At 67.3% G+C, this 109,338-nt stretch carries 115 protein-coding genes and 3 tRNA genes (2 of these 118 cut by a window edge); 63 read left to right on the plus strand and 55 right to left on the minus strand.

The annotated features are described in order from the left end of the window. Together ACIQK7_RS04450 and ACIQK7_RS04455 are read left to right on the plus strand one after the other, a co-directional pair. A protein-coding gene (locus ACIQK7_RS04450; protein ID WP_403021714.1) for a glycoside hydrolase family 1 protein crosses the window boundary here: on the plus strand, positions 1-1,202 show its 3' portion. Its footprint begins 220 nt before the window's first position; 1,202 of the gene's 1,422 nt are visible here — the last part of the coding sequence; its start codon lies off the left edge, out of view; the stop codon is at positions 1,200-1,202. Between the two features lie 39 nt (positions 1,203-1,241). Then, positions 1,242-2,258, plus strand: coding sequence for a LacI family DNA-binding transcriptional regulator (locus tag ACIQK7_RS04455; protein ID WP_403021716.1), 1,017 nt, complete (start codon positions 1,242-1,244; stop codon positions 2,256-2,258). 117 nt (positions 2,259-2,375) lie between these two features. On the opposite strand, the gene ACIQK7_RS04460 is transcribed toward ACIQK7_RS04455, so the two are convergent. The 5 genes from ACIQK7_RS04460 to ACIQK7_RS04480 are packed head-to-tail and all read right to left on the minus strand — an operon-like array spanning position 2,376 to position 6,590. Beyond that, positions 2,376-3,242 carry a DNA-methyltransferase gene (locus ACIQK7_RS04460; protein ID WP_403021718.1) on the minus strand — a complete coding sequence of 289 codons (867 nt, stop codon included), beginning with the start codon at positions 3,240-3,242 and terminating at the stop codon, positions 2,376-2,378. A 42-nt stretch (positions 3,243-3,284) separates the two neighbouring features. Further along, a complete protein-coding gene (locus ACIQK7_RS04465) occupies positions 3,285-3,644 on the minus strand; it encodes a cupredoxin domain-containing protein (RefSeq protein ID WP_403021720.1) in 360 nt (119 codons plus the stop codon). 44 nt (positions 3,645-3,688) lie between these two features. Next, the gene (locus ACIQK7_RS04470; protein ID WP_403021721.1) at positions 3,689-4,483 is read right to left on the minus strand and encodes a heme ABC transporter ATP-binding protein; all 795 of its coding nucleotides are present in this window, start codon (positions 4,481-4,483) and stop codon (positions 3,689-3,691) included. Beyond that, a complete protein-coding gene (locus ACIQK7_RS04475; RefSeq protein WP_403021722.1) occupies positions 4,480-5,544 on the minus strand; it encodes a FecCD family ABC transporter permease in 1,065 nt (354 codons plus the stop codon). The genes ACIQK7_RS04470 and ACIQK7_RS04475 overlap by 4 nt, the downstream gene beginning before the upstream one ends. Continuing rightward, positions 5,541-6,590, minus strand: a complete 1,050-nt coding sequence (locus ACIQK7_RS04480; protein ID WP_403021723.1) for a biotin/lipoate A/B protein ligase family protein — start codon at positions 6,588-6,590, stop codon at positions 5,541-5,543. The genes ACIQK7_RS04475 and ACIQK7_RS04480 overlap by 4 nt, the downstream gene beginning before the upstream one ends. A 226-nt stretch (positions 6,591-6,816) precedes the next feature. On the opposite strand from ACIQK7_RS04480, the gene ACIQK7_RS04485 reads away from it, so the two are divergent. Beyond that, positions 6,817-7,779 carry a hypothetical protein gene (locus tag ACIQK7_RS04485; protein WP_403021724.1) on the plus strand — a complete coding sequence of 321 codons (963 nt, stop codon included), beginning with the start codon at positions 6,817-6,819 and terminating at the stop codon, positions 7,777-7,779. A gap of 92 nt (positions 7,780-7,871) precedes the next feature. Here the strand turns inward: ACIQK7_RS04485 and ACIQK7_RS04490 are convergent, their stop codons facing one another. Further along, positions 7,872-8,753: an alpha/beta fold hydrolase gene (locus tag ACIQK7_RS04490; RefSeq protein WP_403021725.1), complete on the minus strand. Its 882-nt coding sequence runs from the start codon at positions 8,751-8,753 to the stop codon at positions 7,872-7,874. 76 nt (positions 8,754-8,829) lie between these two features. On the opposite strand from ACIQK7_RS04490, the gene ACIQK7_RS04495 reads away from it, so the two are divergent. Next, positions 8,830-9,234: a MarR family winged helix-turn-helix transcriptional regulator gene (locus ACIQK7_RS04495; RefSeq protein WP_403021727.1), complete on the plus strand. Its 405-nt coding sequence runs from the start codon at positions 8,830-8,832 to the stop codon at positions 9,232-9,234. 5 nt (positions 9,235-9,239) lie between these two features. Continuing rightward, entirely contained in the window at positions 9,240-10,580 is a 1,341-nt protein-coding gene (locus tag ACIQK7_RS04500; protein WP_403021729.1) for an MFS transporter, read from the plus strand. Here the strand turns inward: ACIQK7_RS04500 and ACIQK7_RS04505 are convergent. The 5 genes from ACIQK7_RS04505 to ddaH form a co-directional block, all read right to left on the minus strand. Beyond that, positions 10,552-11,682, minus strand: coding sequence for a glutamate--cysteine ligase (locus ACIQK7_RS04505; protein WP_403021731.1), 1,131 nt, complete (start codon positions 11,680-11,682; stop codon positions 10,552-10,554). The two genes, ACIQK7_RS04500 and ACIQK7_RS04505, sit on opposite strands and share 29 nt — an antisense overlap. Positions 11,683-11,787: 105 nt before the next feature. Continuing rightward, positions 11,788-12,207, minus strand: coding sequence for a type II toxin-antitoxin system VapC family toxin (locus tag ACIQK7_RS04510; protein WP_403021732.1), 420 nt, complete (start codon positions 12,205-12,207; stop codon positions 11,788-11,790). Next, positions 12,208-12,474, minus strand: coding sequence for a hypothetical protein (locus ACIQK7_RS04515; protein WP_403021734.1), 267 nt, complete (start codon positions 12,472-12,474; stop codon positions 12,208-12,210). 45 nt (positions 12,475-12,519) lie between these two features. Further along, the gene (rocD, locus tag ACIQK7_RS04520; RefSeq protein WP_403021736.1) at positions 12,520-13,767 is read right to left on the minus strand and encodes an ornithine--oxo-acid transaminase; all 1,248 of its coding nucleotides are present in this window, start codon (positions 13,765-13,767) and stop codon (positions 12,520-12,522) included. Beyond that, complete coding sequence (ddaH, locus tag ACIQK7_RS04525; RefSeq protein ID WP_403021738.1) at positions 13,740-14,597, minus strand: dimethylargininase; 858 nt, start codon at positions 14,595-14,597, stop codon at positions 13,740-13,742. The genes rocD and ddaH overlap by 28 nt, the downstream gene beginning before the upstream one ends. Before the next feature lie 102 nt (positions 14,598-14,699). Here ddaH and ACIQK7_RS04530 point away from each other — a divergent pair, with 102 nt between their 5' ends. Further along, positions 14,700-15,137, plus strand: coding sequence for an Lrp/AsnC family transcriptional regulator (locus ACIQK7_RS04530; protein ID WP_147722929.1), 438 nt, complete (start codon positions 14,700-14,702; stop codon positions 15,135-15,137). Positions 15,138-15,146: 9 nt separating this feature from the next. On the opposite strand, the gene ACIQK7_RS04535 is transcribed toward ACIQK7_RS04530, so the two are convergent. Continuing rightward, the gene (locus ACIQK7_RS04535; RefSeq protein ID WP_147722930.1) at positions 15,147-15,488 is read right to left on the minus strand and encodes a helix-turn-helix transcriptional regulator; all 342 of its coding nucleotides are present in this window, start codon (positions 15,486-15,488) and stop codon (positions 15,147-15,149) included. A gap of 121 nt (positions 15,489-15,609) precedes the next feature. On the opposite strand from ACIQK7_RS04535, the gene ACIQK7_RS04540 reads away from it, so the two are divergent. After that, positions 15,610-16,638 (plus strand): isopenicillin N synthase family dioxygenase, encoded by a 1,029-nt coding sequence (locus ACIQK7_RS04540; protein WP_403021741.1) that lies wholly within the window; start codon positions 15,610-15,612, stop codon positions 16,636-16,638. Between the two features lie 100 nt (positions 16,639-16,738). Here ACIQK7_RS04540 and ACIQK7_RS04545 read toward each other — a convergent pair whose 3' ends face one another. Further along, positions 16,739-20,107 carry a proline dehydrogenase family protein gene (locus ACIQK7_RS04545; protein WP_403021743.1) on the minus strand — a complete coding sequence of 1,123 codons (3,369 nt, stop codon included), beginning with the start codon at positions 20,105-20,107 and terminating at the stop codon, positions 16,739-16,741. A 124-nt stretch (positions 20,108-20,231) separates the two neighbouring features. Here ACIQK7_RS04545 and ACIQK7_RS04550 point away from each other — a divergent pair, with 124 nt between their 5' ends. Next, positions 20,232-20,438 (plus strand): hypothetical protein, encoded by a 207-nt coding sequence (locus tag ACIQK7_RS04550; protein ID WP_403021745.1) that lies wholly within the window; start codon positions 20,232-20,234, stop codon positions 20,436-20,438. 16 nt (positions 20,439-20,454) lie between these two features. Here the strand turns inward: ACIQK7_RS04550 and ACIQK7_RS04555 are convergent, their stop codons facing one another. Next, positions 20,455-21,006 carry a thioesterase family protein gene (locus tag ACIQK7_RS04555; protein WP_403021747.1) on the minus strand — a complete coding sequence of 184 codons (552 nt, stop codon included), beginning with the start codon at positions 21,004-21,006 and terminating at the stop codon, positions 20,455-20,457. Between the two features lie 78 nt (positions 21,007-21,084). On the opposite strand from ACIQK7_RS04555, the gene ACIQK7_RS04560 reads away from it, so the two are divergent. Next, entirely contained in the window at positions 21,085-21,960 is an 876-nt protein-coding gene (locus tag ACIQK7_RS04560; RefSeq protein WP_403021749.1) for a rhodanese-related sulfurtransferase, read from the plus strand. Here the strand turns inward: ACIQK7_RS04560 and ACIQK7_RS04565 are convergent. Then, on the minus strand, positions 21,957-22,433 hold the full coding sequence (locus ACIQK7_RS04565; RefSeq protein ID WP_403021751.1) for a hypothetical protein: 477 nt from the start codon (positions 22,431-22,433) through the stop codon (positions 21,957-21,959). The two genes, ACIQK7_RS04560 and ACIQK7_RS04565, sit on opposite strands and share 4 nt — an antisense overlap. A 150-nt stretch (positions 22,434-22,583) precedes the next feature. On the opposite strand from ACIQK7_RS04565, the gene ACIQK7_RS04570 reads away from it, so the two are divergent. From ACIQK7_RS04570 to ACIQK7_RS04580, 3 genes are all read left to right on the plus strand, one after another. Continuing rightward, positions 22,584-23,609 carry an ATP-dependent 6-phosphofructokinase gene (locus ACIQK7_RS04570; protein WP_403021753.1) on the plus strand — a complete coding sequence of 342 codons (1,026 nt, stop codon included), beginning with the start codon at positions 22,584-22,586 and terminating at the stop codon, positions 23,607-23,609. Positions 23,610-23,675: 66 nt separating this feature from the next. After that, a complete protein-coding gene (gene panD, locus ACIQK7_RS04575) occupies positions 23,676-24,086 on the plus strand; it encodes an aspartate 1-decarboxylase (RefSeq protein ID WP_403021755.1) in 411 nt (136 codons plus the stop codon). A gap of 20 nt (positions 24,087-24,106) precedes the next feature. Continuing rightward, positions 24,107-25,096 carry an MDR family oxidoreductase gene (locus ACIQK7_RS04580; RefSeq protein WP_403021757.1) on the plus strand — a complete coding sequence of 330 codons (990 nt, stop codon included), beginning with the start codon at positions 24,107-24,109 and terminating at the stop codon, positions 25,094-25,096. A 6-nt stretch (positions 25,097-25,102) separates the two neighbouring features. On the opposite strand, the gene ACIQK7_RS04585 is transcribed toward ACIQK7_RS04580, so the two are convergent. From ACIQK7_RS04585 to ACIQK7_RS04610, 6 genes are all read right to left on the minus strand, one after another. Continuing rightward, the gene (locus ACIQK7_RS04585) at positions 25,103-25,885 is read right to left on the minus strand and encodes a uroporphyrinogen-III synthase (RefSeq protein ID WP_403021759.1); all 783 of its coding nucleotides are present in this window, start codon (positions 25,883-25,885) and stop codon (positions 25,103-25,105) included. A 70-nt stretch (positions 25,886-25,955) separates the two neighbouring features. Then, positions 25,956-26,201 carry a DUF3618 domain-containing protein gene (locus ACIQK7_RS04590; RefSeq protein WP_403021760.1) on the minus strand — a complete coding sequence of 82 codons (246 nt, stop codon included), beginning with the start codon at positions 26,199-26,201 and terminating at the stop codon, positions 25,956-25,958. Positions 26,202-26,214: 13 nt separating this feature from the next. Then, positions 26,215-26,667, minus strand: a complete 453-nt coding sequence (locus ACIQK7_RS04595) for a phage holin family protein (protein ID WP_403021762.1) — start codon at positions 26,665-26,667, stop codon at positions 26,215-26,217. A gap of 9 nt (positions 26,668-26,676) precedes the next feature. Next, positions 26,677-27,006 carry a YtxH domain-containing protein gene (locus ACIQK7_RS04600; RefSeq protein WP_403021764.1) on the minus strand — a complete coding sequence of 110 codons (330 nt, stop codon included), beginning with the start codon at positions 27,004-27,006 and terminating at the stop codon, positions 26,677-26,679. 108 nt (positions 27,007-27,114) lie between these two features. Continuing rightward, on the minus strand, positions 27,115-28,017 hold the full coding sequence (locus ACIQK7_RS04605; protein WP_403021766.1) for a serine hydrolase: 903 nt from the start codon (positions 28,015-28,017) through the stop codon (positions 27,115-27,117). A gap of 64 nt (positions 28,018-28,081) precedes the next feature. Beyond that, on the minus strand, positions 28,082-30,025 hold the full coding sequence (locus ACIQK7_RS04610) for a M13 family metallopeptidase (protein WP_403021767.1): 1,944 nt from the start codon (positions 30,023-30,025) through the stop codon (positions 28,082-28,084). Between the two features lie 100 nt (positions 30,026-30,125). Between ACIQK7_RS04610 and ACIQK7_RS04615 the strand changes: the two genes are divergently transcribed. Both ACIQK7_RS04615 and ACIQK7_RS04620 read left to right on the plus strand, forming a co-directional pair. Next, entirely contained in the window at positions 30,126-31,403 is a 1,278-nt protein-coding gene (locus ACIQK7_RS04615; RefSeq protein ID WP_403021769.1) for a uracil-xanthine permease family protein, read from the plus strand. Between the two features lie 142 nt (positions 31,404-31,545). Further along, complete coding sequence (locus tag ACIQK7_RS04620) at positions 31,546-32,859, plus strand: MATE family efflux transporter (protein ID WP_403021771.1); 1,314 nt, start codon at positions 31,546-31,548, stop codon at positions 32,857-32,859. A 96-nt stretch (positions 32,860-32,955) separates the two neighbouring features. Here ACIQK7_RS04620 and ACIQK7_RS04625 read toward each other — a convergent pair whose 3' ends face one another. Beyond that, positions 32,956-34,029, minus strand: a complete 1,074-nt coding sequence (locus ACIQK7_RS04625; RefSeq protein WP_403021773.1) for a LacI family DNA-binding transcriptional regulator — start codon at positions 34,027-34,029, stop codon at positions 32,956-32,958. Positions 34,030-34,116: 87 nt separating this feature from the next. On the opposite strand from ACIQK7_RS04625, the gene ACIQK7_RS04630 reads away from it, so the two are divergent. The 3 genes from ACIQK7_RS04630 to ACIQK7_RS04640 all read left to right on the plus strand — a co-directional run bounded on the left by ACIQK7_RS04630 (position 34,117) and on the right by ACIQK7_RS04640 (position 36,827). Next, a complete protein-coding gene (locus ACIQK7_RS04630; protein WP_403021775.1) occupies positions 34,117-35,322 on the plus strand; it encodes an MFS transporter in 1,206 nt (401 codons plus the stop codon). Between the two features lie 134 nt (positions 35,323-35,456). Then, the gene (nucS, locus tag ACIQK7_RS04635) at positions 35,457-36,152 is read left to right on the plus strand and encodes an endonuclease NucS (RefSeq protein WP_403021777.1); all 696 of its coding nucleotides are present in this window, start codon (positions 35,457-35,459) and stop codon (positions 36,150-36,152) included. 15 nt (positions 36,153-36,167) lie between these two features. Continuing rightward, positions 36,168-36,827: an HAD hydrolase-like protein gene (locus tag ACIQK7_RS04640; RefSeq protein WP_403021779.1), complete on the plus strand. Its 660-nt coding sequence runs from the start codon at positions 36,168-36,170 to the stop codon at positions 36,825-36,827. Positions 36,828-36,833: 6 nt separating this feature from the next. On the opposite strand, the gene ACIQK7_RS04645 is transcribed toward ACIQK7_RS04640, so the two are convergent. Beyond that, positions 36,834-37,880 (minus strand): NAD(P)/FAD-dependent oxidoreductase, encoded by a 1,047-nt coding sequence (locus tag ACIQK7_RS04645; RefSeq protein WP_403021781.1) that lies wholly within the window; start codon positions 37,878-37,880, stop codon positions 36,834-36,836. Between the two features lie 201 nt (positions 37,881-38,081). On the opposite strand from ACIQK7_RS04645, the gene nhaA reads away from it, so the two are divergent. Then, positions 38,082-39,401: a Na+/H+ antiporter NhaA gene (gene nhaA, locus ACIQK7_RS04650; RefSeq protein ID WP_403021782.1), complete on the plus strand. Its 1,320-nt coding sequence runs from the start codon at positions 38,082-38,084 to the stop codon at positions 39,399-39,401. A 96-nt stretch (positions 39,402-39,497) separates the two neighbouring features. Here the strand turns inward: nhaA and aroQ are convergent, their stop codons facing one another. Next, complete coding sequence (gene aroQ, locus ACIQK7_RS04655; protein ID WP_403021784.1) at positions 39,498-39,947, minus strand: type II 3-dehydroquinate dehydratase; 450 nt, start codon at positions 39,945-39,947, stop codon at positions 39,498-39,500. A gap of 91 nt (positions 39,948-40,038) precedes the next feature. On the opposite strand from aroQ, the gene ACIQK7_RS04660 reads away from it, so the two are divergent. Continuing rightward, entirely contained in the window at positions 40,039-41,478 is a 1,440-nt protein-coding gene (locus ACIQK7_RS04660; RefSeq protein WP_403021786.1) for a threonine/serine exporter ThrE family protein, read from the plus strand. Positions 41,479-41,551: 73 nt separating this feature from the next. Here ACIQK7_RS04660 and ACIQK7_RS04665 read toward each other — a convergent pair. Beyond that, positions 41,552-41,634 (minus strand) — tRNA-Leu (locus ACIQK7_RS04665). 184 nt (positions 41,635-41,818) lie between these two features. On the opposite strand from ACIQK7_RS04665, the gene ACIQK7_RS04670 reads away from it, so the two are divergent. The 7 genes from ACIQK7_RS04670 (at position 41,819) to pknB (ending at position 50,623) form a co-directional block, all read left to right on the plus strand. After that, the gene (locus ACIQK7_RS04670) at positions 41,819-42,550 is read left to right on the plus strand and encodes an FhaA domain-containing protein (protein ID WP_403021788.1); all 732 of its coding nucleotides are present in this window, start codon (positions 41,819-41,821) and stop codon (positions 42,548-42,550) included. Continuing rightward, positions 42,551-43,066 carry an FHA domain-containing protein gene (locus tag ACIQK7_RS04675; protein ID WP_403021790.1) on the plus strand — a complete coding sequence of 172 codons (516 nt, stop codon included), beginning with the start codon at positions 42,551-42,553 and terminating at the stop codon, positions 43,064-43,066. It abuts the gene before it with no gap. A gap of 2 nt (positions 43,067-43,068) precedes the next feature. After that, positions 43,069-44,304, plus strand: a complete 1,236-nt coding sequence (locus ACIQK7_RS04680; RefSeq protein ID WP_403021792.1) for a Stp1/IreP family PP2C-type Ser/Thr phosphatase — start codon at positions 43,069-43,071, stop codon at positions 44,302-44,304. Next, entirely contained in the window at positions 44,294-45,676 is a 1,383-nt protein-coding gene (locus ACIQK7_RS04685; protein ID WP_403021794.1) for an FtsW/RodA/SpoVE family cell cycle protein, read from the plus strand. Before ACIQK7_RS04680 ends, ACIQK7_RS04685 begins: the two co-directional genes overlap by 11 nt. Position 45,677: 1 nt before the next feature. Continuing rightward, on the plus strand, positions 45,678-47,117 hold the full coding sequence (locus ACIQK7_RS04690) for a peptidoglycan D,D-transpeptidase FtsI family protein (protein WP_403021796.1): 1,440 nt from the start codon (positions 45,678-45,680) through the stop codon (positions 47,115-47,117). Then, complete coding sequence (locus tag ACIQK7_RS04695; protein WP_403021798.1) at positions 47,114-48,853, plus strand: protein kinase; 1,740 nt, start codon at positions 47,114-47,116, stop codon at positions 48,851-48,853. The genes ACIQK7_RS04690 and ACIQK7_RS04695 overlap by 4 nt, the downstream gene beginning before the upstream one ends. A 75-nt stretch (positions 48,854-48,928) precedes the next feature. After that, positions 48,929-50,623, plus strand: a complete 1,695-nt coding sequence (pknB, locus tag ACIQK7_RS04700; protein WP_403021800.1) for a Stk1 family PASTA domain-containing Ser/Thr kinase — start codon at positions 48,929-48,931, stop codon at positions 50,621-50,623. Positions 50,624-50,659: 36 nt separating this feature from the next. On the opposite strand, the gene ACIQK7_RS04705 is transcribed toward pknB, so the two are convergent. From ACIQK7_RS04705 to ACIQK7_RS04715, 3 genes are read right to left on the minus strand one after another with little or no spacing between them, the layout of a single operon-like run. Then, positions 50,660-51,298, minus strand: a complete 639-nt coding sequence (locus ACIQK7_RS04705) for an aminodeoxychorismate/anthranilate synthase component II (protein ID WP_403021801.1) — start codon at positions 51,296-51,298, stop codon at positions 50,660-50,662. Next, the gene (locus ACIQK7_RS04710; RefSeq protein WP_403021803.1) at positions 51,295-51,450 is read right to left on the minus strand and encodes a hypothetical protein; all 156 of its coding nucleotides are present in this window, start codon (positions 51,448-51,450) and stop codon (positions 51,295-51,297) included. The genes ACIQK7_RS04705 and ACIQK7_RS04710 overlap by 4 nt, the downstream gene beginning before the upstream one ends. Beyond that, positions 51,450-52,244: a class E sortase gene (locus ACIQK7_RS04715; RefSeq protein ID WP_403021805.1), complete on the minus strand. Its 795-nt coding sequence runs from the start codon at positions 52,242-52,244 to the stop codon at positions 51,450-51,452. Before ACIQK7_RS04715 ends, ACIQK7_RS04710 begins: the two co-directional genes overlap by 1 nt. Positions 52,245-52,285: 41 nt before the next feature. Here ACIQK7_RS04715 and ACIQK7_RS04720 point away from each other — a divergent pair, with 41 nt between their 5' ends. Then, entirely contained in the window at positions 52,286-52,528 is a 243-nt protein-coding gene (locus tag ACIQK7_RS04720; protein ID WP_147722971.1) for a cell division protein CrgA, read from the plus strand. Positions 52,529-52,630: 102 nt separating this feature from the next. On the opposite strand, the gene ACIQK7_RS04725 is transcribed toward ACIQK7_RS04720, so the two are convergent. Both ACIQK7_RS04725 and ACIQK7_RS04730 read right to left on the minus strand, forming a co-directional pair. Beyond that, positions 52,631-53,482 carry a rhomboid family intramembrane serine protease gene (locus ACIQK7_RS04725; protein WP_403021807.1) on the minus strand — a complete coding sequence of 284 codons (852 nt, stop codon included), beginning with the start codon at positions 53,480-53,482 and terminating at the stop codon, positions 52,631-52,633. A 34-nt stretch (positions 53,483-53,516) separates the two neighbouring features. Continuing rightward, the gene (locus ACIQK7_RS04730) at positions 53,517-54,050 is read right to left on the minus strand and encodes a peptidylprolyl isomerase (RefSeq protein ID WP_403021809.1); all 534 of its coding nucleotides are present in this window, start codon (positions 54,048-54,050) and stop codon (positions 53,517-53,519) included. A 141-nt stretch (positions 54,051-54,191) separates the two neighbouring features. Here ACIQK7_RS04730 and ACIQK7_RS04735 point away from each other — a divergent pair, with 141 nt between their 5' ends. Then, positions 54,192-54,815, plus strand: a complete 624-nt coding sequence (locus ACIQK7_RS04735; RefSeq protein ID WP_403021811.1) for a hypothetical protein — start codon at positions 54,192-54,194, stop codon at positions 54,813-54,815. A 49-nt stretch (positions 54,816-54,864) separates the two neighbouring features. Here ACIQK7_RS04735 and ACIQK7_RS04740 read toward each other — a convergent pair whose 3' ends face one another. The 10 genes from ACIQK7_RS04740 to dnaA all read right to left on the minus strand — a co-directional run bounded on the left by ACIQK7_RS04740 (position 54,865) and on the right by dnaA (position 65,753). Then, a complete protein-coding gene (locus ACIQK7_RS04740) occupies positions 54,865-55,485 on the minus strand; it encodes a LysE family transporter (protein WP_403021812.1) in 621 nt (206 codons plus the stop codon). Between the two features lie 53 nt (positions 55,486-55,538). Continuing rightward, positions 55,539-55,611: transfer RNA gene (locus ACIQK7_RS04745), tRNA-Ala, on the minus strand. 51 nt (positions 55,612-55,662) lie between these two features. Then, positions 55,663-55,736: transfer RNA gene (locus tag ACIQK7_RS04750), tRNA-Ile, on the minus strand. Between the two features lie 61 nt (positions 55,737-55,797). Then, entirely contained in the window at positions 55,798-56,205 is a 408-nt protein-coding gene (locus ACIQK7_RS04755) for a DUF3566 domain-containing protein (RefSeq protein ID WP_325209761.1), read from the minus strand. Then, complete coding sequence (gyrA, locus tag ACIQK7_RS04760) at positions 56,198-58,771, minus strand: DNA gyrase subunit A (protein WP_403021814.1); 2,574 nt, start codon at positions 58,769-58,771, stop codon at positions 56,198-56,200. Before gyrA ends, ACIQK7_RS04755 begins: the two co-directional genes overlap by 8 nt. A 91-nt stretch (positions 58,772-58,862) precedes the next feature. Then, positions 58,863-60,941 (minus strand): DNA topoisomerase (ATP-hydrolyzing) subunit B, encoded by a 2,079-nt coding sequence (gyrB, locus tag ACIQK7_RS04765; RefSeq protein ID WP_403021815.1) that lies wholly within the window; start codon positions 60,939-60,941, stop codon positions 58,863-58,865. Positions 60,942-61,104: 163 nt separating this feature from the next. Then, the gene (locus tag ACIQK7_RS04770) at positions 61,105-61,620 is read right to left on the minus strand and encodes a DUF721 domain-containing protein (protein WP_403021817.1); all 516 of its coding nucleotides are present in this window, start codon (positions 61,618-61,620) and stop codon (positions 61,105-61,107) included. After that, the gene (gene recF / locus ACIQK7_RS04775; protein ID WP_403021819.1) at positions 61,613-62,788 is read right to left on the minus strand and encodes a DNA replication/repair protein RecF; all 1,176 of its coding nucleotides are present in this window, start codon (positions 62,786-62,788) and stop codon (positions 61,613-61,615) included. Before recF ends, ACIQK7_RS04770 begins: the two co-directional genes overlap by 8 nt. A gap of 2 nt (positions 62,789-62,790) precedes the next feature. Beyond that, complete coding sequence (gene dnaN / locus ACIQK7_RS04780) at positions 62,791-63,939, minus strand: DNA polymerase III subunit beta (RefSeq protein WP_403021821.1); 1,149 nt, start codon at positions 63,937-63,939, stop codon at positions 62,791-62,793. A gap of 404 nt (positions 63,940-64,343) precedes the next feature. Next, the gene (gene dnaA, locus ACIQK7_RS04785; RefSeq protein WP_403021823.1) at positions 64,344-65,753 is read right to left on the minus strand and encodes a chromosomal replication initiator protein DnaA; all 1,410 of its coding nucleotides are present in this window, start codon (positions 65,751-65,753) and stop codon (positions 64,344-64,346) included. A gap of 332 nt (positions 65,754-66,085) precedes the next feature. On the opposite strand from dnaA, the gene rpmH reads away from it, so the two are divergent. The 8 genes from rpmH to ACIQK7_RS04825 all read left to right on the plus strand — a co-directional run bounded on the left by rpmH (position 66,086) and on the right by ACIQK7_RS04825 (position 71,498). Continuing rightward, complete coding sequence (gene rpmH / locus ACIQK7_RS04790) at positions 66,086-66,223, plus strand: 50S ribosomal protein L34 (protein WP_147719745.1); 138 nt, start codon at positions 66,086-66,088, stop codon at positions 66,221-66,223. 19 nt (positions 66,224-66,242) lie between these two features. Then, entirely contained in the window at positions 66,243-66,620 is a 378-nt protein-coding gene (gene rnpA / locus ACIQK7_RS04795) for a ribonuclease P protein component (protein WP_403021825.1), read from the plus strand. Beyond that, complete coding sequence (gene yidD / locus ACIQK7_RS04800) at positions 66,617-66,952, plus strand: membrane protein insertion efficiency factor YidD (protein ID WP_403021827.1); 336 nt, start codon at positions 66,617-66,619, stop codon at positions 66,950-66,952. The genes rnpA and yidD overlap by 4 nt, the downstream gene beginning before the upstream one ends. An 8-nt stretch (positions 66,953-66,960) precedes the next feature. Beyond that, the gene (gene yidC, locus ACIQK7_RS04805) at positions 66,961-67,905 is read left to right on the plus strand and encodes a membrane protein insertase YidC (RefSeq protein ID WP_403021829.1); all 945 of its coding nucleotides are present in this window, start codon (positions 66,961-66,963) and stop codon (positions 67,903-67,905) included. Between the two features lie 18 nt (positions 67,906-67,923). Continuing rightward, positions 67,924-68,442: a protein jag gene (locus ACIQK7_RS04810; protein ID WP_403023976.1), complete on the plus strand. Its 519-nt coding sequence runs from the start codon at positions 67,924-67,926 to the stop codon at positions 68,440-68,442. A 183-nt stretch (positions 68,443-68,625) separates the two neighbouring features. Further along, the gene (gene rsmG, locus ACIQK7_RS04815; protein WP_403021831.1) at positions 68,626-69,258 is read left to right on the plus strand and encodes a 16S rRNA (guanine(527)-N(7))-methyltransferase RsmG; all 633 of its coding nucleotides are present in this window, start codon (positions 68,626-68,628) and stop codon (positions 69,256-69,258) included. A 296-nt stretch (positions 69,259-69,554) separates the two neighbouring features. Continuing rightward, complete coding sequence (locus tag ACIQK7_RS04820; RefSeq protein WP_403023979.1) at positions 69,555-70,487, plus strand: ParA family protein; 933 nt, start codon at positions 69,555-69,557, stop codon at positions 70,485-70,487. A gap of 45 nt (positions 70,488-70,532) precedes the next feature. Next, positions 70,533-71,498, plus strand: a complete 966-nt coding sequence (locus ACIQK7_RS04825) for a ParB/RepB/Spo0J family partition protein (RefSeq protein WP_403021833.1) — start codon at positions 70,533-70,535, stop codon at positions 71,496-71,498. A gap of 28 nt (positions 71,499-71,526) precedes the next feature. Here the strand turns inward: ACIQK7_RS04825 and ACIQK7_RS04830 are convergent, their stop codons facing one another. The 6 genes from ACIQK7_RS04830 to ACIQK7_RS04855 all read right to left on the minus strand — a co-directional run bounded on the left by ACIQK7_RS04830 (position 71,527) and on the right by ACIQK7_RS04855 (position 78,770). Continuing rightward, entirely contained in the window at positions 71,527-72,489 is a 963-nt protein-coding gene (locus ACIQK7_RS04830) for a D-alanine--D-alanine ligase (protein WP_403021834.1), read from the minus strand. A 44-nt stretch (positions 72,490-72,533) separates the two neighbouring features. Next, a complete protein-coding gene (locus tag ACIQK7_RS04835; RefSeq protein ID WP_403021835.1) occupies positions 72,534-73,871 on the minus strand; it encodes a PLP-dependent aminotransferase family protein in 1,338 nt (445 codons plus the stop codon). 102 nt (positions 73,872-73,973) lie between these two features. Continuing rightward, positions 73,974-74,300 (minus strand): thioredoxin, encoded by a 327-nt coding sequence (gene trxA, locus ACIQK7_RS04840; RefSeq protein WP_147719754.1) that lies wholly within the window; start codon positions 74,298-74,300, stop codon positions 73,974-73,976. Between the two features lie 26 nt (positions 74,301-74,326). Further along, complete coding sequence (trxB, locus tag ACIQK7_RS04845) at positions 74,327-75,307, minus strand: thioredoxin-disulfide reductase (RefSeq protein WP_403021837.1); 981 nt, start codon at positions 75,305-75,307, stop codon at positions 74,327-74,329. A gap of 95 nt (positions 75,308-75,402) precedes the next feature. Continuing rightward, positions 75,403-77,070 carry a murein biosynthesis integral membrane protein MurJ gene (gene murJ / locus ACIQK7_RS04850; protein ID WP_403021839.1) on the minus strand — a complete coding sequence of 556 codons (1,668 nt, stop codon included), beginning with the start codon at positions 77,068-77,070 and terminating at the stop codon, positions 75,403-75,405. Beyond that, on the minus strand, positions 77,067-78,770 hold the full coding sequence (locus ACIQK7_RS04855) for a DUF6049 family protein (protein ID WP_403021841.1): 1,704 nt from the start codon (positions 78,768-78,770) through the stop codon (positions 77,067-77,069). Before ACIQK7_RS04855 ends, murJ begins: the two co-directional genes overlap by 4 nt. Before the next feature lie 113 nt (positions 78,771-78,883). On the opposite strand from ACIQK7_RS04855, the gene ACIQK7_RS04860 reads away from it, so the two are divergent. Then, positions 78,884-80,308, plus strand: a complete 1,425-nt coding sequence (locus tag ACIQK7_RS04860) for a CCA tRNA nucleotidyltransferase (RefSeq protein ID WP_403021842.1) — start codon at positions 78,884-78,886, stop codon at positions 80,306-80,308. Here ACIQK7_RS04860 and ACIQK7_RS04865 read toward each other — a convergent pair whose 3' ends face one another. Beyond that, entirely contained in the window at positions 80,309-81,382 is a 1,074-nt protein-coding gene (locus ACIQK7_RS04865) for an inositol-3-phosphate synthase (protein WP_403021844.1), read from the minus strand. It abuts the gene before it with no gap. Between the two features lie 157 nt (positions 81,383-81,539). Between ACIQK7_RS04865 and rpsF the strand changes: the two genes are divergently transcribed. The 9 genes from rpsF (at position 81,540) to ACIQK7_RS04910 (ending at position 87,143) form a co-directional block, all read left to right on the plus strand. After that, a complete protein-coding gene (rpsF, locus tag ACIQK7_RS04870; protein ID WP_325209781.1) occupies positions 81,540-81,929 on the plus strand; it encodes a 30S ribosomal protein S6 in 390 nt (129 codons plus the stop codon). 3 nt (positions 81,930-81,932) lie between these two features. Beyond that, positions 81,933-82,448 (plus strand): single-stranded DNA-binding protein, encoded by a 516-nt coding sequence (locus ACIQK7_RS04875; protein ID WP_403021846.1) that lies wholly within the window; start codon positions 81,933-81,935, stop codon positions 82,446-82,448. Between the two features lie 48 nt (positions 82,449-82,496). Continuing rightward, positions 82,497-82,757 carry a 30S ribosomal protein S18 gene (rpsR, locus tag ACIQK7_RS04880; RefSeq protein WP_147719762.1) on the plus strand — a complete coding sequence of 87 codons (261 nt, stop codon included), beginning with the start codon at positions 82,497-82,499 and terminating at the stop codon, positions 82,755-82,757. An 11-nt stretch (positions 82,758-82,768) separates the two neighbouring features. After that, positions 82,769-83,221 (plus strand): 50S ribosomal protein L9, encoded by a 453-nt coding sequence (gene rplI, locus ACIQK7_RS04885; protein ID WP_403021848.1) that lies wholly within the window; start codon positions 82,769-82,771, stop codon positions 83,219-83,221. Between the two features lie 502 nt (positions 83,222-83,723). Next, a complete protein-coding gene (gene dnaB, locus ACIQK7_RS04890; protein ID WP_403021849.1) occupies positions 83,724-85,103 on the plus strand; it encodes a replicative DNA helicase in 1,380 nt (459 codons plus the stop codon). Positions 85,104-85,111: 8 nt separating this feature from the next. Then, positions 85,112-85,855 carry a formylglycine-generating enzyme family protein gene (locus ACIQK7_RS04895; RefSeq protein ID WP_403021850.1) on the plus strand — a complete coding sequence of 248 codons (744 nt, stop codon included), beginning with the start codon at positions 85,112-85,114 and terminating at the stop codon, positions 85,853-85,855. 214 nt (positions 85,856-86,069) lie between these two features. Next, positions 86,070-86,210, plus strand: a complete 141-nt coding sequence (locus ACIQK7_RS04900; RefSeq protein WP_403021852.1) for a hypothetical protein — start codon at positions 86,070-86,072, stop codon at positions 86,208-86,210. Between the two features lie 79 nt (positions 86,211-86,289). After that, positions 86,290-86,892: a hypothetical protein gene (locus ACIQK7_RS04905; RefSeq protein ID WP_403021854.1), complete on the plus strand. Its 603-nt coding sequence runs from the start codon at positions 86,290-86,292 to the stop codon at positions 86,890-86,892. After that, entirely contained in the window at positions 86,889-87,143 is a 255-nt protein-coding gene (locus ACIQK7_RS04910) for a hypothetical protein (RefSeq protein ID WP_403021856.1), read from the plus strand. The genes ACIQK7_RS04905 and ACIQK7_RS04910 overlap by 4 nt, the downstream gene beginning before the upstream one ends. A 90-nt stretch (positions 87,144-87,233) precedes the next feature. On the opposite strand, the gene purB is transcribed toward ACIQK7_RS04910, so the two are convergent. Next, positions 87,234-88,619: an adenylosuccinate lyase gene (purB, locus tag ACIQK7_RS04915; protein ID WP_403021858.1), complete on the minus strand. Its 1,386-nt coding sequence runs from the start codon at positions 88,617-88,619 to the stop codon at positions 87,234-87,236. Continuing rightward, positions 88,616-89,137, minus strand: coding sequence for a low molecular weight protein-tyrosine-phosphatase (locus ACIQK7_RS04920; RefSeq protein WP_403021859.1), 522 nt, complete (start codon positions 89,135-89,137; stop codon positions 88,616-88,618). The genes purB and ACIQK7_RS04920 overlap by 4 nt, the downstream gene beginning before the upstream one ends. Positions 89,138-89,291: 154 nt before the next feature. Between ACIQK7_RS04920 and ACIQK7_RS04925 the strand changes: the two genes are divergently transcribed. Both ACIQK7_RS04925 and ACIQK7_RS04930 read left to right on the plus strand, forming a co-directional pair. Further along, positions 89,292-89,525, plus strand: a complete 234-nt coding sequence (locus ACIQK7_RS04925) for a hypothetical protein (protein ID WP_403021861.1) — start codon at positions 89,292-89,294, stop codon at positions 89,523-89,525. A gap of 2 nt (positions 89,526-89,527) precedes the next feature. Further along, entirely contained in the window at positions 89,528-90,937 is a 1,410-nt protein-coding gene (locus ACIQK7_RS04930; RefSeq protein ID WP_403021863.1) for a hypothetical protein, read from the plus strand. A 13-nt stretch (positions 90,938-90,950) separates the two neighbouring features. Here ACIQK7_RS04930 and ACIQK7_RS04935 read toward each other — a convergent pair whose 3' ends face one another. Next, positions 90,951-91,352, minus strand: a complete 402-nt coding sequence (locus tag ACIQK7_RS04935) for a phage holin family protein (RefSeq protein ID WP_403021865.1) — start codon at positions 91,350-91,352, stop codon at positions 90,951-90,953. A 78-nt stretch (positions 91,353-91,430) separates the two neighbouring features. On the opposite strand from ACIQK7_RS04935, the gene ACIQK7_RS04940 reads away from it, so the two are divergent. From ACIQK7_RS04940 to ACIQK7_RS04955, 4 genes are all read left to right on the plus strand, one after another. After that, on the plus strand, positions 91,431-92,534 hold the full coding sequence (locus ACIQK7_RS04940) for a histidinol-phosphate transaminase (RefSeq protein ID WP_403021867.1): 1,104 nt from the start codon (positions 91,431-91,433) through the stop codon (positions 92,532-92,534). Positions 92,535-92,622: 88 nt separating this feature from the next. Further along, a complete protein-coding gene (locus tag ACIQK7_RS04945; protein WP_403021868.1) occupies positions 92,623-93,738 on the plus strand; it encodes a thiamine pyrophosphate-dependent dehydrogenase E1 component subunit alpha in 1,116 nt (371 codons plus the stop codon). A gap of 14 nt (positions 93,739-93,752) precedes the next feature. Beyond that, entirely contained in the window at positions 93,753-94,772 is a 1,020-nt protein-coding gene (locus tag ACIQK7_RS04950; RefSeq protein ID WP_403023982.1) for an alpha-ketoacid dehydrogenase subunit beta, read from the plus strand. 23 nt (positions 94,773-94,795) lie between these two features. Further along, entirely contained in the window at positions 94,796-96,118 is a 1,323-nt protein-coding gene (locus tag ACIQK7_RS04955; protein WP_403021870.1) for a dihydrolipoamide acetyltransferase family protein, read from the plus strand. Between the two features lie 24 nt (positions 96,119-96,142). Here the strand turns inward: ACIQK7_RS04955 and ACIQK7_RS04960 are convergent, their stop codons facing one another. Continuing rightward, entirely contained in the window at positions 96,143-97,648 is a 1,506-nt protein-coding gene (locus tag ACIQK7_RS04960) for an ABC transporter substrate-binding protein (RefSeq protein WP_403021872.1), read from the minus strand. A 241-nt stretch (positions 97,649-97,889) separates the two neighbouring features. Between ACIQK7_RS04960 and ACIQK7_RS04965 the strand changes: the two genes are divergently transcribed. The 8 genes from ACIQK7_RS04965 (at position 97,890) to ACIQK7_RS05000 (ending at position 102,462) form a co-directional block, all read left to right on the plus strand. Next, positions 97,890-98,882: a metal ABC transporter substrate-binding protein gene (locus ACIQK7_RS04965; protein WP_403021874.1), complete on the plus strand. Its 993-nt coding sequence runs from the start codon at positions 97,890-97,892 to the stop codon at positions 98,880-98,882. Next, positions 98,879-99,751, plus strand: coding sequence for a metal ABC transporter ATP-binding protein (locus tag ACIQK7_RS04970; protein ID WP_403021876.1), 873 nt, complete (start codon positions 98,879-98,881; stop codon positions 99,749-99,751). The genes ACIQK7_RS04965 and ACIQK7_RS04970 overlap by 4 nt, the downstream gene beginning before the upstream one ends. After that, on the plus strand, positions 99,748-100,629 hold the full coding sequence (locus ACIQK7_RS04975) for a metal ABC transporter permease (RefSeq protein ID WP_403021878.1): 882 nt from the start codon (positions 99,748-99,750) through the stop codon (positions 100,627-100,629). The genes ACIQK7_RS04970 and ACIQK7_RS04975 overlap by 4 nt, the downstream gene beginning before the upstream one ends. Further along, positions 100,626-101,024: a Fur family transcriptional regulator gene (locus tag ACIQK7_RS04980; protein WP_403021880.1), complete on the plus strand. Its 399-nt coding sequence runs from the start codon at positions 100,626-100,628 to the stop codon at positions 101,022-101,024. Before ACIQK7_RS04975 ends, ACIQK7_RS04980 begins: the two co-directional genes overlap by 4 nt. A 306-nt stretch (positions 101,025-101,330) precedes the next feature. After that, complete coding sequence (rpmB, locus tag ACIQK7_RS04985; RefSeq protein ID WP_265159310.1) at positions 101,331-101,567, plus strand: 50S ribosomal protein L28; 237 nt, start codon at positions 101,331-101,333, stop codon at positions 101,565-101,567. After that, positions 101,567-101,734, plus strand: coding sequence for a 50S ribosomal protein L33 (rpmG, locus tag ACIQK7_RS04990; RefSeq protein WP_147719783.1), 168 nt, complete (start codon positions 101,567-101,569; stop codon positions 101,732-101,734). Before rpmB ends, rpmG begins: the two co-directional genes overlap by 1 nt. 3 nt (positions 101,735-101,737) lie before the next feature. Further along, complete coding sequence (rpsN, locus tag ACIQK7_RS04995; protein WP_147719784.1) at positions 101,738-102,043, plus strand: 30S ribosomal protein S14; 306 nt, start codon at positions 101,738-101,740, stop codon at positions 102,041-102,043. Between the two features lie 131 nt (positions 102,044-102,174). Beyond that, the gene (locus ACIQK7_RS05000; RefSeq protein WP_147719785.1) at positions 102,175-102,462 is read left to right on the plus strand and encodes an HU family DNA-binding protein; all 288 of its coding nucleotides are present in this window, start codon (positions 102,175-102,177) and stop codon (positions 102,460-102,462) included. A 64-nt stretch (positions 102,463-102,526) separates the two neighbouring features. On the opposite strand, the gene ACIQK7_RS05005 is transcribed toward ACIQK7_RS05000, so the two are convergent. Beyond that, positions 102,527-102,961, minus strand: a complete 435-nt coding sequence (locus ACIQK7_RS05005) for a YihY/virulence factor BrkB family protein (protein ID WP_403021883.1) — start codon at positions 102,959-102,961, stop codon at positions 102,527-102,529. A 19-nt stretch (positions 102,962-102,980) separates the two neighbouring features. Between ACIQK7_RS05005 and ACIQK7_RS05010 the strand changes: the two genes are divergently transcribed. Then, positions 102,981-103,250, plus strand: coding sequence for a manganese catalase family protein (locus tag ACIQK7_RS05010; protein ID WP_403023985.1), 270 nt, complete (start codon positions 102,981-102,983; stop codon positions 103,248-103,250). 111 nt (positions 103,251-103,361) lie between these two features. On the opposite strand, the gene ACIQK7_RS05015 is transcribed toward ACIQK7_RS05010, so the two are convergent. Continuing rightward, entirely contained in the window at positions 103,362-104,180 is an 819-nt protein-coding gene (locus ACIQK7_RS05015) for an MBL fold metallo-hydrolase (RefSeq protein WP_403021885.1), read from the minus strand. Positions 104,181-104,357: 177 nt separating this feature from the next. On the opposite strand from ACIQK7_RS05015, the gene ACIQK7_RS05020 reads away from it, so the two are divergent. Further along, positions 104,358-106,325 (plus strand): cytochrome c oxidase assembly protein, encoded by a 1,968-nt coding sequence (locus ACIQK7_RS05020; RefSeq protein ID WP_403021887.1) that lies wholly within the window; start codon positions 104,358-104,360, stop codon positions 106,323-106,325. Here ACIQK7_RS05020 and ACIQK7_RS05025 read toward each other — a convergent pair. Next, positions 106,322-107,365 carry a hypothetical protein gene (locus tag ACIQK7_RS05025; protein ID WP_403021889.1) on the minus strand — a complete coding sequence of 348 codons (1,044 nt, stop codon included), beginning with the start codon at positions 107,363-107,365 and terminating at the stop codon, positions 106,322-106,324. The two genes, ACIQK7_RS05020 and ACIQK7_RS05025, sit on opposite strands and share 4 nt — an antisense overlap. Positions 107,366-107,469: 104 nt before the next feature. Here ACIQK7_RS05025 and ACIQK7_RS05030 point away from each other — a divergent pair, with 104 nt between their 5' ends. Then, entirely contained in the window at positions 107,470-108,759 is a 1,290-nt protein-coding gene (locus tag ACIQK7_RS05030; RefSeq protein ID WP_403021891.1) for an ATP-dependent RecD-like DNA helicase, read from the plus strand. Positions 108,760-108,897: 138 nt separating this feature from the next. On the opposite strand, the gene ACIQK7_RS05035 is transcribed toward ACIQK7_RS05030, so the two are convergent. Next, positions 108,898-109,338, minus strand: the 3' portion of a protein-coding gene (locus tag ACIQK7_RS05035; protein ID WP_403021893.1) for a heme oxygenase (biliverdin-producing). The gene runs 213 nt beyond the window's last position; only the last 441 of its 654 coding nucleotides appear in the window; the start codon falls outside the window, past its right edge; its stop codon occupies positions 108,898-108,900.

Consider the following 109,338-nt stretch of genomic DNA (forward strand, 5'->3'; position numbering starts at 1 on the left):
GCCTCGGCCTGCAGTCCTACCGCTTCTCGACCAGCTGGGCCCGCATCAAGCCGGGCGACGGCGACCTCAACAAGCAGGGCCTCGCCTTCTACAGCCGTCTCGTCGACGAGTTGCTTGAGGCGGGCATCCTGCCGTGGCTGACGCTCTACCACTGGGACCTGCCGCAGGCCGTGCAGGAGAAGGGCGGCTGGGCGAACCGCGACACCGCCTACCGCTTCCGCGACTACGCCTCGGCCGTGCACGACGTGCTCGGCGACCGGGTGAACCACTGGACGACCTTCAACGAGCCCCTCTGCTCCTCCCTCATCGGCTACGCGGGCGGCGAGCACGCCCCCGGACTGCAGGACCCTGTCGCGGCCCTCGCCGCCGTGCACCACCAGCACCTCGGCCATGGCCTCGCGACGCGCGCCCTGCGTGAGATGGGCGCCGAGCAGGTCGGCATCACCCTCAACCTCACCAACGCGGTGCCCAACGACCCGAGCGACCCCGTCGACCTCGACGCGGCCCGGCGCCTCGACGCGCTCTGGAACCGCATGTTCCTCGAGCCCATGCTGCTCGGCCAGTATCCGGAGGACCTACTGCAGGATGTCGCGCACCTCGGCCTCGCCGAACGCATCCAGCCCGGCGACCTCGAGATCATCTCGGCACCCATCGACTTTCTCGGCGTGAACCACTACCACGACGACAACGTCAGCGGGCATCCGCTGCCGCCCGGCACCCCGCCCGGCCTGCAGCCGACCCCTCGCCCGAAGTCGTCGCCGTTCCCCGGATCGGAGCACCTCACCTTCCCGAGCCGCAACCTGCCGCGCACCGCGATGGGCTGGGAGGTCAACCCCGACGGCCTGCGCACGCTGCTCGTGCGCCTCGGCCAGGAATACCCGAACCTGCCGCCGCTCTACGTGACCGAGAACGGCGCCGCCTACGAGGGCGACGAGGTCATCGACGGGCGCGTGGCCGACCCCGAGCGCGCGGAGTACATCCGCCAGCACGTCACGGCCGTCATCCAGGCGGTCGAGGAGGGCGCGGATGTCCGTGGCTACTTCGTCTGGTCACTCCTCGACAACTTCGAGTGGGCCTGGGGCTACGAGAAGCGCTTCGGGATCGTGCACGTCGACTACACCAGCTTCGAGCGCACGATCAAGGACAGCGGGCACCTCTACGCCTCCGTCATCGCCGAGCACTCGCGTGTGCGTGCCGCCTAGACTGGGGCGCACACGACGACAGTGCGAAGGGGGGCCACGATGACCCTCGAAGCTGAGCGCGCCGGGGCGCCCACGCTCGAAGAGGTTGCCCGCGTCGCGGGTGTGTCGCGGTCCACCGTGTCACGCGTGGTCAACGGCAGCCCGAATGTCACGGCGGATGTCATCGCGACCGTCAACCGGGCGATCGACGAACTCGGCTACGTGCCCAATCGCGCCGCCCGCTCGCTCGCGAGCCGGCGCACGCACGCGATCGCCCTCGTCATCCCCGAGAACACGGCCAAGTTCTTCGCCGACCCCTACTTCGCATCCGTCATCCAGGGCGTCGCACTGCACCTCGCGACGACCGAGTACACGCTCAGCCTCCTCATCGCCTCCGAGACGGAGACCGAGAAGACGCGGCGCTACCTGCAGGGCGGCAACGTCGACGGGGCCCTGATCCTCTCGCACCACAGCGACGACCAGGCCTATGTGCAGCTCTCCGGCCGCATGCCCATCGTCTTCGGCGGGCGCCCCATGAGCGGCAGCGACGGCACGCACTTCGTCGATGTCGACAACGTTGCGGCGGCACGATCCGCGACGGAGTATCTCATCAGCCGCGGCAAGACCCGCATCGCGACCATCAGCGGCCCGCACGACATGGCCTCCGGCCTCGACCGGCTTCAAGGCTGGCGGGAGGCGCTCGACGCGGCCGGCCTCACGGCAGACCTGCACGAGGAGGGCGACTTCACCCCGCCGAGCGGTGAGGATGCGATGCGTCGCCTGCTCGAACGCGGCGAGAAGTTCGACGGCCTCTTCGCTGCCAGCGCCCAGATGGCATCCGGAGCCCTCATCGCGCTTCGCAAGGCGGGACTGCGCGTGCCGGAGGACGTCGGCGTCGTCAGCATCGACAACGACTACTTCGCCAAGAACGCCCTGCCGCCGCTCACGACGATCGACCAGCCGTCGGTGCAGCAGGGCTCGAAGATGGCCGACGTGCTGCTGCGGCTGATCGAGGGCGAAGACGTGCCTCACGCGACGATCATCCCGACCAGCCTCGTGGAGCGCGCCTCCGTCTGAGTGTTCAAGATTCGGGAAGGCACACGGACGATTTCGTGGATCGCCCGTGTGCCTCCCTGAATCTTGAGAGCGACGGATGTCGCGGCGGCACCCGCGCCGGGCGCCATCGGTCCTACGTTACGGTGCCGCGGACTCCACGAACTCCACGCCGGCCTTCGCCAGCCGAGTGCGGATGACCTCCACGGAGTCACGGCTGCTGTCGACAAGCACGAAGCGGCGACCCAGGGCACCGGCAACCGCCCCCGTCGTGCCCGAGCCGGCGAAGAAATCGAGCACCCAGTCGCCCTCCCGCGACGAGGCCTGGATGATGCGGCGGAGGATGCCCACCGGTTTCTGGGTCGGGTACCCGGTCTTCTCCTTGCCCGTCGGCGAGACGATCGTGTGCCACCAGACATCCGTCGGCAGTTTGCCCCTCGCCGCCTTCTCGGGCGTCACCAGGCCGGGTGCCATGTAGGGCTCCCGGTCGACCGCCTCAGAGTCGAAGTGGTACGCCGCCGGGTTCTTGACGTAGACGAGGATCGTGTCGTGCTTGGTCGGCCAGCGGCTCTTCGACTTGGCGCCGTAGTCGTAGGCCCAAATGATCTCGTTGAGGAAGCACTCGCGGCCGAAGAGCGCGTCGAGCAGCACCTTCGCGTAGTGCGCCTCGCGGTAGTCGAGGTGCAGGTAGAGGGTGCCGTCGTCGGCGAGCAGTCGCCACGCCTCCAACAGCCGGGGCTCCAGGAACGACCAGTAGTCGTCGAAGGTGTCGTCGTACTGCATGAGGTCGCCCCGAATGCGCTCATACTGCACGCCCTTGAAGCCTGCGTTCCCGGCCGTGGCGCTGCGCACACTCTTCGTCGAATGACGCTGCTGGCTGCGACCCGTGTTGAAGGGCGGGTCAAGGTAGACGAGCGTGAACGACTCGTCGGGCAGGCTCGCGATGACCTCGAGGTTGTCGCCGAGGATGACCCGGTTGGGCGAGTCGGGAGTCCATGCGGCGGTCACGGCTCAATCTTCCCAGACCGCATGGCCTCCCAGCCCGCGTCCTCAGTCGATGGCGACGATGTCGAGCGTCATCCCCATCTCGCGGTGGGGCGGCACGGAACACCAGCCCTCGATGTCCTCCGTGATGATCCCCGCGTCGAGGGTCTCCGTCTTACCCTGGCCGAAGCGCTCCGTCGCCGGGCCGGTCTCAAGCACCAGGTCGTGCAGCTCGGCGTCCTCATTGCTCATTTCGATCACGAGTCGATTGCCGCGCGGCACCTCGATCACGTCGGGCACGTAGGCCATGTCGACCATCGACACCTGCACGGTGGTGGTCTCGCCCGTGCCCTCGGGTTCGGCGGCCGAGCATCCGGCGAGCGCCAGCGTGAGCGCGAGGGCGGCGATGAAACGGGTGATACGCATGGGATCTTTCCTGTCGAGTGATGCTGATGTCGGCGCAGCGGCCGCTAGGTGCGCACAGGCAGCACGAGCGGCCGCCCCGATCCCGGCTGCCGGATCACCTGCACCTCAAGCCCATAGGCATCGCCGATCGTCTCGGCCGTGAGCACCTCATCGGGCGAGCCGACCGTCACCATGCGACCCTCCGCGAGCAGCGCGACGCGGTCGGCATAGGCCCCCGCGAGCGAGAGGTCGTGCAGCACGACGACAACGGCGCGACCCTCGGATGCCAGCACTCGCGCCGTGCGCATGACCTCTTCCTGGTGCCGCAGGTCGAGCGCGGCGGTCGGTTCATCGAGCAGCACGACGTCGGTCTGCTGCGCCAACACGCGCGCGAGGGACACGCGGGCCTTCTCGCCGCCCGAGAGTGCCGTGTACCGGCGATCAAGGAGGTGCGTGACATCCGTCGCCGCCACGGCCGCCGCGATCGCGGTGCGGTCACGGTCGAAGTCTCCTCCGCGACCCCAGGGGCTGCGGCCCATCTCGACGACCTCGATCGCGCGGAAGGGAAAGCTGACCGTGTTCTCCTGCGTCAGCACGGCACGGCGGCGGGAGAGCTCGAGGTGCGACCAGTCGCGCACGGGACGCCCGTCGTAGAGCACGACCCCGTGGTCGGGCTTGCGGTCGCCCGCGAGCACCCCCAGCAGGGTGGACTTGCCGGCACCGTTCGGGCCGACGAGTGCGAGCACCTCGCCCGCGACGATTGAGAGCGACACCTCGGAGAGGATGCGCACCTCGCCCGCATGCACCGTCACACCGCTGGCCTCGACGTAGACGTCTCCTGCTTCGTGGCGGTGGATCATGCCCAACCCCCGCTCTGGCGTCGCGCCCGGTAGAGCAGATAGAAGAAGAAGGGCCCGCCGACAAGCGAGGTGAGCATGCCGATCGGCAGGTCGGCGCCTGCGACGAGCGTGCGGGCCAGCACGTCGGCGAAGACGAGCAGCACCCCGCCGCCGATCGCGCTCGCGATGATGAGCGGGCGGTGCTTCGGCCCGATCGCCATACGGATGATGTGGGGCACCACGAGGCCGACGAAGGAGATGATGCCGCAGAACGCGACGGCGACCCCCGTCAGCAGGGCGACGAGCACGATCGAGATGACCCGCAGCCGCTCGACGTCGACACCCAGGTGCCGGGCCGCGCGCTCCCCCAGCGAGAGGAGGTCGTAGCGCCGAGCGAGCACGACGGCCGCGACCGTGCCGACGAGCGCGATCGCAGCGACGATGCCCACCTCGGGCCACCGCGCACCGTTCATCGAGCCGAGCTGCCAGAAGACGATCTGCTCCCGGCTCGAGGTGTCGCCCGCGAACATCAGCAGGGCGAGCCCGGCGCCCGCAAAGGCGTTGATCGCGATGCCCGTGAGCAGGAGCGTGACGACCTCGGTGCGGCCGCTCGCGCGCGACACGAAGTAGACGAGCAGCACCGCGAGCAGGCCGCCCGCGAAGGCGAAGGCCGCGACCGCCCAGCCGCCGAAGGCCGTGATGCCGAAGACGATGGCGGCGGCCGCGCCAAGGGCTGCACCGGATGACACGCCCACGACGCCCGGTTCGGCCAGCGGGTTGCCGAAGATCGCCTGCATGACGGCACCCGCCACGGCGAGCGCCGCCCCGACCACGAGGCCCATCACAAGGCGGGGGAAGCGCACCGCCCATAGCGTCGAATCGATGATCGGATCATCCGAGGCCCACGCCGTCTCGATGCCGATCGCGCGAAGAATGGCGCCCAGCACCTCGCCGGGGGCGACCGGCAGCTGGCCGACCATCGCCGAGAGCACGACGCCACCAACGAGGGTCGCGCCCAGCACGGCCGCGAGCACCGTGGAACGGCCGCGGCGGCGAGTCACGGGCCGATCGACCTCGGTCACGGCACCCGCTGCAGCCACTCGTCGGTCGCGAACTTCTCCTCGACGAGCTCCTGCGCGCGGGCCAGCTCGTCAGCAGTGAGTTCGCCCGGCGTGAGGCCGTAGAGGGAACGGAAGGTACCGATCATCCGCTCGATGATCTCGTCGCGGGGAAGGCCCGTCTGCGACTTGAGCGGGTCGACGCGCTTGTTGGCGCTCGTCGTGCCCTTGTCACTCATCTTCTCGCGGCCGATGCGCAGCACCTCCACCATGCGGTCGCGGTCCATGTCGTAGCTCATGGTCACGTGGTGCAGCACCGCGCCGTTGCCGAGTCGCTTCTGCGCCGCCCCGCCGATCTTGCCCTGGGGGCTCGTGATGTCGTTGAGCGGCTGGTAGCTCGCGTCGATGCCGAGCGACTTCAGCGCCGTGATGGCCCACTCGTCGAGGAAGGCGTAGGAGTCGGCGAAGGTCAGCCCCTGCACGAGCTCACCCGGCACGTAGAGCGACCAGGTGATGATGCCGCCCGCCTCCATGAACATGGCGCCGCCGCCCGAGATGCGCCGCACCACGTCGATGCCGTACTTCTTGGCATTGTCGAGGTCGACTTCGTTCTTGAGCGACTGGAAGCTGCCGATCACGACGGCCGGTTCGTTCCACTCCCAGATGCGCAGGGTCGGGCCGCGGCGGCCGGCGCCGACCTCCTCCGTGAGTACCTGGTCGAGGGCGAGGTGCAGGCGGGGCGGCAGCGGTCCGGGATGCACGAGCTGCCAGTCGTAGTCGGTCCACGAGCTCGCGCGAGAGAGCGAGCGCCGCACCGCGATCGCGACCGCCTCGGGGCTGAAGCCCAACATCTGGGCCCCCTCGGGAAGCGCGCCGCGCACGGCGGCGGCGATCGTGGCGGAGTCGCTGTCCTCCGGCAGGCCCTCGACCGCGCGGTTGATGTCGAGCAGCGCGTCATCCGGCTCAAGGAAGAAGTCGCCCGCCAGGCGGAAGTTCGCGATGCGCCCCCGCTCGACGTCGAGGTCAACCACCACAAGCTTGCCGCCGGGAACCTTGTACTCGCCGTGCATCCGCACTCCTTCCGACTTAGGCAAGCCTAACGTGCGGGGGTGCCGCGCTGCCGACCGTGCAGCGGTGTGCGGGTTCGGTGGCGATGTGCGTCCTCTATCCCGCACATCGCCATCGAATGCGCACAACACCTGCGAGACCTCCCCTCACAGTCTCCGCGCGCCGCGCTCGTTCCCAGGCGCGGGCGGCGGAGTGGGCCCGCGACCGGCCTCCTGCCACCATCAGCGGATGCTCGACCCGCTGCTCTCGACACATCTCGCGCCGTTCATCCTGACGTCGTCGCTCGCCACGCCCGGTGAGCGCACGGCGCTGCAGCAGCGCGTGAGCCGCGGCGACCTCGTCACAGTGATGAGGGGTGTTCACCTTCCCCGTGAACACTGGGTGGAACTCGACGGCGCCGGCCGCCACCGGGCCTTGGTCACCGCGTGCTCGCTCGTGGCGGGCGGCTCACTCGTGTTCTCGCACCATTCTGCAGCGGCGCTCTGGCAGTTGCCTTGGGTCGGGGAATGGCCCTCGCGTGCACACGTCACCGATCCGCCGGGGCGCCGCGTGCGGTCGGGGAACTTTCTCATGAGGCACAACCCGACGAGGCCTCTCGCACATGTCCGGATCGATGGTCTCGCGGTCACCGATTTGTCTCGCACCGTCATCGATCTCGCGGCCGTTTTGCCATTCGCGGCGGCCGTCGTGGTTGCGGATGCTGCACTACGACGGCACCGGCACCCGAAGCATCCGCTGCCTGAACACCATGCGACGCGCACTTCGCTCCTTGGTGAGGTCGCGCGCCTCCCTCCTTCGCAGGGCTCTGTGAAGGCGCTCCGAGTGGCGGAGTTTGCCGATGGCCGCGCGCAGCTGCCTGGTGAGTCGCTCAGCCGCGTCAATATGCATGCGGCTGCACTTCCTGCCCCGATTCTCCAGCAACGCCTGCGCGGGGCGAGTGGCCGAGCGTACTTCGTCGACTTCTGGTGGCCGACCGCCAATCTGATCGGGGAATTCGACGGCGACGCGAAGTACACCGACCCCGAGTACCTCCAGGGGCGTACGCCAGCACAGGTCCTCAGAGACGAGAAAGCCCGAGAGGATGACCTCCGCGCGGCCGGCTACCGGTTCTCCCGCTGGCGGTGGAACACGGCGGTGTCGCCAGCACGGCTCCGGCGACACCTCGTCCGGGCTGGCCTGCGTGCTCAGTGATCGCGTCGGCGTTGTGCGTGTTTGGTGGCGATGCGTGGGGTAGAGCGTGCACATCGCCACCAAACACGCACAACGCTGGAGCGGGACGCCCGCTACTCCCCCGCGTGCTCCGGCAGGCGGTCGGCGAGCCACTCGAGCGTGTCGGCGAACACCTCGTCGCGGTTGGTCTCGTTGAAGACCTCGTGGCGGGCATCCGTGTAGACGATGAGTTCGACGTCGGTGAGCCCGGAACGCCCGATGTACGACTCCGCGAGCAACTCGGCACTGCGTTCGCCGCCGAAGGGGTCATCGCCGCCCACCTGGATGAGCAGCGGCACGTCGTGCGCGAGGTTGCGCCGGGGTCGGCCGAGGAGCTTGAGCGCGTCCCACAGCCCGAACTGCTTGATAGCGGATGCGGTGAAGCACAGTGGGTCGTCCGCGAAGGCCTGCGCGATGGCCGGGTCACGGCTGAGCCATTCGTTGCCGGTCGCGCCGAGGTGCCGGTGCCGCTTGTTGAGGTCGCCGCTGTTCATGTGGGCGAAGGTGCGGTAGGCGGTGCCGGTGAGGATGACGGCGTCGTATTCGTCGGGGTGGTCGTTGACGACGATCTGCGCCAGCAGCGAGCCCCAACTGTGGCCGACGATCGCGAGCGGCACGTCGGCGTTCTCCTCGCGGATGAGCCGGGTGAGGCTGCGAACCCCCTCGATCGTGGCGCGCAGTCCGCCCGGCCCGAGCTTGCCCATCTTGCTGAGGTCGCCGTTCCACTGCAGCAGGCCGGTCTGCCCGTGGCCGCGGTGGTCGTCGGCGTAGACGGTGTAGCCGGCGCCGACGAAGGCCTGGGCGACGTCCTCGTAGCGCACGGCGTGTTCGCCGAGTCCGTGCGAGATCTGGATGATGCCGCGAGGCTTGCCGACCTTCCACTCGTAGAAGTGGATGGTGACGCCGTGGGCGTCAACGAAGGTGCGCTCGTTGCGGATCGCCGTGAACTTGACCACTCTGCCTGCTTCCTCGGGGCCTCCCAGTGTATTCCCTGTGTTGCTTAGCCGAACTAATTTGTTAGGCTAATGAATTATGGACTCGGAGATCCGCCTCGCCATCGCCAAACTGGCCCGCCGCATGCGACAGGAGCGCGGCGCGAGCGATCTCGGCCCCAGCCAGTTCGGCGTGCTCATGTCACTCAGAATCGCCGGCCCGCAGACGCTCGGTGAACTCAGCGCCCAAGAACGCGTCACGGCGCCCTCCATGAACCGCACGGTCAACCTGCTCGAGGCATCCGGGCTCCTCAGCCGCACCGCGTCACCGGATGACGGCCGCAAGGTCATCATCGAACTGACGGATGCCGGTCGTGCGGTGCTGGAAGACACCCGTCGGCGCCGAGATGCCTGGTTCGGCGAGCGAGTCGCAATGCTCAGCGACGACGAGAGGGCCGCCCTCGAAGCGGCGACACCGGTGTTGCGGAAGCTGGCCGAGCTGTGAGGGCTATGTTCCGCTCCTTCAGCATCTTCAACTACCGCCTCTGGTTCGTCGGCGCCCTCGTGTCGAACGTCGGCACGTGGATGCAGCGCACCGCCCAGGACTGGATCGTGCTCACCGAGCTCACCGACAACGACGCCGCCGCACTCGGTGTGACGCTGGCGCTCCAGCTCGGTCCGCAGCTGCTCCTTCTGCCGTGGTCCGGGCTCATCGCCGACCGTTTCGACCGGCGCCGCGTGCTCATGGTGACGCAGGCCACCATGGGGCTGCTTGCCGTCGGGCTGTCGATCATCGTGCTCGCGGGGGTCGCCGAGCTATGGCACCTCTACGCCTTCGCCTTTGCGCTCGGCCTGACATCCGCGATCGATGCCCCCGCACGACAGGCCTTCGTCTCGGAGCTCGTCTCGGTCGAGTACCTGCCGAACGCGGTCGCGCTGAACTCGCTCTCGTTCCACAGCGCACGGCTCGCGGGCCCCGCGGTTGCCGGCATCCTGATCGCGCTCGTCGGCACGGGCTGGGTCTTCGTGATCAATGCGGCGACCTTCGCCGCCGTGCTCGCCTCCCTCTTCTTCATGCGCCGCCGGGAGCTCCAGCCAACGGAGAAGGCGAAGCGCGGCAAGGGGCAGTTGCGGGAGGGCTTCCGCTACGTGCGATCGCGGCCCGACATCATGCTCGTGCTGCTCTTGGTGTTCCTGATCGGCACCTTCGGCATGAACTTCGCGATCTACACCTCAACCATGACGACGATCGAGTTCGGCCTCGGCGCGAGCGAGTACGGCGCGCTCTCCTCGATCATGGCGATCGGTTCGGTCGCGGGCGCGCTCCTCGCCGCCCGCCGGGAGCGGGCGCGAGTCGGTCTCGCGGTCGCGGCGGCCGCCGCGTTCGGCTTCGCGTGCCTCACGGCATCCCTCATGCCCAGCTACCTGACCTTCGCGATCTCGCTCGTGCTCGTGGGCGCCTGCTCACTGACCTTCATGACGAGCGCGAACGCCTACGTGCAGACCACGACCGAGCCGGTCATGCGCGGCCGCGTCATGGCTCTCTACATGGCGGTCATGATGGGCGGCACGCCGATCGGTGCGCCGATCGTCGGCTGGGTCACCAACCACCTCGGCCCGCGGTGGGGTCTCGCCGTCGCGGCGATCGCCGGCCTGGCCGCGGCGATCATCGGCCTCGCCTGGCTGGTGCGGGCACGCGGGATGCGCGTCACCTACCGCGCTTCGGGTCGCCGCCGGCTCGGCCTGCACTTCACGGGTGACGGTCGCGTCGACGAGGAGCCGGGCGAGAGCGCCGTCGAGGCGGCGACGACCGAGATCGCGGTTATCGAGACGACGAACCAGCGTCGCTGATGGTCGAGCTCGGATGCGGTGCCTCCGGCGCGATGGAGCTGCGGTAGAGCGCGGCGAGCGACGGCCGGCCCCCACGCTCGTAGGCGTCCAGCTGCCGCGCGGCGCCCGTGCCCTCCGCAAAGATCCGGTCGACCCACTCCTCCACCTGCGCGAGGTCGCCTGCCTCGTCAAGCGCACTGCGCACGTGGTCGACGAGCGCGTCGACTGCCTGGCGGGCGGGCACGACCTCGCCGGTCAGCGGGTGCACGAGCTTGTCGGCGAGGCCATCACGGGCGGCGAGCCACAGCGCCGCGTCGATGAGTTCTGCGTCGAGTTCCTCGACGTCGCCCCGCTGCGCGAGTGCCGTCGCGACGAGGGCGCGCGTGAGGGCCGCGAGCAGCACGGTATGCCACGCCTCGAGCTGCACGTCCGGTGTGCGGATCTCGATCGTCGGCAGATGGTTGGAGAGGCGGATGTTCCACATGACGAGCGCGTCGTCGAAGGTGCCGCCCACCCCGACGAGCCGTTCGATCCTGCGGTCGTAGTCGGCGGCATCCGCGAATCGGGGCGGCGTGCCGCGCGTGGTCCAGCGCTGCAGCTGGATCGTGCGCCAGCTGGCGAAGCCCGTGTCGGCGCCGTTCCAGAATGGTGAGTTGGCTCCGAGCGCGGTGAGCAGTGGCATCCAGCGGCGAAGGCCGTTGAGTGCCCGCACGCCACTCTCGCGGTCGTCGATGTGCACATGCACGTGCAGGCCGTTGAAGAAGTAGTCGCGGCCGACCTGGCCGTACTCCTCGTAGACGCGGTGGTAGCGGGGCTTGTCGGTGACGACGCTGCCGCCATCGAGCGAGGGGAACGTGCCGCTCGCACACGGCACCACACCGACGGATGCCGCGGCGTCCCGCAGCCGCCCGCGGAACGCCTGCAGGTCACCGAGTGCCTGCTGCAGTGTCTCGAAGACCGGGCTGGGCCGCTCGAGTTGGCTCAGCAGGAACTCCCGCTGCACGTTCTTGCTCTCGACCCGCTCCACGCGGAGGGCCCTGTAGACGGCGGGACTCACGTCGCGCGGCTGCAGGGTGTCGGGGTCGATGAAGCAGTACTCCTCTTCCACACCGAATGTGACCACCGTGCCTCCTCGTGCGCTGTTGCCGACCGGCGCCTGCTTTGAATAGTAGGCACAGCATCCGCGCGGCGCTTTCAGAAGATTCGTGGCGGGGCGGTGGTACGAGCGTCACTGTGGCGTACCGGGCGCGGCGGTGACGAAGCCGAGCTCGGAGGCGGCCTCAAGGAGCCGTCGATCGTAGGCCACCACAAGGTCAGCGTCGATCAGGGTGGCTGTTGCCAGATGGATCGCGTCAAGGCTGCGCAGGGAGGCGGGGCCGAGTCGACGGGCGATCGCGATCACCTGCTCGCTGATCGGCGCCTCAAGCACGCCGGAGAGCGCCGTCTCCACAAGCTGACTCAGCTCGGCCGGGTGTTCGGCGTCTGCCCGGGAGCGGATGACGCGACTCACCTCGACTGAGGCGAGGGCAGAAGCGACGAGCAGGTCTGTTCGCTGCACCATGCCGTCGAGGGCGTTCGCGAGGGCGTCGGATTCCCGCTCTGCGACGGCGCGTTTCACGAGCGCACTGCCGTCGAGGTAGATCCTCACTCAGAACCGGTCTTCGCGGTCGAGAAGGTCAAGTGACGACACTCCTTCGGGAAGCTTCACGAGGCGGGCGGCGCGTCGGTATGGCGTGCGTGCGGGCTTCAGGATGCCTTGGGCGAGGAGGTCACCGTGTTCTGTTGTGGTCGCCGCGGTCGCAAGGAGGCGGTCGACCGCTTCCCGGATCAGCTCCTGCTGGGAACGGCCGGTTCGCACGGAGAACTCCCGGAGAGCTTCCTCGGCATCCGGTCGCAACCGCAGATTCATCGCCATGCAGTCATGGTACCAATGCGGCACCACTCGCGGTACCATCCATCGCTACCCCAGTTCCGCGAGCACTTCCTCCAGCTGGTCGACCGCCCAGTCGAGGTCGGCGGCTTCGATCACGATCGGGGGCGCGAGTCGCACGGTTGAGCCGTGCGTGTCCTTGGCGAGCACGCCACGATCCATGAGCAGCTCGCATACCCGACGGCCCGTGCCGAGCCGCGGGTCGATGTCGATGCCGGCCCACAGTCCAGCGCCGCGCACCTCGAGCACGCCGCGTCCAACAAGGGTCCCCAGCCGCTCGTGCAGGCGGGCCCCGAGTGTGCGGGCTCGTTCCTGGGGTTCACCCTCTGCGAGCATCCGCACGACCTCGGTGCCGACGGCTGCGGCAAGTGGGTTGCCGCCGAAGGTCGAGCCGTGCTGGCCGGGCTGCAGGACGCCGAGAATATCGGCATCGCCGACGACGGCCGAGACGGGCACGATGCCCCCGCCGAGCGCCTTGCCGAGCAGGGTGAGGTCGGGCACGACCCCGACGAGGTCGCACGCGAAGGTCGCGCCGGTGCGGCCCAGGCCGGACTGGATCTCGTCGGCGATCAGGAGCACGCGTTCGGCCGTGCAGAGCTTGCGCAGCGCCGGCAGGAAGTCGGCGGGCGGCACCAGCACGCCCGCCTCGCCCTGGATGGGCTCAACCAGCACGGCGACCGTGTCGGCGTCGATCAGCCGCGCCGCGGCGGCCGCGTCACCGTAGGGTGCGGTGCGGAATCCGGGGGTGAAGGGGCCGAAGTCCTGGCGGGCATCCGCATCGTCGCTGAAGCTCACGATCGTCGTCGTGCGCCCGTGGAAGTTGCCCGACATGACCACGATGTTGGCTCGATCAGGAGTGACGCCCTTGACCCGGTAGCCCCACGCCCGCGCGACCTTGATACCCGACTCGACCGCCTCCGCGCCCGTGTTCATCGGCAGCACCATATCCTTGCCAGCGAGCGCCGCCAGCTCCGTCACGAAGGTGCCGAGGCGGTCGTTGTGGAAGGCGCGACTCGTGAGTGTGATGCGGTCGAGCTGCTCCCGGGCCACCGCGAGCAGCCGCTCATTGGAGTGGCCGAAGTTGACGGCGGAGTATGCGGCGAGGCAGTCGAGGTAGCGGCGGCCGTCGACATCCGTCACCCAGGCGCCCTCGCCCGAGGCGACCACCACCGGGAGGGGGTGGTAGTTGTGCGGTGAGTGGGTGCTCTCGGCCTCGATCGCGTCACGCGAGCGGATGCCCTGCGCCACGCTCATCGACGAAGCTCCAGTGTGCAGCATTTGACTCCTCCTCCCCCGAGCAGCAACTCGGACAGGTCCACGTCGATGGTCTCGTAGCCTCGCTCCCGCAGCTGCCGGGCGTAGCCGAGGGCTCGGGATGCCACGACCACCGTGCGCCCGTCGCTGAAGCAGTTGAGCCCCAGCACTGCGGCATCCGCCTCCGTGACGATGATTGCGTTGGGGAACCGCTCGCGCAGCACACCCTGGCTGGCCTCGCTGAACGCGGAGGGCAGGTACGCAATCGTGGGCTCGGCGCCGGGGGCCGGCTCGGGGTCGAGCACGGCCAGCGCCGTGTCGAGGTGGTAGTAGCTGGGGTTCACGAGTTCGAGCCCCACAACCTCCCGGCCGAACACCCGCGCCAGTTCAGCCTGGCTGGCGGTGCTGCTGCGGAATCCCGAGCCGGCGAGGATGACCTCGCCCGCGAGCAGGAAGTCGCCCTCGCCCTCGTTGATCTCCTCCGGCACGTGCACGGCGTAGCCCGCTCGCTCGAACCAGTCCATATAAGCGGGCCCTTCCGGCGCGCGCTCCGGATGCGTGAAGCGTGCCCCGTAGGCGATGCCATCGAGCACGAAACCGCCGTTGGCGGCGTAGACCATGTCGGGCAACCCTGCGATGGGGTCGACCAGCTGCACGTCAAAGCCGAGGTCGACGTAGGCCGAGCGGAGCGTCTCCCACTGCTGCACGGCAAGGCTCGTGTCGGTGGGGTTCGCGGGGTGCATCCACGGGTTGATGCGGTAGCTCACCGTGAAGTGATCGGGTCGGCACATGAGCACGGTGCGCGCCGAAGCGGCACGCTCTACGGGCACGGCGGCAGTGTCGGTCAGGGTCATGTCTCCAGTGTCACAGCGGTTGCGGGCATGTTTTCGTGAATCCGCGCACGAAATCGCTGCACTGACCCGCCGTTATGCAATATTTCCCCGTAGAGTGCCGCCATGGACAACCTCGACCACGGCATCCTCGCACTGCTCCGCAAGAACGCCCGGGCCGGTTACGGCGACATCGGCGAGCGCATCGGTCTCTCCGCATCCGCCGTCAAGCGACGCGTCGACCGGCTCGTCGCCGATGGCGTCATCCGCAGCTTCACGATCCAGGTCGACCCCGCGGTCGATGGCCTCGGCACCGAGGCCTACGTCGAGCTGTTCTGCCGCGGAACGGTCGCGCCCGCGGAACTGCGACGGATGCTCTCCGACATCCCCGAGGTCGTCGGCGCTGGCACGGTGAGCGGCAGCGCCGACGCCATGCTGCACATGAGGAGCCGTGACATCCACAGCCTCGAGGTCGCGATCGAGAAGGTGCGCGATGCGCCGAACGTCGACCACACGCGGAGCTCGATCGTGCTGTCGCGACTCATCGAGCGGGCGCGCGACTGAACGAGCGGCTCAGATGATCCAGCCGTCGTCGGTCGTGAAGTTCTCCAACAAGGGCTCGACGGGCTCGTAGCGGCGTTCCCAGAACTCGCCGTACTCGAGCAGCCAGCGCGCGGCGTCTTCGAGGGGGTCGGCGCGCAGGGAGCTGATGGTGGCGGTGCCGACCGGGCGACGGTGGATGAGGCCCGCCGATTCGAGCACGCGGAGGTGGCGCGAGATGGCCGGCTGGCTGAGCGGGAAGTGGTGCGCGAGCTGCCCGACGGTGGCGTCGTCGTCGCGCAACAGCCCGAGGATTGCGCGTCGTGTAGGGTCAGCGAGCGCCGCGAATACCGCATCCAGATCGGCCTTCGGCATTCATAACCTCCATGTTTCAAAACGGGAAGGTTAAGAATAGCGAGCTTTTCACCGAGATACCCCGAAAACGCTGTCACGATTTGAGGCGCGCCATAGCATGACGAATTGCTACAACTGAACAATGACCTCGGCAACACTCCCCACGCTCGACCTCTCGCGCCTTCAGAAGGGCGAAGAGGAGGCGGCCGCCTTCCGCCGCGACCTGCGCGAGGCGACCCACGACTACGGCTTCTTCTACCTGACCGGCCACGGCATCCCGCACGAGCTCTTCGACGGGATGATCGGCACGGCCCGCAGCTTCTTCGACCTGCCTGAGGCCGACAAGCTCGAGATTGAGAACGTCAAGAGCCGACACTTCCGCGGCTACACGCGCGTCGGCGGGGAGCGCACGCAGGGCAAGGTCGACTGGCGCGAGCAGATCGACATCGGCCCGGAGCGCGCCGCCGTGGAGAAGGGCGAAGGCGTCGCCCCTTACTGGACGCTCGAGGGCCCCAACATGTGGCCGAGCGCCCTCCCCGAACTCCGCGACGTCGTGAGCGAGTGGGAAGCGAACATGAACAAGGTCGCCATCACGCTCATGCGGGCGTGGGCCGAGTCGCTCGGCGCCGACCCCGACACCTTCGACGCGGCCTTCGCGCACGAGCCCTCGACGCTCATCAAGATCGTCCGCTACCCCGGCAAGGACGACCCCACACCACAGCAGGGTGTCGGCGCCCACAAGGACTTCGGCGTGCTCACCCTCCTTTACGTCGAGGAAGGCAAGGCCGGCCTCCAGGTCGAGAAAGACGGCGAGTGGATCGACGCCCCGCCGATTCCCTACACCTTCGTCGTCAACATCGGCGAGTTGCTCGAGGTCGCGACCGGCGGCTACCTGCGCGCGACGGTGCACCGCGTCATCTCGCCCAAGGCCGGCGAAGACCGCATCTCGATCCCCTACTTCTACGCCCCCGCGCTCGACGCCACCATCCCGACGATCCCGCTTCCGCCCGAGCTCGCCGCTCGCGCGAACGGTGTGACCCCGGATGCCCATGGCGAGCCCCTCTACGCCACCTACGGCGAGAACGCGCTCAAGAGCCGGCTGCGGGCACACCCGGATGTCGCGGCGATCCACCACCCCGAGCTGGTGAAGGCGCCCGTCCCGGCAGCCTGAGCCCGCCCGGTCTCACGCGCGACCGGCCAAAGTTTCGCCCAAACGGGTGCTGTTAGCCAAAAGTTTGGCCACTCAGCGAAGCCTCTGGACTCGACGAACCTCAGAACTCGATCTGCGCCACCATCGGGTCGGGCCGACCGTGCCGCTCGGCTGTCATGCTCACGACCTGCGCGCGCAGGAACGGCAGCAACTCGAGCCGCCCAGACGTCGTGACGGGCGCGGCGGAGAGCGCGACATCCGGCCGCAGCGAAAGCACGGTGGCCAGCACGGCGGGGTCGCCTCCGAGCAGGCGGATGTGCGGCGTCGTCACCTCGCCCGTCTGCAGGCGCGCGTGCCAGCGTGTGTCGCTCTCGATGAGCACCTCGCTGACGCGAAGCGGCGACAGTGGGTGCGCGAAGAGCTGCACGAGTCGCTCGGGCAGCGGCTGCGCGGTGCTGATGTGCACGCGCGCCCCCGCGCGGGTGGCCGCCGCGAGCACGCGCACAAGCTGCGCGGGCGAGACACCGTCGGAGAGGCGCACGGTCGTCTCCACGGGCAGGTAGCGCACGACCGTGCGGGTTCCGGATGCCCCCTGCTCCTCCCGCGCGTCGCGGTAGCGCTCGACCCACGCCCGTTCGTCGCTCACCGCGCCGGCGCGCACGAGGTCGAACTCGAGGAACTTCATGGTCGGCTGCGCGGCCTCGATGAGCGTGCGCACGGTGTCGCCGATGCCCTCGAGTCGCACGCTCTGCTGCGGCTCACTGAACTTGGGCAGCCATTCGCCGAGGGCCATGATGCGCTCGGCGCTGCCGCGTGGGGCACCGGCCCCGCGCCATCCGCCGGCCTGCAGCGAGTCGAGCGGATGCCCCACCGTGGCCTTGTTCACATGCAGCGAGCCGCAGTCGACTGAGTCGAGCCACGCCGCCAGCTCATCGACGTCGAGCGTGTGGATGCCCGCCGTCTCACCGTGCAGTTGGTTCTGCAGTCTGATGGCCGTCTCGAGGTCGGGGACGCTCGTGAGCACGAGTGCTGGGGCGTCGGCGACACGTTGGGCTGCGACATCCGATCCCACGCCGTCGCGCACACCGGGCCGCCACAGCGTGAGCCGGTCGTCGAGGGCCTCGGGTTCGACCAACCAGCTCTCGCCGTCGCCCGCGAGCGAGAGCAGGCGGCGCACCCGCTCGGGCGGCGACCCGATGAGCGGCCCGAGCCTCGCCGAGGCCTCGAGGGACGAGGCGGGGTGCCGCGAGCGTGCGGCATCCGCGATGCGCCTCCGCAGTTCCCGCGACTCCCCCATGCCGCCGACGAGGATCACGAGCCGTGCACCCTCCGGGTGCTGCCCCGCATGGTGGAACGCCCCAGTGACGATGTCGCGGGCGGCGGCATCGATGTCGGCACTCGCGGCGACGATGACGGATGCCACGCCCCGCACATCTCCGAGCGGTGGCCGTTCGGGCCGCCACGACCTCAGAAGTCGTGCGGTGTCGCGATCGCCGTTGAACAGCACCTGCTCGATGTCGGGGTGCGAGAGGGCACGGCGGGCGACGGCGGGGTCCTCGGGCACGATGAGCGTCACGAGCCCGGGCGCGATGCCCGACTCGTGCGCTGCCCGCACGACGACCGCGGCGCTGTGCCTCGCCTGGTGCGCGGGCTGCACGAGGATGGCGCTCCCGGCGAGCAGGGCGGCGGCGATGCCGTCGGCGGTGTCGCTCGAGGGCGTCGTCCAACTGGGGGCGAGGAGCACTGACCCAGCTGGCGCGAACTCGGCGTTGTCGATGGCTGTGACGGCCTCATGTTCCCGCGCGAGCCTGCGCGCGAGGGCGACCGCCCGCACGACCTCCGCGTCGGCTTCGGCAATCGTCATCCCGGTCTCGCGTACGAGGGTCGCGGCGACCTGTCCGCGCATGATCTCGAGGGCCTCTGCGAAGGCGAGCACGGCGTCAACACGGTCGGCGGATGCCCGGGCTCCCCAGGTCTCGCCGGCGGCGACCGACCCGGCGATGAGTGCGTCAAGCGACTCGATGTCCCGCACGATGTCGAATGACTCGACCGCGTCGTCGCGCGCCCGCGTGAGCACGCCGCGGGCCCACTGTCGTCCCTCTGCCGTGGCGGGGTCGATCAGGGCGGGAGCGTCCGCGGGAGCGTCTTGCGGGGTGGGCTCCGGCAGCGGCAGCTCCATGGCATCGACGGATGCCCGGAATCGCGCCGCCTCGCGCTCGAACAGTTGCTCATCCTCGGCGAGCGCCGGCACCGCCGAGCGGAAGCTTGCGGGATCGGCCTGCTCCCGCAACCGCTCGAGCAGGTACCCGGCGACGCCGCCATAGGACTCATCGTCGACGACGGGCGTGTATTCCGTGACGGTCGCACCGGAACCGAGCACCGCCTCCGCGTAGGGCGTCGCGCCCAGGTGCATCTCGATCTCGAGCCGCGATGCGACCCCGCGGCGCTCCGCCAACTCCCGCGCGAAGGCCAGGTCGAAGAGATTGTTGCTCGCCATCACGACCGTGAGCGATTCGGAGCGGTCCGCGCGAAGTGCCCAGTCGAGCATCCGCTTGACCTGCGCATCCGTCGCCTCCCTGCTCGGCAGGGCTCCCGGCTGCGGCACCCCCTTGACGAGGCGAACGCGGGTGGACGCGCCGCCCTGCGCTCGGCGTTCGCGCGCCCACGCGGCGACGCCCTGCAGGAGCGCCAGGGAGTCCGGCAGGTTGGCCGGAAGGGTGATGCCGCCCTCATAGTCGCTGAGCGAGGGCCGCGAGAGCAGCCCCGTGAACACGTCGAGCGTGTAGTCGAGCTCGCTGCGGCCGCCCATTTCAAGCGTGATGCGCTTGGGGGTCGGGGCGGCAGCGGCGGCCTCGTAGAGCGGCTCCAGCCGGTCGATCGCCCGCTCGACCGCCTCGTCGTGCGCCCAGGGGTGGTGCGGGCCGACAAGGTCCGCGAGCCGCACCGAGACGCTTTCCACCTCCGCGCGCGAGAGCAGTTCCGTGACGGCGGCGAGTCGGCGATCGGCTGCAGTACCGCCCAGCACGGCATTCCCGAAGGGAGCGACGTCGACACGGATGCCGCGTTCCCACAGTTCGCGGATGCGCTCACCCAGCTCCGGCTCGTCGACGACCAGCTCACGCATGGAACGCCGGAAACTCGCTCGCACGATCGGCACGAGCGCCCTCGGCGAGAGCAGCGAGAAGCCGCCCGCGAGCTGCACGAGCACGCGAAGCCCGGCTGGGAGGTCAGGCGGCATCTGGCGGGAGAGCCGCTCGAGGTTGCGCGCGGCGGCACCCTCGTCGGCCGCACAGATCACGAGCTCGATGAACTGGGTCGCGAACTCGAGCCCCTCGGCGTCGCGAACGATATCCGCCGTCTTCCAGCCGCTGCGCGAGAGCCGGGGGCGCCGCGTCCCATCGGCGGGTGGGGTGACCCACTCGCGCACGGTCGCGATGACGGAATCGGTGAGGTCGGCTGCGCGAGCGGGGGTCTGCGACGCGGACGGCATGGCCCACAGGCTACTGCGGGCATCCTGTGAATGGTTGCCTGCCGCGCCCTCGCATGCTGTGGGTGCGCTGAGCGACGGATGCCACATCTTTACGTCCCATGCACCTGCTGGTTAACTCGTGCACATGAGTTTCGACCCGTTTGCAAACCAGGGCGGCCCCGCGGCGTGGGACCCCAAAGCGAGTGAGGAATCCAACCGCGCAGCCGATGAGTTGTTCGCGAACGAGCGCAGCGAGATCCACGACGACGAGTTGATCCCCAACGACGGCAACCCACAGCAGCCGGGAAACCTCCCCGACCCCGACCTGGAGTCCGACGAGGCCTCCGAGTAGCGAGTCGCGAGTAGCGCTAGTCCTCCCAGACGCTCGGCGTCCGTTCGCGCCGTGACGGCAGCGTGACGTCGTCTGCCCAACGCCCCACCCACTCGGGCAGACTGTGCTGCGACACGTCCACGCCGACGGCCTCGGAGATCTCGGCGAGCGGCACGGAACCGCCGCTGCGCTTGAGGAAGCGCCCGCGCAGCACGAGACGCGCGGCAAGTTCGCCGCCGACGACGAAGCGGTGCTCAAGATAGACCGACTTCTCGTCGAAGCCCATGATGCGGCTCTCGATCGTGAACTTCTGCCACGGTTCGAGTGACAGGCGATGGGTGATGGTCGAGGACTGCACGACGGGGTACCAACCGCGCGACATGAGCATCTTCCAGAGCCCCGTGCGCTGCAGCATCTCGAAGCGGGCGATGTCGGCGATCGACAGGTAGCGCCCGTTGTTCATGTGCAGGTTGATGTCGAGGTCGGTCGGCAGCACGCGGAACTTCGAGGTCACGACGTCGAAGACGCCCACCCGCGACATCCGCCGTGCGCGCAGGAGGTGGAGGAGGGTGCGCCAGATCACGTTCACCGCGTCAGGGTAACGACAGCTACCGCGCTCCGCCCATTTGGCTGTGGGAGTTCAACAACGCCCGCGTAGGCTTGTGCGGTGTCTGTGCCGAAGATCCTGCTCTACTACTGCTTCACCCCCCTCGCCGATCCTGAGGCGATCCGCCTGTGGCAGTGCGACCTCTGCGAATCGCTCGGCCTGGGCGGTCGCATCCTGATCTCGCCCCATGGCATCAACGGCACGGTCGGCGGGGAGCTGGCCGACGTGAAGCGCTACGTGCGCAAGACCCGCGAGTATGCGCCCTTCAAGGGCATCGACTTCAAGTGGAGCGAGGGCACGGGCAACGACTTTCCGCGGCTGAGCGTGCGGGTGCGCGAGGAACTCGTGAGCTTCGGGGCCCCGGATGAGCTGGCGGTCGACGAGCACGGCGTTGTCGGCGGCGGGCAGCACCTCAGTCCAGAGCAACTGCACGAGCTGGTGGAGCAGAAGCAGGTCACCTTCTTCGACGGGCGCAACGCCTTCGAGGCCGAGATTGGTCGCTTCAAGGATGCGGTGGTTCCGGATGTCGCAACCACCCGCGACTTCGTCGCCGAACTCGACAGCGGCAAGTACGACCACCTCAAGCACCAGCCGGTCGTCACCTACTGCACCGGCGGCATCCGTTGCGAGGTGCTCTCAAGCCTCATGGTGAAGCGCGGCTTCAGCGAGGTGTACCAGCTTGACGGCGGCATCGTTCGCTACGGCGAGGCATTCGGTGACTCAGGCCTCTGGGAGGGCTCGCTCTACGTCTTCGACCAGCGCAAGGCCGTGCAGTTCACGGATGGCGCGGCCACCGTCGGCCGTTGCCACCGCTGCGACACCCCCACGAGTCGCATGGAGAACTGCCACGACCTGTCGTGCCGCACGCAACTGGTGGTGTGCGATGCGCACGCCGATGAGGCGGCGTGCGCATCGCATCCGTTCGGGTTGCGCTAGGTGCAGCTGATGGTGGTGCCGTTGTCGAGCTCGTAGACGCCCGGCTTGCGGCCGTCGCAGGCACCGCCGATGCCCATGCCGCTCGCGAGCAGGAAGAGTTGGGTGCCGAGCAGCACGGTCGTGACCGCACCGACGATCATGGCGGTCATGCCCAGGCCGCCGGCGTAGCCGACCGCGCGGGACTTGCGGTACGACAGGAACCCGAGCGCGATCCCGACGATGCCCGCTCCCAGCGAGACGATGAGTCCGACGATGCCGAGCACCTTGCCGGGGTCCTTCTCGGGCAGCGGCTCCGCGTCGTCGACGGCGGGCGCCGGCACAGCGGATGTCTCGGGCTGAGGTTCGGGCGCGGCGACGGTGTTGTCTGCTCCGGGTGCAGTCGCGGCATCCGTCGCCTCGGCGGGCTCGGGCGCCTCGGAGACCGCCACCGGGTCTTGCGCGTCGTCGTCGACTGCGGTGTTCTTCTTGGCCATGCGAATACTCCCCCATGCTGCGACGAGCGTCGCGATATCACCGTCGCGCGACTGTACCGCGAGGGATACTCAGTCCGCTAGCGCCGTGTTCGGGGGACACGGATTTGTTGCCACTCCCGCGAATGCCCGCCTACCCACCAAGATGGGGGTATGCGTATTGGAATCTTCACCAGTGGGGGCGACGCTCCCGGTTTGAACGCCGTCATCCGTGGGGCCGTACTGAAGGGCGACAAGCTCTTTGGCCAGGAGTTCGTCGGCTTCCGCAATGGCTGGAAGGGCGTTGTCGAAGGCGACATCGTGCCCCTGGGTCGCCACCAGGTGAAGGGCATCTCCAAGATGGGCGGCACCATTCTCGGCACCTCCCGCACGAACCCCTTCGAGGGCGACGGCGGTGCCGACCGCATCCGCCAGGTGCTCGAGGAGAACGACATCGGCGCCATCATCGCGATCGGTGGCGAGGGAACGCTCGCGGGTGCGAACGAGCTCTGCAACCAGGGCCTGCCGATCGTCGGTGTGCCCAAGACGATCGACAACGACCTTTCCGCGACCGACTACTCCTTCGGCTTCGACACCGCCGTGCAGATCGCGACGGATGCCATGGACCGGCTCCGCACGACCGGTGACGCCCACGGGCGCTGCATGATCGCCGAGGTCATGGGTCGCCACGTCGGCTGGATCGCCCTGCACTCCGGCATGGCGGCCGGCGCCCACGCGATCCTCATCCCGGAGCAGCGCACCTCGATGGAGCAGATCACGGAGTGGGTCACGAGCGCTCACGACCGCGGTCGCTCCCCCCTCGTCGTCGTCGCTGAGGGCTTCGTGCTCGACGGCATGGATGACCCGCACTCCGAGCGCGGCGTCGACACCTTCGGCCGGCCCCGCCTCGGCGGAATCGGCGAGGCCCTCGCGCCCGCGATCGAGGAAGCGACGGGCATCGAGACCCGGGCCACGACGCTGGGCCACATCCAGCGCGGGGGCACCCCCTCCGGCTTCGACCGCGTGCTCGCGACCCGCCTCGGCATGGCCGTGCTCGACCTGGCCCGCGAGGGCAAGTGGGGCCAGATGGTCGCGCTCCGCGGCACCGACATCGCGACGGTGCCGATCACGGAGGCGGTGGGCCGACTCAACACCGTGCCCGAGGATCGCTACGAGGAAGCGGCGATGCTCTTCGGCTGATCCGGTCACCCGGCCCGGTTTCCCCTTGGAATTCCTGGCCGACACGATGCGTTACCCTTAATCGCCATGCTGCTCACGATGCTCAAAGCGAAGATTCATCGCGCGACCGTCACACAGGCCGACCTCCACTACGTCGGATCCGTCACCGTCGACAGCGATCTGCTTGAGGCATCCGGAATCCTGCCCGGTGAGAAGGTGTCGATCGTCGACATCACCAACGGGGCTCGGCTCGAGACCTACACGATCGCGGGCGAGCCCGGCAGCGGGGTGCTCTCGATCAACGGTGCAGCAGCGCATCTCGTGCACCCGGGTGACCTCGTCATCCTCATCGCCTACGCGCAGATGGAGCCCGCCGAGGCACGCGAGTTCCAGCCCTCGATCGTGCACGTCGACGCCGACAACCGCATCGTGCACCTCGGCACGGATGCTGCGGATGCGACCGGCACCTCCGGCATCCGCCCCCCGCTCGCCGTCTGAACCTCCCATAGTCTGGGTGCATGCGTGCACTCAAGGTGGAGAAGAACGACGACGGCATCACGACCCGCCTCATCACCGATCTCGGCGATGACGACCTGATGGCGGGTGACGTCACGATCGACGTCGAGTATTCGAGCATCAACTTCAAGGACGGCCTGGCCATCACGGGGCGGCCCGGCGTCATCCGCGACTACCCCCTGATCCCCGGCATCGACCTCGTCGGCACGGTGGCCGAAGCGGATGCCTCAAGCCCCTGGGCTGCGGGAGACCGCGTGCTCCTCAACGGCTGGGGCATCGGCGAGTCGCACCACGGCGGCCTGGCGGAGCGTGCGCGCGTCAAGTCGGATTGGCTCGTTCGCGTGCCGGAGTCGCTGAGCTCGCACCGGGTCGCCGCGATCGGCACCGCGGGATTCACGGCGATGCTCGCGGTGCTCGCGCTCGAGCGGGCCGGCGCGCTCGACCACTCCGATGGCAGCGTGCTCGTGACGGGTGCGGCCGGCGGCGTCGGGTCGATCGCGATCGCACTGCTCTCGCGTCTCGGCCACCACGTCACCGCGTCGACCGGTCGCGTGCAGGAGGCCGACTACCTGCACTCCCTCGGGGCCGACGACATCATCGACCGGGCCGAGCTTGGGGAACCCGGCAAGCCGCTCCAGGCGCAGCGATGGGCTGGAGCCGTCGACTCCGTCGGCGGGCCCACCCTCGCCAACGTCCTGGCCCAGACCTGCTACGGCGGCACGGTCTCCGCCTGCGGCCTCGCCCAGTCCGCGGACCTTCCCGCCACCGTCATGCCGTTCATCCTTCGGGGCGTCACCCTCGCGGGCATCAACTCCGTCATGGCGCCGCTGCCCCTGCGCGAGCAGGCCTGGCAGCGCCTCGCGAGCGACCTCGACCTTGAGCTGCTCGACAGCCTCACGGAGACGGTGTCGCTGGCGGATGCCCCGGGCGTGGCCGAGCGCATCCTCAGCGGCGGAGTGCGCGGGCGCACCGTCGTCGACGTGCGCAACTAGGGAGCGCTACTCGTCGTCGCCCGTCTTGTTGTGGGCGTAGTCGGCGAGCGCTTCAACGAGCGCTTCGGCGGTGCGATCCTCTGAGATCACGTCGACCGTGAGGCCGGCGGCGCGGGCGTCGAACGCCGTCCGCGGGCCGATGCAGGCCACCACGGTCGACTCGGGCAGGGTTCCGAGCTGCTCGTTGACCTCGCGGGCGACCACGCCGGAACTGATGAGGATGGCGCTGATGCGACCGGATGCGACATCCGCCGCCACCCGCTCCGGGATCGGGATGCCCACGACGCGGTGTGCGGTCACGAAATCGAGCTCGAGGCCGAGTTCGGCGAGGCCTTCGAGCACGCTGTGTTCGGTCGTGTCGCCCTCGGGCACGAGCGCCCGCCCACCCCTCGCGTCGTCGGGCCAGGAGGTGAGCAGCCCGCGCGGGGAGTTGTCGGGCGAGGGAACCAGGTCGGCCTCGTAGCCGGCGAGGGTGAGGGCCGCGAGCGTGGTCTCGCCGACGCAGGCGATGCGCGTCTCGGGCGGCACCTGCACGCCACGGATGTTGAGCACATCCACCGTCGTCGCGCTGCTCACGACGATCCAGTCGTAGTAGCCCGCCTCGAGGCGGCCGAGTGCTGCGTCGAGTGGCGCAGGGTCCTCCGGCATCGAGAAGTTGATCATGGGGGCCACGACGGCGGTCGCCCCGAAGGAGCGGAGCGTCGCTGCGACATTCTCGCCATAGGCGCCGCCGCGGGGAACAAGCACGCGCCACCCCGTGAGTGGTTTGGCGCGACGCAGAGGGCTCATGGTCCCATCCTGCCCCTCAGGGCCGAGACCGCAAAAACGTGCGGCCGCCCTTCAGCGGCCGCACGCATCATCAGTCGTCGCCGAAGAGCGCCCAGGCGACGAGGCCCCCGACCGCGATGATGGTCGCGGTAGCGCCCACGATCCACGGGGTCGGGTTCTCCTCGTAGGAGCGCTTCGCCTTCTCGCTCCACTCACTCGTGCGCTTCTTGACGTTGAACTTGTCCTCGATCGCGTCGAGCGTCTCGCCCAGTGACTCGCGCGCTGCGTCGACGGCCTTGCTGGCGTCCTTGGCGTTGGCGGGGGTGCTCTCACTCATGGTTCTCCTCGTATCAGAGTCGGGTATCGGAGGGCCGGTCGCCTGCTGACGACCAGGGGCGACGGATGCCGCGCACCACGTCGACGTCACGCTTGACGCTCTCGATGGTCGCCTCGGGCATCGGTGGGATGCCCGACTTCAGCTTGGTGTAGCCGATCCAGCCAAGGATCGCGGCGATGATGAGCAGCACTCCTGCGACGACGAGTGCGGCGGCCCAACCCGGCATGACGAGCGCCAAGGCGAGCACGGCCGCGGTCAGCAGCACGCCGACCATGAAGAGCAGCACGACCGCCGCCGCGGCAATGAGGCCGCCGCCGATGCCGAGCGCCTTCAGCTTGGCCGTCATCTCGGCCTTGAGCTGCTCGATCTCGGCGGTCACCAACTCGGAGACCAGCCGCGGCACGTCGGTCAGCAGCTCGATGAGCGAGCGCCGCCGTGCGCGGGGTGGAGTGGTGTGGTCGGTCATAGGTGGGTCCTAGCTCGAGGCCGCGTTCGTGGTGCCGTTCGGCTTGGCAGGCTTCGCCGCCGAGGAGCTCGTGGAGGTGCTGGAGCTTCCCGAACCTGACTTCTTCTTGCCGCTCACCTGGGAGACAACCTTCTTGGCGTTGTCGCTGATGAAATCTGCGACCTCAGGCGCCTTGTCCTTTGCGAAATCTTCGACCGCCTCGACCTTGGTCTGCACGCGCGGGTCGTTCCACAGCTTTCCGGCCGCGTTCTTGATCTCCTCGTAGCGTTCTTTGCCAGCACGGGCGCCGAGCACGTAGCCGACGGCCAGACCTGTCAGGATGAGAATCTTTCCACGCACGGTGTCTCCATTCCGTTGGGGGTGGTCCTGTGTCGTCTCAGCGTAGTGCGGGAGCCTCCAGCCGATGTTTGGCAAACTCCCAGAGAGCCGCTTTCCTCGTCGCTTACCTCAATAGACGAACTCGAGGATGTCGCGGCCGACCGTGCGCATGGCGTCGAGCACCCGCAGGCGCTCGTGCAGGTTCGAGTCGGTGAACTCGACCGTGACCGCGTAGGAGACGCCGCCCTGCCGGCCTTTCAGCATGCCCGCGTCGCAGCGCACGCCGTCGTCGGTGCCCGTCTTGTTGATGAGTTGCAGTCCGTGACTTGTCGCACGGTGGGCCAGCGGGTCGAGCCCGAAGGCACTCGCGACCATCGAGAGGTCGCTGTTGAGCGACAACCAGTCGAGCACGCGCTGGCTCGTGACCGAGTCGACCACCTGGCCACGACTCAGTGCATAGAAGAGCCACGCGAGTTCCGCTGTCGCCGCCACCGAGAACTGGGGCGCGTCATCCGGCCCCCGCTTCATGCGCACGCGGTCGAGCAGCGCGGTGCGACGGAGCCCGAGCGACTCGGCGCGCTCTCGCACAGCATCGAGGCCGATGTGGCGCAGCAGCACGTTGGTCGCGACGTTGTCACTCGCCGCCCCCACGAGGAGCGCGAGGTCGCCGAGCGGGAGCGTCGGCACCTGCATGCGGTGCCAGAGGCCAGAGTCGGCGATCGCGTCATCCGGAGTCTTATCAAGGATGCCGGGCACGCGGGGGTCCCGCGTCGTGATGCGTGCCGCCGTCTCGATCAGCAGCAGCACCTTGCCGACGCTCGCGGTGGGAAGTGCGACGCGGTCATCGATCGTGAGGAGCGGCAGGCCCGTCGTGAGGTCGAGCACGGTGGCCGAGACCCGGGCGCCCGCATAGGCGAGCTCGCCAAGGGCCGCGAAACTGTCGGTGAAGTTCTCGGCATCATCCGTGCCGCGATGGCGGGCGACGCCGGGGGTGCGGAGGCGTCGACGACGGTGCTGTTCTGTGGAGTTCACGGCTCCTTCTTCTGTGCCGCCGCGCATTCGGGTCGCGCGGCGGCCGGGTCGCTGCGGGGTCAGGTCACCAGATGCTGACGCGCTCGGCAGGGGGCAGCCAGAGGGCGTCGGATTCACTCAGGTCAAAGGTCTCATAGAAGGCGTCGATGTTGCGAACGATCTGGTTGCACCGGAACTCGTTGGGCGAGTGCGGGTCGATCGCGAGGAGGCGGATGACCTCCTCGTCGCGGGCCTTCAGCTGCCACGCCTGGGCCCAGGAGAGGAAGAACCGCTCCGCGCCGGACAGCCCATCGATGACGGGAGCATCCGCGCCGCCGAGCGACAGCTGGTAGGCCTTCCACGCGATGCCGAGCCCGCCGAGGTCGCCGATGTTCTCACCGATTGTGAGCGCGCCGTTGACGTGGTGCTCGGGCGTCTGCTTGGGCGCAAGCGCGTCGTACTGCTCGATGAGCACCTTCGTCAGCTTCTCGAACGCCGCACGGTCCTCCGCCGTCCACCAGTCGATCAACCGGCCGTCGCCGTCGAAGCGCGAACCCTGGTCGTCGAATCCGTGTCCGATCTCGTGCCCGATGACGGCGCCGATCGCACCATAGTTTGCAGCGTCATCCCGGCTCTCATCGAAGAAGGGGTGCTGCAGGATCGCCGCGGGAAACACGATCTCGTTGAAACCGGGGTTGTAGTAGGCGTTGATCGTCTGCGGCGTCATGAACCACTCATCGCGGTCGAGCGGCTTGCCCACCTTGCCGAGTTCGCGCTGGAACTCGAACTCACTCGTCGCCCGCACATTGCCGAGCAGGTCTGTCGGGTCGACCTCGAGCGCCGAGTAGTCCCGCCACTTCGACGGGAAGCCGATCTTGGGCGTGAACTTCTCAAGCTTCTCGAGGGCACGCGTGCGCGTGGCATCCGTCATCCAGGGCAGCTGCGAGATCGACTGGCGATAGGCCTCGACGAGGTTGTCGACGAGCACGTCCATGGCCGCCTTCGCGGTCGGCGGGAAGTGCCGCTCGACGTAGATCTTGCCCACCGCCTCGCCCATCGCGCCCTCGACAAACGACACACCGCGCTTCCAGCGAGCCCGCAGTTCCGGCGTGCCCGTGAGGGTGCGGCCGTAGAAGTCGAAATTCGCCTCGACGAAGGCGCTGCTGAGGTAGGGGGCGGAGGAGCGGATCACCTGCCAGCGCAGCCAGTCGCGCCACGCATCGAGGCGGTCGTCCGTCAACAGGCCCCCGACGCCGTCGATGAAGCTCGGCTCCCGCACGACCAACTCGTCGAAGCTGCCCGCGGGCGGGTCCATCGCCGACAGCCAGGCGCCGAGATGTTCGCCCGCGGTCTCAGACCACGACGTCAGGTTGTAGGTCGCCTCGGCGTCGCGCGTGCGCACGTTGTCCCAATGGTGGGACGCGATGGCGGTCTCGAGCTCGAAGACGCGTGCCGCGGCATCCGCAGCCCCCTCGATGCCAGCGAGCGTGAACATCCGCTCGATGAAGGCGCGGTACTTGTCGCGCACCTCGGCGAAGCGCTCCTCGCGGAAGTACGACTCGTCGGGCAGGCCGATTCCGCCCTGCTCCATGAAGACGAGGTAGCGCTCGGGGTTGCCCGGGTCGTTGTCGACGAAGAGCTGGAAGAGGCCCGCGACGCCCTGCCGCTCGAGCCTGCCGAGGGTGGCCAGCAGGTCAGCGACGGATGCCACGGCGTCGACGCTCTCGAGGGCCGGCCGCAGCGGCTCGGCGCCCAGCTGCTCGATGCGCTGCTCGTCCATGAAGCTCGTGAAGAGGTCGCCGACCTTGCGCTGCTCCGTGCCCGCTTCGGCGGACTGCGACTCCTCGATGATGGCGCGGACGGCCTGCTCCGCCTCCTCGGCGAGCACATAGAAGGAGCCGTAGCGCGCCTTGTCTGAGGGGATCTGCGTGCGGGAGATCCACTTGCCGTTGACGTGCCTGAAGAGGTCGTCTTGCGGGCGGATGCCCGGGTCGAGTTCGTCGAGGTCGATGCCGGATGCGCGCGTCATGGACCCACCATAACGAGTGCCAGCGACACGCCCCCTGAGCCGCTAGTCTCTCGGGTGGCCCACGCTCGACCCGGGCCGCGATACACGACGAGGGAGCAGCATGGCGATCTGGAAGTTGCACGGCGACGGCAAGGATGTTGCCGCATCAGAGATCGTGTTGCCGGAGGAGCGCCTCAGCTGGCCCCGCACGATCGGCTTCGGCGGCCAGCACGTCGTCGCCATGTTCGGTGCGACCTTCCTCGTGCCGCTCATCACGGGCTTCTCCCCCTCGACGACGCTCCTCTTCTCGGGGCTCGGCACGCTGCTGTTCCTCCTCATCACGCAGAACCGCCTGCCCAGCTACCTCGGCTCGTCGTTTGCCTTCATCGCGCCGATCACGGCGGCCGTGGCATCCGATGGCAAGTCGGTCGCGCTCGGCGGCGTCGTGGTTGTGGGCGCCCTGCTCGCGATCGTCGGCGTCATCGCCCATGTCGCTGGCACCCGCTGGATCAACGTGCTCATGCCGCCCGTCGTCTCGGGCGCGATCGTTGCGCTCATCGGCTTCAACCTTGCACCCGCCGCGCGCGACAACTTCCTGCAGGCACCACTGACGGCGCTCGTGACGCTCCTCGCCGTGATCCTCGTGACGGTGCTCTTCAAGGGACTCCTCGGCCGGCTCTCGATCGTCATCGGCGTCGTCATCGGCTACGCCTTCGCCTGGTCGCAGGGTGAGGTCGACATGAGTGGAGTGGCGGATGCCGCGTGGATCGGCCTGCCCGAATTCATCACGCCGACCTTCAGCACCGACCACCTCTTCATCTACCTGATGTTCCTGCCGGTCGTGCTCGCCCTCGTCGCCGAGAACGTGGGGCACGTCAAGGGCGTCGGCCAGCTCACCGACCGCAACCTCGACCCGCTGACGGGTCGCGCGCTCTTCGCCGACGGTCTCGCGACCGTCATCGCGGGCATGGGCGGCGGCTCCCCCACGACGACCTACGGCGAGAACATCGGCGTCATGTCGGCCACGCGCGTCTTCTCGACGGCCGCCTACTGGGTGGCCGGCATCGCCGCGATCCTCCTCGGCCTCTCCCCCAAGATCGGCGCCATCATCTTCACCATCCCGCCGGGCGTGCTCGGCGGCGTCACGACCGCGCTCTACGGACTCATCGGCATCATCGGTGTGCGCATCTGGGTCGAGAACAAGGTCGACTTCTCGAAGCCGAAGAACCAGTTCACGGCCGGCATCGCCCTCATCGTCGCGGTCGCGCCCTTCGTCTGGGTCATCCCGGCCGGTGAGGGCTCGATCGAGTTCAGCGGCATCATCCTGGGCACGGTCGCGGCGCTCGTGGTCTACCACGTCATGAACCTGCTCGGCCGGCTCCGCGGCACCGACAAGTAGCCGCCCCCGCGCTTTCCCAATTCAGGAGTCGGCTCTCACTATTCAGGAGTTTGGGCTGGTTCGGCGAGGCCAGGGTCGGCGCCGCCACCTACGCTCCTGAATTGTGAACGCCAACTCCTGAGTTATGAAAGTCGGCTCCTGAATGATGAAAGCGCTCGACCGGGAGATCCTGCGGCTCGCCGTGCCCGCGCTCGGCGCGCTCATCGCCGAGCCGCTCTTCCTGCTCGCCGACACCGCCATGGTCGGCCACCTGGGGGCGGATGCGCTGGCCGGCCTCGGCATCGCAAGCGCGGTGCTGCAGACGGTCGTCGGGCTGCTCGTGTTCCTCGCCTACGCGACGACGCCGACGGTCGCGCGGCGGCTCGGTTCGGGTGACCGGGCCGGCGCCATCCGTGCGGGGATCGACGGGATGTGGCTCGCCCTCGCGCTCGGCGTCGCGCTGATCGTGGCGGGCCTGCCAACGGCGGTCCCCCTCGTGGAGGCCTTCGGCAGCACGGGCGCCGTCAACGCCGAAGCAATCGCCTACCTGACGATCTCGCTCTGGGGCCTGCCGGCCATGCTGCTCGTGATCGCGGCATCCGGACTCCTGCGCGGGCTCCAGGACACCCGCACCCCCCTTGTCGTCGCGACGGTCGGTTTCGGCGCCAACATCGCCCTCAACGCCGTCTTCATCTACGGCCTCGGCTGGGGGGTCGCAGGCTCGGCGGTCGGCACGGTCGTCGCCCAGTGGGGCATGGCCGCCGTCTACATCGTGATCGCCGTGCGCGCCGCCCGGCGCGAGAGCACGACGCCGCGGCCCGGGCTCCGCGGGGTGAGCGGCGCTGCCGGGGCCGGCGGCTGGCTGCTGCTGCGCACCGTCTCGCTGCGGGTGGCGATGCTCGCGACGGTCGCCGTGGCATCCGGTCTCGGCGTGATCGAGCTGGCAACCCTGCAGATCGCCATGACCGTCTTCTCCACCCTCGCCTTCGCGCTCGACGCCCTCGCGATCGCCGGGCAGGCCCTCATCGGCCACGGGCTCGGCGCGAGCGACGTGGAGCGGGTTCGTCGCATCACCCGCCGACTCATCACGCTCGGGCTGCTCTCGGGTGTCGCGCTCGGCCTGGTGATCGCGGCGCTCTCCCCCGTGCTTGGCCTCGCCTTCACAGGCGACGCGGACGTGCGCGCGGCCCTGCCGCTCGTCGCGGTCATCATGGCGGCCGGCATCCCGCTCGCGGGCTATGTCTTCGTGCTCGACGGCGTGCTGATCGGCGCTGGCGATGCGCGCTACCTCGCACTCACCGGCACCGTGAACCTGGCCATGTACGCTCCACTGCTCGCGTGGGTCGCGGTCGCCGCCCCCGAAAATGCCATGCCGTGGCTGTGGCTCGCCTTCGGCTTCGGCTATATGGGCGCGCGGGCGCTCACGCTCGGCCTGCGTGCCCGATCCGACCGTTGGATCGTGACGGGTACACGCTGACGGATGCCGCGGCATCCGTCACCCAGCCACCGGCACGAATGACTGGGTTTCGGACGAATGACCGCGCCGCGGCGCGATAATTTGTCCGAAACTCAGTCATCTGTGCACGGCCGGCCCGCTCGTCGCGCCCGACCTCAGGGTGCAGCGCAGCAGCGTGGGCTGCGGTTCCTCGCCGTCGAGCAGCCGCAACACTCCGCGTCCGGCGGCGCGGCCCTTCTCGAGCGCGGGCTGCACGAGCGTCGTGAGCTCGACGCCGCCGTAGGCCTCAGTGCGGATGCCGTCGAAGCCCAGCACGCTGAGCTCCTCCGGCACTGAGACACCCAGTTCCTCGGCAGCACGGATGACCCCAAGGGCGAGGAGGTCGCTCTGCGCGATGACGGCGGTCGGGCGACGCTCCGGGTCGGCGAGGATCGCGAGGCCTGCCGTGTAACCCGACGCGGTCGAGCTCGCGGGTGCCATCCAGCCGCGAAGCCTTGTGTAGACGTCGAGCACGCCGCGCAGACGCTCCGCCGCCGGGAACGAGGTGGCCCGTTCCTCCCAGTCGTCGCGCAGCGGTCCTGCCGCGTGGTCGGCGCCGAGCGGAAGCGTGACGACCGCCACATCGCGATGGCCCAGTTCGTGCAGGTGCGCGGCGCCGAGCGCGCTCGCCCGCCGATTGTCGAGCGCGATGTCGAGCACGCCCTCCATCGGTGCCGCCTCGATCGCGACGATGGGGATGCGCCGCTGCCGCAGCAGGGCGACGGATGCGTCGAGTCGTGTGCTGCATCCGACCAGGACGACGGCATCCATCGGCGCGGTGTCGATGGGCGACGCGGCGTTCGCGTCGGGGCCCGCGGGGTCGGTCAGCAGGAGGATGCTGAACCCTGCCGCGCCGAGTTCGTCGGCGAGGCCGTCGAGCATGGGGATGTTCATGGGGTCGCGGAATGCTTCGCGCAGGCGGTCTTCGATCACGACACCGACGATGCCGGTGCGCCCGCTGCGGAGGGAGCGCGCGACAGGGTCCGGGCCGCCATAGCCGAGGGCCTCTGCCGCGGCGAGCACCTTCTCGCGCGTCTCGGCCGCGACGGGCCCCGCGCCGCTGAATGCGAGGGACGCGGTCGAGCGGGAGACGCCGGCGCGCTCGGCGACGGCGGCCAGTGTTGCCCGCGGTCTCGTTGCGTCATCGGTCATGGGTTGTTAGCCTACTCGAATCGGTTCGATCGAATCGATTCGACCTGTCGTACGGCGGTCGGCTGCCCCTCTTCCTCCGCGAGCACCATGACGACTTCCGCCCTCACCCGCGCCCAAGCGACCACCTGGCGCAACGCCCTCTTCGTCATCTTTGCGCTCTGCGGGCTCGGCATGGCCAGCTGGATGGCTCGCACCCCCGCGGTGAAGGATGCGCTGGGCGCCTCGACCGCCGACATGGGCATCCTGATCCTCTTCCTCGCGAGCGGGTCGATCGCTGGCCTGCTCGTGTCGAGCCACGCGATCGCCACATTCGGCACCAAGCCCATCATGGCGTGGGCGCTCGGCTTGGGACCCCTCGGCGTCATCGTGGCCGGCTTCGGAGTCGCCCTCGGCACGGACGGCTTCTGGGTCGTCGCCGCCGGACTGTGCTTCTTCGGCGCGGCCCTCTCGATCGCAGATGTCGCCATGAACCTCAGTGGCGCCATCAACGAACGGATGCTCGGGCGCACCGTCATGCCGATCTATCACGCCTTCTTCAGCGGCGGCACGATGCTCGGGGCGGGCGTCGGCGCACTGGGCGAGCTGCTGCGGGTGCCGATCCTGACGCAGGCCATTGTCGTCGCGGCGATCATCGTGATCGCGGGGGTCACGAGCGTGCGCTTCGTGCAGCACGAGAGCGTCGGGGACGACCCCGCCGATGCCGACGAGCCGAAGGGCACCTGGCGCGACCGACTGTCGATCTGGCGCGACCGCCGCACCCTCCTCATCGGCGTGATCGTGCTGGGCATGGCCCTCGCTGAGGGTTCCGCGAACGACTGGCTCGCCCTCGCCATGGTGGAGGGGCACGGCGTCGACCGGGCATCCGGCGCGCTCATCTTCGGCGTCTTCGTGACCGCGATGACGGTCGGGCGCCTCGCGGGCGTGCGCCTGCTCGACCGTTTCGGACGCGTACCCGTGCTGCGTGGATCGGCGCTCCTCGCGATCGCGGGCCTGCTCATCGTGATCTTCGTGCCCGTGCCGTGGATCGCGGTCGTGGGTGTCGTCATGTGGGGCCTCGGCTCGGCGCTCGGCTTCCCCACGGGAATGTCGGCGGCGGCGGATGACCCGAGATCGGCCGCCGCGCGCGTGAGCGCCGTGGCGACGATCGGCTACCTCGCCTTCCTCGCCGGCCCGCTCGCGATCGGCTTCCTGGGCGAGCAGTTCGGGCTGCTCCGAGCGCTGTTGCTCGTGCTCGTGCTCGTCGTCGCGGCCGGGCTCGCCTCGCCCGCTGCGCGCGAGCCGCGCATCCGCTGACCTGCGCCGCGGCATCCGCACCCCGGCGATGCGGGACATCGGTGGCGATGCGCAGGCTCTACGCCGCACATCGCCCGCAAACCCGCACATCGTGGCGGCGCGTGGCACGGCGAGCGCCGACTACCCTCGATGGGGTGCGCCTCGTCATTGCCAAGTGCTCGGTCGACTATGCCGGTCGACTCAGCGCCCACCTCCCCCTCGCCACCCGCCTGCTGCTGCTCAAGGCTGACGGCAGTGTGCTCGTGCACTCTGATTCGCTGAGCTACAAGCCGCTCAACTGGATGAGCCCGCCCTGCGCGCTCGCGACCATGGAACCGGAGCCCGAACAGGCGGATGCCGGCGTCACCGAGATCTGGCGGGTCACGCAGGCGAAGACGGCCGACCTGCTCGTCATCTCGATCCACGAGATCCTGCACGACAGCAAGCACGAACTCGGCGTGGACCCGGGCCTGCAGAAGGACGGCGTCGAGGCGCACCTGCAGAAGCTCCTTGCCGAGCAGATTGAAACCCTCGGAGACGGTTACCGGCTCGTGCGCCGCGAGTACATGACGGCGATCGGGCCCGTTGACATCCTGGCGACGGATGCTTCTGGCGCGAGTGTCGCGGTCGAGATCAAGCGTCGCGGCGACATCGACGGGGTCGAGCAACTCACTCGTTACCTTGAGCTCATGAACCGCGACCCACTCCTCGCGCCGGTCGCCGGTGTCTTTGCCGCCCAGGAGATCAAGCCGCAGGCGCGCACGCTGGCGGAGGACCGTGGCATCCGCTGTGTCGTGCTCGACTACGACGCCATGCGCGGCATGGACGACAGCCACCTGCGCCTCTTCTGAGCGTACGTTTGAGGAATGACGCAACAGCCCTGGACGTGCATCCTCTTCGACCTTGACGGCACGGTCTCCGACTCGGCGCCGGGTATCACCGCTTCGCTCGGCTACATGTTCGAGAAGATGGGGCGCGAGGTGCCCGGCCCTGAGGAGCTGCTCGCGTGGGTGGGCCCGCCGATCCTGGAGTCGTTCCGGGTGCGGGCCGGCATGGATGAGACGGAGTCCGCGCAGGCCCTCGCCATCTATCGTCAGCACTATCTGGAGAAGAACGCGCACGGCAGCCCGATCTTCGAGGGTGTGCCGAAGGTGCTGCGTGCCATCCACAAGGCGGGCATCCCGCTCGCGCTGGCGACCTCGAAGCCCGAGTTCCCGGCATCCGTGATCCTCGACAACGGCAACCTCACGCAGTACTTCCGCGTCATTGCCGGCTCATCGATCGACGAGATCCGCAGCGCCAAGAAAGATGTCATCGAGGATGCGATGCGTCGCTTCCGGATGATCGGGGTCGACACAACTCGCCCCGTCATGGTCGGCGACCGCAAGCACGATGTCGAAGGTGCGGCAGACCACGGCATTCCCGCGATCTTCGTCGAGTGGGGTTACGGTCCGCAGGAGGAGCAGGAAGGCGCGATCGACGTCGTCTCAAAGCCCGCGGACCTGCACGGCCTGCTGCTGCCCTGAGTCGGGTCAGCGGGCGAGTCGCTCCATGACGGCGCCGAAGACGCGCGGAGCCCTGACCGCCGTCGGCACGATGCCAGAGCGGAGACCGGAGCTGCCGAGGCCGACGAGGCTGGCCGTGATGATGTTGACCGGCCGCGTCACCCGGTGCCACTCGCGCTCGTAATCGCTCGGACGGCCGCGGCGGATCGCCGCGATCGCCGCCTTCGCCTGTGCGAAGCCGACCCTCAGGCCCTCGGTCGTGAGCGCGTCGACATACCCGGATGCGTCGCCCGCGAGCAGCACGCGGCCGGCGGTGCGTGCCGTCGTGCGCTGGGGGAAGGGCCCGGCCCCACGCGGCTCGGTCACGGCCTCGGCACCCAGCAACTGCTCGCCGAGCGTGGGGGTCGCGCGCATGGCGGCGTTGTACCCGATGCCGCGCGGGCCCAACACCGTCACATCGACGAGGTCGGGGCTCACGGGCACGACCGTGACCTCCGCGTCCGGTCCGTAGTGCACCTCGATGAGGTCACTCCACGGTTCCACGCGGAAGTGTCGACGCACGCCGAAGCGCTCAACACGGCGGCGTGAGGTGTCGCTGAGACCGGCAAGCCGGGCCGTCGCCGAGCGGAGGCCGTCGCATCCGATGAGCCATTTGGCGCGGATGGTCTCGCCGAGATCGGTGAATGCGGTGACGGCGAAGTCGTCCTGGGTCAGGCCCTGGAGCCTGCCATAGCCACGAACGATGCCGAGTTCCTCGGCACGATTCGTGAGGAGTGCGTGCAGCACGGTGCGTCGCAGGCCGACCGCGACCCCGCGTTCGAACGTGTGCTCAACGCGCCAGGGGTCGTCATCGAGCCCGCCGTGGAAGGCGATCCCGCGGAGCGGCTGGCCCTGCGGTTCGACGCCGAGGCGCTGCAGCATGGGCAGCGCGCCGGGCAGCAGGCTCTCACCGCAGGCCTTGTCGATGACGCCGATCCGGGGCTCGATGATCGACACCGACATCCCCTCAAGGCGAGCCTCGATCGCCGCGGCCAGGCCCACCGGCCCGCCGCCCACCACAAGGAGTTCGCTCATCAGGCCACCGTCAATCCGCGCCCGGTAGGGGCTCGCAGGGCGGTGGTGTGGAACATGGGCAGACCGTAGCACGGGGTTCAGGAACGGGTACGTGTGAGTTTGCCGACCGGTATCGACCCGTGACGGGCGCGTAGACTCGGTGCTGGTGAGTCGGGAAGTCTGGTCGACGCGTCCCTCACCAACCCTGCATACAGGAGAGCCATGTCAGAAGGCCAGAACCGCACCCTCTTCGGCTTCGGTCGCTACAGCGAAGCCGTCCGCGTCACCGAGATCCTCCGCAAGGAGACCGTGGGCGGTGCGATTCTCGTGGCGGCGGCGATCGTCGCGATCGTGTGGGCGAATTCGCCATGGGCGGATGCCTACTTCGCGCTCCGTGACTTCAAGATCGGTTACGAACCGTGGCACCTCGAGCTGAGCATCGGGCACTGGGCCTCCGACGGGCTGCTCGCGATCTTCTTCTTCCTCGTCGGCCTCGAGCTCAAGCGGGAGTTCGTCGCGGGCGACCTCCGCAAGCCCGTCACGGCGCTCGTGCCGGTCGCGGCAGCCGTCGGCGGCGTCGTCGTGCCCGCCCTCATCTTCGTTGCGATCAACTGGGGCAACCCGCTGGCCATGCGCGGCTGGGCCACCCCGACGGCGACCGATATCGCCTTCGCCGTCGCCGTACTCGCGATCATCGGCTCGGGTCTCCCGACCGCGCTCCGCATCTTCCTCCTCACCCTCGCGGTCGTGGATGACCTCATCGCGATCGTCATCATCGCCGTCTTCTACACGACCGAGATCCAGTTCACTCCCCTCCTGATCGCCCTCGTGCCGCTCGCGATCTACGCGTTCCTGGCGCAGCGCTACCGCCACATCTTCGGGCGTCACCGTGCGAGCGCGTGGATCATCCTGCTCCCCATCGGGATGGTCGTCTGGGCGCTCGTGCACGCTTCGGGCATCCACGCGACAATCGCGGGCGTCGTGCTCGGCTTCATGATTCCCGTGCTGCGCAAGGACACGAGCGACGATGGGCCCGGCCTCGCGGAGATCCTCGAACACAGGGTGCGGCCCCTTTCGGCCGGCGTCGCGGTGCCGATCTTCGCCTTCTTCGCGGCCGGCGTCGCGATCGGTGGCTGGGAGGGCTTCACCAACTCGCTCGGCGACACCATCACGCTCGGCATCATCGCGGGCCTCGTGATCGGCAAGCCCATCGGCATCCTGGGCACCACCTGGCTGCTCTCCCGCCTCCGTCGCGTCAATCTCGACCCGACCCTGCGCTGGGTCGACCTCTTCGGCGTCTCGCTGCTCGCCGGCATCGGGTTCACGGTCTCCCTGCTCGTCGCCGAACTGAGCTTCGGCGCTGGCGAGCTCAACGACCATGCCAAGGTCGGCATCCTGTGCGCCTCCGTGCTGGCGGCCCTCCTCGGCGCCGTCGTGCTCCGCTCGCGAAGCCGGCACTACAAGCGGCTCGCCGCCATGGAGCAGGTCGACGAGGACGCCGACGGCATCCCGGATGTCTACCAGCAGCGCGGCGACAACTGACCTTTCATAACTCAGGAGTCTCGGTCCGTGCCGGTCGGCCCGATTCCAGACTCCTGAGTTAGGAGGGCAGCCTCCTGAGTTGGGAAAGCAGCACGGTCAGCGGGCGCGACGTGCGAGGTACTGCAGCGCGAACTCGTAGCCGAGGGTGCCGGCGCCCGCGATGACGGCGGATGCAACATCCGACAGGTAGGAGTGGTGGCGGAACTCCTCACGCGCGTGCACATTCGTGATGTGAACCTCGACCGTCGGCACCTCCGAGGCGACCACGGCGTCGCGGATCGCAATCGAGGTGTGCGTGTAGGCGCCCGCGTTGAGCACGATCCCGGCCGCGCGTCCCCTCGCCGAGTGGATCGCGTCGATGATCGCGCCCTCGTGGTTGTGCTGCAGGAACTCGACCTGCACACCCTCGCCTTCGGCTGCTCGGGTGACCCGGGCTGCGACATCCGCCAGCGTCTCGCGCCCGTACTTCTCGGGCTCGCGCGTGCCAAGCAGGTTCAGGTTCGGCCCGTTGATGACAAGGATGAGCGGCAGATCGGTGTGCGACATGCGCCCATTCTCGCAGCGTTCGCCCCACCGCGCCCGCTTGGCTCGCATTCAAGGCCACAGCGGATGCCCGGCCGCGCCTAGTGTGGAAACGATGACTCCCGGCGACCACCCCGAAGGCCAGCAGCAGCCAGCGCGATCACTGCTGCACAGGGTGACGGACCTCGTGCGCGGTTCGGGCACCCCCACGCAGATCATCTCGATCGTCAATCCGAGCACGGGCGTGCCCGAACGCCAGGAGCGGGCGGTCATCGACTTCTGCCTGCGCGCGGGCGAGGCGATGCTCGCGATCGGGGCGTCGGCAGCGGATGTCGTCGCGATGCTCGTGCGCATCAGCGAGAGCTACGGCATCCACGGCATGCATGTCGATATCGCGTTCACCTCGATCACGGTGTCGGTGCACCGCGGCATGGATGACGAACCCACGTCGGTCATGCGCGTCGTGCGGGTGCGCACGACCGATTACACACGACTGCAGAAGGTCTACCGGCTGATCTACGAGATCACCGAGACAGAGAAACCCCTCGATGTCGAGGTCGCCCGCGCGCGGCTCGTCGCAATCCTCCACGCCCCCCACCCCTACCGGCGCTGGGTCATGACGGCGGGGCAGGCGATCCTCGCGGGCGGCGTCGTCGTGATGTTCAACGTGAGCTTCGTGCTGATCCTCGTGGCTGCGGCATCCGCCGTCGTATCGAGTTGGCTCGCGAGGCGGCTCTCGAAGTGGGCGGTGCCGGCGTTCTTCTCGCAGATGGCGGTCGCCGCCTTCACGACCTGGATCGCCGTGCTGTTCTTCTGGTTGCGCGAGATGGGCATCGAACTGCCGGGCGCGAACAGCCCGACGGTCATCGTCATCTCCGGCATCATCATGCTGCTCTCGGGCATCGGCCTGACCTCCGCCGCGCGTGACGCGATTGACGGGTACTACGTGACGGCGTCAGCCCGCGGGCTCGAGGTCGTCATGATGACGCTCGGCCTCGCGGTCGGCATCTCACTGACGCTGGGTCTGGCACTGCGTATGGGCGTTCCCGTCTCGGTCGCGACCTCGCTCGGCCCCGTGATCGAACCGGTTCCGGGCATCATCGGCGCCTCACTCATCGGCGTCGGCTTCGCGCTGACCTCATACGTGCGACTGCTCTATGTGCCGCTCATGGCGGCGGCGGCCGGAATCGTGTTCGCCGTGTACGCAGTGCTCGCGCCGAACCTCCCCCAGCCGGGAATCGCACCGGCCTTCGCGGGCGTCGTCGCGGGCATCATCGGCTACCTCATCTATCGCTGGGTCAAGATCCCGGAGTCGGCCATCACGATGGCGGGCATCATCGGGCTCATCCCTGGGCTCGCCCTCTACCGCGCCCTGTACTCCTTCATGGAGAGCGAGTTCGGCGTCACCGCGTCGCTGCCCGAACTCGTCATCGCGCTCTCGACCGGCGTTGGGCTGGCGGCCGGCACGACAATCGGCGGGTTCATGACCCGCAGCGCCTTCGGCCTCGACCGCGCGGCACGACTCGCTCTGCGCCGCTCGCGCGTCGTGCGCTGATCGAAGATCTCCCTAGACGAGAACAACCCCTGACCGCAGTGCTTGGCACTCGATCAGGGGTTGTCATGTTCCGTGCGCGAGGGGGGACTTGAACCCCCACGCCCTTGCGGGCACTGGCACCTGAAGCCAGCGCGTCTACCATTCCGCCACTCGCGCAGACTCAGCGAGATTACCACAGCGCGGGAGGCCTTCCCTGCGCGCTGCGGTCGTCACTCTCCGGTGTGACGAGGTCATCCCGTGGGGTGAGATCGCGTCCCGTTCCCGCGCTCATCAGGGCAATGCGGCTAACATCGTGTGTGCCATGGCGGCGCGATAGGCCGACAGCACGTGAGGGAAACCATTGGGACTTCTGGACAGCTTCGAGCGGGGGCTTGAGCGGGCCGTCAACGGCGCGTTCGCCAAGACCTTCAAGAGCGGTGTGCAGCCAGTCGACATCACGAGCGCGCTCAAGCGGGAACTCGACACGAATGCTGTCGTGGTCGCTCGCGACCGCATCCTGGTTCCCAACCGCTTCGTCGTGCGCCTCTCCGAGCCCGACCACGAGCGCATGTCGTCGATCGGTCCGACGCTGATCGACGAGCTGACCTCGCTCGTGCAGCAGCACGCCGCGCGCCAGGCATACCAGTTCGCTGGCGGCGTCTCGATTCGCCTCCAGGCCGACGCCGAGCTCAGCGAGGGAATCATCCGTATCGACTCGGAGAACGTCAGGGGCGAGGTCGCCTGGGTTCCCGTGCTCGACATCAATGGCAGGCGTCACGCCATCACGAAGGCTCGCACCGTGATCGGTCGCGGCAGCGACGCCGACATCACGGTCGATGACAGCAGCATCTCCCGCAAGCACGTCGAGATCCTGTGGGATGGCAAGCGCGGCCAGGTCAACGATCTCGGTTCCACGAACGGCTCAGAACTCAACGGCAAGCGCGTCTCGAAGGCGCCACTACCGACCGACTCAGTGATTTCCATTGGCAGAACCCGTATCGTTTTCCGAGTGCTCGCCCAGTCTGCAACGCCCGATGGCGCTTCGGATGCCCGGGGCGGGCCTTACGGCGACGAGCGACGGGGCGAGCGGTAGATGAGCGAACTGACACTCCTGCTCCTCAAGCTGGGCTTCCTGCTGCTCCTCTGGGCGTTCATTTTTGCGATCGTCTACGCCCTGCGCTCCGACCTCTTCGGCGAGCGCGTGCGACGGATGCCTGCCCAGGCCAGTGCTGCGGAGGCTCCCCCCTATGAGGCTCCTGTTGCGGAGCCGGCGCCGCGCCCTGTCGCCGCTGGTTCGCCGACGGGCGGTGGGTCTGGCGTGGCACGGCGTCTCGTCATCACGTCTGGTGCGAAGGCCGGCACGGAGTTGACGCTCGACGACCAGCCGCTCACGATCGGGCGCTCGGGTGACAGTGGACTTGTGATTCGCGACGACTACACGTCGACGCACCACGCTCGCCTGATGCTGTGGGGCGACGAGTGGGTCATCCAGGACCTCGATTCCACCAACGGCACCTTCCTTGAGGGCAAGCGCGTGATGGCCCCGACCCCCGTGCCCATCGGGGCGAGCGTCAAGATCGGCACGACGAGCTTCGAGCTGCGGCGGTAGGCGTGTCGACAACCGTCAAGAGCGCCGCGGTCTCGCACGTCGGCAAGATCCGGTCCAACAACCAAGACTCGGGTTATGCCGGCCGTCAGCTCTTCGTGGTCGCCGACGGCATGGGTGGTCACGCGGGCGGTGACATCGCATCCGCTATCGCCGTGAACCGCATCGCGGAGGCCGACCGCGCCTTCAACAGCGCCCATGACGCCGAGTTCGCGCTCCAGTCCGCGCTCATCGCGGCGAACTCGCTCATCGCCGAGACGGTCTTCGACCATCCCGAGCTGACCGGCATGGGCACGACCGTGACGGCGATCCTGCGGGTCGACCACCAGCTGGCCATCGCGCACATCGGCGACTCGCGCCTCTACCTCTACCGCGCCGGCGTGCTCGAGCAGGTCACGATCGACCACACCTTCGTGCAGCGGCTCGTCGACAGCGGCCGCATCACGGCGGAGGAAGCGGCCGTGCATCCGCGGCGCTCGGTGCTCATGCGCGTGCTGGGCGATGTCGAGGCGTCGCCCGAGATCGACACGGCGATCGTCGAGACCGAACCGGGCGATCGCTGGGTGCTGTGTTCCGACGGGCTCAGCAGCTACGTGACCGAGGAGAAGATCGCAGCGACGCTCAAGTCGCACCCCTCCCCCAAGGATGCCGCCGAGCGCCTCGTGCGTGAGAGCCTCGACCAGGGCGCGCCTGACAACGTCACGGTTGTTGTGGTCGACGTCGACCACACGCCCGACTCCGCATCGAACCCGCCCGTCACGGTCGGTTCCGCCGCGCTTCCGCTCAGCTTCGAATCGGATGCGGGCCGCAAGCCCCTGCGCCTGCCCACCCTTCTCCTGCACCCCCTCAAGGCCGCGCCGGAGGACAGCCACTTCGAGCCCGAGTCCGACGAGTACCTGCAGGAGCTCATCGCTGAGGACCGGCGCCGCGCCATCCGTCGTCGCGTGACCTGGCTCGTCTCGGTCGGGCTCATCGCCGCGCTGATCGTGACGGGTCTCGTCGTCGGCTACCGCTGGACGCAGACCCGCTACTACGTGGGCGCGAACGGCAACACGGTCGCGATCTTCAAGGGCGTGCAGCAGGGCATCGGGCCGATCTCGCTCTCCGAGATCCACGCCGAGACGAGCATCCGCGTTGACTCGCTCTCGGACTTCGAGCGTCGTCAGGTGCTCGACACCATCACCGCCCGCGACCTCGACGACGCTCGCGACATCATCGACAGGCTTGACCATGACGACTGATACCGCCTCGGCCGCGACCGACACCACGAGCATCCGCGTGCGGCTGCGCCAGCCGGCGCGCCTGCGCAATCTCGAGTTGATCCTCGTGCTCGTCGCCTGCGGCATCAACGGCGCCTCGATGGCGCTCGTGCAGCTGGGCGTGAACGGCGCGGTGGACACGAGCGTCATCCTCGTCGCGGGCAGCCTCGCGGTGCTGGTGTTGGCGATGCACCTCGTGCTGCGGGTCACAGCGCCACAGGCTGACCCGTTCATCCTGCCCATCGTGACGCTGCTCAACGGCCTGGGCATCGCGCAGATCTACAGAATCGACCTCGCGGAGGGCTTCAGCGGGTGGGATGCCGCGGGCGTCCGCCAGATCGCTTGGTCGGCGATCGCCATCCTCGCCGCCATCGGCGTCGTCATCGCGATTCGCAATCACCGGGTGCTGCAGCGCTACCGCTTCATCTCGATGTTCATGGGAATCGTGCTCCTCTTGCTGCCCATGCTGCCGTTAATTGGCCATGAGGTCTATGGGGCGCAGATCTGGATCCGGGTCGGCGGTTTCACCTTCCAGCCGGGCGAGCTAGCGAAGATCGCCCTCGCTATCTTCTTCGCCGCCTACCTCGTCGAGAGCCGCGACAGCCTGTCGATGGTCGGTAAGAAGGTCCTCGGCATGCGGTTTCCGCGGGCACGCGACCTCGGTCCGATCCTCGTCATCTGGGCGGCCGCGATGGCAGTGCTCATCTTCCAGCGCGACCTCGGCACCTCGCTCCTCTACTTCGGCCTCTTCCTCGTCATGATCTATGTCGCGACGGGACGGGCGAGCTGGATCCTCATGGGGCTCGGGCTCTTCATCGGCGGCGCTGTCCTCGCGAGCCAACTTCTCGGCTACGTTGGCGGTCGCTTCCGCGGCTGGCTCGACCCCTTCAACCAGGAGGTCTACGACGCGGTCGGCGGCAGCTGGCAGCTTGTGCAGGGACTCTTCGGCATCGCCAACGGCGGGCTCATCGGCACGGGCCTCGGCCAGGGTCGGCCCGACCTCGTGGCGCTCGCCCAAAGCGACTTCATCATCGCAAGCCTCACGGAGGAGCTCGGACTCACGGGACTCTTCGCTATCCTCGCGCTGTACCTCCTCTTCGTTTCGCGCGGGTTCCGCATCGGCTTCGCCGGTCAGGATGATTTCGGCCGCCTGCTCGGCGTCGGCCTTGCCTTCGTCGTGGCACTCCAGGTCTTCATCGTCGTCGGCGGCGTGACGCGCGTCATCCCGCTCACCGGCCTCACGGCGCCCTTCCTCGCGGCCGGTGGCTCCTCGCTCGTGGCCAACTGGATCATTGCGGCGATCCTGCTGCGCCTCTCCGACACGATTCGCAACCAGGCGAGATTGGTGGTGTGACGTGAACAGGGAACTCAAGCGGGTCAGTGCGGCGGTGCTGCTCATGTTCGTGGCACTCTTTGCCTCTGGCACGGTCATCACGGTCTTCCAGGAGGAGAACCTGCGCGCCGACCCCCGCAATGTGCGCACGCTCTACGCGAGCTTCTCAGCCGAGCGCGGCCCGATCCTCGTTGACGGCGCCCCCGTCGCGGAGTCCACCCCCGTCGACACCGACTTCAAGTTCCAACGCGTCTACAACAACCCGCTGCTGTACTCGCACGTCACGGGGTACTACACCCTCAACCAGGGCAATGCCGGCATCGAGGGTGCCCTCAACGACTACCTCACGGGCACGGCGAACGACCAGTTCTTCGACCAGCTGAGCTCGATCTTCACGGGCGCCTCCCCCAAGGGCGCCGCGGTCGAGCTCACGATCGACCCGGTCGTGCAGCAGGCTGCATGGGATGCCCTCGGCGACTATCGCGGGTCTATCGTCGCGATCGACCCGTCGACGGGTGCGATCCTCGCGATGGTCTCGAAGCCATCGTTCGACCCGAACCTCCTTGCGGCGCACGATACGAGCTCGGTCATCTCGGCCCACGAGCAGCTCAGCGCCGATCCAACGTCACCGCTCGACAACCGCGCGATCGCCGGTGACCTCTACCATCCAGGATCCGTTTTCAAGGTGCTCACGACGGCCGCGGCCCTCGACAGCGGCGCCTACAAGCCCGACACCGCCATCCCGAACCCGCCGACGCTCAAGCTGCCGCTCAGCAACTCGGTCATCTCAAACGCGGAGGGCGGCACGTGCGGCGGCGGCGAGACGGTGGCGCTGAGGGATGCCCTGCGGCTCTCCTGCAACATCCCCTTCGCCCAGGTCGGTTCCTCCCTGGGCGAGGATGTGCTCGGCGAGTACGCGGAAGCCTTCGGTTTCGGTGACCGTGTGCAGGTGCCCATGCCCGCCACCGCGAGCGTCTTCCCGGATGACATGGACGAGCCGCAGCTCATGCTGTCGTCCTTCGGGCAGGCGAGCGTGCGCACCACGCCGCTGCAGATCGCGATGGTGACGGCGGCGGTCGCCAACGGCGGCACGCTCATGCAGCCAACGCTCGTCGAGCGGATCCTCGCGCCGGACCTGACGGAACTCGTCGCGTTTGAGCCGAGCGTCTACAGCGAACCCATCAGTGCCGAGACGGCGGAGACGATGGTGCCGATGATGGTCGCGAACGTGGCCAATGGGGCTGCCAGTAATGCAAGAATGAACGGAGTCGACGTGGGCGGTAAGACCGGCACGGCACAGAACTCGGAGGGGTCACCAAACACCCTTTGGTTCACGGGGTTCGCTCCCGCGTCAGACCCACAGATTGCGATCGCGGTCGTGGTCGAGAATGGTTCCGGTTTCGGCAACCAGGTCGCCGCGCCGATCGCCAAGAAGGTATTTGAGGCGGTGCTGAGCAAATGAGACCCACGAGTGGCCTCACCTTCGGTGGTCGTTACCAACTGTCGAGCCGTGTCGCGATCGGCGGCATGGGCGAGGTGTGGCAAGCAACCGACCTGGTCATCGGTCGCACGGTCGCGATCAAGATCCTCAAGGACGAGTACCTGGGCGACCCCGGCTTCCTTGAGCGTTTCCGCGCGGAGGCACGGCACGCCGCCCTCGTCAACCACGAGGGCATCGCCAATGTCTTCGACTACGGCGAGGAAGACGGCAGCGCCTACCTCGTCATGGAACTCGTGCCGGGCGAGGCGCTCTCCACGATCCTCGAGCGGGAGCGCGTGCTCTCGACCGACCGCGTGCTCGACATCGTCGCCCAGACGGCGTCCGCTCTTCACGCCGCCCATGCCGCGGGCCTCGTGCACCGCGACATCAAGCCGGGCAACCTCCTGATTACACCCGACGGCCGCGTCAAGATCACCGACTTCGGCATCGCGCGCATCGCCGACCAGGTGCCGCTCACGGCAACAGGCCAGGTCATGGGCACAGTGCAGTACCTCTCGCCCGAACAAGCGAGCGGGCATCCGGCCTCCCCCACGACCGACATCTACTCGCTCGGCATCGTCGCCTACGAAGCTCTCGCTGGCCGTCGGCCCTTCACGGGCGAATCGCAGGTCGCGATCGCGATGGCCCAGATCAACGAGCAGCCGCCAGACCTCCCCGCGAACATCGCGGAGCCCGTGCGCAACCTCGTCTACTCGTGCATCGCCAAGAGCCCCGCCGAGCGCCCCGCCTCTGCGGCCCACCTCGCACGGGCGTCCCAGGCACTACGGCGCGGGGATGTCGCGGGCGCGACGGCCGCGGTCCCCGGCGTCGGCGGCACCGCCGGCTTCACAAGCCTCATCACGCCCGGCGCTGCCGACACCTCGGCGGCGACCCGTGTGCTTCCTGCGGCGGGCGCTGCCATGGGTGCGGGCGCTGCTCCGCAGTCCCGCGCGGAGGCCGCCGCAGCTGCTGGCGAGGAAGAGAAGAAACGCAATCCGTGGACGTGGCCACTCATCGTGCTCGTCGGCGTGCTGCTCGTCGCCCTCATCGGCGTCATCATCGCGATGACGCTGTCACCAGACGATGACCCCACACCCTCGGAGACGACCACGAAGTCTGCGACCCCCCGCCCCTCGTCGGCGTCTCCGTCCCCCTCCGACACGAAGGTGCGGCTGACGGAGGCAGATTTCGTCGGCAAGACCGAGGCAGAAGCGCGCAGCATCCTCGAGGAGATGGAGCTCACTCCCGACATCACGCCGGGCGACTACGCACCGGAGCCGAATCAGGCTGGCCTCGTATATAGCGTGAACCCCACGGGCAGGCTCGACAAGGGCACGGTTGTCACGGTCAAGGTCTACGCCGAAATCCCGGCTCCGACCCCACCAGCCGCCCCCACCGGGCCAGCGAGCAATGTTGAGGTGCTGCCCGGCCAGAACGTGAACATCACGTGGCCCAGCTACCAGGGCTGCCCTCCCGGCACAACTCACACCGCCTACCGGGTGACGGTGAACGGCGCGACGCACTCGGTCTCGAACCCGATTGCACCCTCGACGACCAACATCACGCTCGTGTCTGACGCCCCGGGCACCGTGACGTTCTCCTACCACGCGGAGTGCTCCGGCATCCGCTCGCCCGAGTCTCCCCAGATCAGCTACATCGTAAGCCCCGAAGAGGAGACGCCTCCGCCGCCCGGCGACGGCGAGGGTGAGGGCGAGTAGACCGCTCGGCGCCGCAGGGAGACGCCCATGCAGCGAATAGACTGCTAGGCGTCGCCTATTCACCTGGAGAGAGAATTGACTGAAGATACTCGGCTGCTCGCCGGCAGGTATCAGATCGGCAAGCTCATCGGCCGGGGCGGCATGGCCGACGTGCACGTGGGCACCGACACCCGGCTCGGGCGGCGCGTGGCGATCAAGCTGCTCAAGCCCTCTCTCGCAACCGACCCCAACTTCCGCCTGCTCTTCCGCGAAGAGGCGCAGAAGGCGGCACGGATGGCGCACCCCACGATCGTCCGCGTCTACGACGCCGGCGAGGAGACGGTCGCCGACGAGAACGGCATCGAGACGCAGGTGCCCTTCATCGTCATGGAGTATGTCGACGGGCGACTGCTCAAGGACATCATCGCCGACGGCCCCCTCGAGCCGCGCGAGGCCGTGCGCATCGTCGACGGCATCCTGACGGCCCTCGAATACAGCCACCGCGCGCTCGTCGTGCACCGCGACATCAAGCCCGGCAACGTCATGGTGACGCACAACGGCCAGGTCAAGGTCATGGACTTCGGCATCGCGCGCGCCGTGAGCGACAACTCCGCGACCGTTGCCGACACGAGCAAGGTGCTCGGCACGGCCCAGTACTTCTCGCCCGAGCAGGCGAAGGGCGAGACGGTGGATGCCCGCACCGACCTCTATTCGACAGGCATCGTGCTCTTCGAGATGCTGACTGGCCAGCCGCCGTTCCGCGGCGACCGGGCGGCCGCCGTCGCCTACCAGCACATCAGCGAGGCGCCGCTTCCCCCGAGCTCGCTCAATCCCAAGGTTTCCCCCGCCCTCGACGTCGTCGTGCTGCACGCGCTCGAGAAAGACAAGTTCGAACGCTTCCAGACGGCGGCGGAGTTCCGCGAGGAGGTCGAGCTCGCGGCATCCGGTGAGGTCCCGACCCGCAAGGTGCCCGCGGCAAGTGACTTCAACGCAACGCTCTTCGGCGTGAACCCGACGGCAGCGGCCGGCTCCGAGGCCGCGATCCGACAGCTCTCCGCTGAGAACACGGAACGCGCCGTGCGCACCCAGAACCGACCGCCCGTGGCATGGATCTGGGCCGGAGTCGCGGTCATCGCCGCCATGCTCGTCGCCCTCGCGATCTGGGTCGTGAACCTGCCGCCGAGCACGATCGGCAACTCGATCTCCGTCGAGGTTCCCGACATCGTCGGGCAGCAATACGAGAGCGGCGCACAGGAGATGCAGGATGCGGGCCTCACCCCGTCGCGCATCGACACCGCAAGCGACGATGTGCCGCGCGGGGAGGTCATCCGCACCGACCCGACGCCTGGCACGAGGGTTGCCGCTGAGCAGACCATCCGCATCTACGTGTCGCAGGGCCCAGCATCCGTCTCGGTGCCTTCGCTGTCGAACCTCACGCAGGAGGCCGCAACTCAGGCCCTCGCCGACCGCAAACTCGAGGTCGGTGCGGTCAGCGAGGAGAACTCCTCGACCCTGCCGCCGGGCACGGTCATCCGAAGCGTTCCCGACGCCGGCGCAATCGTGCAGGAGGGCGATTCGGTCGACCTTGTGGTCTCGAGCGGACTCGTGACGGTTCCGGATGTCGTGGGCCAGCAGAGCGACACGGCCAATGCCATGCTTCTCGCGCTGCAACTCACTCCAGTGGCGAACCCCGACCACAACTGCAGGGGCAATATCGTGACGGGACAGAGCCTCGCGCCCGGTGACCACCCGCAGCAGTCGCAGGTGACGATCACCTACTGCGCGGGCTGAGCCGGGCGGGGAGTCGGCCAGCGTGACGCATTGGTGTCAGGCGAGCGTGACGAGTGGCGCGAGCCCCTTGGCACGCTCGGGCGCCTCGGTGAGACCCGCGACGCTGAGCCAGTTCGCGAGCATCGCGTGACCGCCCTGCGTGAGCACTGACTCGGGGTGAAACTGCACGCCGAAGATCGGTGCGCTTGCGTGGCGCAGGCCCATGATGACGCCGCCGTCCGTGCGGGCGTTGACCTCGAGTTCCTGGGGAACCGTCGAGTCGACGACCGCGAGCGAGTGATACCTGGTCGCCGTGAACGGCGCTGGAACCCCCTCGTAGAAGCCGCTGCCGTCGTGCTCGACGAGTGAGGTCTTGCCGTGCATCAGTTCGTCGGCGTGGGTCACAACCCCGCCGAAGGCCTCGGCGATCGCCTGGTGCCCGAGGCAGACCCCCAGCAGGGGAGTTCCCGAGTCGAGTGCCGCATGCACCATCGTGATCGAGACGCCGGCCTTCGCGGGCGTGCCGGGGCCGGGTGAGAGCAACACCGCGTCGTATTCTGCGAGGCGTGCGGCCGCATCGTGGGGAGCGAAGGCATCATTACGCACGACATCCGTCTCGGCGCCGAGCTGCAGCAGGTAGCCGTTCAGCGTGTAGACGAAGCTGTCGTAGTTGTCGATGACGAGCACCTTGGTCATTCGACGGTCACCTCCGGAGCTTCAATGAATGTGCTGACCCAGGGAAAGAGCCAGAGCACGAGGGCCGTCAAGACGGCCGCGACAATGATGATTGCAAGCAGGATGCGCAACCAGAGCGGTCCCGGCAGCATCCGCCACAGTGCAGCGTACATCAGGCGGTTCCTTCCCAGAGCGCCGCGAGTTCGGCAGGCATACCCTCCGACGCCGGCTGCCACGATTCAAGCACGCCGTACGCGATGATCCGCTCGGCTGCCGAGAACCGGGGGTTACAACTCGTGAGGGTGATGAAGCGCTCACTCGCCTCAATCTCGGGCGCCTGCGGCACCGGCGCGATGACCTCGACCTCGGTCGGCATCACGTATTCGAGGTTGCGGAACGTGTAGGTATACCACCCGTCGACCGTCTGCACATAGATCTTGTCTCCGAGCTGGAGTTCGCCGATCTCGGCGAAGGGTTTGCCCCAGGTGGTGCGATGTGCCGCGAGTGCGAAATTGCCCACCTCGCCCGGCAATTGCGTGCCCGGATAATGCCCGACACCCAGCTCGGGACGATTGAGGATCTTCGGAAGGCTCACGCCTTCCGCGATCTTGCGCGCATAGTCGGCACCGAAACGCGGCACGAAGATCGTCGCAAACGCCTGGTTCTCGACGGGAGCGACCGTGCTGACTGGCGCATCCGGTTCCGTGGGAGTTTCCGGCTCATCCGGGCCGGCCGGCTCGTCGTCGCTTGGCTTCTCCGGTGCGTCGCGAGAGAGGCTCTCGCTGAACTCAAGTGCCGCATCCCGCTGCTCGTTGCCGACGATGATGTCGTTGAGCCAGAGCTGCCAACCGAGGAAGAGGAGCACGAGCACGCCAGCGGTGAGGAACAGTTCGCCCAGCACGCCGATGATGACAAGGCCCACGGATGCCCGGGGCTTCGCGCGCCGCCCCCCTCGTGCCCTGGTCATGCAGCGAGTCTATTCGAGCACTTCCCGCTAGAATTCCGGGCATGGCCAAGTCGACGAACTCCACGCCCGATTCTTCCCGGGAGGTCCGCTCCGGCGACGACGCCCCCAACCCGGTGTGGTTCAAGCCGATCATGTTCGGACTCATGCTGCTCGGGCTCCTGTGGATCATCGTCTACTACATCAGCCAGACGGCCCTGCCGATCGCGGAACTCGGCGACGGCAACATCCTCGTCGGCTTCGGCATCATGTTCGTCGGCTTCCTCATGACCACCCGCTGGCGCTGATCTCGCCCTGCGGGGCACCACTTCGGGGGTCAACTACACCGGTGTAATTATCCCCACTGTGGAATCGCCTGTGGATAACTCCGCTCGCGGTGGGCAGAGGAATTAGCCGAACCGCGCGTACATCACCACGACGCCGATGACCGTGAGCACGACGAGGCCTGCCGCAACCGCGGCGAGGAGTATCCGCTGTCGGCGCGCGGCATTCCTGTGGCGCGTGCGCAGGAAGATGAAACCGATCAGTGCGCCGACGAGGATGCCGCCGACATGCGCCTGCCACGCTATGCCCGGAACGATGAAGCCGATCGCGAGATTCAGCCCCAGCACAATCACGAGCTGGACACTGTTGCCGCCGAGCCCTCGGTTGATGACGAAGAACGCGCCGAAGAGTCCGAAGATCGCTCCCGAAGCGCCCACGACGGGGGTGAGCGGTGACAGCAGCAACACGGCGATCGATCCGCCCAGGGCGCTCAAGACGTAGAGCGCAAGGAATCGCCAGCGGCCGAGCATCCCCTCGAGCATGCGCCCGAACAGCCAGAGCGCATACATGTTGAAAAGGATGTGGAAGAAGGAGTTCTGGGAGTGCACGAGCGCCGTCGTGAGCAGCCGCCACGGCTGCACGTCGGTGTACGGGCCCCAGTAGAGGAGTGCATTCGTCACGACGCCGCCCGTGAAGAGCTGGAGCAGATAGACCAGGACGGTCAAGCCCAGGATGCTGTAGGTGACGACGGTGCCCTCGCCCCGCCGAGCACGATTGATCGCGGTGACGACAGCGGGCTTGCGGCGAGGAGCAGAGGCCTGGTGCTCGCGAACGCACTCGGGGCAGTGCACGCCGACCGGCGCCTGCGTCTGGCACTCTGGACATACGGTGCGACCGCAGCGCTGGCACAGGATGAAGCTCTGCCGATCGGGATGCCGATAGCAGTAGTTGTCGGGACTGGAGGGCAGGCTGTTCACAGCCCGCCCCCCGTCCACGCATGAATCACGGGATTCAGACCTCGTCGATCGTGATGCTGTTGATGACGACGTCTTCGAGCGGCTTGTCGCCCGGCCCCTTCTTGACGCTCTCGATCTTCTTCACGGTCTCCTGCGACTCTGCATCCTCGACCTTGCCGAAGATCGTGTGCTTGCCCTGGAGCCAGGTGGTGGGCACGGTCGTGATGAAGAACTGCGAGCCGTTCGTGCCGCGACCCATCTGGATGCCCGCGTTGGCCATTGCGAGCACGTAGGGCTTGGTGAAGTCGAGCTCGGGGTGGATCTCGTCGTCGAACTGGTATCCGGGGCCGCCGATGCCCTTGCCGAGGGGGTCACCGCCCTGGATCATGAAGTCGTCGATGATGCGGTGGAAGATGACGCCGTCGTAGAGGGGACGCTTGGTCTTCTCGCCCGTCGCCGGGTCGGTCCACTCCTTGGTGCCCTTTGCGAGACCCACGAAGTTGTCGACGGTCTTGGGGGCGTGGTTGCCGAAGAGGTTTACCTTGATGTCACCCATCGAGGTGTGGAAGGTAGCTACGTGTGTATGCATTGCCTCAGTATTTCATCCCTGCCTCGGCACTGGGCCCCTGTTCGCTGATGGCGGGGCATCCACCGAATACTCAGTGCGCTCACAGAAGGCCCCGTGGTTGTATTGGAGTTGCTTGACTCACCCGCCAACTGGAGGTCTCACATGGCTTTGTCCCGTAAACGCAAGCGTGAACTGAAGCGGCTCAAGCACTCCGCCTCGGATCTGTGGGAGAGCCAGCGCGAGGTTCTTGACCAGGCAAACAAGGTTGTTCGCGAGGCCGGTCGGGCCGCCAGTCACCTCGGCCGCGATGAGGTCGCTCCCCGCGTTCGCGACACCATCGATCACCGTGTGAAGCCCGCAATCGCAACCGGGGCATCCGCAACTCGCACTGTGGCAGAGGGCGCACGCAACAAGGTGCAGTACGAGCTGTTTCCCTCCCTTGCCTCGGCCGCGGCGACCGCACTGGCAGTGATCGAGGTCACCAAGGACGCCAAGGTACGCGACGCCATGAAGGCCGTGCACAAGTCGGGCGGTGCGGAGAAGGCCCTCGACCTCTCGAGCCGGAAGACCAAGAAGAGGGCGAAGCAGATCCGTAAGGAGATCGGCAAGCGGGTCAATCTTGTTCCGCCGAAGTCGACCCCCGGCCCGGGCCGCTACATCGTGATGGGTGTGGGCGTTGTCGCACTGCTCGGCATCGGCTATGCCGTCTGGCAGACCCTGCGCGCCGACGACGACCTGTGGATCTCCGATGAGCCCGAGGAACTCCCCGCGAGCGACACGCTCTGATCAGCTCGTCTCGCCGAATGCCGCCCGGAACTCCGGGCGGCATTCGTCGTTAAGCCACAAGGGCTCGAATCGCCAAGCCCACCATGAGGAGACCTCCCACGGCGGCAGTCCAGCGCCGGGCTCCCTCACCGCGCAGGAAGCGGCTGAGTGTCGCGCCGGCCACTGCAAGCACCGCATGCCATGCTCCCGAGCCGAGAGCCACTCCGGCCACGAACCACGCGCGGTCCCCGAAGGTCATTGTCTCGCCGAAGGCGTTCCCCGTCGTGAGCGCCATGAAATAGATGATCGTCGCCGGGTTGGCCACGGTCAGGGCGACAAGGCCCAAGTAGACGCGGAGCCCTGACGAGACGAACGCAGATGGCCGTGCCGCAGCATCCGAGTCACCGCGCCGCCATATCGGTCTCATGATGACGACCGCGAGCACAATGAGGACGCCAGCGGAGACATACCGCAGTGGTTCCTGCGCCACGGCAATGAACGGGGCGATCACCGCGCCGAGTGTCACGGCCACCATCGCATAGGTGGTATCCACGGTCGCCGCACCGAACGCTGCCGCCAAACCCCGACCGACACCGTGGTCAGCGGCGATATAGAGGATCAGGAGCGCGATCGCACCGACGGGAATCGCGATGGCGAGGCCGGCAATAATGCCAGACAGAAGGAAACTCACGGATCACGACTCTATCGCGATCAAAGGGAGACTCCTGACGGGAGGAAATGGAGTGGAGACGAGGGGAATCGAACCCCTAACCCCCTGCTTGCAAAGCAGGTGCTCTGCCAATTGAGCTACGTCCCCCAACGGGCGGAGCCCTGTGGGAAAGAAACGGATGAGACATCCGGATCTGCGTGGGGATACCAGGACTTGAACCTGGGACCTCTTCGTTATCAGCGAAGCGCTCTAACCGCCTGAGCTATATCCCCGTTTTGGAGCAGATACGAGAGTATCGTACCGGCGCCCGATTGATGAAATTGAGGGGCGCTCCTAGTTGTTGGTGAAGCCGACGAGCAGTCCGCCCGTGATGCGCACCGTGAAGTTGTAGATGAGCGCCCAGATCGCGCCCAGGGCCGTGCCGACGATCGTGTTCAGCAGCGCCACGACCACCGAGAAGCCGATGATCTGGATGAGCGAGAAGCTCCCCATGATGCTGAAGGTCTCGTCACCCGTGATGTCGCCGAGGAGGCTGTCGAGCTGGGAGAAGATGCCGGTCGAGGCGAGGATCGTCCAGACGAGGATCGTCATGACGATGAGGATGACGCCCAGGACGACTGCGATCAGGAACGACAGCTTCACGGCCGACCAGAAGTCGATGTAGACGAGCCGCAGGCGCACCTGCTTGGTGCCGACGGACTTCTGTGACTTGCGCTGCAACTTCTCGGCGATGCTACTCATCGAGCGCCTCATCCTTCTTCTCGATCGCGGGGTCTGTCTCGCTGTCGCTTGCGGGGAGGTCCTGGCCGAGGTTGCGCTCACTGTTGCGAGCCACGGCGATGATCTTGTCCTCGTCTGCAAAGCGGGCGAAGACGACCCCCATGGTGTCACGGCCGGTGGCTGTGACTTCAGCGACGGATGAGCGTACCACCTTGCCGCTGGCAAGAACCACAAGCACCTCGTCCTGCTCGCCCACGATGAGCGCGCCGGCCAGGTCGCCGCGAGACTCCTGCAGCTTGGCAACCTTGATGCCGTAGCCGCCGCGGTTCTGCACGCGGTACTGGTCGACCTCGGTGCGCTTGGCGAAGCCGCCCTCCGTCACGACGAAGACGTAGCCGTCTTCACTGACGACGGATGCCGACAGCAGCTGGTCGTCGCCCTTGAAGTGCATGCCGATGACGCCGCTCGTCGCGCGACCCATCGGCCGCAGGGCGTCATCGCTCGCGGTGAAGCGAATCGAGAGGCCCTTGCGCGAGACGAGGAGCAGGTCGGAATCCTCCTCCACGAGCATGGCGGAGACGAGCTCATCACCCTCGCGCAGGTTGATCGCGATGATGCCGCCTGTGCGGTTGGTGTCGTACTCGGCCAGCGCCGTCTTCTTCACGAGGCCGCCGCGGGTCGCGAGTGCAAGGTACTTTGCCGCCGCGTAGTCACGGATGTCGAGGATCTGCGCGATCTCCTCACCCGGCTGCAGGGCGAGCAGGTTGGCGACGTGCTGTCCCTTCGCGTCACGGCCACCCTCCTGCACCTCGTAGGCCTTCGCGCGATAGACGCGGCCCGTTGTGGTGAAGAACAGGAGCCAGTGGTGCGTCGTCGTGACGAAGAAGTGCTCGACGACATCATCCGCTCGCAGCTGCGCACCGCGCACGCCCTTGCCGCCGCGGTGCTGGGAACGGTAGTTGTCGCTGCGCGTTCGCTTGATGTAGCCGCCACGCGTGACCGTGACCACCATCTCCTCTTCGGGGATGAGGTCTTCTATGTTCATGTCGCCGCCGTAGCCGTACATGATCTCGGTGCGACGGTCATCGCCGAACTTGTCGACGATCTCGGTGAGTTCCTCGCTGACGATGTCGCGTTGGCGCTGCGGGCTGCCGAGGATGTCCTTGAAGTCGATGATCTGGCGTTCGATCTCGTCGTGCTCGTCGATGATCTTCTGGCGCTCGAGTGCGGCCAGGCGACGCAGCTGCATGTCGAGGATGGCGCGGGCCTGGAGCTCGTCGATGTCGAGCAGCTCCATGAGTCCGTCGCGCGCGTCCTCCACGGTGGGCGAGCGGCGGATGAGCGCGATGACCTCGTCGAGCGCGTCGAGCGCCTTGAGGTAGCCGCGCAGGATGTGGGCGCGCTCCTCGGCCTTGCGCAGGCGGAACTCGGTGCGCCGAACGATGACCTCGATCTGGTGCGCGACCCACGCCGTGATGAAGCCGTCGAGCGCAAGGGTGCGCGGCACGCCGTCGACGATCGCCAGCATGTTGGCGCCGAAGTTCTCCTGCAGCTGCGTGTGCTTGTAGAGGTTGTTGAGCACGACCTTGGCGACGGCGTCACGCTTGAGCACGATCACGAGGCGCTGGCCCGTGCGACCGGAGGTCTCGTCGCGGATGTCCGCAATGCCCGAGAGCTTGCCGTCCTTCACGAGGTCGGCGATCTTGAGCGCGAGGTTGTCGGGGTTGACCTGGTACGGAAGCTCGGTGACGACGAGGCAGGTGCGACCCTGCAGTTCCTCGACACTGACGACCGCCCGCATCGTGATCGAACCGCGGCCCGTGCGGTAGGCATCCTGGATGCCCTTGGTGCCGAGGATCTGCGCGCCGGTCGGGAAGTCGGGGCCCTTGATGCGCTGCATGAGTGCCTCGAGCAGCTCCTCCTGGCCGGCATCCGGGTTCGCGAGGTGCCAGAGTGCAGCATCCGCGACCTCACGAAGGTTGTGTGGCGGGATGTTGGTGGCCATGCCGACCGCGATACCCACGGAACCATTGACGAGCAGGTTGGGGAACCGGGCGGGCAGCACGGCGGGCTCGCGGGTGCGGCCGTCGTAGTTGTCCTGGAAGTCGACGGTCTCTTCCTCGATGTCGCGCACCATCTCGAGCGCGAGGGGAGCCATCTTCGTCTCGGTGTATCGCGGGGCGGCGGCGCCGTCGTTGCCCGGCGAGCCGAAGTTGCCCTGGCCGAGCGCGAGCGGGTAACGAAGGCTCCATGGCTGCACGAGACGCACGAGCGCGTCGTAGATCGCCGAGTCACCGTGCGGGTGGAACTGGCCCATGACGTCGCCGACGACGCGCGAACTCTTAGAGAACGCCTTGTCGGGCCGGTAGCCGCCGTCGTACATCGCGTAGATCACGCGGCGGTGCACGGGCTTGAGCCCATCGCGAACCTCGGGCAGGGCTCGCCCGACGATCACGCTCATGGCGTAGTCGAGGTAGGAGCGCTGCATCTCCAGCTGGAGGTCGACGGGCGTCACCTTGTCGTGCGCCGTGTCGATCTCCTTGCCGGGGATCTGCTCCCCCGGCGTGGTGTCTTCCATATCAGCCATGAATTCTCTGTTCCTAAGTTCTGCTTCGTGAGCCTGTCGCCTGGGTTCCTCGCTGGCTGGATTTCGACAGGCTCAATCCGCGAGGCCGGGCTCAGATGTCGAGGAAGCGAACATCCTTGGCGTTGCGTTGGATGAAGTTGCGTCGTGACTCGACGTCCTCGCCCATGAGGGTCGAGAAGATCTCGTCGGCTGCGGCAGCATCGTCGAGGGTCACCTGGAGGAGCGTGCGGGTCTCGGGATCCATCGTGGTCTCCCAGAGCTCCTTGTAGTCCATCTCGCCGAGACCCTTGTAGCGCTGGATGCCGTTGTCCTTGGGGATGCGCTTGCCCGCGGCGATCCCGGCCTCGAGCAGCGCGTCGCGCTCACGGTCGGAGTAGACGTATTCGTGCGGCGAGTTCGTCCACTTGAGCCGGTAGAGCGGCGGCTGCGCCAGGTAGACGTAGCCCATGTCGATGAGCGGCCGCATGTAGCGGAACACCAGGGTGAGCAGCAGCGTCGTGATGTGCTGCCCGTCGACGTCGGCGTCGGCCATGAGGATGATCTTGTGATACCTGGCCTTCTCAGGGTCGAAGTCCTCACCGATGCCGGCACCGAAGGCCGTGATCATGGCCTGCACCTCGGCATTGCCGAGCGCGCGGTCGAGTCGGGCCTTCTCCACGTTGAGGATCTTGCCGCGCAGCGGGAGGATCGCCTGGGTCTCCGGGTTTCGCCCCTGCACGGCGGAACCGCCGGCCGAGTCACCCTCGACGATGAAGATCTCCGAGCGGCTCGGGTCCTTGCTGGAGCAGTCGCGGAGCTTGCCGGGCATGCCACCCGACTCGAGCAGGCCCTTGCGTCGGGTCTGCTCGCGCGCCTTGCGAGCCGCCATGCGGGCCGCGGATGCCTGCAGGGCCTTGCGAATGACATCCTTCGCCTGCACGGGGTTGCGATCGAACCAGTCACCGAGCGCCTCGCCCATGACCTTCTGCACGAAGGACTTCGCCTCGGTGTTGCCCAGCTTGGTCTTGGTCTGGCCCTCGAACTGCGGCTCGCCGAGCTTCACCGAGATGACCGCGGTGAGGCCCTCGCGCACGTCGTCGCCCGTGAGGTTGTCGTCCTTCTCCTTGAGGATGCCCTTCTCACGCGCATAGCGGTTGACGAGCGTCGTCAGCGCCGCGCGGAACCCCTCCTCGTGCGTGCCACCCTCGTGCGTGTTGATCGTGTTCGCGTAGGTGTGCACGCTCTCGCTGTAGGAGGTCGTCCACTGCATCGCGACCTCGAGCGCGATGCGCCGCTCCGTGTCTTCCGACTCGATCGAGATGATCTCCGGATGCACAACCTCTGACTTCTTCGCGGAGTTGAGGTACTCGACGTAATCGACGAGGCCACGCTCGTAGAAGAACGACTCGCTGCGCTGCTCGTGATCGACCTCTCCCTCGACCTCCCCGGTCTTGGCGGCGCGCTGGTCTTCGAGCGCGATGCGAAGGCCCTTGTTGAGGAACGCCATCTGCTGGAAGCGGGTGCGCAGGGTCTCGTAGTCGAACTCGACCGTCTCGAAGATGTCGCTGTTCGGCCAGAAAGTGATGGTGGTTCCGGTCTGGTCAGTCTCCTCACCCTTCTCGAGCGGGGCATCCGGAACACCATTGCGGAAGGTTTGCCGCCAGACGTTGCCCTGGCGGCGCACCTCAACCTCGAGCTTGTGGGAGAGCGCGTTGACGACGGAGCTACCGACACCGTGCAGGCCGCCCGACACCGCGTAGCCGCCTCCACCGAACTTTCCGCCGGCGTGCAGGATCGTGAGCACGACCTCGACGGTCGACTTCTTCTCGACCGGGTGAATATCGACGGGGATGCCGCGGCCGTTGTCGACGACGCGAACTGCGCCGTCGGGCAGGATCGTCACGGTGATCGTGTCGCAGTAGCCCGCGAGTGCCTCATCGACGGAGTTGTCGACGATCTCGTAGACGAGGTGGTGCAGCCCGCGGGGCCCCGTCGAGCCGATGTACATGCCGGGGCGCTTGCGCACAGCCTCGAGGCCCTCGAGTACCTGGATCTGGTCGGCCCCGTAGCTTGCGTTGTCCTGCTTCTGCTCGTCGGCAGTGCGCTGGTGCGCTACGACCTCGGGCGTCGGGGTAGCACCGTCGCCCGGAGTCTGATTCTCGATGGGGTTCTCGGGCGACGATTGTGACATCTGAAGGGGGACTCCTGTCCTGTAAGCCGGGTGTCGTCCTGGGCCGGGCTCCCCTCGGGTAGCTGCCCTGGCAACCCTTCGATTCTACCAAGTAACGGCCCCCCAAAGGGTGAATTCCGCCGTCTGAGCGCCTAAATCGGCGGCGCCGGACTGTTTTGCCTCCCTAACCGTAGGTATCGCGAGGACCGCGCCCCTGAATCGATCTGGGGCCCCGTTTCCATGAAGGGGCGTCCGGCCCCAGAAACTTGACCGACTCGACGCCCGCCTCGGGGAACTCCCGTTCGATGCGGCTGAGGATGTCTCCCCTGATGAGGCGCAACTGCGTCGCCCACGCGGTCGAGTCGCACCGCACGCTCATGACGCCTTCCTCGATGCCGATCGGTTCCGCGTGTACTGCGAGATCCTCCCCCACGATCGCCGACCAGGAGGAAAGCAGCTCAGAACGCGCGAGCGGAGACGTCCAGCCGAGGGTCGTCGTCATGGCATCCATGACCTCAGCGATGCCCCGCGGGTCGCGACCCTTGCCGAAGGGAACGCTCGCGCCATCCTCACTGCGTCGCGCTGACCGCCGGCGCGCATCCATCGATCGCACGGATCCATCACCAAAGACGCGGCGGAATCGCTGGTACACCTCGATGTGTTCTTGCTCGCGCTCACCACCCGTGCGCGGATCAGCCATCCGAGTTCACCTCGTCGTCGAGGATCCGACCCTCCGCGATGCGAACCGTGTGTGCGCGCAGTGCATCCGGCACATCCTCATAGACCGCGGCCGTGATGAGCACCTGCTCGACGGAGACGACGGCATCCGCCAGCCGTTCCCTGCGCGCAGCGTCGAGCTCAGCGAAGACGTCGTCGAGCACGAGCACGGGGTCACCCGTCGCGGAATCACGGCGCAACTCCTCGACCGAGGCGAGTTTCAACGCGAGCGCGAATGACCACGACTCGCCATGGCTCGCGTAGCCGCGGGCGGGCATGCCGTTGAGACGCAGCAGGAGATCGTCGCGGTGTGGACCGACGAGGGTCACGGCACGTTCGAGCTCGCTTCGACGCAGTCGCTCGAGTGAGGTGCGGAACGCGGATGCCGCATCCGCCGCCGAGACAACGCCGCTGACGCCGGGTTCATCGCCCGCCTCATCCTCATCGCTGCCGGAGAAGATGCTGAGCCGGTTCTCCAGTTCGGCCGAATGCTGGTCGCCCGCGATCGACACATAGGCGCGCGCAACCTCCGGCTGAAGTCGGGTCACGAGCGCGGTGCGCGCCTCGACGAGTTGCGAACCGAGGTCGATGAGCCGCTCATCCCACACCTCGAGGGTGCTCAGCTGCGAACCCTTGACTCCCGCGGCGCGCGCCGACTTCAGCAGGGTGTTCCGCTGGCGAAGCACCCTGTCATAGTCGGCGATGATGCCGGCGAACCGCGGAGAGAGCAACACGAGCAGCTCATCCATGAAACGCCTGCGCCCAGAGGGTTCACCGCGCACGAGCGCCAGATCTTCGGGAGCGAACAAGACGCTCGAGAAATACCGCGGCAGCTCGCGGGTCTTGATCGCCGAACGATTCACCTGGGCCTTGTTGGCCGAGGAGCGGTTCAGCTGCACCTCCACCAGCAGTTGGCGTTCACCGTGTGCCAGTTTCGCGCGGATGATGGCGGCATCCTGATCGCGACGGATCAGCGCCTGGTCGCTCGAGACGCGGTGCGAACCCACCGTGCTGAGGTAGCCGAGTGCCTCGATGAGGTTGGTCTTGCCCTGGCCATTGCTGCCAACGAAGAGATTGGCGCCCGGCTCGAGCGCGACTTCTGCGCGCTCGTAGTTCCTGAAGTCGGTGAGGGAGAGGTGGGTGACGAACAACGCTAGCGAAGCAGCAGGTTCGGCTGCAGCAGGTACTTGTAATTGTCGGCGCCCGGCTGGTCCTTGGACGACTGGCTCGTGATGAGCACGGGGCCCGGCTTGTTCGGGTTCTCTGTGCGTGTGAAGGAAATGCGCACGAACTCCGAGTGCACGGCGCCGAGGCCATCAAGCAGGAACTGCGGCTTGAGCGAGACGACCATGTCGCCACCGTGCAGGTGCGCGTCGATCGTCTCGGATGCCTGGGCCTGCTCGCCGCCGATCGCTTCAAGGGTCAGGCCATCGATCGTGAAGCTGAAGCGGAGGGCTGCCTCCCGCTCCAGGACGAGGGCGACACGGCGAACCGCCTCGACCAACTCGCCCGTGTTCATGACGGCGTAGTTCTCGACCGTTTCGGGGAACAGGCGCTTGACGGGCGGGAAGTTGCCCTTGATCAGGAGCGAGGTGACGGTCTTGCGGTCAGCGCTGAAGGCGATGATCTCGCGGTCGTCGGTGTTCGTGATCGCGACCGAGATCGTGCCGCTGTGGCCGAAGGTCTTACCGATCTCCTGGAGCGTGCGGGCTGGAACGAGGGCGGTGACGGCCTCGGAGAAGTCGCGGTCGCCTGAATCCCAGTCGATCTCGCGCACCGCGACGCGGTAGCGGTCAGTCGCAACGAGGCTCAGGGTCGTGTCGCTGACCTCGAGCTGTACACCCGTGATGACGGGGGTCACATCGTCGCGGGAGGCGGCGACCGCAACCTGGGAGACCGCGTCGGAGAAGGCATCCGCCGGCAGGAGCCCAGACTGCTCGCCAACCTGCGGCAGGGTCGGGTACTCCTCGACGGGCATGCTCAGCAGTGTGAAGTTCGCCGAACCACAGCGCACCGTGATCTTCGACTCCTCCGTGGAGAACTCGACGGGCGCATTCGGCAGGCGGCTCGCGATGTCAGCCAGCAGTCGCCCCGACACGAGAATCGTGCCGGGAGTGTCGACGCTCGCCTCGATCTCGGTCTGGGCCGAGACCTCGTAGTCGAACGACGAGAGCCGAAGGCCGGTGTCGGTCGTCTCGATGAGCACACCGCTCAGGATCGGCAGCGTCGTGCGCTGGGGAAGCAGTTTCACGGCAAACGAGACGGCCTCGCTGAAAACGTCGCGATTCACCTGAAACTTCATGCGATTCCCTTTCGACACGGAAGTAGACATCCGGGGGCTTAATACTGGCACAGCGCAGGAGAAGCCGGACCGGACGGCGCAAAGGGTTATCTGAGCCCCAAATCTGAATTAATGAACGGTAAAGACATTAACCGCTGTGGAAAGTGTGGATAAGTCGGTGGATGCCTTGCAGCATCGGAGAACTACACGCGTGTGAGTTGTGGGCGTTCTGTTGAACGGCTGTCGAGAACTCGTCGCCGGAACTTTCGTTTTCGATCGCGATTCCACAGCGAAATTCTTGTCATCCACATCCGCGCGGCGTGTTGTCCACAGTTATCCACAGGCTTTCCACATGTTGAGAAGGCGCGCCAAGTTCTGCTATCGCGCGCGCTTGCGAACGAGAGTGGAAAGCGGAACGCCGCCGCCTAACTCGAGAAGCGGTGGTTCTGCTTGATGCGGCTCGTGAGCTCGGTCACCTGGTTGTAGATCGAGCGGCGCTCCTTCATGAGCTCCGTGATCTTCTTGTTGGCATACATGACCGTCGTGTGGTCGCGGCCGCCGAAGAGCTGCCCGATCTTGGGCAGTGAAAGGTTGGTCATCTCCCGGCAGAGATACATCGCAATCTGCCTGGCGGTGGCTACTGCCTGCGAGCGGGAGGAGCCATAGAGGTCGTCGACCGAGAGCTTGAAGTAGGCAGCCGTGTGGTTGATGATCTCCACCGGCGCGATGACGTTGTCATCGTCGAGCGTGATCAGGTCCTTCAACACCGTCTGCACGAGCGAGAGATCGACGGGCGTCTTGTTGAGACTCGAGAACGCCGTGACACGAATGAGGGTTCCCTCGAGTTCGCGGATGTTCGACGAGACCTTCGACGCCATGTACTCGAGGATGTCGTCGGGCACCTGGAGGCGCTCGCTCTGCGCCTTCTTGCGGAGGATCGCGATGCGGGTCTCAAGGTCGGGTGCCTGCACATCCGTGATGAGTCCCCACTCGAAGCGGGAACGCATCCGGTCTTCGAAGCCGGTCAGGTGCTTGGGCGGCAGGTCGCTCGTGATGACCACCTGCTTGTTGTGGTCGTGCAGCGTGTTGAAGGTGTGGAAGAAGGCTTCTTGCGTCGAGTCCTTGCCCTGCAGGAACTGGATGTCGTCGATCAGCAGGATGTCGATATCGCGATAACGGGACTGGAAGACGGATGCCCGGTTGTTGGCGATCGAATTGATGAAGTCGTTCGTGAATTCCTCGGAGCTCACATAGCGAACACGGATGCCCGGATACAGGCTCTCGGCATAGTGGCCGATCGCGTGCAGGAGGTGGGTCTTGCCGAGACCGGAGTCGCCGTAGATGAAGAGGGGGTTGTAGGCCTTGGCGGGAGCCTCCGCGACCGCGACGGCGGCGGCGTGGGCGAAGCGGTTCGAGCCGCCGATGACGAAATTGTCGAAGTTGTACTTGGGGTTGAGCCGTGAATCGGAACGTCGTCCCGTATCGGGAGCGGGGGTCGTCGGCGCCGGCTCCATGAGCGGCTGCTCGTCGATCTCCTCGGCGTGGGCCATGGTGACGTGCGAGATCTCAGGGTTCACGACGATCGCGAAGTTGTTGAGCTCCCACCCGCCGTCGAGATCGGCGATCGCGTTCAGGAGCGGAATTCGGATGCGCTGCTCGAGCATGCCGCGGGTGAGGTCGTTGGGCACCTCGAGGTAGAGGGTGCCGGCCATGATGCCGCGGGGCTCCGCGAGACTGAGGAAGCCCTGGAGCTGCGGCGTGATCCGGTCGTCGTTGCGCAGGGTGTCAAGAATTCGCTGCCAGGCTCCCTGCGTAGGATCGACTGAATCGGTCATCCGGCGCTTCCTCCCCCATCCACGGTCTCAGGTTCCTGCGGGCCCGTGGCGTGCACGGTCTCAATGCTGCAGTTATACACAGGGTTATCCACTGCCTGTGCAGTCACACCACCTTAGTTTGTCTCGGCGGGTCATCCACAAGCACCATTTCGAGGTGTGGATAATGGCAGGTTGCTGTGCGCGGTTTGACCGATGCCAAGAAAGAACGTATTTTTAAGCAGTTGACTTCTGCCTTCCGGCACATTCGTCATTCCATGCCCTCGTGAGTGCGCTCACTGGCATGAACGGATGCACGACATCGATTTTTTTCACCCACCTGCGGAGATCCCACCATGAGCAAGAGAACGTTCCAGCCGAACAACCGCCGTCGTGCCAAGGTGCACGGTTTCCGCCTGCGCATGCGCACCCGTGCCGGACGCGCAATCCTCAACGCGCGTCGCCGCAAGGGCCGCACCGAGCTCTCCGCTTAGTCACGACCGGTCCGGTTCGGTGCTGGCTCGAGCCGAGCGGCTCGTCAGCGCCGCCGACTATCGACGTACTGTCCGGCGCGGCCGGCGGGCGTCAAGTGAACTCATGACTGTGTACACGCTCGTGGGTTCTTCAGGCGACACCTCTCGCTTCGGATTCATCGTCTCGAAGGCGGTCGGCAATGCCGTCACCCGCAATCGGGTGCGTCGTCGTCTGAAAGCCATCTGTCACGCTGCAGTCCGCGCAGAGATGAGCAGCGCTCATGTCGATGCGGTCATCCGCGCCCACCCGGCAGCTGCGACGGCGGGATTCCAAGAGCTTGAGAGCGATGTCCTTCGCTTGCTCGACCGCGGCAGAGCCCTCCTCTCCCCGTCGGCACCCCTGAGCGGGACGCGATGAAGGCGCTGGGTCTGCTCTGGTTGCTTCCGCGCAATGTGTGCGTGGCGATCCTGCACGTCTACCGGGCGGTTATCTCTCCTCTTTATGGGGATGTGTGCCGCTACTACCCGTCGTGTTCGGCCTACGCGCTCGAAGCCATTCGAGTTCACGGGGTTATGAAGGGCATCGGCCTCGGCTCGCTTCGGTTGGCACGGTGTCACCCCTGGGCGGCCGGCGGAGTTGATGACGTCCCACCCCACAGCACACACGCGGTGCGTCTCAGCCGTTGGGGCTTTGTGCTCGATCTCGAGCACCACTCCCCTGTTCACCACATGCACCAACGAAAGGTCTGATCCAGCACATGGATTTCATAGGCACGATTCTCTGGCCGATCAAGTGGGCCATCGAGGCGATCCTGGTCGCATTCCACACCCTCCTGACGGCGATTGGGCTCGACCCTGATGATGGTGTGACCTGGGTCTTGGCGATTGTGGGCCTTGTGCTCGTGGTGCGGGCACTCCTTATTCCGCTCTTCGTGCGGCAGATCAAGAACCAGCGGCGGATGCTCGAGGTTTCGCCGCAGCTCAAGAAGATCCAGGACAAGTACCGCGGCAAGAAGGACCAGTTCTCGCGCGAGGCGATGTCGCGCGAGACGATGGAGCTCTACAAGAAGACGGGCACGAACCCGCTCAGCTCCTGCCTCCCCCTCCTCATCCAGATGCCGATCTTCTTCGGCCTCTTCTCGGTGCTGCAGAACGCGCAGCACGACGGCGTCGGCGTCGGCCTGCTGAATGAGGAGCTCTCCACCTCCTTCGGTGAGTCGGTGTTCCTGGGCGCACCGCTCAAGCTCGCCATCAGCACGGCCGACGGCAACTGGACCGTCATTGTCATCGCCTCGATCATGGTCATCCTCATGACGGCGTCGCAGTTCATCACGCAGCTGCAGATCATGTCGAAGAACCAGTCGCCCGAGATGAAGAACAGCCCGATGTTCAAGCAGCAGCGCATCCTGCTGTACCTGCTCCCCCTCGTCTTCCTGTTCTCCGGCTTCACCTTCCCGCTCGGCGTCATGTTCTACTGGCTCGTCTCGAACATCTGGACGATGGTGCAGCAGTTCATCGTCATCCGGAACATGCCGACCCCCGGCAGCGAAGCGGCGCTCGCTCGCGAAGCGCGTATGGCGAAGAAGGCCCAGCGTCGTGGCATCACGATCGTCGAGGATGAGAAGCCGGCCGTCGAGAAACCCAAGCCGGCGCAGCGACAGCAGCCCGTCAACCCCAAGAACCGCAAAAAGAAGAAGAAGTAGGCATTCGTGACTGACAACATGGTCCCCGTGAGTGAAGCAACCATCGAAGCGGATGGCGTCGAGCAGACGGCGAGCTCTGTGCCGGAGCTCGAAGAAGAGGGCGATATCGCCGCCGACTACATCGAGGAATTGCTCGATATCACCGACCTGGACGGTGACATTGAGATCGATGTTCGTGGTGGGCGTGCATATGTATCGGTGACTTCCCCCGAAGACAGCAATCTCCGAGTGCTGGCGAAGACCGAGACGGTCAACGCGCTGCAGGAGCTCACGCGTATCGCGGTGCAGACCAAGACCGGCAGCTTCTCACGCCTGATCCTCGACGTGGGTGGATCTCGCGAGGCACGCCAGAAGGAACTGGCGAATCTCGTCGAGCGTGCGGTCGAGCGCATCGAGGCCGGCGCGACATCCGCAGCACTGCCGCCCATGTCCTCGTACGAGCGCAAGCTCGTGCACGACATCGTGGCCGAGAAGGGCTTCACCTCTGAGTCGGAAGGCGAGGGTCGCGATCGCCACACGGTGGTTCGTCGCGCCTAAGGTGCCTCATGTTTCACGTGAAACATTTGGAGCGCTGACTCGGTAACTTCCAGCGCTGATGTTTCACGTGAAACGTCAGCCCGGGGCGGCACTGTGACAGCCAAAATTGCGACAGCACAGGTTTCACGTGAAACATTGACTGGATCCGCCGTAGAGATAGACCCACGACGACGAAGGACGGATATGCCCGACACCACCATCGAGCGCGAGCCGGATGCTGCCGCAGCACTGTTTGGTGACCGTATCGACCTGGCGCGGAGTTTTGTGGCCGATCTCGGGCAACGCGGCGAAGAACTGGGGCTCATCGGCCCCCTCGAACTCCCCCGCCTTTGGACCCGTCATGTCGTGAACTCAGCGCTCATGGCTCCGCTGCTTCGCCCCGGCCGGGTCGGCGACATCGGCAGCGGGGCCGGGCTCCCCGGCATCGCGCTGGCGATCGCGCGGCCGGACGTCGAATTCATCCTGATCGAGCCGATGGAGAGGCGCGTTGGCTGGCTGAACGAGCAGGTGGCGGCGCTTGGTCTGGACAATGTCGAGGTCATGCGGGCTCGCGCGGAAGAAGCAAAGCTGAGCCCGTGGCTTGACCAGGCGACCGCCCGCGCTGTGAGTGCCCTCAGCAAGCTCATTCCCCTCGTGGCACCCCTCATGAAGTCGGGCGGCGAAGTCCTCTTCTTTAAGGGCGCCAGCGTTGGGAAGGAGATTGAGGCCGCATCCAAGGCCATTCGTCGTCATCGCCTGCACGACATCGAGGTGCTCGTCCTTGGTGAGGAGTACGGTACGGAGCCCACTCGGGTGTTTCGGGCTACAGTGGATTGACCCGTTTCCTGGCTTCCGGACTCCGCGAGAGCACCGGCAGGGGCGGCGCGGACAGACGCGAGCCCGACGCGGTATCCACGACACACTCCCCTCGATAGACCAGAAGGTTTCACGTGAAACATCACGACAACGGCAGCGGCAGTCCCGAGCTCGACCAGCGCGCCCGCGAGGAACTGGAAGCCGCCTTTGCGGTGAGTGGTAGCGGCGACGTCGTGCGGGATCTTGGTCGCACGGACGAGTCCAATGCCGCCAAGACGGAGACCGGTCAGAGCAAGGCACCCGACGCCTCGAGCGAACTGAAGACGAAGAAGCCCTCGTCGACCTCCGCGCTCGGAGGCTTCGCTGACACTCCCCTGGCTCGTGAGCTGTCGGAGATCACCCGTCGTCGACGTGCCCTCGAGGCCGAAGAGCTGCCCCTGCCTGCCGCGACGCGCGTGATCACGGTCGCGAACCAGAAGGGCGGGGTCGGCAAGACCACGACCACGGTGAATCTCGCGGCCGCCCTCGCCAAGAACGGCGCCCGCGTGCTGGTCATTGACCTCGATCCCCAGGGAAATGCGTCCACTGCGCTGGGCGTCGAGCATCGCTCCGACACCGTGAGCGTCTACGACGTCATCGTCAATGACGTCGAGATCGTGGATGTCGTGAAGAAGAGCACCGAAGGCGGCGAGCTGTACTGCCTTCCCGCCACGATTCATCTCGCCGGCGCTGAGATCGAGCTTGTCTCCCTCGTTGCGCGCGAGCAGCGCCTGCGTTCCGCGCTCGACAAGTTCCTGAGCGAGGCGGAGGAGCCCTTCCACTATGTCTTCATCGACTGCCCTCCCTCTCTCGGCCTTCTGACGATCAACGCCTTCGTCGCCGCGCGCGAGGTGCTGATCCCGATCCAGTGCGAGTACTACGCACTTGAGGGACTCAGCCAGCTGCTCAACAACATCAAGCTGATCGAACGACACCTCAACCCTGAACTTGTCGTATCGACGATCCTGCTCACGATGTATGACTCCCGCACCAACCTTTCCAACCAGGTAGCGGATGACGTGCGGCAGCACTTCCCCGCCGAAGTGCTTGCCACGCCCATCCCAAGATCTGTGAGAATCAGCGAAGCGCCGAGTTTCGGGCTCAGTGTCATCAGCTACGACACGAACTCGCCGGGTTCGATCTCCTATCTCGAAGCGGCTGCGGAGATTGCCCGCCGGGGAGCTCCCGAAAGCGCCGGCGCGAGCAAATAGCGCCCGAAGAATCACCAAGCAACACCAGGACGAACGGAAACACCAATGGCAGCAAAGCGCACGGGACTCGGCCGCGGCATCGGCGCCCTCATCCCGACCGATGAAGGCTCGCCGACTCGACCGGTCGACGTGTTCTTCCCCTCCGGCGCGCGTCCAGCGGTTGCCGAGGACGAGATTCCCGGCCTCGCAGAGGTGCCGGGGGCGCGTCTCGCCAGCATCGACCCCCGGAAGGTCGTCCCCAACGCGAACCAGCCTCGCCACGTCTTCGTGCAGGAGGAGCTCGATGAGCTGATCCACTCGATTCGTGAGTTTGGTGTGCTTCAGCCGATTGTCGTGCGCCCAATAGCGGATGCCGACCCCGACGGACCGGAATACGAACTCGTCATGGGTGAGCGCCGCCTGCGGGCCACCAAGCACCTCGGGCTCGAGAGCATTCCCGCCGTCATCAAGAACACGGCGGATGACGCCATGCTCCGCGATGCACTCCTCGAGAACCTGCACCGCGCGAACCTCAACCCGCTTGAAGAGGCGTCGGCATACCAGCAGTTGTTGTCGGACTTCGGCATCACCCAGGAGCAGCTGGCCGAGAGAATCGGTCGCTCCCGTCCACAGATCACCAACACGCTCCGGCTGCTTCGTCTCCCTGAGACCGTGCAGCAGCGTGTCGCCGCAGGTGTGTTGAGTGCCGGCCATGCCCGCGCGATCCTGTCGACCGGTGAGCCAGAGGCGATGGAGCGCCTCGCCGACAAGATCATCAACGAAGACCTGTCGGTGCGGTCTGCGGAAGCAGCGGCCGGTCAAATCTCGAACAAGCCCAAGCGCGCCACCAACCCAACGCGTGGGGGTCGTCAGGGACAGCTGGATGAGATTGCGGAACGTCTGGGCGACCGTCTCGACACCCGGGTGAAGGTCACCCTGGGTGCGAAGAAGGGTTCGATTGTGATCGATTTTGCGACGGTCGGCGACCTCAATCGCATTCTGGACGAACTGGGCGACCCGGGCTTCCAGTAGCCTAGAAACCTGCGCTGATCAGGGGTTTTTATGCCCTTGCGTCACGCAGGGCGGCCTGGCAGAGCGCGAGATATGCCCACCCGACATCGTGTCCTGCGACCTCGAGGGCGCGGGGGAACAATGACGTCTCAGTGAGGCCGGGCATGACACTCGCCTCGAGGAAGAACGGGGTGCCCGCGCCATCCACCATGAAGTCCATGCGCGAGATGTGGCGGAGCCGAAGGGTCTCGTGTGCCGTGATGGCCGCCTCTGACGCGCGGGCTGCGACCTCGTCTGAGATTCGCGCGGGCGTGTAGAACCGCGTCTCCCCCGCGTTGTACCGTGCCTCGAAACTGTAGAAACCGGAGATCGGCTCGATCTCGACGGGTGGAACGGCAACGGGCCCGTCACCCGTATCGATCACGCACACGGAGATCTCGGTGCCAACGATCTTCTGCTCCACGAGGGCGACGTCACCGTATCGGTAGGCGTGCACCATCGCAGTCGCGAGGTCACCCGGCTCATCGACGATCGTGACGCCCTGAGCGGAACCACCCTGGGCCGGCTTGACGACCACGGGGCCGCTCAGTTCAGCAGAGATTCGGTCGAGCACGTTGACCGCACCGAGGTCGCGGAAGGTGTCTCGCGACAGCGCGATGGAGCGTGGCGTGGGCACATTTGCTCTGCTGACCAGGGCTTTTGCTGTCGGTTTGTCCCAGGCCATCCGCGACGCATCGGCTCGGGAGCCAACAAAGGGCACCCCGACAAAGTCGAGGAGGCCACGCAGCGAGCCATCCTCTCCCCCGGCACCGTGGAGGGCGGGCCACACCACGTCTGGCTGCCCGGATTCGAGGTGCGCGAACAGCGTGGCATCCGGGTCGCGAAGTTCGACTGTGACCCCCTGCGAGCGAAGGCTGTCGGCGATGCGACGGCCGGAGCGCAGCGAGACATCCCGCTCGTGCGAGATGCCGCCAGCGAGGATCAGTACGGAACTCGGGGTGAACTCGTCCATTGCGATGCAGTTCCTTCGGGGTATTGCGGTGCCTGCGGGGCGCGTCAGTTGATGTTTGGCGGCGGGCTCGTGACGTGAATCGGCTCGACGACGGGAATCTGGCCCGTGACGACAGGCCCACTCGTCGCGAAAGTCTTGAGCAGTTCGAGTTCGCCGTTGATGACGGAGGTGAGACGACGGATGCCCGTGCGAATCGTCTCCTCGTTGGGGTAGCAGAACGACAGGCGCATCATGTGGCGGCCGCCACCGTCGGCGAAGAAGGCCGTGCCGGGCGTATAGGCGACAAGCTCCTTGACCGCCCGGGGCAGCATCTCCTTGGAGTCGAGCGTCGACGGCAGTCGGAGCCAGACGTAGAAGCCCCCGTTGGGGACCGTCCATTCCATCTCGGGCAGGTGCTCCTGCAGAGAGGAGAGCATGGCGTCGCGGCGAGAGCGGTAGACGTCGCGGAAGGCGTCGATCTGGCCCTTCCAGTCGGAACTGCGGAGGTACTCCGTGATCGCGAACTGGCTGAAGGAGCTCGGACAGAGGGTTGCGGACTCATTGGCGAGGATCAGCTTTTCCCTGATGGCATGGGGTGCGAGCGCCCAGCCGACCCGGAAGCCGGGGGCGAAGGTCTTGGAGAAGCTGCCGAGGTAGATCACGCCATCCTCTTCGATCGACCGCATGGCGTGGGGCGGCGGGGTGTCGAAGTAGAGGAGACCGTAGGGGTTGTCCTCGAGCACCAGGATGTCGTTGGCCTTGCAGATCTCAAGGATTTCGAGGCGGCGCTCCCAGGTGAGCGTGACCCCGGCCGGGTTGTGGAAGGTCGGGATCGTGTAGAGGAACTTGATGCGCTTGCCCTCGGCCTGCAGCCGCGCGATCGCTTCGCGCAGGGCCTGGGGGATGAGGCCGTCCTCGTCCATCATGACGTGGGCGACCTCGGCCTGATATGAGCGGAAGACGCCGATGGCGCCGACATAGCTCGGCGCCTCAGCAAGGATGACGTCGCCCGGATCGATGAAGAGCTTCGTCACCAGGTCGAGCGCCTGCTGCGATCCGGTGGTGACGACCACGTCGTCGACACTGCCCCGGATGCCCTCGAGCGCCATGATCTCGAGGATGTACTCGCGAAGTTCGGGCGTGCCCTGGCCTGAGCCGTACTGCAGCGCCGTCGGGCCGGAATCGCGCATGACCCGCTCGAGTGAGGAGGTCACGAGGTCAGGCGAGAGTGCTGACACGTAGGGCATGCCGCCAGCCAGGGAAACCACCTCGGGCCGAGATGCGACTGCGAAGAGCGCTCGAACCTCGGATGCGCTGAGTCCGGCAGTCCGGTGCGCGTAGTGGTCGTACCACGGGTCGAATCTCGTGCTCGACCCGCCCGATGTGGATTCGTGCGGCGTCATGGTGATCCCTTGTCCTCAGGGTGCTGGAATCACTCAAGCCTAAGCGACGAGGGCCCGCACTGCGTTCGCAGGCGGGCCCTCGGTTGCACTACAGGGACGGCGTCAGCCGATGAACTCCGCGAGGTCGGCCTCGAGCGCGGGCTTTGGCTTCGCACCGATGACGGTCTTGACGACCTCGCCGCCCTTGAAGACCTTCATGGCGGGGATCGAGGTGATCTGGTACTTCATGGCCGTCTGCGGGTTGTCGTCGACGTTGAGCTTGACGATCTCGAGCTTGTCGGAGTGCTCGGATGCGATCTGGTCGAGGATGGGGGAGACCGCGCGGCAGGGGCCACACCATTCCGCCCAGAAGTCGACCATGATCGGCTTGTCGGAGTTGAGCACCTCGGCTTCGAAGGTGGCGTCGGTCACATCGCGTGCACTGGACATGTCGTTCTCTCTTTCGTCGGGGGAATTCAGGCGTGGGCGGGGCTGAGCGGGGCCTCGGGGATGGGGTCTGCCTCGACGCTGCTCTGCGGCAGCGAGGCGAGGTAGTGCTCGGCGTCGAGCGCCGCGACCGTGCCGGAGCCGGCGGCCGTGACGGCCTGGCGGTAGGTGGGGTCGATGACGTCGCCAGCCGCGAAGACGCCGGGCACCGAGGTGCGGGAGCTGCGTCCATCGACCGCGATCGTGCCGGCATCCGTGAGGTCGAGCTGCCCGTGCACGAGGTGCGTGCGCGGGTCGGCGCCGATCGCGATGAAGAGCCCATCGAGGTCGAGGTTCGACTCGCTGCCGTCCGTCGTGTCGACGAGGGTCACGCCCGTGAGGCGCTCCTCGCCGAGGATGCCGCCGACACGCTTGTTGAAGAGGAACTCAATCTTCGGGTCGGCGTGAGCGCGGTCCTGCATGGCCTTGGAGGCGCGGAGCTCCTCGCTGCGGTGGATGATGTAGACCTTGTCGGCGAACTTCGTCAGGAAGGTGGCCTCCTCCATCGCCGAGTCGCCCCCGCCGACGACCGCGATGGTCTTCTGGCGGAAGAAGAAGCCGTCGCAGGTGGCGCACCACGAGATGCCGTAGCCGCTCAGGCGGTCCTCGTTGGGCAGCCCGAGCTTGCGGTAGGCCGAACCCGTCGCGAAGATCACGCTGAGCGCCTCGTGCGTCTCGCCGTTGCCGAGGGTGACCTTCTTGACGTCACCGGAGAGGTCGAGCTCGGTCACGTCGTCCATGACGATCTCGGTGCCGAAACGCTCGGCCTGCTTGCGCATGTTCTCCATGAGGTCGGGCCCGAGGATTCCCTCGGGGAACCCCGGGAAGTTCTCGACATCCGTCGTGTTCATGAGCTCACCGCCTGCCTCTACCGAGCTCGCGATGAGCATCGGGTTGAGGCCACCGCGTGCGGCGTAGATCGCTGCCGTGTACCCGGCGGGACCGGAACCGATGATGATGAGCTGGCGCAAGGCGCCCCCCTTCGAAGATTGTCGTATGCGGTGCAACACATCCTATTCGCCGCCTATTCCGCGATCACCGGGTGTGACGACCGTGACGGCGCGCCTCAGGAACGACGGATGCGACGCAGCGCGACATCACGGACGAGCGCGACATCCGGGTTCCGCAGCAGCAGGAGCACGCCAGCGTAGACGACGCCCATGATGGTGGCCACGAGGGCCATCGACGCGATGGCTCCCGGCACGGTCGACAGGGCGAAGGCGCGTTCCTCGAAGCCGCCGAGCGTGCGGAAGGTGACGCCGCCGGCGACCGCCGCGATGCCCGCGGCGAGGAGGTACTGCAGGTGGCGCACGAGAAGGAGGCGGCCCCCGAGCGCCCCGATCTTGCGCCGCAGCACGAGGAAGGTGAGGGCGAATTGGGCGAAGAAGGTGAAGGAGGAGACCGCAGCGATGCCGACGCCGATCCACTCGACCGGCAGCGCGGTGCAGGCGAGGAAGCCGACGACGAAGAGCGCCGACTTCGCGACCTCGACGAAGAACACCGTGCGGGTGTCCTCAAGGGCGTAGAAGGTGCGCTGCAGCACGAACACGGCGCTGAAGGGGGCGAGCCCGATCATGTAGACGGCGATGACGGCGGCCATCGCGAGCACGTAGTCGTGCCGGCTCTCGAAGATGCGGGCGAAGGGGGCGGCGACCACGATGAGCACGGCGGCGGCGAACATGATGATGAGACCGATGGCGCGGAGGGAGGCCGAGACATCCGCCTTGACGGCGGGGATGTCGCCCGCCCCTGCGTTCGTGCTCATGCGGGTGAAGAACACGGTGGCGATCGAGACCGCGATGACCGAGTGCGGGAGCATGAAGATCAGCCAGGAGTTGCCGAGGGTCGCGGCGCCCGAGCCTTCCGCCACGGCGAGGCTCGCGGTGCGGGTCTGCACGAGCCCTGCGATCTGCGTCACAAGGATCATGGCGAAGACCCACCCGGCCGAACGCCCCGTCTTGGCAAGGCCGACGCCGCGCCAGTGGAAGTCGGGACGGTAGCGGATGCCGGCCCTGCGCCAGAAGAGCAGCAACACGAAGGCCTGCGCCGCGATGCCGAGGGTCGCGCTGCCCGCCAGCACCACGATGCGCTCGGTCGTCCAGACATCCACGGAACTGTTGACCTCTGCGCCGCCGAACAGCAGCTGGAACGCGATCAGGCCCGCGATCGCGACGACGTTGTTGAGGGCGGGTGCCCAGGCGAAGGGCCCGAAGGCGCCCCGGGCGTTGAGCACCTCACCGAGCAGGCTGTAGAGCGCGTAGAAGAAGATCTGCGGCAGGCACCAGTAGGCGAACACGGTCGCGAGTGCGAGCACCTCGCTCGAGAAGCCGCGCCCGCCGTCGTCGGCCTGCTGCACGTAGAGCGTGACGAGCACGGGGGCGGCGAGCGTCGCGAGCACCGTGACGCCGAGGAACACCGTGATGCCGAGCGTGACGAGCTTGTTGATGAAGCCCGCCCCGCCGTCATCATGAACACCGGCGCGCACGATCTGCGGCACGAGCACCGCGCCGAGCACGCCGCCCGCGATGAGCGCGTAGATGTTGTTGGGCAGCTGGTTCGCGACCGCGAAGGCGTCGGCCGAAGCGGATGCCACCTGGCCGATCGTCTGCGCCAGCACGATGGCCTTGACGAAGCCCAGCACGCGGCTGACCATCGTGCCGGAAGCCAGCAGCGCGGTCGAACGGCCGACGCTGCGTGGAGCCTTCCCGCCGGGCTCCTCCCCTGCCTCGCTCACGGGGCCTCGCGCCTCTCGCGGCGGCGCCGGGCGACCGTGCGGATGATGCCGATGACGAACACGAGCAGCACGATGCCGGCAACGACAAAGGTGAACGCGGTCTCCCATCCCGCCTGCACGTTGGTCGTGACGTAGAGCGGCGCGCCGATCGAAACCCCTGTCGGGCTCGAGAGGGTGACCACGAGCACGGCAGAGCCATTCGCGATGGACTGCACCGGCACGGCGGCGCGGGCCTGGGACTGGGCCTCGATCGTCACCGGCACACTGTCGTCGAGCACGTCGAGCACGGCGCGGTTCGCCCACACCTGCACATTCACGGTGACCGGGTAGGGCAGCGCGTTGCTGATCGTGATCGGGATGTCGCCCGTGTCGCTCAGGAGGTTGATCGTACTGCTGTCGAGCACATGCACCGAGGAGAGCAGCTCGCCCGCCCCGGCAATGAATTCCTCAACGGCACCCTGCCAGTCCGCCGAGGTCTCGACCCAGGCGTTGGAGGCGAGGGCGAACATCCGGCGCCGCTGCTCCCCCGTGATGAGGCTCGGGTCTTCAAGCACGCTCGCGAACGCGGTCGTGGCGGGCGTGGTCTGGAGGGCGCTCTGCAGGGGGGTGAGGCGTTCGGTCGGCACTGCACGGTCGACGATGCCAATCTCCGCCGGGTCTTCCGCAAGGGTGCGGGAGAGCGTCGTGAGGGTGATCCCCGTCGTCGTTGAGAGCGCTGTGAGGGTTGCCGCAATGCGGTTGCTGCTGCTCGGGATGCTGCGGTCGAGCGTTGCCAGCACGGTGGCCGAGCCGCCGGTCCACCCACCGAGTGCCGCGGTGAGCTGCGCCATCGAGGAGTTCCAGGCGGCCTCGGTCGGCGCCGAGACGGCGTCACGCAGGAAGGCGGAGATGTCGTTGTTGGAGACGAGCACGCGGTGGCCCCCGGCCGTCGCCGATGCGGGGATCGCGTCGCGTGGATAGGAGGCGTTGCTGGAATCGAGCACGGTCACGGCATCGCCGAGGGCCGCGAAGACTTCAAGGTCGGCACCGACGACCGTGTCATCGCGCGGCCACACGACCGGGCCGAGCGTGAACGGCAGGTCGACGAGATCCTCCCCCGTCGGCACGGCCGGCTCCGCCGGCATCGTGGGCGAGGGGCTCGGCGAGACGCTGGGGGAGGCGGATGGCGAGGCGGTCGGGCTCTCCTGCACCTCGTTCGGGAAGACCGCGGGGTCGATCACGAAGTCCGTGGGCACCGACAGGTCGGTCATCCCCGCCTGACTGAGGGCCGCAACGTCGGCGTCGGCGTAGGCGAGCGAGAAGGTCTCGTTGCTTGAGCCCTGCAGGCGATCAAGCCACTCGACCGCCGACTCGGGCGCGCCCGTGCCCAGGATGCGGATCGAGGCGAGGATCCTGGGGTCGACGCCGAGCGCCACCGGGCGGTTGATCACGGCATCCAGCTGGCGCGTGAGTACCCCCGTCGGGGAGGTGTAGAGCTCCAGATCCTCCGCCGACAGCAGGCTCGTGGTGCCGGCCGGCACCACGACGGGCATCGCCAGCACGAGATTCGTCGGAGAACCGTCGCTTGCCGCGACACCGGGCGGAGGAGTCTGTGAGGGCGTGGCATCCGGAGTCGCCGAGGACGCGACCGAGCCACTGAGCACGAGGGCGGCGCCGAGGAGGGCCGCGCCCCACCGCGAGGTGAGACGAGTCAGAGGCATCGGCCGGCTCCGATCGTGCGCTGGGCCAGCATGCAGTCGATTCTATGGCCGAGACGCCGAGAGGCAGTCGGATGCCACGGCCACTGTGGATGAGCGGCGGATAGTCTTGACCGATGCACAGCGTCGCCTCGGCAATCACGCGACTCGCGGCCCTGGCCGAGTCGCCGCACGTCTCCCGCCTCGCCGATGCCTTCGCGGCGGCGGGCCACGAACTCGCGCTCGTGGGTGGCCCCGTGCGCGACGCCTTCCTCGGCCGAGAGCTCAACGACCTCGATTTCACGACGGATGCCCGGCCTGACCGCATTCTGGAGATCGTCACCCCAATCTCGAGCGCCCAGTGGGACATCGGGCGCGCCTTCGGCACGATTGGCGCCGTCGTCGAGGGGCACACGGTCGAGATCACGACCTACCGCACCGACGCCTACGACGGCGAGACCCGCAAGCCCGAGGTCGAGTTCGGCATGAGCCTCGACGAGGACCTCGTGCGCCGCGACTTCACCGTCAACGCCATGGCGCTGCGCCTGCCCCAGCAGAAGCTCGTCGACCCCTCCGGCGGCATGGACGACCTGCTCGCGTCTCGCCTTGCCACGCCGGCCGCCCCCGAGGTCTCCTTCGGTGACGACCCGCTCCGGATGCTGCGTGCCGCGCGGTTCACGTCACAACTCGGCTTCACCGTGTCTGAGGAGGTGCGCGCCGCCATGACCGCCCTCGCGGGTCGCCTCTCGATCATTTCGGCGGAGCGGGTCAGCGACGAACTGACGAAGCTACTCCTGACGGCTTCACCGCGCGCTGGCATCGAGCTCATGGTGGAGACGGGGCTCGCCGACGAGGTGTTGCCCGAGATTCCCGCCCTGCGGCTGCAGGTGGACGAGCACGCACACCACAAGGACGTCTATCAGCACAGTCTCACGGTGCTCGACCAGGCGATCGAGCTCGAGGGCACCCGCGAGCACGAGCCCTCCCCCGACCTCGTGCTCCGCCTCGCGGCCCTCCTGCACGACATCGGCAAGCCGGCGACGAAGCGCGTCGAGGGTGGCGGCGTCGTCACCTTCCACCATCACGATGTCGTCGGGGCGAAGCTCGCGACGAAGCGGCTCAAGGCGCTGCGCTTCGACAAGGAGACGATCCAGTCGGTCAGCAAGCTCATCGAGCTACACCTGCGCTTCTTCGGCTACACGGAGGGCGCGTGGACCGATTCGGCCGTGCGGCGCTACGTGCGCGACGCGGGTAACCACCTCGAACGGTTACACATCTTGACGCGTGCCGACGTCACGACGCGCAACCGCCGCAAGGCCTCGCGTCTCGCACGCGCCTACGACGACCTCGAGCAGCGCATCAAGGAACTCGCCGAGCAGGAGGAGATCGCGGCCGTGCGCCCCGACCTCGACGGCGAACAGATCATGGCACTGCTCGGCATCCGTCCCGGCCGTGAGGTCGGCGAGGCATACCGCTTCCTGCTCGAACTGCGGCTCGACGAGGGCCCCCTCGGCGAGGAGGAGGCCGAACGCCGGCTGCGCGCGTGGTGGGCCGCGCGCTGACTACTTCGCGGTGTCGCGAATGAACTGCTCGAGCATCTCGCGCGCCACCGGGTCGGGGTACTGCTTCGCGGGCGACTTCATGAAGTAGGCGGATGCCGCCTCGACGGGTCCGCCGTGACCGGCATCCAGCGCAAGCTTCGCGGCACGCACCGCGTCGATGATGACACCGGCCGAGTTCGGCGAATCCCACACCTCGAGCTTGTACTCAAGGCTCGTGGGCGCGTTGCCGAAGCCGTGGCCCTCAAGGCGCACGAACGCCAGCTTGCGGTCGTCGAGCCACGGCACGTGGTCGCTCGGGCCGATGTGCACGTGCTCCGCCCGAATCTCCTGGTCGACGTTGCTCGTGACGGCCTGCGTCTTCGAGATCTTCTTCGACTTGAGTCGCGAACGCTCCAGCATGTTCTTGAAGTCCATGTTGCCACCGACGTTCAGCTGGTAGGTGCGGTCGAGCACGAGGCCCCGCTCCTCGAAGAGACGCGCGAGCACGCGGTGCGTGATCGTCGCACCGAGCTGGCTCTTGATGTCGTCGCCCACGATGGGAATGCCCGCATCCGTGAACTTCTTCGACCACTCAGGGTCGCTCGCGATGAAGACGGGCAGCGCGTTCACGAACGCGACGCCCGCGTCGATAGCCGCCTGTGCGTAGTGCTTCGCCGCCTCCTCGGAACCGACGGGGAGGTAGCAGACCAGCACGTCGGCGCCCGAGTCACGGAGGGCCTGCGCGACGTCGACGGGTGCGGCATCCGATTCCTCGACCATCTCGCGGTAGAACTCACCGAGGCCGTCGAGAGTGGGGCCGCGCAACACCGTCACGCCGGTCGGCTCGACGTCGGCGAACTTGAGGGTGTTGTTCTCGCCCGCCCACATCGCATCGGCGAGGTCGACCCCGACCTTGGCTGCGTCGACATCGAAGGCGGCGACGAACTCGAGGTCGCGCACCGCATACTGGCCGAAGCGGGTGTGCATGAGTCCTGGGATCGTCTCGGCGTCATCCGCGTCCCTATAGAAGGTGACGCCCTGGATGAGGGAGTTGGCACAGTTGCCCACGCCGGCGATAGCGACCCGAATCGACATGACGATATTGCTCCTTGCTGGTGATGGAAGTACATGACTACACTAGACAGGTTGTCTGTGCGCCTCGATCCGAGGCCTCCGCAGGCAGCGACATGCACATACCCTCCTGTCACAGACCGTCTGTGACCGTTTTCAGTCCAAAGGAGGTGGGTTAGTCATGCATCAGTACGAACTCATGGTGATTCTCGATCCCGAGATCGATGAGCGCACCGTGGCACCCAGCCTGGACAAGTTCCTCAACGTCATTCGCAATGACGGTGGCTCGATCGACAAGGTCGACGTCTGGGGCAAGCGCCGGCTGGCATACGAGATCAACAAGAAGGCCGAGGGCATCTACGCCGTCGTCGAGATGACCGCCAACGCTTCGGCAACGGTCGAGCTCGACCGTCAGCTGAAGCTCAGCGAGGCCGTCATGCGCACCAAGGTGCTCCGCGCAGAGGAAGCGATCGCTCAGGTTGCCGCCGCCGCGAAGCTCTCCGAGGAGAAGGCCGCCCGCAAGGCTGCCGCCGCCAAGTCCGCACCGGCCGCCGACGCGAAGAGCGAGTAGCTCATGGCCGGCGAAACCGTGATCACTGTGGTGGGCAACCTCACCGCCGACCCGGAGCTGCGGTACACGCAGAACGGACTCGCGGTGGCGAACTTCACCATCGCCTCCACTCCTCGCACCTTCGACCGTGCGAGCAATGAGTGGAAGGACGGCGAGGCGCTCTTCCTGCGCGCAAGCGTGTGGCGCGAATTCGCCGAGCATGTCGCGGGATCCCTCACCAAGGGCTCGCGCGTCATCGCCTCCGGTCGACTGAAGCAGCGTTCCTACGAGACCAAGGAAGGCGAGAAGCGCACGAGCTTTGAGATCGAGATCGATGAGATCGGTCCGAGCCTGCGCTACGCCACCGCACAGGTCACCCGCACCTCATCGTCCCGCGAAGGCGGCGGCGGTGGTGGATTCGGCGGACAGCGTGGGGCTGTCGCTGACGAGCCGTGGGCAGCCGCGGCGCCGTCGTCGGCGAACTCCGGCGGGGATGTCTGGAACACCCCCGGCAGCTTCAGCGACGAGACACCCTTCTAGACCTCGCCCACGGCGCACGGTCACGAAACCAAACCCTAAGGAATAACCATGGCAGGAAAGAGCAGCGGCGACCGCCGCAAGCCCCTCCGCAACAAGGGTGGCAAGAACGCCGCCCCCGCGAAGTCCATTCGCGTCGGCGTCATCGACTACAAGGATGTCGCCACCCTCCGCAAGTTCATCTCGGAGCGTGGAAAGATCCGCGCCCGTCGTATCACCGGTGTCTCCGTTCAGGAGCAGCGCCTCATCGCCCGCGCAGTCAAGAACGCGCGCGAGATGGCACTGCTTCCCTACGCCGGCTCGGGCCGTTAAGGAGCATCGAAATGTCAAAGCTGATTCTGACGCATGAGGTCACCGGCCTCGGCGCTCCTGGCGACGTCATCGAGGTCAAGAACGGGTACGCCCGCAACTACCTCGTGCCGCAGGGCCTCGCCGTGAACTGGAGCCGCGGTGGCGAGAAGCAGGTCGAGCAGATCAAGGCCGCCCGCGCCGCGCGCGAGCACGCCACGATCGAGGAGGCCAAGGACCTCAAGCTCAAGCTTGAGGCCAACAAGGTCAAGCTGTCGATCAAGGCCGGCAAGGAGGGTCGACTCTTCGGGTCGGTCAAGAACTCCGACATCGCCGACGCCGTCGCCGCCTCCGGGCTTGGCACGGTCGACAAGCGCAAGATCGAGATCACCTCTCCCATCAAGGTGACGGGCGAGCACGAGGCGACTGTTCGCCTTCGTGACGACCTCGTCGCCACGATCACCATCCAGGTGGTCGCAGCGAAGTAGTCCTTTCAAGGATTCGGATGGCGGTGGGCCTGTGCTCACCGCCATCGTCGTTTTAAGGCGCGAAAGCGCACTTGAGGCGGGGCGTTTTGTATCGGGTTTTTCACCCCCGTGTCAAGCACTTTCAACAGCCGGGGTGTGGATTACTCCAAACCCTCAACCCGAACTCTAAACAACTTTCTACACACATGGTGTGCACAGAAAAAGGCCAGATCAGCCCATCATTATCGGAGTAGATCCGCACTTTTCCCACAGGCCCATCCACAACTTGTGCACACGTCGCACGGCGTTTCTCCCCGGTTTCCCACAGAGTTATCCACAGGGTGGCTTGTGGCGCGGGATTGGGCTTCCTAGCCTTGGGCGGCGGGATGCACCCGACCCGTCACGAGGCAGTGCCACGGCACTGCCCCGCACCCGAAACATCCGCCCCCGGCTCCAAGGCGCGCCGAGGATGTCGGCCGTCTGCGGTACGACTGGGACGCAAGAGAACAACGAGAGGTGAACGATGTCCATAGCCCACCTGGGGCTGGCCGGCTCGTCGACCGAGAGACCCGACGACCCGCGCTCCTCCGAGCGCACCCCGCCTCACGATCTCCTCGCAGAGCAGAGCGCCCTCGGCGGCATGATGCTCAGCAAGGATGCGACGGCCGACGTCATCGAGTCGGTGCGCGCAGTGGACTTCTACATCCCCAAGCACGAGATCATCTTCGACGCCATCCTCAGCCTCTACTCGCACGGTGAGCCGACCGACGTCATTGCGGTCACGGATGAGCTGACGAAGACGGGACTCATCGGCCGCGCGGGAGGAGCCGAGTACCTCCACACCCTCACGGGCGTCGTGCCCACGGCTGCAAACGCCGGCTACTACGCCGCCATCGTCGCTGAGAAGGCGGTGCTGCGGCGTCTCGTCGAGGCCGGCACGCGCATCGTGCAGATGGGCTACGCCAGCGAGGGCGAGGTCGTCGACCTCGTCAACAACGCGCAGGCCGAGATCTACAACGTCACGGGCGGCGTCGAAGCCGAAGACTTCGTTCCCCTCACCGTGGCCGTCGAGACCGCGATCGACGAGATAGAGGCGGCCAAGGGCAGCGACGGCTCCATGACGGGCGTGCCGACGGGCTTCGCCGAACTCGATGACCTCACCAACGGCTTCCACCCCGGCCAGATGATCATCGTCGCCGCCCGTCCGGCGCTCGGTAAGTCGACCCTCGCGCTCGACTTCGCCCGCGCGGCCTCCATCAAGCACAACGTTCCCTCGGTTGTCTTCTCCCTCGAGATGGGACGCTCCGAGATCGCCATGCGCCTGCTGTCGGCCGAGGCATCCGTGCCCCTGCAGAGCATGCGCAAGGGCACCGTCGACTCGCGCGACTGGACCACGATCGCCTCGACTCGAGGCCGCATCAACGACGCCCCCCTCTTCATCGACGACAGTCCGAACATGACCCTCGTCGAGATCCGCGCGAAGTGCCGCCGGCTCAAGCAGAAGCACGGGCTCAAGCTCGTCGTCATCGACTACCTGCAGCTCATGACCTCGGGCAAGAAGGTCGAATCGCGCCAGCAGGAGGTCAGTGAGTTCTCGCGAGCACTCAAGCTGCTCGCCAAGGAGCTCCAGGTGCCCGTCATCGCCCTCTCCCAGCTGAACCGTGGACCCGAGCAGCGCCAGGACAAGATGCCAGCCATCAGCGACCTGCGCGAGTCGGGTTCGATCGAGCAGGACGCCGACATGGTCATCCTGCTCCACCGCGAGAGTGCCTACGAGAAGGAGAACCCGCGCGCAGGCGAGGCCGACCTGATCGTCGCGAAGCACCGTAACGGCCCAACCCGCACGGTCACGGTCGCCTTCCAGGGCCACTTCTCGCGCTTCACCGACATGGCGCCGATGTAGCGGTCGCAATGACCGACATCGAGATGGCGCCCATCGCCGCCGGCACCGTCATGATGCACGATGCGCGCCGGAAGGTGCGCTGGAGCGTGGACCTCGAGCCCTTCGAGATCGGCGTGTATCCCGTCACCGAGTCACAGCTCGGGGAACTGCTTGGCGAGACTGCCCACCACCCATGGCGGCCTGCCGTCGAGGTCAGTTGGCTCCGCGCCATCCGTTTCTGCAACGCGGCATCCGAGTGGGAGGGGCTTGACCCCGCCTACTCCGTCGACGGTGAGGATGTTGCGTGGCACGTCGACTCCGACGGGTACCGGCTCCCGACCGAGGCGGAGTGGGAGCACGCCTGTCGGGCCGGGTCGACGGGAGCGCACTACGGCCCGCTCACGGAGGTTGCCTGGACGAGCGCCGACGGGGTGACGAGTCCGCAAGCGGTGGGCGGGAAGCATCCGAATCTCAACGGGCTCTTCGACACCCTCGGCAACGTCTGGGAGTGGTGCTGGGACCTCCTCGACCCGGCGCGGTATGGCTCCTATCGCGTGTTCCGCGGCGGGGGCTTCGCCGACGATTCGTGGAGCGTGCGCGCCTCGGTGCGCCGGGGCGGAGCGCAGGGCATGCACCACGACGACCTCGGATTCCGTGTCGCCCGCGGCGGCTTCGACGCGACGGATGCCGCGCAGGGCTGGTCGGCGGCCGCCGACCGCGAGCGGGCCGTGCTCGACGGCCCCCTGCCGCCCGGTTGGACGCCGCTGCGCTGACGACCGCGCCATCCCTTGCAGGGAGTCCCCTGACAGGCCCTTGCAGGCTTGGTCGGATGGGACAAGCGTGGAGCCATGGACAAGGAGAATCGCGAAGACTTCGACAAAGACGAGGTGAAGGAGGTCGCGCCAGACGTGGACCCCGAGACCAAGACGGATGAAGAAGGCAGGCCCGTCGAGAACCCCTCCGGGTGAGGCGGACAAGGAGCCGAGCATGAGCGACAAGAACGAGAAGCCCGAGACCCCGGAGCACTTCGATGAGCCCGGGGACAACACGGTCGAGAACAGCAAGGACGAGATGGGCGCCGGCTATGGCGGGCCGGCACCCGTGAATCCGGAGGACGAGCAGGCGTAGCGCTCGGCCGGGGAACGCGGAGGAGTCCCAGTCGTGCGCCGGTAGACTGGCATGGTTCCCGCACGCAGGAAGAAGCCCCGTGTCATCACGCCAGAACCCGGCCACCGCCCAGGCCGTCACCGCCAGTTACTGGCCGGTGCCGCTCACGCGCGCCGTCGTTGCGCTCGCGGTGGGCCTCGCTGTGACGTTCCTTGCCGACCACTCCCCCCGCGTCGGCCTGATCGCGCTCGGCGTGCTCGGCCTTGCCGGCGGTCTCGTCATCGCGCTGCTGGGGCGCGGACGGGTCCGTGACCTCACGGCTTCCCGGATGCTGACGGGCCAGGGCGCGCTCTCCGCCCTCATCGGTGCGATCTCACTCACGCTCGCATTCACGGGCGCCGGCCTCGGTTCGCTGCTGCTGCTTGCGACGCTCTTCGCGGTGCTGACGGGCGCGCTCGAACTGTATGCGGGCATCCGCACCCGTCGCACGGTCGGCCGTGAGTGGATCACGGTGGGCGCTGGCACGATCGTCTTTGCGCTCGTGCTGCTGATCGCGCCCCTCGACAGCATCGCCGTCGTCGGATTCATCGGCGCCTACGGCATCATCCTCGGCGTCTACCTCATGATTGCCGCATTCTCACTGAAGTGGGCGCAGGGCGAGACTGCCGCCGCCCCACCCCCAAGCACAGGAGCAACACGATGAGCCAGCCGAGCCGCAAAGACGTCATGCGGCCCTACGAATACCTCGCGATCGCGGCCGTGCTGGCCCTCTTCTCGGGAATCATTGCCCTGGCCACGACGCGCGACCCCATCGTCGCGATCATCGGCTTCGGGGCCGTCTTCATCCTCGCCCTCATGACGCTTGCGCTCCTCGCCATGGCGATCAAGCCCGACGAGAAGGAACTCAGCGACATCGAGGACCAGGACCGCAAGCAGGGCCCGACCCTCCACTGAGCGGATGCGCATCCGCTCAGCGAGTTGAGTGCCGAGCCTCGGCGCTACCGCTCAGGGCGTTTGCACCGGTGCTCGACACTCGTGTCGAACTCAGCCCTTGAGTCGGTCGACCAGCGTCGAGGCGAGCCCCGTGTAGTCATGCGGGGTCAGGGCCCGCAGGCGCGCCTTCGCCTCGTCGCCGATGTCGAGCGCGTCGACGAACTTGACCAACTCTGCCTGGTCGACCCGGTTGCCGCGCGTGAGCTTCTTCAGCAGCGCATAGGGATCGCTGATGGCGCTGCGGCCGGCCGTGACCTCGGCGCGCACAACCGTCTGGATCGCCTCCGCGAGCACCTCCCAGTTGCCATCGAGGTCGGATGCGAGCCGCGCCTCGTTGAGGTTGATCTCGGCGAGCCCGCGCTGGATGTTGTCGATCGCGAGCAGGGAGTGGCCGAAGGCGACACCGATGTTGCGCTGCGTCGTCGAGTCCGTGAGGTCGCGCTGCAACCGTGAGGTCACAAGCGTCTGCGCGAGGGACTCGAGCAGCGCCCCTGCGAGCTCGAGGTTCGCCTCCGCGTTCTCGAAACGGATGGGATTGATCTTGTGTGGCATGGTCGAGGACCCCGTCGCCCCCTCGACCGGGATCTGCGTGAAGTAGCCCATCGAGATGTAGGTCCAGACATCCGTGCACAGGTTGTGGAGGATGCGACCCGCGTGGTTCATGGCCTGGTAGAGCTCGGCCTGCCAGTCGTGCGACTCAATCTGCGTCGTGAGTGGGTTGAAGGTGAGGCCGAGTCCCTCGACGAACTGCTGCGAGAGGGTGGGCCAGTCGAGGTTGGGCTCCGCGATCGCGTGGGCCGCGAAGGTGCCTGTCGCGCCGCTGAACTTGCCCAGGTACTCGACAGCATCGATGCGACGGATGACGCGGCGCAGGCGGTGCACGAAGACCGCAAGCTCCTTGCCCATCGTCGTGGGCGTTGCGGGCTGCCCGTGGGTGAGGGCGAGCATCGGCACGTCGCGGTGCTGCTCGGCGCGCGCGGACAGCGTGTCGACGAGGGTCGTGAGCCGCGGCATCCACACGTCTTCGACGGCCGCGCGCACCGTGAGCGCGTAGGAGAGGTTGTTGATGTCCTCGCTCGTGCAGGCGAAGTGGGTGAGCTCGGCGATGCTGTCGAGGCCGAGGCGGGTGAGCTGCGCCCGCACGTAGTACTCGACTGCCTTGACGTCGTGGCGGGTGACGGCCTCCTCGCGGGCGAGTGCGTCGATCGCCTCCTGGTCGAAGTCGGTGACGACGGCGCGCAGCGCGGCCTTCTGCTCATCGGCGAGCGGCGTCGAGCCGAAGAGTGAGCGCTCGGTGAGGAAGATCAGCCACTCAACCTCGACCTGTACGCGCGCCCGGTTGAGGCCCGCTTCGGAGAGGTGCTCGCCGAGGTCGCTCACGGCGGCCCGGTAGCGACCGTCGAGGGGGCTGAGGGGCTGGAGGGGTAGGGGGGTCATGAAACTCCTCGCCGGAGGGCCGGCTCTATCTGGCGGAACAGTGCCGCGCTTGCCTGATGGATCATCCTCAGCACCCTGTCGAACAGGGCTGCGTCGGAATAGTAGGGGTCGGGAACGTCGACGAGATGCTCGTCGGGGTCGAAGCTGAGCAGCAGGTGCACCTTGCTGCGGTCGGCGGGGGTCTGCGCCCAGTTCTTGAGGATGCGTTCCTGGCTTCGGTCAAAGGCGACGACGAGGTCGAGGTGCTCGAACCAGTCCGGGTCGAACTGTCGCGCACGGTGCGACGCCCCGTCGTAACCGTGCTCATGCATGGCGGTCAGGGTGCGCGAGTCGGATCGCTCCCCCACATGCCAGTCTCCCGTGCCGGCCGACATGACTGAGATGAGCGATTCGCACCCGGCTTTGCTCACGATGTCGCGGAACACGGTTTCGGCCATGGGAGAGCGGCAGATGTTGCCCGTGCACACGAAGCAGATACGAAAGAGCGCCGAATCGTCAAGTGGCCGCTCGAAGCTCATGCCGCTCATTGTCTCGCAGTTCTCGGCGCGCCGCAGCAGCGGCTTCCTCCCCAGGCGACGGATGTCTCGGCTCTCCCCCGCTCGCACTCCTCGGCATTCCAGCCCACCGTTCCCCCGGCAGGCTCGGGGCACGCCAACGACAGGGAGGACCCCGGTGGATCAGATCCTCGAACTTCAGAGAAACGCCATTGCGCACGAACTCCATCGCCTCGAGGAGGCGATAGCAAGCCTGCCAGCCGTCGCGCACGGCGAGTGGCTCGGGCCAGCCCACACCGCTTACTTGGCCTGGCTCGCGAAGGTCCATGGCGATGCAGGAGCGGTGTGCGACCGGTTGCGGATCGCCTTGGGTGCCGCGCGACAGTCCGTCGAGACCGCGGCCGGGTGCTGATGGTGTCCGACCTCACCGTCTCCGGGGGAGGCACGACGCGGGTTGCCACCGAGGAGCTCTCGGCCCACGCGGCCCAGCTGCGCGACTTCGCTCGGGCGACGCAGGGTGTGCGCATGCGCCTCGCGATGCTTGACGGCGCCATCAATCCGGGCCTGCTCGCGATGATCGATGCTCCCCGGTCTGCGGGGCGTGCGAATGAGATCGTCGACGATTGCCTTCCGTCACTGTGGTTCTCGGCGCTCGGTGCCGAAGCCCTCGCGACGGCCCTGGACGCGGCGGCGGAGGCCTACGGGATGGCGGATGCGGCAAGCGAGATCCTCCTGCGCAGCATGGCTGCCAAGCTGGCCCACACGGTGGGGCTGCTGTGGCCGTTCGTGCTCGCCGCGTCGACGCCACTTGCCATCTTCGCGGCGGGCGCGTGGCAGCGTGCTTCCGAAGAGCAGCGGCACGATGCCCTGGCCTGGGTCACCTCCCACAGGGGTCCGCTCAGCGACCCCCGATTCGTCGAGTTCGTGCGTCTCGCCGTCTCGAGTGCCGACGAGTTCGGTGCCGGAGCCGCAGGAATCCCGTGGGAGGTCACCGCCCTCCTCGGAGATGAAGCCCTCGGGATCCTGGGCTTCTCCACCACGGTCGCAACAGTGACAGGGATCGCGCGGATGACGGGGAACCTGACCGAGACACCCGTGAAGGTTGAAGCGCGTCCGGAGCAGACCGTCGACGCTGCCGGGTCGCTCGCCGCAATCGCCGAGCGTGTTCCCGAAGGGGAGGAGCAGATCCGCATCGAGCGTGTTGCCGTGCCAGATGGACCCGACGCCTACTTCGTTTATCTGGGTGGTACCCGCGACGGCTCCCTGCTCACTGGCGGGGAGCCATTCGACATGGCGAGCAACCTGGGAGCGCTCGCCGACGACTCGCGACTTGAGATGGGTGATGCGGGTTCGAAGCGCGCGCTCCACGCGGCGATGCTTGCGGCCGGAATAGGCCCGGAGAACCCGGTGGCGTTCATCGGCTACTCGCAGGGTGCGGCCGTCGCGCTCGACTCCGCCAATGACGAGATCTTCAACGTGAAGGCCGTGTACTCGCTCGGGGGGCCGACCGGGGAGATCACTGTGCCCGACGGTGTGACATACCTCGCGCTGGAGCACGAGGAAGACATCGTTCCCGCAGCCGGCGGCGTGCACCGCGACCGCGACACGATCGTGGTGCGGGCATCCGCATTCGACGGGGAAGAACCGAGAAGCGCGGGTCCCCTGCCCGCGCATGCCCTGGCGGAGTACCGCGAGACGTCAGTGCGGCTCGACAGCTCCCACGATCAGCGGGTGAGGGATTTCGCGGCGGACCTCCAAGGGATGCTCGGGGGTGCCATGGCCGTGGAATCTCAACTGTGGCACGCCCGGCGCGTGGCGCCGTGAACGGTCGCCTGTCTCAGCGCTTCGCGCTCTTGCCGACCGCCGGCCGCACGACGATCGAGATCAGCCAGCCGAGGAAGGCGAGCACGAGCGCGCCGAGCACACCCCACCAGAAGCCGTCCACGACGAGGCCGAAGCCAATCCCCTCGGAGATCCACGCCACGAGCAGGAGGAGCAGGGCATTCACGACGAGCGAGATCAGCCCGAGCGTGAGGATATAGAGGGGAAACGCGACGATGCGGATCAGGTTGCCGATGATGCCGTTGACGACACCGAAGATGAGGGCGACCAGCAGGAAGGTCAGCACGGTCGCCGTCGTGTCACCCGGCTCGAAGGAGACCACGTCGACGCCCGCCACGATGAGGGTTGTCAGCCAGAGGGCGAAGGCGTTGATGAGGAGCCGCACGATAAATCGCATGCGTCCACTATCCCAGTCGCCTCCAGCGCAGGCAATGAACCGCGAAGTCTGCCCGCGGCGAACAATAGAGTTGACCGCGTGACCAGCGCCGACAACACCCCCGTTCGCATCCGCCCCGAGATCCTGCAGGCCGTCGCCTACCAGCAGGGCAAGCCGGCGCCGGCGGATGCCTTCAAGTTGTCGTCGAATGAGAACCCGTACCCGACGCATCCGGCGGTCATGGCGGCGATCGCCTCGACCGAACCCAACCGCTACCCGGATGCCCTCGCGGGCGGCGTGCGCGCGAGGCTCGCCGAACGCTACGGCGTCGACCCGGAGCGGGTGCACGTCGGCTCGGGTTCCGTCGCCGTGCTGGCGCAACTCATCTCCACCGTTGCAGGGCCAGGGGATGAGGTGCTCTACGCCTGGCGGTCGTTCGAGGCCTACCCGGGGCTCGTGACGGTGGCCGGTGCGACGAGCGTCATGGTGCCATTGCGGGCAGACCAGAGGCACGACATCGACGCCATGATCGCCGCGATCACCCCGCGCACCCGCGCCGTGATCGTCTGCTCCCCCAACAACCCCACCGGGACCATCGTCACCCGCGAGGAGTTCGAGCGACTCATGGCCGCGGTGCCGGCCGACGTGCTCGTCATGCTCGACGAGGCCTACATCGAGTTCGTGAGCGACGACGCCGCCGTGCGCGGGCCGGAGTTCCTCGACCGGCACCGAAACCTGGTCGTGCTGCGCACCTTCTCCAAGGCCTACGGCCTGGCCGGGCTCCGCATCGGCTACGCACTCGGGGACCCCGTCGTGCTGGGTGCCGCCCGCACGGCCGCGATCCCGCTCTCCGTCACCGAGGCGGCACAGCGCGGGGCGCTCGCCGCCCTCGACCACGAGCGCGAACTCCTCGAGCAGGTGCGCGAACTCTCGGAGCGCCGCGACGAGGTCTGGCGACGGCTGGCCGAAATGGGAGCACCCGTGCCGCAGCCGCACGGAAACTTCGTGTGGTTCCCCGCTCCCGGCGCCGCGGCATCCGTCGCCGAGGTGTTCCTGCGCCACGGAATCGTCGCCAGGGCGCTCGGCGATGACGGCGTCAGAGTCACGATCGGCGAGGCCGAATCTGTCGAGAAACTCCTAAGTGCCGCGCGGGAGGTTGTGGAGAACCTAGCAACGGGGTCACAGGGGCCCGCGTTAGATTAGATGCTTGCCGCCCCCGGCGGCACACGCCGCCCGTCCGGAGCGGCACACGCACCGAAGCTCACGACACAAGGACAGCGAGGTCAGCGGCATGGCACAGACGGAAGACATGGTGCAGTTGCTGACCCCGTCGGGAGAACTCGCCACAGACGGCGTTGCCGCCGAGTACCTGCAGTACGTCGAGGCGCTCAGCGATGAGGATCTCCGCGGATTCCACCGCGACATGGTCAGGAGCCGGGCCTTCGACACGGAGGCGGAGAACCTCCAGCGCCAGGGCCAGATGGCACTTTGGCCGCCGAACCGTGGGCAGGAGGCCGCCCAGGTCGGTTCCGCCCGCGCCGCCCGCCGCCAAGACCACATCTTCCCCGCCTACCGCGAGCACGCCGTCGGCATGATCCGCGGCCTCGACCCGCTGAAACTCATCGAGATGATGCGCGGCAACAGCCACGGCGGGTGGGACCCGGCCGAGACCGGCAACTTCCACCTCTACACGCTCGTGATCGGCTCGCACGCCCTCCATGCGACCGGCTACGCCATGGGCATCGGCCTCGACGGCAAGACCGGCACGGGGGATGCCGAGCGAGACGAGGCGGTCATCGTCTACTTCGGTGACGGCGCCACCTCGCAGGGCGACGTGAGCGAGGCCTTCGTCTTCGCCGCGAGCTACCAGACGCCGCAGGTCTTCTTCATCCAGAACAACCAGTGGGCGATCTCGGTGCCGGTCAGCGTGCAGTCACGGATTCCCCTCTACCTCCGCCCCCGCGGCTTCGGCATCCCGAGCGTGCAGGTCGACGGCAACGACGTGCTCGCGAGCTACGCCGTGTCGGCAAAGCACCTCGACGACGCCCGCGCCGGCCGTGGCCCGAGCCTCATCGAGGCGATGACCTACCGCATGGGCGCACACACGACCTCCGACGACCCCACGAAGTACCGCACGAACGATGAGACGGAGTCGTGGCGCGCCCGCGATCCGATCACGCGCTTCGAGGCCTACCTTCGCGGCCGCGGCGAGTCCGATGCCTTCTTCGCGAGCATCGCGGAGGAGGCCGCAGACCTGGCGGCGGATGTGCGACGCCGCACGCTCGAGCTGCAGGCGCCACCGGCATCCGTCGCCTTCGAGCACGTCTACAGCGAGCCCCACCCGGTGACGCAGTCGCAATATGAGTGGCTGCGCGAATACGAGGCATCCCTCGGAGGTGACGCATGAGTCAGCACGGCACCATGACCGACAAGGGGGCGGATGTCGCGACCCTGACGGAGCGCGACATTCAGGAGCTTCCCCTCGCCAAGGCCCTCAATGCGGGCCTGCGCAAGGCGATGGAGGACGACGAGCGCGTGCTCCTCATGGGTGAGGACATCGGGCCGCTCGGCGGGGTGTTCCGCGTGACGGAGCACCTGCACCGTGACTTCGGGCCGAAGCGCGTCATGGACACGCCGCTCGCGGAATCCGGCATCATCGGCACCGCGATCGGCCTCGCCATGCGCGGCTACCGGCCCGTGTGCGAGATCCAGTTCGACGGCTTCATCTTCCCCGGCTTCGACCAGATCACGACCCAGCTGGCCAAGATGACGAGCCGCCACCAGGGCGCCGTCACGATGCCGGTCGTCATCCGCGTGCCCTACGGCGGCCACATCGGCGCGGTCGAGCACCACCAGGAGAGCCCCGAGGCCTACTTCGCCCACACGGCCGGCCTCCGACTCGTGAGCCCCAGCACTCCCCACGACGCCTACTGGATGATCCAGGAGGCCATCGCGAGCAACGACCCCGTGATGTTCTTCGAGCCGAAGAGCCGCTACTGGCACAAGGGCCCCGTCGACCTCACCTCCAATGTCGCCGCCCTGCACTCGAGCAAGGTCGTGCGCACGGGTGAAGACGTGACGCTCGTCGGGCACGGTGCCATGGTCAATGTGCTCATGCAGGCGGCGGAGATCGCGGCGGGCGAGGGCACGAGCATCGAGGTCGTGGACCTGCGCTCACTCTCCCCCATCGACTACGCGCCCATCATCGAGTCGGTGCGCAAGACGGGCCGGCTCGTCGTCGCATCCGAGGCGCCCGGCTTTGTCAGCATCCCCTCGGAGATCGCCGCGACCGTGACCGAGCAGGCCTTCTACTCGCTCGAAGCGCCCGTGCTGCGGGTGTCGGGCTTCGACGTGCCCTTCCCGCCGGCCAAGCTCGAGACGGCCTACCTGCCCGACCCCGACCGCGTGCTCGAAGCGGTCGACCGGGCGCTCGCATACTGAGCCCGACAGACAAGGACACCACCGTGAGCACCTCCGAATTCCTCCTCCCCGATGTCGGGGAGGGCCTCACCGAGGCAGAGATCGTGTCGTGGAAGGTCAAGCCGGGCGACACCGTCACGGTCAACCAGGTGATCGTCGAGATCGAGACCGCCAAGTCGATCGTCGAGCTGCCGTCGCCCTTCAGCGGCACGGTCAGCGCCGTGTTGGTTGAGGAGGGCATGACGGTCGATGTCGGCAGCCCGATCATCCAGGTTGCGACGGGCGCCGATGCCGAGCAGCCCGTCGAGACGGCGGCGACGGATGCCCTCGCCGAGACGGTCGCCGACACGGCGCAGACGATTTCCCGCGAGAGTGCGGGTGAGGGCTCCGGCGCGGTGCTCGTCGGCTACGGCGTCAAGGGCCAGGTGAACTCGCGGCGACGTCGGGCAACGGGGGATGCCGGTTCGGCACCGCTGAGGGCGTCACGCGTGCCGGCTGCGGCCGCGGCATCCGTCATCGCGAAGCCGCCCATCCGCAAGCTCGCAAAGGACCTCGGCGTCGACCTCAGCGAGGTGAACCCGACGGGACTCGCGGGCGAGATCACGCGCGACGACGTCGTGCGGCAGGCATCGCAGGCGAGCGTCTTCCGCAACATCGCGACACCCGCGTGGGGCGAGGAGCGCGAGGAATACATTCCTGTCAAGGGCGTGCGCAAGGCGATCGCGACCGGCATGGTGCAGAGCGCCTTCACGGCACCGCACGTCGGCGTCTTCGTCGACGTGGATGCGACCCGCACGATGGAGTTCGTCAAGCGGCTCAAGAACTCCCCCGACTTCGCGGGCATCAAGGTCTCCCCCATGCTCGTCATGGCAAAGGCGATGATCTGGGCGGTGCGGCGCAACCCCACCGTCAACTCGACCTGGACCGATGAGCAGATCATCGTGCACCACTACGTCAACTTCGGCTTCGCCGCGGCAACCCCGCGCGGCCTCGTCGTGCCCAACATCAAGGACGCCCAGGAGCTTTCGCTGCGCGACCTCGCACAGGCCATCGAGTCGATGACGAACATCGCGCGCGACGGCAAGCTGCAGCCCTCCGACATGGCGAACGGCACCATCACCGTCACCAACATCGGCGTCTTCGGCATGGACACGGGCACGCCCATTCTGAACCCGGGCGAGGTCGGCATCGTCGCGCTCGGCACGATCAAGCAGAAGCCCTGGGTCGTCGACGGCGAGGTGCGGCCCCGCTACGTGACGACACTCGGGGCAAGCTTCGACCACCGGGTTGTTGACGGGGATGTCGCGAGCCGATTCCTTGCTGATGTCGCGAGCATCATCGAGGAACCGGCCCTGCTGCTCGACTGAACCGCCGCCGGCAGCCGGCCGGCCTCAGCCGAGCGGCTTGAGACTGCGGTAGTTGATCGAGCTCGGTTCCCATGGCTCGACCGGGTTGCTGACGCTCGTCACGGTCGTGGAGTTCCACGCGAGGATCTCGGATTCGATGCGGTGTGCGCAGCTGAGGGCCTCGTCGGAGATGATCTCCATGGCATCCGACCACAGCGCATCGGCCTCGTCACTGATGCCCGCGTTCGTCGCGAGCTCGGCGGCCTCCCGCAGTTCCTCGCTCTCGACGCCCGCCGGGTTGCCGGGCGCGTCGGCCGCGAACCACGTGCGGTACCAGTCGTAGGGGGTCAGCGAGGTGCTCATGCCGACGCCGAGGCCGTACTCGCCCGTGTTCCAGGAGGCGTTGTACTTGGCGGCGGGCAGCTCGTAGACGGTCGCGCGCACGCCAGAGAGGGCCTGCGCGACCTGATCCATGTACAGGGAGACCTGGGCGTTGTTGTCGGTGGATGCGACGAGTCGGGCGGAGAGTTCGGGGCTCCCCGCCTGCTGGTAGAGCTTCTTGGCGGCTGCCTCATCATGTGCGTAGCCGGGCCCGTCGAAGTACCCCGCCGTGCCCTCCGTGAAGTACTGGGTCACACTCGTGCCCGCACCCTCGAGCTCGTTGATGGCGTCGACGTTGATGGCGTGGCATACCGCCTGGCGCAGTTCGCGGCTCTCGAAGACCCCGCCGGGGCCGCGATCGAAGAACATGAGGCTCGTGCGGCTCGCCGGGTACTGCATGGTGCGCACGGGGGAATTGGCGAAGCGGGCGAGCATCTCGGGCTCCGCGTCGCTGACATCCAGCGTGCCCGCGATGAGGGCGGCGGAGGCCGCGTCGTCTCCGAGGCCCACGAGCTCGATGGTCTCGAAACCCACGGGAGCGCCCCAATAGTCGTCATAGGTCGAGAAGACGGCCTTCGCTCCGGGTGCGGATGCCTCGGCGTCGTAAGCCCACGGACCCGTGCCGACCGGCGCCTCGGTGATCGAGCCGTCAGTGAGCGAGGCCGGGCTCGCCATGGGCGCGATCGAGGTCGATAGGGCCGTCATGATGTTCGGGTTGGGGGCGGCAAGATTGAGGCGCACTGTAAGGTCGCCGATCACCTTGACCGAATCGATTCCCAGCAGTGGGCCGCCGAGGGGAGATGCCTGGATCGCCTCGATGTTGGCCTTGACGGCTTCTGCGTTGAACGGTTCACCATCGTGGAAGGTGACGCCGTCGCGCAGGGCCAACGTCACACTGGTGTCGCTGACCTTCCACCCGGTCGCAAGCATGGGGACCACGTCGCCGTTTCGGTTGCGGGAGGCGAGCGTTTCGTAGGGAACGCGGATGTAGCCGGCCTCCGTCTGGTGGCCCGGCGCCCAGTTGCTCGGCACCGCTCCCCAGTTGACCCGCAGCACGCCGCTCGGCTCACTCGCCTCCGCCTGACCCGGGGCGCCAGCACACCCCGAGAGGAAGAGGGTGCCGAGCAGTGCGGCGGCGGGCAGCGAGCGGAGCAGGCGGTGCTTGGTCATGAAGCGTCTCCCGAGAGGCGTAGACGGACAGCGAGTGCCCGACCGTCCCATCGACGTGATTCCCCGAGTCCCCCGCGGGCGAGTCCCCCTGACCGCCCGGGCGCTAGGTTAGCGCGTTCCCGGCGCGCGGTAGGTGACGGGCACGTAAATTGTTCTGCGGCACTTTGACAATGGTTATCAGTAGCAATTAGCGTTGACGCTGGCTTTCCAGCCATCACACCGAATTAGACAGGTAACCCCCATGACGGGATACACCCGCACCGCCATCGCCTCACTCAGCCTCGTGGCCGTTGCCCTTGCAGGATGTTCGAGCGCACCTTCCGAGGCGGATGACCGGCTCACGATCGTCTCCTCGACCGACGTCTACGCCGATATCGCCTCCGACATCGCGGGCGACCGCGCCGACGTGAGCGCGATCATCTCCGGCACGACCCAGGACCCCCACAGCTACGAGGCCACGGCCCGCGACCAACTGGCCCTCTCCCGCGCTGACCTCGTGATCGAGAACGGCGGCGGCTTCGACCCCTTCATCCACACCCTGCTCGACGGGCTCCAGGGTGAATCGCCCGTCGTCGTCACCGTGGCCGAGCTGGCCGAGGCCGCCGAGGATGAGCACGCTCGCGAGGAGGAGCACGCTCATGAAGAGGAGCACGCGCACGAGCACGGTGCGGATGACGACCACTCCCACGAGGGGCACGAGCACAGCCACGCCGACGGCAACGAGCACGTCTGGTACTCGCTCGCCACGATCGAGGCCTTCGCAGGAGAGCTCGCTGCCCAGCTGAGCGAACTCGACCCCGCAGGGGCCGAGGAGTTCGACGCGAACCTCGCCGCATTCACGAGTGAACTCGAGCAGCTCGAACAGCGGGCCGACGAACTCCGTGCCGAGCATGGCGGCACGCCCATGGTGGTCACGGAGGCGGCTCCCCTCCTCCTCTTCGAGCAGCTCGGCCTCGTGAACGAGACCCCCGCCGACTTCAGCGCTGCCATCGAGAACGGTTCGGATGTCGCGCCCGCCGTGCTGCTCGAGATGGAACGCCTCATCGAGGGCGGCACGCTCGCACTCCTCGCCTACAACGAGCAGACCGCCGGCCCCGAGACGGAGCGCGTGCTGGCGCTCGCCGAGTCCACCGGACTGCCCATCGTGCCCGTCGCGGAAACCCTCCCCGAGGGCATGGGCTATCTCGAATGGATGAGCACGGTGCTCGACGAGGTGGGGGCCGTGCTCGCATGACCGAACGCGCCGACCCCGCGGCATCCGCGGTCCTGGAGACGAGCAAGGCTGGCACGCCCGTGTTGAGCCTGCGGTCGGCGACGCTCGCCTACGGCGACCGGGTGCTGTGGAAGAACCTCAACCTCGACGTCAAGCCGGGGGAGTTCCTGGCGGTGCTGGGCTCCAACGGCACGGGCAAGACGAGCCTGCTCAGGGCAATCCTGGGGCAGCAGCAACTCTCGTCGGGCAGCATCGAGCTGCTCGGCGAGCCCGTGCGGCGCGGCCACCGCGACATCGGCTACATCCCGCAGCAGCGGCTCATCGAACAGGGCACGCCCCTGCGCGCCCGGGACCTCGTCACGCTCGGCATCAACGGACACCGCTGGGGCCTGCCCGTGACGGGTCGCAAGACGCGACAGCAGGTCGACCGCGTGCTCGCGAGCGTCGGGGCCACCTCCTACGCCAATGTGCCGGTCGCGACGCTGTCGGGAGGGGAACAGCAGCGCATCCGCGTCGGCCAGGCGATCGCGAGCAACCCGGCCCTGCTGCTCTGCGATGAGCCGCTCAGCTCCCTCGACCTCAACCACCAGCGGGTCGTGAGCGACCTGATCGATGAGCGCCGCCGGGCGATCGGATCCGCAGTCGTCTTCGTGACCCACGACATCAACCCCGTGCTCGACAAGGTCGACCGCGTGCTCTACCTCGCGGGCGGGCGCTTCCGCATCGGGACCCCAGACGAGGTGCTGCGCTCCGAGGTGCTCTCGTACATGTACAACACGCCTATCGAGGTCATCCGCACGCGTGGCCGCGTGGCCGTGCTCGGGGCACCCGAGGGCTACGGCGTGCACGACCACCTCGAGCACCACATCGACGACAGGGGGCAGCGATGATCGACATCGTCACCGCCGTCTTCGACTTCACCGACTACGGCGAACTGCTCCTGCTCGTGCGCAACTCGATCATCGCGGGTGCCGTGCTCGGCATTGTCGGCGGGCTCATCGGCCCCTTCGTGATGAGCCGCGACCTCGCCTTCGCGGTGCACGGCATCAGCGAGCTCTCCTTCGCGGGTGCCGCCGCCGCGCTGCTGCTGGGCGTCAACGTCGTGGCCGGCTCGATCGGGGGCTCGCTGCTCGCAGCCCTCATCATCGGCCTGCTCGGCAACCGGGCCCGCGAACGCAACTCCATCGTTGGCGTCATGATGCCCTTCGGGCTGGGCCTCGGCATCCTGTTCCTCGCCCTCTACGAGGGGCGGGCGGCGAACAAGTTCGGCCTGCTCACTGGCCAGATCGTCTCGGTCGACAACCCGCAGCTGGGCCTCCTGCTCACGATCGGGGCGATCGTCGTGGTCGGGCTCGTCGTCATGTGGCGTCCCCTCACCTTCTCCAGCGTCGACCCGGATGTCGCGCGCGCCCGCGCCGTGCCCGTCACCGCCATCTCGATCACCTTCATGGTGTTACTGGGGCTCGCGACGGCCATCAGCATCCAGATCGTCGGGGCGCTCCTCGTGCTCGCGCTGCTCGTGACGCCCGCCGCCGCGGCCATGCGGGTCACGGCATCGCCGCTCATCACCCCGATCCTCAGCGTCGTGTTCGCCGTCGTCTCCGTCGTCGGCGGCATCATGCTCTCGCTCGGCGGGGCGCTGCCCATCAGCCCATTCGTCACGACGATCTCCTTCACGATCTACCTCGTCTGCCGCCTCATCGGATGGCAACGGGACCGCAGCGGTGCCAGCGGGCGCCGCGTGTCGACGAAACCGGTGGCGGCATGAAGCGACGCACCTGGCAGCGGGATGCTGTCGCCGAAGCCCTCGCCGAGAACACCGGCTTCGTGAGCGCGCAGGCCCTGTATGGGCAACTGCGAGACGCCGGCAGCCCCATCGGCCTCGCAACTGTGTACCGAACGCTCGCCAAGTTGGCGGAGGGCGGCGAGATCGACAGCCTCCAGCTCGACGGCGAGGGTCTCTACCGGGCGTGCGCGACGGAGCACCATCACCACCATCTGATCTGCCGCAGCTGCGGCACGACCGCTGAGGTCGAGGCAGAGCCGGTCGAGGCGTGGGCGCGCGCGGTCGCGGCGCAGCACGGCTTTACCGCGCCGGCCCACGTCGTGGACGTGTTCGGGCTGTGCCCCGAGTGCAGCGCTGAGGCCGCCGCGGGCCGCTGAGCTGCTCGGTCGAGCGGCGGTGTGCGGGTTTGGTGGCGATGTGCACGGTAGAGCACGCACAGCGCCACCGAAGTCGCACACCGTGCGGGCCGGCGGGCTCGCGGGCACGCGCGGCGAGCAGCGTGCGCACAGCGGATGCCGCGGCATCCGGTTTGGGGAATCGGGGCTCGCCGCGTAGGATGTTCAGGTTGAGCAATCTGCTCGCCGTGTGATCCCACCCCAAACGCACCATTCCGGGGCAGGGTCATGCCGACAAGAGATCTTGGGTAAGGCACCCCGCCTTACGGTATTGAGAAGAGGACAGCCATGGCAGCAACCTGCCAGGTGACCGGAGCCACACCCGGCTTCGGACACAACATTTCACACTCGCACCGTCGTACGAAGCGCCGCTTCGACCCGAACGTGCAGAAGAAGACGTACTACGTGCCGTCGCTTCGCCGCAACGTGACCCTGACGCTCAGCGCCAAGGGCATCAAGGTGATTGACGCACGCGGCATCGAGTCGGTCGTCAAGGACCTGCTCGCACGTGGGGAGAAGATCTAATGGCCAAGCAGCAGGACATCCGCCCCATCATCAAGCTCCGCTCCACGGCGGGCACCGGGTACACCTACGTGACCCGCAAGAACCGCCGCAACAACCCCGACCGTCTTGTGCTGAAGAAGTATGACCCCGTCATCCGCCAGCACGTCGAATTCCGTGAGGAGCGCTAAACCATGGCGAAGAAGAGCATGATTGCCAAGAACGAGCAGCGCAAGGTCGTTGTGGCCCGCTACGCCGAGAAGCGCGCTGCGCTCAAGAAGGCACTCGTTGACCCCAACTCGACCGACGAGCAGCGCGAGGAGGCCCGCCTGGGCCTGCAGAAGCTGCCGCGCAACGCCTCGCCCGTCCGCGTGCGTGGTCGTGACGCGATCGACGGTCGCCCCCGCGGCTTCCTTCGCGAGTTCGGTGTTTCGCGTGTGCGCTTCCGCGACATGGCTCACCGTGGCGAATTGCCCGGAATCACCAAGTCAAGCTGGTAAGTTCAGTCCGGAAACAGACCGGTCGCCGCTTGGTGACCGTGAAATCCACGCCAACCGATCGAATACACCGACTGTTCTCATGAGCAGCCATGGTCGTACTGCAGAGCACAATGTCCGAGGAGGACTCCTAAATGGCTGACAAGTCACTCAACCGCACCGAGCTCGTCGCTGCCGTCGCAGCTGCCTCTGGCCAGAGCCAGGCTGCCGTCAACTCGACGCTCGACGCCCTCTTCAACACCGTCGCCGAGGAGGTCGGCAAGGGCACGAAGATCACCATCCCCGGATGGCTCTCCTTCGAGCGCACGCACCGCGCCGCTCGTGCGGGCCGCAACCCCTCCACCGGCGAGGCGATCCAGATCGCTGCTGGCTACGGCGTGAAGGTCAGCGCAGGAAGCAAGCTCAAGGCCGCCGCGAAGTAGTTTCGCCAGCCTTACACGAAGGCGCCCACCCCGCTCGGGGTGGGCGCCTTCGTCGTTTCGGGCGCTATCTGTCGTCGCGCCGGTCGCTGTCGCCACGATTCTGGCGCAGCTCCCGTCCCTGGTCGACGAACTTCTGTTCCTTCTCCTCGTTCTTCTCGATCTGGCGGGTGTCGCGCGGGGGCAGCTGAATGCTCTCCTCCGCCTCGATGCCGCCCTGCAGCTGACGTCCCCGCTCGAGTTCGGCGTCGAACTCGGCGCCGAAGAGGAGCGCCATGTTGACGAGCCAGAGCCACAGCAGCAGCACGATGACGCCACCGATGCTGCCGTAGGTGGCGTTGTAGTTGCCGAAGTTGCTGACGTAGAAGAAGAACCCGAGGGATGCGAGGGCCAGCACGATGACGGCGACGAGCCCGCCCGGGCTGATCCAGCGGAACTTGGGCTGCTTCACGTTGGGGGTGGCGTGGTACAGCACGGCGAGCAGCACCACGGCGAACGCCACGAGGAGCGGCCACTTGGCGATGTTCCACACCTTCCCGATCAGCAAGGAGCACCGCGAGGTGTCGTACCAGTACCTCAACTTCTCCGACGGGGCCGCCGCGGCCGAGGGCAAGTGGGCGTCCGGACCCACGCCCGACGGCAAGGGCGAGTTCAGCTACCACGACGGCCCGACGACCTCGGCGCCCATGCCGCCGGCGACGCAGCCAGACGTCAACCTGCACGGCACGATGCCGCTCTCGAAGGGACCGATCGCAAAGGCCGCAGGCGCGGTGAAGGATGCGCTGACCTAGAAGTTGCGCGCTGAACCGGCAGAAACGGCTTTCACAATTCAGGAAGGATGTTCTTGCCTTCCTGAATTGTGAAAGCCAACTCCTGAATTGTGAAAGCCGTTGCAGGCGCACTCACGTCAGGTGGTCGAAGTCGCCGCGCACCCATGCCATGTGACGGTCGGCCGAATGGCGCACGATGGCACGGGCATCCGCTGGGATCACGTTGTCGAAGTTGCCGTAGACGCGCTCGTAGTCGAAGCGGTCGAGGTGGCGCGCGATGCGGTCGACGACGGCGGCGGAGAGCGGGATGCGGTTGGGGTAGCTGCGCATGAAGCTCACCGAGCTGCGGTCTGGGTTGGGGAAGAGCGTGTCGCCCGAGAGCAGCACGCCGCCCCCGCCCGCGCCGGCTGCCCAGTGCACGGCGGCGCTGCCGGGGAAGTGGCCGCCGGGCTGCGTGAGGGTCACGCCGGGGAGGATCTCGAGGTCATCCGCCCAGGTCTGGATCGCGGCATCCGCTCGCTGCACCCACTCGCGGTCGGCCTCCGCGACGTAGATCGGCACGCCGCCGAGCGCGCGGCTCCACTCGACCTGCACGCCGAACATGTGCGGGTGGCTCGCGGCGATCGCCGTCACCTCGCCGAGTTCCCGCACCCGGGCGGCGATGTCGTCGTCGACGAAGCCGAGCGGGTCCCACAGCAGCATGCCCTCGGGCGTGCGCACGAGCTTCGAGGTCTGCCCGATGCCGACGGCCTCGCTCGTCGTGAGACCGAAGAGCCCCGGTTCGAACTCCCGGATGCTCGCCGTCACGCCGCCCGCGACGAGCTCGTCGAGCGTGGTCCACTGCTGCCCATCCTCGGGCACGTACTGGCGCTCGTCGGCGCAGATCGCGCACACATCCACCCGCTCGGAATGCTCGACGGCGCAGGTGGCACAGATGACGAACTCGTCCATGCGTCATTCCTACTGCGGAAAGGCGGCGCCAGCGCGCGAAACTCGGAGATTTGGCGACACGCCGCGCCCCGAAGCATCCGTCGACGGCGTGTCGCCAAATCTCCGAAGTTGTGCGAGTCGTACGAGCCGGGATGCCCTGTGGGCAGCCGCGAAGCCGTCCTCGCCTAGGCTTGATGGGTGATCAGGCTTGTACGTGTCGCCGGCCCCGCCGTGCTGCTCGTCGTCGCCCTCATCGCGACCTTCGCCTCGCTCGCCTTCGGTGGTGGTGCGGATGCCCAGGCCCTGACCGACCCCGGCGAGGTCGTGCGCTACGGCCTCCCCGTCGCCAAGCTGCTCGTGAACCTCGGCGCCGCGACGGCGATCGGTGCCCTCGTGCTCGCAAGCTTCGCGCTCTCCCGCGACGAGCCGGCGTGGGGCGCCACGATCGACGTCGCCGCCGCCGGTGCCGCCGTGTGGACGGTGGCCGCGGCTGCCACGACCTTCCTCACCTTCCTCAGCATCTACCAGCAGCCCGTGTCGGCCGACCCCGAGTTCGGCCGCGTGCTCGGCCAGTTCGTCACCGAGACCGAGCTCGGCATCGCATGGCTCGTGACGACGCTGATCGCGGCCGCCGTCACGGCCCTCGCCTTCGCGGTGCGGCATCCGACCGCCGTCGCCGTCACGGCCGCGCTCGCCGGCGCCGGGCTCGTGCCCATGGCGACGCAGGGTCACGCGGCGGGCACCGCCGGGCACGCGACCGCCGTCAACGCCCTCGGCCTGCACCTTGTCTTCGCCGCCCTCTGGCTCGGCGGACTCCTCACGATGGTGCTGCTGCAGCGTGCTCTCAAGGGCGAGCGGCTCACGACCGTGCTCGAGCGCTACTCGACCATCGCGCTCCTGAGCTTCATCGTCGTCGCGATCTCCGGCTACGTCAGCGCGGCCCTGCGCGTCGGCGAGTTCGACGCCCTCATGACGCCTTACGGCATCCTCGTGATCGTCAAGGTGCTCGCCCTGCTCGCGCTCGGGGTCTTCGGCGCCCTCTACCGGCGCTCCGTCATCCGGCGCATGGCCGCGTCGGACAACGCGCGCGGATGGTTCTGGTGGCTCGTGGTCGCGGAACTCGGCTTCATGGGCATCGCCTCGGGTGTGGCATCCGCCCTCGCCCGCACGGCCACGCCGGTGCAGGAGGAGTTTCTCGACTCGACGCCTGCCCTCATCCTGACGGGGGAGCCCCTGCCGCCACCCGTCACGGCGATGAGCTTCCTCACGGAGTGGCGCCTCGACCCGCTGTGGACGCTCATCCCCGTCTTCCTCGCCTTCTTCTACCTCGCGGGCGTCTGGCGCCTGCACAAGCGCGGCGACCGTTGGCCCGTGCTACGCACCGTGAGCTGGCTCGCGGGCCTCGCGCTGCTGTTCTACGTGACCAACGGTGCCCTCAACGTCTATGAGCGCTACCTCTTCAGCATGCACATGATGGGGCACATGCTGCTCGGCATGATGATCCCGGTGCTGCTCGTGCCCGGCGCGCCCGTCACGCTCGCCTCCCGCGCCATCCGCAAGCGGGGCGACGGCAGCCGCGGCGTGCGCGAATGGATCCTCTGGGCCGTGCACTCCCGCTATGCCGCCGTGCTCGCGAACCCCATCGTGGCGGCCGTCATCTTCGTCGGCTCGCTCTGGCTCTTCTACTACTCACCGCTGTTCCGCTGGGCGGCCGAAGACCACCTCGGCCACCAGTGGATGATCGTGCACTTCCTCCTCAGCGGCTACCTCTTCGTCATGGCCCTCATCGGCGTCGACCCCGTGCCCTACAAGGCGCCCTACCCGCTGCGGCTCATCCTGCTGCTCGGCACGATGGCGTTCCACGCCTTCTTCGGGCTGAGCATCATGATGGGCGAGGGCCTGCTGCTGGCCGACTGGTACGGCGCCATGGGGTGGGGCACGGATGCGCTGGCTGACCAGCGGGTCGGCGGCGGCATCGCGTGGAGCGTCGGCGAGATCCCGACGATCATCCTCGCGATCACGGTCGCGATCTCCTGGTCGCGCAGTGACGCGAAGCTGACGAAGCGACTCGACCGCAGGGCCGACCGCGACGGCAACGCCGAACTGGATGCCTACAACGCGATGCTCGCGAAGGCGGCCGCGCGGGATGACGCGGCGGAGCGTTAGCGGGGCGTGAGCGTCAGCCCGCCGTCGGCCGTGAAGGTCACGAGGTAGGAGACCGTGAACGGCACCTCCTCGCTGAACGAGGCGATGCTCCCATCGAAGAGTGACATCACGTCGACGTCGAGGCGCGCGGCACCGTGGGCTGGCGGCACGATCCACGTGCCGATCTGCTCGCCCGGAACGATCTCCACGCGCGGATAGTCCGACACCTCCCACTGCGGTGGGGCCACGACCCGGTTGGCGATCTGTTTGCCGAAGGGGCATCCGGTCGGCTGCAGCACCTCCTCCTCGGCGCAGCGGTCGAGGTAGGCGGCGAGTTCCTCCTCGACGGCGTCTTCGAAGGCATCACTCGCGGTCACGTTGAGCACGAAGCGGGCAACCCGGTCGGTTGCCGTGACGGGCAGCACCGTCTCCTCCGCCTCCAGGTAGAGCGATTCGTGGCTGAAGGAGTAGGCCCCCGGCACGAGCACCTGCAGCGGGTTGATCTCACCCGCGCCCGAGGTCGCAACGACGGGAACGCCGTTAACCTCGAACTCGACCGTGTTGCGCGGCACCACCTCGACGGTCGTGAGCGGCGACTGGATGAACTCCCACGCGTTGAAGAGACCGAGCCGCGCCCCCGTGTGCTGCACCGCGAACGTCGTCTGGCCGGGCAAGCCGTCGATGCGGTACGAGAAGGTGACGTGGTGCTCACCGTCGCCCCGGTTCTCATCGTCGACGAGTTCCACCTGCGAAAGGCGAGCGAGGGCATCCCGGCGCAGGAGAGCGTCGTCGGCCTCGTCATCGACGTCGACGCCCGGCATCGCGACGATCGACGCGACATCATGCCGGGAGAGGGACTGCAGGTAGGCCGAGACAAAGCCCGAGGCCGAGTACACGGTCGAGTTGAGGGTGATGATCGCGGCTGCGAAAGCCACGAGCAACAGGCCGAGGGCCACGCCCCACGTGACCGCGAAGCGCGCGCGCGGGCCGGGAACCCCGGGCATCCGCTCGCCTGACGGATGCTGCGGGCCCGTCGTCTCCTCCACGGCGCCCGTCGTCATGCGCACAATCCTAGACGGCGCCCCTCGACCGTCAGCCCGGGCCACGGCGGGTAGATTGGACGGGCCGATCGGCCGGTCGGCACTCGGCCGTTGAGGAGGTGCGGATGTCTGGGCTCACGCTCTCAGCAGAGCAGTCCGCCGTCTTCGACGCGATCGAGAACACGCGCGACCACATCTTCGTGACCGGCCGTGCGGGCACGGGAAAGTCGACCCTGCTCAACCATCTCGCGTGGAACACCTCCAAGCAGGTCGTCATCTGCGCGCCGACCGGCGTGGCCGCGCTCAACGTGGGCGGGCAGACGATCCACTCGCTGTTCCGGCTGCCGATCGGGGTCATCGCCGACCACGACATCGAGCAGGGAACCGAGCTGCGCAAGCTGCTCAACACGATCGACACGCTCGTGATCGACGAGGTCTCGATGGTCAACGCCGACCTCGTCGATGCGATCGACCGCAGCCTGCGCCAGGCCCGGCAGCGGCGCAATGAGCCATTCGGCGGCGTGCAGGTCGTCATGTTCGGCGACCCCTACCAGCTGGCCCCCGTGCCCGGTGACGCCGACGAGCGCGCCTACTTCGCCGACACCTACAAGTCGATGTGGTTCTTCGACGCGAAGGTGTGGGACGAGGCGGAGCTGCGCATCTTCGAACTGCAGGTCATCCACCGGCAGCACGAGGAGGAGTTCAAGTTCATGCTCAACGCGGTGCGCCACGGCATGGTCACCGCGGAGATCGCGCAGAAGCTCAACGAGATGGGTGCCCGCACGCCGCCAGAGGATGACGCGATCACCCTCGCGACCCGCAACGACACCGTCAACCGCATCAACGCGACCTCCCTCGCCCGACTGCCCGGACGCGCCCTCACGGCGACGGCCGAGGTGAACGGTGACTTCGGCGGTCGGGCCTACCCGGCCGACGAGAACCTGCAGGTCAAGGTGGGGGCGCGCGTCATGTTCCTGCGCAATGACCCCGACCAGCGCTGGGTCAACGGCACGGTCGGCACCGTGACGCGCATCGCCGACACCGTGCGCGTCGAGGTCGACGGGGAGGAGCACGAGGTGCTGCCCGCGGTGTGGGAGAAGATCAAGTACACCTACTCGCCCGCGACCAAGCAGTTGCGCCGCGACATCGTCGCCGAGTTCACGCAGTTTCCCCTGCGGCTCGCCTGGGCGGTCACGATCCACAAGTCCCAGGGCAAGACCTACGATCGCGCGATCGTCGACCTGGGGCAGCGATCCTTCGCCCCCGGGCAGACCTATGTGGCCCTCAGCCGCATCACGGCGCTCGACGGGCTCTACATGACGAGACCGCTGCGGCCATCCGACATCATCGTCGACGACAACGTGCGCCGCTTCATGTCGCGGGCGGCGATGACGCCCGGCATCGCGGCATCCTGAGGCTGCGGGCCGCTCCCGTGGTCAGCGGCGTTGTGCGTGCTTGATGGCGTTGTGCGTCGTAGAGGGCGCACAACGCCATCAAAGGCGCACATCGTCTGGCCGGCCGGGGATGGCGGGCCCGGGCGCGGGTCGAGCGGGTCAGGCGAGCGTCGCGGCGGCCTTCTGTGCGTCGAGGTCGTGGAAGAGCTGCGTGTTGAAGTCGTAGGCGACGAGCACCTCGTCGATGACCCGCTCGCGCTCCTCGGGGGTCCACTCGATCGCGTCGAGCGCGTCACGGTAGGCGTCCTTGAACTCGGTCACGGATGGGATGCCCTCGAAGCGGTAGAACGCGACGCCCTCGTCGCCGAGCCCGAAGTGCCGCTGCATGAGCTTGCCGATGTGCTGCCCGCCGGAGAGGTCACCGAGGTAGCGCGTGTAGTGGTGGGCGATGACGCCACCGTTCCAGTCGGCGACCTCGCGCATCCGCTCGCAGTAGGCGATCGTCGCGGGCACGGGGCTGATGCGCTCGCGCCATCCGTCGCCCATGAGGTGGTCGAGGTCGGCCTCGATCGCGGGCAGGCGCACGAGCTCGGGGGTAAT

The organism is Salinibacterium sp. GXW1014, from assembly GCF_044769865.1.
In the GTDB taxonomy this organism is placed as follows: Bacteria; Actinomycetota; Actinomycetes; order Actinomycetales; family Microbacteriaceae; genus Homoserinimonas.

Excerpts from the sequence above, each read along its gene's own strand:
- ACIQK7_RS04455 (WP_403021716.1), top strand. The coding sequence starts at position 1,242 with ATGACCCTCGAAGCTGAGCGCGCCGGGGCGCCCACGCTCGAAGAGGTT.
- ACIQK7_RS04465 (WP_403021720.1), bottom strand. The coding sequence starts at position 3,644 with ATGCGTATCACCCGTTTCATCGCCGCCCTCGCGCTCACGCTGGCGCTC.
- ACIQK7_RS04470 (WP_403021721.1), bottom strand. The coding sequence starts at position 4,483 with ATGATCCACCGCCACGAAGCAGGAGACGTCTACGTCGAGGCCAGCGGT.
- ACIQK7_RS04480 (WP_403021723.1), bottom strand. The coding sequence starts at position 6,590 with ATGCACGGCGAGTACAAGGTTCCCGGCGGCAAGCTTGTGGTGGTTGAC.
- ACIQK7_RS04485 (WP_403021724.1), top strand. The coding sequence starts at position 6,817 with ATGCTCGACCCGCTGCTCTCGACACATCTCGCGCCGTTCATCCTGACG.
- ACIQK7_RS04495 (WP_403021727.1), top strand. The coding sequence starts at position 8,830 with ATGGACTCGGAGATCCGCCTCGCCATCGCCAAACTGGCCCGCCGCATG.
- ACIQK7_RS04500 (WP_403021729.1), top strand. The coding sequence starts at position 9,240 with ATGTTCCGCTCCTTCAGCATCTTCAACTACCGCCTCTGGTTCGTCGGC.
- ACIQK7_RS04515 (WP_403021734.1), bottom strand. The coding sequence starts at position 12,474 with ATGGCGATGAATCTGCGGTTGCGACCGGATGCCGAGGAAGCTCTCCGG.
- rocD (WP_403021736.1), bottom strand. The coding sequence starts at position 13,767 with ATGCTGCACACTGGAGCTTCGTCGATGAGCGTGGCGCAGGGCATCCGC.
- ddaH (WP_403021738.1), bottom strand. The coding sequence starts at position 14,597 with ATGACCCTGACCGACACTGCCGCCGTGCCCGTAGAGCGTGCCGCTTCG.
- ACIQK7_RS04530 (WP_147722929.1), top strand. The coding sequence starts at position 14,700 with ATGGACAACCTCGACCACGGCATCCTCGCACTGCTCCGCAAGAACGCC.
- ACIQK7_RS04535 (WP_147722930.1), bottom strand. The coding sequence starts at position 15,488 with ATGCCGAAGGCCGATCTGGATGCGGTATTCGCGGCGCTCGCTGACCCT.
- ACIQK7_RS04540 (WP_403021741.1), top strand. The coding sequence starts at position 15,610 with ATGACCTCGGCAACACTCCCCACGCTCGACCTCTCGCGCCTTCAGAAG.
- ACIQK7_RS04545 (WP_403021743.1), bottom strand. The coding sequence starts at position 20,107 with ATGCCGTCCGCGTCGCAGACCCCCGCTCGCGCAGCCGACCTCACCGAT.
- ACIQK7_RS04550 (WP_403021745.1), top strand. The coding sequence starts at position 20,232 with ATGAGTTTCGACCCGTTTGCAAACCAGGGCGGCCCCGCGGCGTGGGAC.
- ACIQK7_RS04565 (WP_403021751.1), bottom strand. The coding sequence starts at position 22,433 with ATGGCCAAGAAGAACACCGCAGTCGACGACGACGCGCAAGACCCGGTG.
- ACIQK7_RS04570 (WP_403021753.1), top strand. The coding sequence starts at position 22,584 with ATGCGTATTGGAATCTTCACCAGTGGGGGCGACGCTCCCGGTTTGAAC.
- panD (WP_403021755.1), top strand. The coding sequence starts at position 23,676 with ATGCTGCTCACGATGCTCAAAGCGAAGATTCATCGCGCGACCGTCACA.
- ACIQK7_RS04580 (WP_403021757.1), top strand. The coding sequence starts at position 24,107 with ATGCGTGCACTCAAGGTGGAGAAGAACGACGACGGCATCACGACCCGC.
- ACIQK7_RS04585 (WP_403021759.1), bottom strand. The coding sequence starts at position 25,885 with ATGAGCCCTCTGCGTCGCGCCAAACCACTCACGGGGTGGCGCGTGCTT.
- ACIQK7_RS04590 (WP_403021760.1), bottom strand. The coding sequence starts at position 26,201 with ATGAGTGAGAGCACCCCCGCCAACGCCAAGGACGCCAGCAAGGCCGTC.
- ACIQK7_RS04595 (WP_403021762.1), bottom strand. The coding sequence starts at position 26,667 with ATGACCGACCACACCACTCCACCCCGCGCACGGCGGCGCTCGCTCATC.
- ACIQK7_RS04610 (WP_403021767.1), bottom strand. The coding sequence starts at position 30,025 with ATGACGCGCGCATCCGGCATCGACCTCGACGAACTCGACCCGGGCATC.
- ACIQK7_RS04615 (WP_403021769.1), top strand. The coding sequence starts at position 30,126 with ATGGCGATCTGGAAGTTGCACGGCGACGGCAAGGATGTTGCCGCATCA.
- ACIQK7_RS04620 (WP_403021771.1), top strand. The coding sequence starts at position 31,546 with ATGATGAAAGCGCTCGACCGGGAGATCCTGCGGCTCGCCGTGCCCGCG.
- ACIQK7_RS04625 (WP_403021773.1), bottom strand. The coding sequence starts at position 34,029 with ATGACCGATGACGCAACGAGACCGCGGGCAACACTGGCCGCCGTCGCC.
- ACIQK7_RS04630 (WP_403021775.1), top strand. The coding sequence starts at position 34,117 with ATGACGACTTCCGCCCTCACCCGCGCCCAAGCGACCACCTGGCGCAAC.
- ACIQK7_RS04640 (WP_403021779.1), top strand. The coding sequence starts at position 36,168 with ATGACGCAACAGCCCTGGACGTGCATCCTCTTCGACCTTGACGGCACG.
- ACIQK7_RS04645 (WP_403021781.1), bottom strand. The coding sequence starts at position 37,880 with ATGAGCGAACTCCTTGTGGTGGGCGGCGGGCCGGTGGGCCTGGCCGCG.
- nhaA (WP_403021782.1), top strand. The coding sequence starts at position 38,082 with ATGTCAGAAGGCCAGAACCGCACCCTCTTCGGCTTCGGTCGCTACAGC.
- aroQ (WP_403021784.1), bottom strand. The coding sequence starts at position 39,947 with ATGTCGCACACCGATCTGCCGCTCATCCTTGTCATCAACGGGCCGAAC.
- ACIQK7_RS04660 (WP_403021786.1), top strand. The coding sequence starts at position 40,039 with ATGACTCCCGGCGACCACCCCGAAGGCCAGCAGCAGCCAGCGCGATCA.
- ACIQK7_RS04675 (WP_403021790.1), top strand. The coding sequence starts at position 42,551 with ATGAGCGAACTGACACTCCTGCTCCTCAAGCTGGGCTTCCTGCTGCTC.
- ACIQK7_RS04685 (WP_403021794.1), top strand. The coding sequence starts at position 44,294 with ATGACGACTGATACCGCCTCGGCCGCGACCGACACCACGAGCATCCGC.
- ACIQK7_RS04695 (WP_403021798.1), top strand. The coding sequence starts at position 47,114 with ATGAGACCCACGAGTGGCCTCACCTTCGGTGGTCGTTACCAACTGTCG.
- ACIQK7_RS04705 (WP_403021801.1), bottom strand. The coding sequence starts at position 51,298 with ATGACCAAGGTGCTCGTCATCGACAACTACGACAGCTTCGTCTACACG.
- ACIQK7_RS04710 (WP_403021803.1), bottom strand. The coding sequence starts at position 51,450 with ATGTACGCTGCACTGTGGCGGATGCTGCCGGGACCGCTCTGGTTGCGC.
- ACIQK7_RS04715 (WP_403021805.1), bottom strand. The coding sequence starts at position 52,244 with ATGACCAGGGCACGAGGGGGGCGGCGCGCGAAGCCCCGGGCATCCGTG.
- ACIQK7_RS04720 (WP_147722971.1), top strand. The coding sequence starts at position 52,286 with ATGGCCAAGTCGACGAACTCCACGCCCGATTCTTCCCGGGAGGTCCGC.
- ACIQK7_RS04730 (WP_403021809.1), bottom strand. The coding sequence starts at position 54,050 with ATGCATACACACGTAGCTACCTTCCACACCTCGATGGGTGACATCAAG.
- ACIQK7_RS04735 (WP_403021811.1), top strand. The coding sequence starts at position 54,192 with ATGGCTTTGTCCCGTAAACGCAAGCGTGAACTGAAGCGGCTCAAGCAC.
- ACIQK7_RS04755 (WP_325209761.1), bottom strand. The coding sequence starts at position 56,205 with ATGAGTAGCATCGCCGAGAAGTTGCAGCGCAAGTCACAGAAGTCCGTC.
- gyrA (WP_403021814.1), bottom strand. The coding sequence starts at position 58,771 with ATGGCTGATATGGAAGACACCACGCCGGGGGAGCAGATCCCCGGCAAG.
- gyrB (WP_403021815.1), bottom strand. The coding sequence starts at position 60,941 with ATGTCACAATCGTCGCCCGAGAACCCCATCGAGAATCAGACTCCGGGC.
- ACIQK7_RS04770 (WP_403021817.1), bottom strand. The coding sequence starts at position 61,620 with ATGGCTGATCCGCGCACGGGTGGTGAGCGCGAGCAAGAACACATCGAG.
- dnaN (WP_403021821.1), bottom strand. The coding sequence starts at position 63,939 with ATGAAGTTTCAGGTGAATCGCGACGTTTTCAGCGAGGCCGTCTCGTTT.
- dnaA (WP_403021823.1), bottom strand. The coding sequence starts at position 65,753 with ATGACCGATTCAGTCGATCCTACGCAGGGAGCCTGGCAGCGAATTCTT.
- rpmH (WP_147719745.1), top strand. The coding sequence starts at position 66,086 with ATGAGCAAGAGAACGTTCCAGCCGAACAACCGCCGTCGTGCCAAGGTG.
- yidD (WP_403021827.1), top strand. The coding sequence starts at position 66,617 with ATGAAGGCGCTGGGTCTGCTCTGGTTGCTTCCGCGCAATGTGTGCGTG.
- yidC (WP_403021829.1), top strand. The coding sequence starts at position 66,961 with ATGGATTTCATAGGCACGATTCTCTGGCCGATCAAGTGGGCCATCGAG.
- ACIQK7_RS04810 (WP_403023976.1), top strand. The coding sequence starts at position 67,924 with ATGGTCCCCGTGAGTGAAGCAACCATCGAAGCGGATGGCGTCGAGCAG.
- rsmG (WP_403021831.1), top strand. The coding sequence starts at position 68,626 with ATGCCCGACACCACCATCGAGCGCGAGCCGGATGCTGCCGCAGCACTG.
- ACIQK7_RS04825 (WP_403021833.1), top strand. The coding sequence starts at position 70,533 with ATGGCAGCAAAGCGCACGGGACTCGGCCGCGGCATCGGCGCCCTCATC.
- ACIQK7_RS04830 (WP_403021834.1), bottom strand. The coding sequence starts at position 72,489 with ATGGACGAGTTCACCCCGAGTTCCGTACTGATCCTCGCTGGCGGCATC.
- ACIQK7_RS04835 (WP_403021835.1), bottom strand. The coding sequence starts at position 73,871 with ATGACGCCGCACGAATCCACATCGGGCGGGTCGAGCACGAGATTCGAC.
- trxA (WP_147719754.1), bottom strand. The coding sequence starts at position 74,300 with ATGTCCAGTGCACGCGATGTGACCGACGCCACCTTCGAAGCCGAGGTG.
- ACIQK7_RS04855 (WP_403021841.1), bottom strand. The coding sequence starts at position 78,770 with ATGCCTCTGACTCGTCTCACCTCGCGGTGGGGCGCGGCCCTCCTCGGC.
- ACIQK7_RS04860 (WP_403021842.1), top strand. The coding sequence starts at position 78,884 with ATGCACAGCGTCGCCTCGGCAATCACGCGACTCGCGGCCCTGGCCGAG.
- ACIQK7_RS04865 (WP_403021844.1), bottom strand. The coding sequence starts at position 81,382 with ATGTCGATTCGGGTCGCTATCGCCGGCGTGGGCAACTGTGCCAACTCC.
- rpsF (WP_325209781.1), top strand. The coding sequence starts at position 81,540 with ATGCATCAGTACGAACTCATGGTGATTCTCGATCCCGAGATCGATGAG.
- ACIQK7_RS04875 (WP_403021846.1), top strand. The coding sequence starts at position 81,933 with ATGGCCGGCGAAACCGTGATCACTGTGGTGGGCAACCTCACCGCCGAC.
- rpsR (WP_147719762.1), top strand. The coding sequence starts at position 82,497 with ATGGCAGGAAAGAGCAGCGGCGACCGCCGCAAGCCCCTCCGCAACAAG.
- rplI (WP_403021848.1), top strand. The coding sequence starts at position 82,769 with ATGTCAAAGCTGATTCTGACGCATGAGGTCACCGGCCTCGGCGCTCCT.
- dnaB (WP_403021849.1), top strand. The coding sequence starts at position 83,724 with ATGTCCATAGCCCACCTGGGGCTGGCCGGCTCGTCGACCGAGAGACCC.
- ACIQK7_RS04895 (WP_403021850.1), top strand. The coding sequence starts at position 85,112 with ATGACCGACATCGAGATGGCGCCCATCGCCGCCGGCACCGTCATGATG.
- ACIQK7_RS04900 (WP_403021852.1), top strand. The coding sequence starts at position 86,070 with ATGAGCGACAAGAACGAGAAGCCCGAGACCCCGGAGCACTTCGATGAG.
- ACIQK7_RS04910 (WP_403021856.1), top strand. The coding sequence starts at position 86,889 with ATGAGCCAGCCGAGCCGCAAAGACGTCATGCGGCCCTACGAATACCTC.
- purB (WP_403021858.1), bottom strand. The coding sequence starts at position 88,619 with ATGACCCCCCTACCCCTCCAGCCCCTCAGCCCCCTCGACGGTCGCTAC.
- ACIQK7_RS04920 (WP_403021859.1), bottom strand. The coding sequence starts at position 89,137 with ATGAGCTTCGAGCGGCCACTTGACGATTCGGCGCTCTTTCGTATCTGC.
- ACIQK7_RS04935 (WP_403021865.1), bottom strand. The coding sequence starts at position 91,352 with ATGCGATTTATCGTGCGGCTCCTCATCAACGCCTTCGCCCTCTGGCTG.
- ACIQK7_RS04945 (WP_403021868.1), top strand. The coding sequence starts at position 92,623 with ATGGCACAGACGGAAGACATGGTGCAGTTGCTGACCCCGTCGGGAGAA.
- ACIQK7_RS04950 (WP_403023982.1), top strand. The coding sequence starts at position 93,753 with ATGACCGACAAGGGGGCGGATGTCGCGACCCTGACGGAGCGCGACATT.
- ACIQK7_RS04960 (WP_403021872.1), bottom strand. The coding sequence starts at position 97,648 with ATGACCAAGCACCGCCTGCTCCGCTCGCTGCCCGCCGCCGCACTGCTC.
- ACIQK7_RS04965 (WP_403021874.1), top strand. The coding sequence starts at position 97,890 with ATGACGGGATACACCCGCACCGCCATCGCCTCACTCAGCCTCGTGGCC.
- ACIQK7_RS04970 (WP_403021876.1), top strand. The coding sequence starts at position 98,879 with ATGACCGAACGCGCCGACCCCGCGGCATCCGCGGTCCTGGAGACGAGC.
- ACIQK7_RS04975 (WP_403021878.1), top strand. The coding sequence starts at position 99,748 with ATGATCGACATCGTCACCGCCGTCTTCGACTTCACCGACTACGGCGAA.
- ACIQK7_RS04980 (WP_403021880.1), top strand. The coding sequence starts at position 100,626 with ATGAAGCGACGCACCTGGCAGCGGGATGCTGTCGCCGAAGCCCTCGCC.
- rpmB (WP_265159310.1), top strand. The coding sequence starts at position 101,331 with ATGGCAGCAACCTGCCAGGTGACCGGAGCCACACCCGGCTTCGGACAC.
- rpmG (WP_147719783.1), top strand. The coding sequence starts at position 101,567 with ATGGCCAAGCAGCAGGACATCCGCCCCATCATCAAGCTCCGCTCCACG.
- rpsN (WP_147719784.1), top strand. The coding sequence starts at position 101,738 with ATGGCGAAGAAGAGCATGATTGCCAAGAACGAGCAGCGCAAGGTCGTT.
- ACIQK7_RS05000 (WP_147719785.1), top strand. The coding sequence starts at position 102,175 with ATGGCTGACAAGTCACTCAACCGCACCGAGCTCGTCGCTGCCGTCGCA.
- ACIQK7_RS05010 (WP_403023985.1), top strand. The coding sequence starts at position 102,981 with ATGTTCCACACCTTCCCGATCAGCAAGGAGCACCGCGAGGTGTCGTAC.
- ACIQK7_RS05015 (WP_403021885.1), bottom strand. The coding sequence starts at position 104,180 with ATGGACGAGTTCGTCATCTGTGCCACCTGCGCCGTCGAGCATTCCGAG.
- ACIQK7_RS05025 (WP_403021889.1), bottom strand. The coding sequence starts at position 107,365 with ATGACGACGGGCGCCGTGGAGGAGACGACGGGCCCGCAGCATCCGTCA.
- ACIQK7_RS05030 (WP_403021891.1), top strand. The coding sequence starts at position 107,470 with ATGTCTGGGCTCACGCTCTCAGCAGAGCAGTCCGCCGTCTTCGACGCG.